Raw genomic sequence first — 113,200 nt, forward strand, 5'->3', positions numbered from 1 at the left:
GTGACTGCGTTCCTAGACAGCTCGCATCTCACTCGGAGGTCTTCGCCATGTCAGCTCGCCACGCCGTCACCAACGTCCATGGTCAGTACAGCTAGTCGCGGCGCGCTAGGTACCGATCACGGCATTCATGATGGTGCCCGCGCTTGTCGCGACGACACCACCGATCATGGCTCCCGCCACCATCTTCGGCGACTGCAGACCGCCGCCGGACCATTTCTCCCACGCGAAGCGGCCACCCGCGTAGGTGATGGCACCGATGCCCGACAGCAGCACGAACCAGGTCAGGTAGCGAACCATCTGCAAAATCTTGTCCGAAATCGGCGGCGCCTCCGGGGTCGGGTTCCCCATCTGAGCGAGGACTGTCCCGTACATGTCATGTGCCGCAGCGAGAATCATGCTCACAGTCGTACCCCTCTTCGAATGCCGGTGACGCCGTCGAACGCCTAGCCAGATGATAGCCGGTCATTCTGAGAAAGATTGCGCAGCAACCTGATTCGCACCATCCTCCGAAGACGCGCCGGGCGGGACGCGCACACACGGCCTGCCGTCGCGCACTCTTGCTTAAACATACGATCGGACGTATTCTTTGTTGATGACCCTCACGACCCTCCCCTCGGCCGAAGAAACCGATCCCTACTGCCTGCGCCCCCTCGATGCGGCGGCGCTGCTCTTCGACGCACCATGGCGGCGATTCGCGGTGCTCGGCGACAGCCTCTCGGCAGGCATGGGCGACCCCAGCCCGGGTTATGCAACCCTGGGCTGGGCCGACCGGGTAGCGGATACCCTGCGCCGAGTCCATCCAGATCTGGCGTATCTCAACACCGCGCAACCCGGCGCGACGACAGACCAAGCGCTGCAACACCAGTCCGAACAAATCCGCACCTTCGCCCCCGACCTACTCCATGTACCCTCGGGCGCCAACGACATCGTCAGGCGCACGCCCGATTTCGACAACATCGAGGAAACCCTGCGCGAGATGTACCGCCTCGCGAGTAGCACCGGGGCACAGCTGATCACCTTCACCCTCGGCAAGGCGTACGTCGTGCCGATCTTTCCCGACTGGGACCAGCGGGTGCGCACGGTCAACGACATCACCCGCAGGCTGGCCGCCGAATACCGCGCATACGTCGTCGACATGTGGGATCACCCGATCAACCACCGCGCGAACCTGTTGAGCGCCGACGGTATCCACTTCTCCGCTTCGGGCCAGGCCGTGCTGGCCGCCGAGGTCGTCAAACGACTCGCCCATCAGCTCGGGAAGCGGGTACCGGCATGACCTCCGACAAGCGTCTGTTGCGCGGGGCCAGGTCCCGCCAGATCGTGCTGCGGCAGGCCGTCGACACCGCATCGCTCGATGGGCTGGATGGGCTGAGCTTCGGCAAACTGGCCACCGACACGGGACTCAGCAAAGCGGGCGTGCAGACCCTGTTCAAAACGAAGGAGATCCTGCAGGTAGCTGCCGTCGACCACGCCCGCGAGATGTTCATCGACGCCGTAATCCGCCCGGCCCGCGCACAACCTCACGGGGCGGCACGCCTGCGCGCGCTGATCGACCATTGGATCGTCTACGCCACCACGCCACTGTTTGCGGGCGGTTGCCTGCGGATGGCGAACATCGCGGATTTCGACAGCCACCCCGGCCCGGTCCGCGATGCCCTCGTCCGCGACCAAAAGGACTGGATCAGCGCCATCGCCGCCGAACTGCGGCACGCCGTCACCGCGGAGGAAATCGCTGACCTGGACACCGATCTCGCCGCATTCCAGATCGACGCCGTGCTCGGCGCCGCGAACAGCGCACTGCGCCTCGGCGATACCGACGTGGTGCACAAAGTACGCCGCGTCGTCGAGAGTTTCCTGGTGGAGCCGTCGGCTCAATCGTGATTGGCAGGCGTTCGCTGCAGCACGATTTCGGTGCGGTCGCCGGTCAGCACCAGAGCGTCGTCGACGACCGCCCAGGCCGGGGTGAGCAGCAGGAATTCGCTCAACCAGCGATCCTGCCGCATCAGCTCCGCCGAGCAGGTGAGCAAGGTGGAAAACGGTGACCTCGCCTTGACGAATCCGTCGTCGATGTCCGCGTCGAACATGACCGTGTTGCACCCCGCGTGGGCAGAGAGCCTGCGGGTCTCGGCCACGAACCACAGCGTGATCCTGCTGCCGCTGACGAGATGGCGGCGCCGTCCGTCTTCGGTGACGGACAACGAAACGTAGCGGTGGCCCCAAAGATTGGAGTCTGTCATCGGCAGATCAGCCCTCACTCGCGATAGTTGAACAACCAACTATCGTGGGGGGTGTCCGGCAAACCCGGAACGGGTCGGTCCACTGAGTGAACCGATCAGCGAAGATTCTTCTCGATCTCGCGGGCCGCATGCGCGACCAGGCTCGGGAGATTCGGCGGAAACCGCGGCGCGAGGGACATGCAGGCGATCGCGGCCGGACCCTCGGACCCATTCGATTTGATTGCCGCGGCAGCACAACAGATTCCGGACACCAGGTCGTAACGGTCGACGGCGATCATGCCGTCGTCGGCGATGGCGGTTTCGATGCGTCGCCATTCTCCCGCCGAATAGGTCGGCGGTGGTGGCGCATTGTCGGCCCGCGCGGCGTGCAGCACCTGCACCATCGCGGTCCGGAAGGTGAGGTCGGCTTCGGCCTCGGCCGTGACGAATACCTCCGTACCCTTGAAGCCGGCGATCACATGCACTTCGTCGCCGTCGAGAACACCCACCGCGACCGTCGCTTTGGTCATGGCGGCCAGGGTCCGTCCCGGGCGTTGCGCGGCCTGGCGCAGCAACGGCGCGGCCTGCCACTGCCTGCCCAGCTCCGCCATTCGAGCACCCACGAAATACCGCTGCTCCACCCGCTGCACCGCCCCGAGGGCGACCAACTGTTCGGCGAGCCGGTACGCGGTGGCCTTCGCCAGCCCGGTGGCACGCGCGAGCTGGGAAAGACCGCACCCTTCCGGGACGACCGAAATCGCTTGCAGCACTTGAAACCCGGCTTCGAGCACGCCACGTCCCGGAGTCTCGGTTTGTGCCTCTGCCACCACCGCGCCAGCCCTTCTCGCTCAGCGCACCACAGGCTCGGGGGCGCGTTCCCCAGCGGCCCCGCGGCCTCCCAAAGAATACGCCCGTACCACCTCGATCCTGCGGCATTCGGCACATCGCCACGCACCTCGTTGTGCATGGCCAATTCGACTGTGTCCGTGCGTGACTCGAGCCGCTCACAGCGGCTGGTTCGAGGCGCCACCGCGGGTTCAGCTCACCAGCAGCACGACTTTCCCCGGACCACGCCCGGTTTCGCTTTCCTGCTGGGCGGCGGGGGCCTGGTCCAAGGCGAAAGTTCGGGCGGGGCCGGGTAGCCGGTATTCGCCCGCGGCGAGCCGTTCGGCAACCTGTTCGACAAGTTCGACCGGCCGCGCGGACCCACCCGCGCTGGTGAAGGTCACCCCGAGCTCTGCGGCGGCGGGGTCGGCGATGGTCACGATCCGGTCGGTGCCACCACGCAGATCAATGGCGGCGGGCAGGACACCATGGCCCGCAGCGTCGAATACGGCGTCGACGCGTGTGGGCGTCAGTGCGCGCACACGTTCGGCGAGACCCGTGCCGTAGGTGGTCGCAGTGGCGCCGAGAGCACGCACAACATCCTGATTGGCCTGCGAGGCAGTGCCGATGACGCTGACGCCGCCTGCCACCGCCAGCTGCACCGCCATCGAACCGACGGCCCCCGCGGCGCCGTTGATCAGTAGCGTCTCGCCGGGCTGCAGCTGCAACAGCTTCAGCACATGGTCCGCGGTAGACACGGCGACGGGAAGCGCCACGGCGTCCGCCCAACCGAGCCCGGCGGGCTTGTGGGCGACGGCGGCGCTGAGTGCGTACTCGGCGTAGCCACCGCGGCGCGCCCACCCGAACACCTCATCGCCGACGGCCACTGCGGTGACCGACGGACCGACCGCGTCGACAACGCCGGCGATCTCGCCACCGGGATACTGCGGAAACACCGGTTCGCCGAAGATCAGAGCGCCCGAGCGAATCTTCCAGTCCGCCGGATTGACCCCCGCCGCTCGCACGGCGACACGGACCTCTCCCTCGCTGGGCTCGGGTACCGGGATATCCACGATCTTCAGCACCTCAGGCCCGCCGAACTCGTCGAACGCGATCGCCCGCATCTCGTCTACCTCTCTCCTGGCTGGTCGTGAACAATCACCCTAAGCCGAGATTCATGCCCCACCTCGGATTGCGATCTCGAACCGTGGCGGCCGCTGCCCGGTACCACCTGTCACAGCGCGGCCGAGAACCCCTCGTCATGAGCGCGGGCGGTGCTGGCTGCTGATTTTGTAGTATCGATTACTGATCACCCTGGGGCAGATGGACTTTCGCATCGTCGTAAGTACCGGTTGGCGCGAAATCCGCGAGTGCGTAGACCTGGTGCACGACCCCCGATTCGAAGGTCGTCGAGGAGGTCAGGCGCAGTGGCAGCGCAGTGTCGGCCTCCTCGAACAACCGCGCGCCCTTGCGGACAGCGATCGGATGGACAAGCAGGTGCAGTTCGTCGAGCAGTCCCGCCTCGAGCAACTGCCGGACAACCGACACCGACCCACTGATGGCGATGTCGGTGGCACCGGGCTCGTTCTTCAGCGCCGTGACGGCGTCGATGAGCTCACCCTGCAACAGTTCGGAATTGCGCCAGGTGAACTGCAAGTCCTGGTTCGACACGACGATCTTGCGGGCATCGCCGAGCGCCTTGCCCATCGCGGCGTCCTCCTCGCCCGCCCGCTCTCGATCCGGCCACGCCCCCGCAAAGCTGTCGTAGGTCTTACGCCCGAGCAGCAGTGTGTCGGCGGACCCGAGCTGCGCGTCGACCGCCGCGCCCATCTCGTCGCTGAAGTACGGGAAATGCCAGTCCTGTGGGTCTTCGATCACGCCATCGAGCGAGATGAACAGGCCTGCGGTGATCTTCCTCATGGGACGTCTCCTGGTGCTGGTTGCTTCGTCATCAGATCAGACGAAGCACACCTCGAGAATTCATGGCTCGCGTGGCGACACTCCAGGATCGTTCGGGCGCAGGCATACCTCTCAGCTTCGGCACAGCACACCCTCGCGATACTCGTACGATGCATCCTCTCGGACTCTTGCACAGCGCCATCGTCGACGCTGTCACCGAACCCGCCGCCAAGGATGTCGCGCTCACCGAGCTGGCTGTGGCGGGAGCTCTGGTCGCCGCTGGGATGGTCCAGACCGGTCGCCGATATGTTTCGGCGGCGTCGCGCGTCGGCGGGTTGCTCATCGCGTTCGCGATATTCGCGATCCAGGTATCCGACAACGGCTGGCTGACCGGCGCCGACGCGCCGACGCGCAACTGGTTCATCGCGCATCGCACACCATGGATGGATACCACGGCACGGGTGATCACCACTCTGGGCAGTCCCGGTGCGGCCATGGCGCTCGCCGCACTCTTCGGGGCATGGTTGTCATGGCGCGCACGATCCGCACTGCCGATCATCGTGATAGTCGCGACGGGGGCAGCCGCCTCGGCAACAAGCACCACGTTGAAGCTCATGGTCGGACGGGTGCGCCCGCCGATCGAGACCCAGCAGGTCATCACCACGGACTACTCGTTCCCGTCCGGACATGCCACCAGTACCTCGGCGCTGGTCGGCATCACGGTCGCCATCCTGATGATCGGGCGCAGTCGACAGTTCCGAGCGCTATCGAGCGCAGCCGCGGCCCTGCTCATCACCCTGGTGGCGGCGAGCAGGCTTTACCTCGGCGTGCACTGGCTCACCGACGTCATCGCCGGAGCCCTCCTCGGCACCGCCTTCGCGGTCATCGGGGCCACTGTGCTGTACGCAATCGAGCAGCGGCGAACATTGACCGCCAGCTCCGAGGCCGCGGAGTCGGTCGGGAAGAGTCACTTGCCCAGCGCGCGGGCCAGCTGACTCTTCGTCATCTTCGAGCGGCCCTCGATATTGCGCTGCCTGGCCTCGTTGTAGAGCTGATCGCGAGTGGGCCCCTTCGGACCCCTGGTCCCGGATCGCAGGCCGCCACGGCGCTGCGGCGACATATCGTTCATCGAGGACCGACTCGCTGTCTTGGTCCTGCCGGATTGGGCGCGGTTCTTGTTGACAGTGCGGGCAGCGATCTCTTCGGCCCGATCCGTGCTCGCGCCCTGGTCCTGCGCGGAGTCCTTGATGTGCTTGTACTGCCGCTCGTCCTTCGCGCTGCATTCCTTCGGCATGTCGCACCTCCTGCATACCGAGTACCCGGGCAGCTTCGGGTAAACACGATGTCCGATCGGACACCGCGAGGCGGTCGGTCACACCGCGGATGGCGTGCTCGTTACCGCACAACTCGGACATGCCCTTCGGGGCGGCCGCGTCATATCCGAGGCGTGACCAGGGCAGCAGGCTCGACCGCATTCGGGCGGCGGTGGTGTCTACACCGCCCGGACGATAACGGTTTGATAACCTCGGCGAGTGGGTATCACAACAGCATGACAGTGACGAGAAACCGAACTCACCGGATTGTCGGTGTGGAGTGGGGAACCGCACTGCTGGCTCTGGCAACCTGCTTCACGTTCACCGCCGGCATCGCCGCGATCACCCGATCCTTCACTACCGCAGCAGTTTCCACAGTCTGCATCGCGGCGGGACTGATATTGACCCTGAGAATCCTGCCGCCGAACCGCTAGCTCCGCTTCGACATCCTGGTGGCCCCGATCGAGGCGGCGACCACACACGTAACACCCGCCCACTGAGCAAGATTCATGATCTGGCCGAGGACGACGAGGCCGGCCAAGGCGGCCGCGGCGGGCTCCAAGCTCATCAGCACGCCGAACACGCGAGCCGGCATGCGCCGCAGCGCTTCGAGTTCCGCCGAGTAGGGCAACACCGACGACAGCATCGCCACCCCGAAACCCGCTGCGAGCACGGAGGGTTCGAGCAGCGCGGCGCCGGCATCCGCGATGCCGACAGGCGCCATCAACACACCACCGAATGCCATCGCCAACGCAAGCCCGCCGCCACCGCTGGTCCGCTCACCGAGCGCGGCGCCGAGCAGAATGTAACCCGCCCAACACACCGCGGCGGCCAACGCGAACAGCACTCCCGACCACACCACCTGCCCCGCGGCCCGGGTCAACAGCACCACTCCGGCCGCGGCCAGCAAGGCCCACAGCGGGTCGATCCAGCGGCGCGAGCCTGCCAGCGCGACCGCCAGCGGCCCGAGGAATTCGATGGTCACGGCCATGCCGAGCGGAATTCGATCGATCGACTCGTAGAACGACAGATTCATCAATGCGAGTACGGTGCCGTAGCCGAGCACGACGGGCAGCGCGCGCCGATCGATGCGCAGTGCCGACCGCCAGAAGATCAGCAGCACGATCCCGGCGAAGAACAACCGCAGGCTGACCGCGCCCGCGGCACCGGTCGCGGCGAACAGCTGTTTGGCCAGCGCCGCGCCGATCTGCACGCTGACGATCCCGGCAAGCACGAGCGCGGTCGGTGGGACGCCCCCGAGCCCACGCTGCGTTATCGCCCACACCGCAGGCAGCGGCCACGCCGATTTCGGACTTCGTTCGAGATCGATCGCCACCACGTGCCATCCCTCCGTTTCCCTCACCAATTGCCCAGGCCCCCACCATGCCAACCCACGCCGACACGCGGCGACGAGCCGCTACCGCACACCGGTCGCGCGGCGATGCCCGTGAGCCGTTCGGCGACGAGCAGCGGATCACGTGCCCTGATGGATGGCGGGACTTCACGGACCCCGCAAACGATGAATCTTGTCCTCCGAGACCGCCTGCTCGGGTCAGGCCATCGGTTGCGAGCCGGTGAGCGCCGCTGCCGGTGCGGCATCGTCGGCAGCCGGACGCACCAGCGAGCGACCGGGCGCACGCCTGCTCGTGACGACGAAGACCACGACGAGCAAGACACTGAGCCAGACATAGGTGTTCCCGACCAGGTGCTGCCATGGTGTCCACGACAATTCACGTTGTTTGTCGCCGGGCATCCAGTTCTGTGGCCCGTAGATGAACGCCGCTGTTGTGACGGCGATCGCGACATACCACCCGATCGCCTGCCGCACCGGCAACCTGGTTGCGTACCCGACCATCGCGAGCAGCGCCGGTGCCACCCACACCCAGTGATGCGACCACGAGATCGGTGACACCAGCAACGTGAATACCGCGTTGATCGCCAACGCCAACGCGGGCGCCGAGGCCGCGCGCCGCATAGCGACCACGACCAGCGCCAGCAAAGCCGCGCTCAGCACCAGCCACAGCACGGTGAACAGCGGCTTCTCCACGCCGAACCTGGCGAGCACGGCCTGGATCGACTGGTTGGTGTGAAACGACGAGCCACTGAGCCCGGAAACGTTGCCAAGCCCACCGAACCAGTACTGGACCGATTCGTGCGGCAGCACCGCAAAGCTCAGCGCGGTCGCCGCGGCGCCGGTGATCGCGGCGGTCGCTGCCGCGCGATAGTCACGGCGGACCAGGAAGTACAGCACGAACGCCGCGGGAGTCAGCTTGACTGCCGCGGCGATGCCGATCAGCATGCCGCGACGCCACTTCGGCTTCTCCGTCAGGCAGTCGGCGGCGACGAGGACCATCAACAGCAGGTTGACCTGACCGAAGTCCAGCGTCGAGCGGACCGGCTCCAGCAGCATGGCCAGCGGCGCCGCGCAGGACGCGGCAAGCAATGCCTGCCCGCGCCCGGATTCCGCCGGCCAGTGCCGCCGTGCGACCAGATACAGCGTGACCGCCAGCGCGACGGTGGAGGTGAGGAAGAAGGTGAGGGCCGCGGCATCCCACGGGAGCAGTGCGAACGGGCTCAATACCACCGCGGCGAACGGCGGATAGATGAACGGCAGGCCGATACCGATGGTGGTCTGCGGCAGCTGTCCGTACATGTCCGCGCCATCACGCAGCGCCTCGATCCCGAGCCGATACACCTGCAGATCGATGAAACCACCGGTGATTCGCTGGAAGGGCCACAGCGGCAACATCAGACACAGTGCGGCGAATCCCGCCGATAGCGGCGGCACGAACCACACCAAGCGCCCGAATCGGGGGTTCGGTGTCCTCGGTTCGTCACGGGTGGTCACGCTGCTCATCCGCGGCCACTATACCGACAGGCGCCAGCCCCGCCGAATCGGCGGCCACCGCACCTGGGAGGTCCCAGCCCTGGTCTGCCGCCCAGATCACACCGGCCGCTGCGGTTCGCGTATGTCGGGCTCCCGCCCTGCGCACCGAACACGAAAGGCGCGGGCTCACAGTGCGCACTATGGTCGGCACCGCCCGCTCGGTATCGCCGAACATACCCTGATTCGACCGACGGAACCGACGTGAGCTACCGCGCGAGCCGGCCAGGGGCGGATTCGGCATCGCGCAAGGCACCGCCGGTCCCGGCCGCCACCGCCTGTCGACTCGCCTTCCGCTCGCGCGCCCGCTCGCCGAGATCACGCAGCAGCACGACGTACCGACTCCACTCGGCGGGAGTCCCAATCGCCCCGGTCAACGCACGTTCCGCACAGTCGAGGCTGTCTTCCAGCAAAGCGTCGTGCATCCAGCGATAGAACAGCGGCCACGACAACCGTGCGCGGCCACGCAGCTTGATCGCGAGCACATGACTGAGCAGGACGGCGCCGTCGCCGGCGCGCCGCACCGAATACTCGTGAAACCCGTGGAATCCGCGAGGCGCGGTGAAGCGGAACCGAATCCAACGACCCGGCTCGTACGCCTCGACAACGTAGCGAACGGGGCCGTGCCCGCCGACAGCCCCGAATCCCAAGGGGCGGTCGAACCGCACCGCGGGCCACTTGTCCCGCGGCCACAAACGGTCGCCATCGCTCGCGATGCTGTCGATCAGCGCCCCAACCTCGGACTCCGACACCGGCAGCCGCCGCGTGTGGATATTGAGTACCGCCATCTCGCCACCTTTATTTAGAACGTTCCTTCTAGAACAATGAGAGGGTATGTTCCACTACGAACCCGGGTCAAGCACAACTCACGAGGCGAACATCGCCCGATCGACGAAAAGTGTTGCCTTGACGTTCGGGGCAAGGTTTACCGTCGATCGCATGCGAATTGGTGAACTCGCCCGGCGAGCCGGAACGACAACGCGGGCGCTGCGCTTCTATGAGTCACAGGGGCTGCTCGATGCGCGACGCTCGGCCAATGGGTATCGCGAGTACGACGAAGCGGACTTTCGGCTGGTCGACGAGATCCGAACCTTACAGGCCGTCGGCTTGAGCCTCGATGACACCAAGCCGTTCGTCGAGTGCCTGCGCGCCGGTCACGAGACCGGGGATTCCTGCGCCGACTCGATCGAGGTCTACCAACGCAAAATCGCCGAGGTCGAGGAATGCATCGCTCGGCTCGACGCTGTGCGAGCGGGGTTGCAGGACAAGCTGACCCGCGCGCTTGCCCGGCCCGCGCATCCGTGCTGCGCAGCAGACACCCTCGAGGCGAACGTCATCGCGGAGGCATGATGTCGTCCACCCACACCACCGCCGACATCGCCGCCGTCACCGACGCAAGCTTCGTGCGGGATGTCCTCGCGCACGACAAACCCGTTCTGGTGGACTTCTGGGCGGCATGGTGCCCACCGTGCCGCATGATCGCCCCGGTACTCGCACAAATCGCCGACGAGCGTGCCGGATCGCTCACGATTCGCGCCGTCGACACCGACGCGAACCCGGCCGTGATGCGCGACTACCAGGTGATGTCGCTGCCGACGCTGATCCTGTTCCGTGCCGGCCGGCCGGTGCGGACGCTCGTCGGTGCGCGCTCGAAAGCCCGGCTGCTCGCGGAGATCGACGCTGCCCTCGGTGTCTGAGGACACCCCCTCGCTACCGCATCGATCGCGCCGCCGCGCGCGACGGGTGGTTACTCGGCGGAGGAAAGCCAGCGGGAGTTCAGCTCTTGCTCCGCGGCCGGGGTGAGGGTGCCGAGGACGCCGAGGCGGGCGAGGCCACCATCCGGGTAGATGTCGACGCGCACATGGGTGGCCGGCCTGCGCGGAGCACGCGGCAACCGGAAACGATGCGGGGTGTCGGGCTGGAGGGGCGTTTCGGGCAGCAGCTCGAACCAGGCCGGGTCGGCAGGCGGGGGCAACGGTTCGTCGCCGTGGTGATCGATACCGAGCAGGCGGACCGAGCCGGGGGCGTTGAACAGCAAGTTCGTGGTGTCCAGCTCGATCAACTCCGGAAAGCCCTGGGCGGCGAGCCGGATTGTCGCCCAGTCGTTTCCGCCGTCCCGACGCCGCGCGGTCTCCCAGCCCTCCGCTTGGTTACGCGCCAAACCGGGAGCCAGCATGTTGTCCGGAGCGGAATAGAACATATTGGAGCACGCCACCACACGCGCCCCGTTGGCCAACGCCGCGAGATCCACGGTGAGACCGGTGAGCAGGGCCGGATCCGGAACCACCTCGCCGTGCACGCGCAGGCGGGCTACGCCACCGTCCGGGTACATAGTCAGGCGGACATGGGTGAAGACGCGCTCATCCGATACCGGGAACTCGTGCTTCGCATCGCCACCGATCGCGCTGCGCGGCACGATATCCACCCATTCCGCGCCGCTGAGCTGCGCCACCGAAGGGTAGTCCGGCGCCCGGCACGCCTCGACCGAAATATGGGGTGGGTAGTTCCCTTTGAACCAGGCCGTATCCACGACGACGCCGCGGATCACACCGGGCATCCCGAGGCGGATAATGGCCCAGTCGTCACCGGGGCCGCGGTGCCTGCGGGTTTCCCAACCGTCGTACTCCTGCCCCTTGGGACCGAACGTGTGCGCCTGGTAGCGCGGCTCCCACGGGTTGATGAGATTCTCGCGTTCTTCGAACGATTCGTCACTGGCGGCGATCACGCTCGCGCGATTGCCGCGCAGCGCCAAATCGGGCAGGCTGGTGAAGTCTGACATGTGTGCTCTCTCAACGGTTGTCGGTAACCAAATGGCGACCCGCAGGCGGGTGACCATGCCACGCGACCCGGCCGCCGAGCCAGGTGGAATGGACAACGCCGTACAGCTCGTGGCCGCCGTAGGGCGTGATGGGGTTCTTGTGCGCCAGCGCGATCGGCTCCACGGTGAACGACGCCGCGGGATCGAAGGCGACGAGATCGGCATCGCAGCCGACCTCGATCCGCCCCTTGCGGCGTAGCCCCGCCAGCTCCGCGGGCGCGGCCGCCATCCAGCGCACGACATCGGTCAGTCCGAATCCCCGTGCCCGCGCGGCGGTCCAGACCGCGGGTAGTCCGATCTGCAGCGACGAGATGCCGCCCCATGCGCTGGCGAAATCACCCTCCTTCATGGCGGGCGGACACGGCGAATGATCGGAGACCACGCACGACAGCACACCGTCGGCCAGCCCCTGCCACAGCGCGTCCTGGTTGGCGGCGTCCCGAATGGGCGGACAGCATTTGAACGCCGTCGAATATGCCTGCGCGGCCGAGAGCGTGAGATAGTGCGGACAGGTCTCCGCGGTGATGCGCGCGCCGCGCGCCTGTGCGGCGGCCAGCGGCGCCAGGCAGTCCGCCGACGAGACGTGCAGGATGTGGGTGCGGGTGCCTGTCGCCTCGGCGAGCGCGATGATCTGTTGCACCGCAGAGCTTTCGGCCGCGCCCGGTCGAGAATCCAGAAACGCACGGTAGGAACCGTCCACCGGTTCGCCCAACCGCACGGGATCCTCGGCGTGCACAATGAGCAGGCCGTCGAAGGATGCCAGCTCCCGCATCACCTTGTCGATCTCGTCGAGGGTCAGCGGCGGGAACTCCTCGACCCCGGACGGCGACAGGAAGCACTTGAAGCCCACGACGCCCGCCTCGTGCAGCGGTCGCAGCGAGTCCAGGTTGCCGGGAATCGCACCACCCCAGAAGGCCACGTCCACATGGCACTGTCCGTCCGCCGCCGCCCGCTTGGTCGCCAGGTCGGCAACCGTGACCGTCGGCGGCAGCGAATTCAACGGCATGTCGACGATGGTGGTCACCCCGCCTGCCGCCGCAGCCTTGGTCGCCGTGGCGAATCCCTCCCACTCGGTGCGCCCCGGCTCATTGACATGGACGTGCGAGTCGACAAGTCCCGGCAACACGACCAGGTCGGCGAGATCGGTGATCGTGGTCGCGGGTAGCGCAGTGTCGTAGTCGGTCAGCGCGGCAATTCGTCCGTCCTGCACGGCTATTGCGGCGGGTCGGATACCGTCCGGCAGCGCGACGCGCCGGGATCGGATGACCAGATCATGCATGAGCGCCTGCCTCGTTGCTGATTGCTTTATCTCCCAGCCAGTTCTCGGCGATGTTCCGAGCGAGTACTTCCAGCAGCGGTCCGGCCTGCGCCATGCAGATCTCGGGATCCGGCTCGATGTCGGTCAGCGCGTACGCCTGCTCGATGCGGGCGCGCCGCAGCTGCTCGTCGGTGAGCGCCCGCTGCCCGGCGACCGCGATCACCGGGGCACCGGCGGCGGCCGCTGCCCGCGCCACCCCGACCGGCGCCTTGCCGTGCAGCGTCTGTCGGTCCAGTGAACCCTCGCCGGTGATCACCAGCCGAGCGCCTTCGACCTGTTCGGCGAAACCGAGCTGCTCGAGCATCAGCTCGATGCCCGGCCGAACCTGCGCGCCCAGAAAGGCGAGGGCGGCGTAGCCGACCCCGCCCGCAGCCCCCGCGCCCGGCCGGTCGACGACGTCGACGCGCAGATCACGACGCACGATCGACTCGAAATGGGCCAGGCCCCTTTCGAGTTCATCGATATCGGCGGTCTCGGCACCTTTCTGCCGCGCGTAGACATTCGCCGCACCGCGCACCCCGAGCAGCGGGTTGTCGACGTCGGAGGCGACGGTCACCGGCACCCTGATCATGGCGCCTGCGTCGATGCGCGCCAGCCTGCGCAGCGACCCGCCGCCCGGTGCCAGCGGGTGTCCGTGCTCGTCGAGTAAGCGAACGCCGAGCGCGGTCAGCATGCCCGCGCCCCCGTCGGTACTTGCACTGCCGCCGAGGCCGAGGACGACTCGGCTGGCACCGCGTTCGACGGCCGCCTTGATCAACTCACCGGTGCCCAGACTGCTCGCGGCCAGTGCCACGGTGGCATCGGGCTTGCCCCGCAGCCTGCGCAACCCCGATGCCTCGGCGAGCTCGACGACGGCGGTATGGTCGCGGATCGCGAACGACGCGACGACCCGATCCCCCAGGGGCCCGGTGACGGTCGTCAGCAACCGCGAGAAACCCGACTCCACCACGGCGTCCACCGTGCCGTCCCCACCGTCGGCCACCGGCATGGTCACCACCGGGATGTCCGGCCGCACCTGCCGAAGCCCCGCCGCCAGGTGCGCGGCGACCTCGGGAGCCGTCAACGACCCCTTGAACTTGTCGGGCGCGATGACACAATGCCCGCCCTGCCACAATTTCCTGGCCGCGCCCGCCCGATTCAATTGCCGCCTCCGACGGGTTCCGGTTCCTCGATCGGGGCGATCGCGGTCGGCGCGTCCGCGGCAGAGCTTGCCAGCTCCTCGAACTCGTTGATGTTGTCGATCTCCAGTCCCATCGACACATTCGTCACGCGCTCGGCAATGACCTCGACGACCACCGGCACCCGGAATTCGGCCATCAGCTTCTTCGCGTCTTCCAGCGCGGGTCCGATCCACACGGGGTCGTTGACGCGAATCGCCTTGCAGCCCAAGCCTTCCACGACCTTGACGTGGTCGACGCCATAGCCGTTCAGTTCGGGACTGTTGAGGTTCTCGAAGTCCAGCTGGACGTAGTAGTCCATCGAGAAGTTCCGCTGCGCCTGCCGGATCAGGCCCAGGTAGGAGTTGTTCACCAACACATGGATGTAGGGGATGTTGAACTGTGCGCCGACGGCCAATTCCTCGATGAGGAACTGGAAGTCGTAGTCCCCCGACAGCGCGACCACGGTGGCCTCGGGATCCGCGGTCGCGACACCGAGCGCCGCGGGCACCGTCCAGCCCAGCGGCCCGGCCTGGCCGGCATTGATCCAATGCCGCGGCCGGTACACGTGCAGCAGTTGCGCCGCCTGGATCTGCGACAGACCGATGGTGCTCACGTAGCGGATGTCGGGTCCGAACGCCCGGTTCATCTCCTCGTAGACCCGCTGCGGTTTGATCGGGACATTGTCGAAGTGCGTCTTTCGCTGCCCCAACTGTTTGCGTGCCCGCACCTGGCCCGCCCAATCGCCGCGGTCGGCCAGCTCCCCTGCCGCCGCGAGCTCGCGGGCGACCGCCACGAACACCGCGAGCGCGGCGCCTGCGTCGGAAGTGATGCCGAAGTCGGGCGCGAACACCCGACCGATTTGGGTCGGCTCGATATCGACGTGTACGAAAGTGCGACCTTGGGTGTAGGTCTCGACGCCGCCGGTGTGCCGGTTGGCCCACCGGTTCCCGATGCCAAGGACGAAGTCGGATTCCAGCAGGGTCGCATTGCCGTAGCGATGCGAGGTCTGCAGTCCCACCATCCCCGCGTGCAGGGCGTGATCGTCGGGGATCGTGCCCCAACCCATCAGGGTCGGCACCACCGGAACACCGGTCAGCTCGGCGAATTCGACGAGCAACTCGGCGGCGTCGGCATTGACGATGCCGCCACCCGCGACGATCAGCGGCCGTTGGGCCGCATTCAACATGCGGATGGCCTTCTCGGCCTGTGCCCGGGTCGCGGCCGGCCGATGCACCTCCAGTGGGGTGTAGGTCTCGATGTCGAACTCGATTTCGGCGAGCTGCACGTCGATCGGCAGGTCGATGAGAACCGGGCCCGGCCTGCCCTCGCGCATGAGGTGGAATGCCTTCTGGAACGTACCGGGCACCTGCGCTGGTTCGAGAACGGTGACCGCCCACTTGCTGACCGGTGCGGCGATCGAGGCGATGTCGACCGCCTGGAAGTCCTCCTTGTGCAGCTTCGCCACCGGAGCCTGCCCGGTGATGCACAGGATCGGGATGGAATCCGCACTCGCCGAATACAACCCGGTGATCATGTCGGTACCGGCCGGGCCCGAGGTGCCGATGCAGACGCCGATATTGCCCGGCACGGCACGCGTGTATCCCTCGGCCATATGCGATGCGGCCTCCACGTGGCGGGCCAGGACGTGCCGGATCCCGCCGTGCGCCTTCATCGCGCTGTAGAAGGGGTTGATCGCGGCGCCTGGCAGACCGAAAGCCTGTGTCGCTCTCTCCTTTTCCAGAATCAGCACGGCCGCGTCGACGGTGCGCATACGTGCCATGATCAGTTCGCCCCGTCTGTCTCGGTCCGCCCGGACAGCGCGTCCGCGACGAGCAACAGCGCCGAATGGTCCAGCGAGCCATAGCCCATGGCCCGTGCCGCGGCGATCAACTGCGCGGTCAGCGCCCCCATCGGAATCGACACCTCGGCCTGACGAGCGGCCTGCAGGATGATGCCCATGTCCTTGTGGTGCAGGTCGATTCGGAAGCCCGGCACGAAACTGCGCGCCAACATGGACGCACGCTTGAGCTCGAGGATCTTGCTGCCCGCAAGGCCGCCTGCCAGTACGTCGAGGCCCTTCGCCGCGTCCGCGCCCAGGTTCTCCATCAACAGGATCGCCTCGGCGACAAGGGCATAGGTGCCGCCGACGACCAGCTGGTTGGCTGCCTTGACGCACTGCCCAGCACCATTGCCGCCGACCAACGCGACGGTTTTGCCGACCGCGTCGAAAATCGGCCGGGCGGCCTCGAAGTCGGCCTCCGCGCCACCGACCATGATCGACAGGGCGGCACCGACCGCCCCGGTCTCCCCTCCACTCACCGGGGCGTCGAGGACCCGCAGGCCCTTCTTCCTGCCCTCCTGCGCGGTCCACCGGGCCGTCTGTGGGGTGATCGTAGAGAAGTCGATGTAGAGCGTCCCGGGGTTCGCGTGCTCGAGGACCTCGCCGAAGACCTGCTCGACGTGCTCGTCCTGGGGCAGCATCGTGATGACGATGTCCTTGTCGCGCACCGCTTCCGCGGCGCCGGCCGCGGCGGCGCCGCCCGCCGCCTTCAGCTTGTCGAGCCCGGTCGGGCCGACGTCGTAACCGGTGACGTCGTACCCGGCCGCGACGAGGTGCCCCGCCATCGGGCTGCCCATGATCCCGAGTCCGACAAATCCGATCTTGCTCATGACTCCGCCCATCCCAGCGGGCGCGGTGTCGATGATTCGCTCGCGGCGCTCGCTCATTTGATCCAGTTCCAATCCAACTCGGGGTCCTTGTATTCGAGGCCGATCCAGCCGTCGTAGCCACTCGCGGCCAGGGTGTCGAAGAGCCGGGGAAAGTCCAGCTCCCCGGTGCCGGGTCGGCCGCGGCCGGGATCGTCGGCGATCTGCACATGGCCCATGTGCGGTGCGTGGGTCTCGATCACCTCGATGAGGTTCTCGTCCATCCTGGCCAGGTGATAGAGGTCGCACAGGAACCGCACATTGGGCTCGCCGGTCTGCTCGATGACGCGCACCGCATGCTCGGCGCTCACGATCGGATAGTCCGGCGACTCGAAGGAATTGAGCGCCTCGACCAGCACGGTGGCGCCGATGCGCGCTGCCGCCTGAGCCGCGATGCGCAGGTTCTCCAATGCGAGTTCGTCTTGCTTCTGCGGAGACTCGCCCGCGATCCGATTGCCGTAGAGGGCATTCAGGGCGCGGCATCCCGTGCTGTCGGCGATCCCGACGGCCACATCGATGTTGTCCCGGAACTTCGTGACTTCGCTGGGGACCGAGACCAGGCCGCGGCCCGCGGGGATCAGATCGATGAAGTTCAGGCCGATCAGCTCGACACCGGAATCATTGATCGCGCGGATGAATTCATCGACCGCTCTATCGCCCGGTGCCGGATTCTCCCCGAAGGGCCACCAGAATTCGACCGCGTCGAATCCGGCCCGCTTCGCGGCGGCCGGTCGTTCCAGCAACGGGAGGTCGGTGAAGAGTATCGAGCAGTTGACATCGAATTTCGGGAGTTTCGAACTCCCTGCGTAATTATTCATTCAGCTCCTTCGACGGTATTTCTGCCAGCTGCCGATCGCCGTGATATCGATCAGCTCCGGATACGATGTCGGCGGCCTGCGCAATACCATGGACAGGACCGAACGGCCGTCTTCCAGTTCGATCGCGCCGAGCTCCAGTTCGGGGGGCTCGGCGGGCAGTAACCTGCTGCGTAGCACGTCGAGCGGCACATCGAAGAGCTCTCCCGCGATCGAGTCGCCGCCGTCCGCGGCCGGCTCGAGGCCGGGAAACCGGTCTCCGACAGAGAAGAATCGGTAACGCGGCGCGGTCTTCACCTCGCCCGCGAAGGGCGCACCGTCCAGCAGGTGGTTCAGCGGCCCGCCACGCATCGCGGAACCGTTCAGAAATATCAACGGCATTGTTCGGGTCCTTTGTTCGAAATTTCGTCAAGTATGTGGGTGACCGGATAGCTTGGAATAGACGCGATTAACACCGAGCGCACCGCCTGTTTCGGAGCTCATTTCGTACGATGCTCCAGAAAGGCGTACGTCATTGATCGGCCGAACGCGGGCAGCACCGCACACCCCGTGTGATGGGTGTACGGCTCAGACACGGGGTGTGCGGTGCCGAGCCCTCACCAGGCCGGGACCAGGTCCCGGTGGATCGGGCCGTCACTGGTGGTGAGCGACTGTGTCGAACCGCCACGGCGGACCGCGACGATCTCGGCAGCGACCGCCACTGCGGTCTCCTCGGCCGTGCGTCCGCCGAGGTCCAAGCCGATCGGCGAATGTAGTTGTGCGAGAGCTTCTTCGGATACACCAACCGCGCGCAGCCTCGCATGGCGATCCGCATGGGTGCGACGGGAACCCATCGCGCCCACATAGGCGACCGGCAGCCGCAGCGCCACCTCGAGCAGCGGGATGTCGAACTTCGCGTCGTGGGTGAGCACACACAAGACGGTGCGCGAATCCACCGGGGTGCGTGCGAGATAGCGGTCGGGCCATTCCACGACGATCTCGTCGGCCTCCGGGAATCGGGCGCGGGTGGCGAACACCGGTCTCGCATCGCAGACCGTGACGTGGTAGCCGAGGAACCGCCCGATGCGGGTGACGGCGGCGGCGAAATCTATTGCGCCGAAGACGATCATGCGCGGCGCCGGTAGGTAGGACTCCACAAAGATCGTGCGTTCGCCGGACCCGCAGCCGACGACCCGTAGGCCGGTCGAGCCGGTGTCGAGCATCGCCCGCGCCTCCGCGATGATCACCTCTTCGAAGGTCGCACCGAGGGTCCACCAGGTGCCGAGCGCCATCGCCGCCCCGGTAGTCATGTCGCGCACCAGCGCGACCGCCTCGGTGGACTGCAGGATCGCCTGAATCGTCCCGTGCTCGTCGGGCGTAATCGCCTGAATGAACACTTCGAGCTCTCCGCCACAGGTCAGGCCGACAGCAAAGGCGTCCTCGTCGCTGTATCCGAAGGTTTCGCGCATCGACTGTCCGGTGCGCAGCACCTCGCGACAGAGTTCGTACACCGCACCTTCGACACAACCACCGGAAATGCTGCCGATGACAGTGCCTTCGGCATCGACGGCAACGGTGGCACCAGGTGGCCGAGGCGCGCTGCCGGTGACACCGATGACGGTGGCGACGGCGTAGGACTTGCCCGCCGTATGCCAGTGCAGGAGTTCTGTCGCGAGGTCACGCATCGTGTTATCCGCCCAGCAGGAGTTCGATGGCCGAGATGCCGAAGTAGCCGGCGAAGACCAGCCCGACAACCGCAACCAGCCAATGGATTTCACGGAACTTGCCGCGCGCCGACTTGATCACCACATAGGAGATGAGGCCGGCCCCGACACCATTGGTGATCGAGTACGTGAACGGCATCAGCACGATGGTCAGGAAGGCGGGGACCGCCACCTCCAGATCGGCCCAGTCGATCTTGCGGGCCTGGGTCATCATCAGCGCACCAACCAACACCAGCGCCGGAGCGGCGGCCTGGATGGGCACCACCGCGGCCAGCGGGGTGAAAAGTACAGCGAGACAGAAGAGTCCGCCGGTCACGACACTTGTCAGCCCGGTACGGGCGCCCTCACCGACACCCGTCGCGGACTCGACATACACCGTGTTTCCCGCACCGCCGCCCGCGCCGCCGATGATCTGCGCGACGCCGTCGATGGTCAGCACCTTGCCCAGACCGGGCATGGTGCCCTTCTCATCGAGCAGGCCGGCCTCGTCACAGACCCCGAATACCGTGCCCATCGCGTCGAAGAAGCCGGTCAGCACCAGGGTGAACAGCACGACTCCCGCGACGAGCCCGCCCGCCTCGGCGAATCCGCCGAACAGATCGATGCCGAACATCAGGCCGAAATCCGGTGCGGAAAACAACCCTTTCGGTGCCTCCGGCACCACCGGACCCCACGTCGCCGGGTCGATCTTCGCCACTGCGTTGACCGCGATGGCGAGCACCGTCGCGATGACAATGCTGATCAGGATCGCACCGGGCACCTTGCGGATGAACAGCGCGAGCATGACGAGCAGTCCGACCGCGAAAACCACTACCGGCCAACCCGAAAGATGACCACCGGCCCCCAACGTGACCGGCGGACCGGTCTGCGTGCCGTGGCCGACCACGCCCGCCGACACCAGACCGATCATCGCGATGAACATGCCGATCCCGACGCCGATGGCGTTTTTGAGGCTGAGTGGGATGGCATTGATGATCATGGTTCGCAGCCCGGTCGCGGCGAGCACCACGATGATCGCCCCCATCAGGACGACCAAACCCATGGTCTGAGGCCAGGTCATGTGGGGTGCGGCCTGAAAAGCGACCACCGGAACCACACCGAGCCCCGCGGCGAGCGCCAGCGGCACATTGCCGACCACGCCCATCAGGATGGTGCTGAGCCCCGCGGAGAATGCGGTGGCAGTGGTGAGCTGGGCGATGCTCAACGTATCGCCGTTGACATCCGCGACGCCGCCCAGAATGAGCGGTACCAGCAGGATGACGTAGGCCATCGCGACGAAAGTGGTGATGCCACCACGGATTTCCCGGGAAACCGTGGTTTCGCGTTCACTCAGCCGGAAGAACCGGTCTAGCGCAGACCTTCCTGCTACCGGCTCTGGCGCGTTGGGCTTGGTCTGAATTTGGGTCATGGCGTGCCCTCCTCGGGGCGTAGCCGACCTACGGTCCGGTCCTTGTGGACTCGAGCGGACCGCTCGGTTCGGGTACTGCTGTTGTGGGGTCTGTCCTAGATAGGCAGGCTGCCCCTGTTGATCAACTGCTCCGGATGATGTCTTCCGGTCGCACCGGCACACGATTGATGTGCACGTTTCCACCCTGCGATCGGCACGCGTCACGAATGGCCGAGGCGATCGCAGGGGTCGAAGAGAGCGTCGGTGGCTCTCCGGCGCCGCGCAGCCCATAGGGGGCGTGCGGATCGGCGTTCTCGAGAATCTCCAGCTTCTGCGGAGGCATATCGAGGATCGTGGGGATCAGATAGTCCGTGAAGGACGGGTTGAGGACTTTTCCGTTCTTGACCTGAATTTCCTCCATAACTGCCAGGCCGAGGCCCTGTGCGGAGCCACCATGGATCTGGCCTTCCAGGGACAGGCGGTTCATGATCTTGCCTACGTCTTGAACTGCGTCGAGCGCGACGACCTTGACCAGGCCGAGCTCGGTATCGACATCCACGACCGCGCGGTGCACGCAGAGTGCGAGCTGGGTATGGCTGGACCCCTGGCCGGTGACCGGGTCCATCCCGGTGGTCGGGAGGTGGTGGTACTCGCGGGTCTCTTCGATGACCCCCTCATTCAGGACATCGACGATCGCGGCGCGCACCTCCCCCGTCTCCGAGACGACCTTGCCGCCGATCAGCTGTGCGGCGGGACCGTGACCCTGCGCGATCGCGAGCTCGAGCAGCCGCGCCCGCACCGCCTCACAGGCGGTCTTGACCGCACCGCCGGTCATGTAGGTCTGCCGGGAAGCGGACGACGACCCGGAATCACCTACCTGGTTGTCGGCGGGATGGATAGTGACCCTTTCGATCCCGAGTTCGGTGCGTGCGATCTGCGCCTCGACGGTGACCAATCCCTGGCCGACTTCGGCTGCCGCGGTGTGTACCAGCGCAACCGGTTCTCCGGCAATGACTTCCAGTCGCACTCGGGCCGTCGACAGGTCGTCGAACGCTTCGGAGAAGCAGATGTTCTTGATGCCGACGCCGTAGCCGATGCCGCGCACTACGCCCTCGCCGTGGGTGGTCTGTGAAGCCCCACCCGGCAGGTTCCTGATGTCGGAGGCATCCAACGCCTCGGGCAACGGGATCGCGCGTACCTGATCGAGCATCTCCGCCAGCGGTGCCGGCGCGTGCACCACCTGTCCGGTCGCCAGCTTCGAGCCCTGTGAGACGGCGTTGATCTGGCGCACATGCACCGGGTCGAGTTCCAATGCCTGCGCGACCTTGTCCATCATCGACTCGTGCGCGAAACACGCTTGGACAGCACCGAATCCGCGCATGGCACCGCACGGCGGGTTGTTGGTGTAGACCCCGTAGGCGTCGATCTCGATATGCGGAATCTCGTACGGTCCTACCGCGAGCGAAGACGCGTTACCGGTGACATTCAGTGTCGCCGAGGTGTACGCGCCACCGTCGAGAACGATGACAACCTTTGCGTAGGTGAGCTTTCCGACGGCATTGGCGCCGTACTCGTAGAGCATCTTCGCCGGGTGCCGGTGTACGTGCCCGAAGAACGACTCCTCGCGGTTGTACACCATCTTGATGGGCTTGCCGGTGCGCAAGGCCAACATGCCCGCGTGGATCTGCATGGACAGGTCCTCGCGGCCGCCGAAGGCTCCCCCGACACCGGCCATGGTCATCCGGATCTGGTCGTCGGCCAGGCCGAGACACGGGCCGATCTGCGAGAGATCGTTGTGCAGCCACTGGGTGGCGACGAAGAAGTCGAGGCCACCGTCCTCGGTCGGAATGACCATGCCGGATTCGGGACCGAGGAATGCCTGGTCCTGAATGCCGACCTCGAACTCCTCGGTCACCACCACGGTGGCCAGGGCGCGGCCCACCGTGATATCGCCGACGCGCACCGGCTGGTGACGGGCGATGCCGCCGCGCTCCTGCACCTTCAGTCGCTTCGGAGCCGAGACCACCGCCATCGGGTCGGTAATGGGTTCCAGTACTTCCCAATCGATGTCGATGGCGGCGAGAGCGCGGCGGGCGATCTCGGGATGGTCGGCGGCGACCAGGGCGATGGGTTCACCGTGGTGGCGCACCTCACCGATGGCGAGGACCGGCTGATCCCAGGTGTGGTCGAGGCCGTACATCTTTCGGCCGGGCACATCCTGCTCGGTGAGCACCGCGTGCACACCGGTAATGGCCAGCGCAGGAGCGATATTGATGCTCCGGATCAGGGCGCGCGGGTGCGGGCTACGCAGGGTCGCGCCCCACAGCATGCCGTCCATCCACAGGTCGGAGGAGTAGGCGAATTCGCCCTTCACCTTGAGGGTGCCGTCGGGACGCAGCGGACTCTCGCCGATGCCGCCCTTCCCCGGCGCCGCGACCTCGCCGGGGAATCGGGTGGTACGTGCCGCAGTCATCGAGACTCCTCTCCCATCAACCGTTTCCGTGCCGCTGCGCCTGCCCTGCCGACCGCATCGTGCGAGACGGTGCGCAGTTCGTCGTTTTCCACGACGGTCCTGCCGCCGACGAGCAGTCGCGCCAGTGGCGGTGTCGGGCCGAAGACCAGGGAGCAGACCGGGTCCTCGATCGCGGCGCGGAAGCCATCGACCCGCCACATGGCGATATCGGCGAGTTTGCCCGGTTCGAGGCTGCCGATCTCGTTGTGTCGGCCGAGATTGCGTGCGCCGCCCAGGGTTCCGATCTCCAGGGCCTGGCGGGCGGTGAACGCCGTCGGGCCGTGCACGGCACGCTGGAAGAGCATGGCCTGGCGCATCTCGCCGGCAAGAGAGGTCAGCTCGCTCGACGCCGCGCCATCGACACCGAGCCCGACCGGCGCGCCGGCGGCCAACAGATCGGTGACGCGCGCGATCCCCGCGCCGAGGCGAGCGTTGGAGCTGGGGCAATGCGCGGAGCCGCTGCCGGTTTCAGCGAACCGACGGATGTCGGCGTCGTGCAGGTGGACGGCGTGGGCGAACCAGACGTCCTCCCCGAGCCAGCCGAGCTTTTCCATGTATTCGACCGGGGTGCAGCCCATCTGCTCGATGCAGTGCTCTTGCTCGTCGAGCGTCTCGGCCAGATGGGTGTGCAGCCGAACGCCTTTGGCCCGCGCCAGTGTGGCGGCATCGAGCATCAGGCCCTCGCTGACCGAGAACGGCGAACAGGGCGCGACAGCGACCCGCAACATCGAATCGAACGACGGATCGTGGTAGGTGTCGATGACTTCGGTGGTGTGAGCCAAGATTTCGTCGCGGTCCTCGACCACCTCGTCCGGCGGTAGGCCGCCGTCGGCTTGTCCACGGTCCATCGAACCGCGGCACGGGTGGAAGCGCAGGCCGATCTCACGCGCGGCGCGCACCTCGGCCTCGAACAGATCACCGCGACCCTTGGGGAAGATGTAGTGATGGTCGCTGCTGGTGGTGCAACCGGTCAACGCCAGCCAACCCAGACCCGCAGCGGCGGCGCCGTAGACAACCTCGGCATCCATGCGCGCCCAGGTGCGGTACAGCCCGGTCAGCCATTCGAAGAGCGTGGAATCCTGGAACAGGCCTTGGCTCGCCCATTGATAGAGGTGGTGGTGAGTGTTGACCAAGCCGGGGGTGACCAAGCAGCCGGTGCCGTCGATGCGCTGGGCATCCGAGGTGACGGGCGCCGGTCCCGCACCGAGCGAGGAGATCCTGCCGTCCTGAACGACGATGTATCCGGACGCTATCTCCGGACCGACGACCGGCGCGATGTACGCGTTCTCGATAACGACCCTGGTCATTTGGCCGCCTTACGTCGTGCCGCGAGCCGTACCGCGTCGAGGATCTTCTCGTATCCGGTGCAGCGGCACAGGTTTCCGGCCAGCGCCTCCCGGATCTCCACATCGGAGGGGTCCGGGTTGTGCTCGACCAGATCATGCGCTTGGACGATGAGACCCGGTGTGCAGAAACCACATTGGACCGCACCGGCCTCGACGAACGCCTGCTGCATCGGGTCGAGCTTGTCGCCCTTGGCGAGGCCCTCGACGGTCCGCACCGAACGACCCTGCGCCTGGCCTGCCGCGACAAGACACGAGCAGACCGGTGTGCCATCCAAATAGACCGTGCACGAACCACATTCACCCTGCTCGCATGCGTTCTTCGAGCCGGGAAGGCCCATCCGCTCCCGGAGCATATAGAGGAGGCTCTCCCCCTCCCAGACGTCATCGACGGATTCCGTCGCACCGTTCACATCGAAGGTCACGCGCATCAGGCCGCCCTCCTCTCTGCTAGATGGTCGTTCCAGGCCCAGCTCAGGGTGCGGCGCGCCAGCACCGACAGGGCGTGTTTGCGATAGTCCGCGGTCCCCCGGACATCGTCGATCGGCTTCGCGGCGGCGGCGGCGAGCGCGCCGAACTCGCGCAGGACCGGTTCGGTGAGCGGGGCGGGGTCGTCCCAGAGCAACTGGGTGGCAAGGAATTCCTCGGCCGGTTTCGCACGCAACGGCGTCGGGCCCGCGGAGCCGATGCCCGTACGTGCCGAACGGGTGTCCGGGTACAGCGCGACGGCGAACGAGCACACCGCGATCACCATGGCATTGCGGGTGCCGACCTTGGCGAAGTACTGCGGCCCCTGCGCAGGCTGCAGCCACACCGCTCGGATCAACTCGTCGGGTTCGAGCGCGTTCTTCTTCACCCACACGTAGAAGTCGTCGATCGGGATCAGACGGCTGCCGCGCGCCGCCGACTCCACCTCGACCACCGCGTCGCCCGCGAGCAACGCAGGATGGGCATCGCCGGCGGGTGAAGCGCCACCGAGGTTGCCGCCGACCGTGCCGCGGTTGCGGATCTGCGGCGAGCCGACCGTGCGGGAGGCCTGAGCGAGGCCGGGTAGCCGGTCGCCGAGCCTGTTGATGATCCGCACATAGGGGACACCGGCGCCGATCCGGAGCTTGCCGTCGCTCTCCTCGTACTGGAAGAGGTCGCGGCAGCGATTGAGGTCGAGCAGTGCGGCAGGGCGGCCCTTGTCGAAGTTGAGCTCGACCATGATGTCGGTGCCACCCTGGATCGGGGTGGCGTCCGGCCGCTCGGCCTTCAGCTCGAGCGCTTCGGCCCAGGTGGCAGGTTGTAGAAAGTCCATTGTCATTCCCGATTCAGTCCCAGGCGGGCCCGGCGTCGGGCGCGTCCTCGCACAGGACCGAACCCTCGATCAGGCCGTAGGGTCGGTCGGCCGCCCAGAACACTTCGTTGTCGTTCTCCAGCCCGAATGGGGCAAGGTCCACCACGAAATGGTGCTTATTGGGCAGTGACAGCCGCACCTCGCAGATCTCCGGGCAGGTGTCGAGCACCCGGTTGCCCATGGCATACAGGGTCTGCTGCAACGACAGGCTGTAGGTCTCGGCGAACGCCTCGAGCAGGCAGCCCCGCGCGGTCAGGTAGGACTTGTCCCAGTCGTCCGGGATGGTGTTGTGCCGCCACTCCGCATTGACCTCGGTAGCGAGGATGCGGTCGTAGGCTTCCCGCAGGGTCGTGTACTTGTCCTCGAGGTAGCCGTGGAACTCCGAGCCGGTGGAGTTGAGGACCACCAGGTTCTTCAGTCCGGTCACCACCCAGGCGTCGTCGCCGTTGTGGTGGACGCGGGCCGTCCGGATCTCCTGGTTGGAGCGGACGAAGGAGTGCTGCTGGTCGCCCGGACCGACGACGATGCGCTCCCAGGCGTACTCCTCGAGGGAAACCCTGGCGTGCTCGATGGTCGGCTGGGAGTCGACGAAATGCCGGGCGAGCAGCAGGCCGAACTCTTCCGGCGAGGCGATACCGTGCTCCTTCGCGAAGGCGAAGACGGTGTTCTTCTGGGTGTCGGTCGGCAGCACCGCGGCGTTGCCGCCGGTGAGGTGGGTGTCGTCCATATCTCCGGACAACGCCACGCTGACGTTGAGATCTCGGATCTCATGGACGCCACCGGTTTTCGTCACCCTGACGACACGGTTCTCCGACTTGCCGTATCTATTGGGGCCTAGCTTGATCGACATTGTTCAGCTACCTCGATAGGTGGAGTAGGAATACGGGCTGAGCAGCAGCGGCACGTGGTGGTGCTCGGCTGGGTCCGCGATGGTGAAGTCGATGGAGACCGACGGATAGAACGGGCTGATACCACCGGTCTCGAAGGTCAGGCGGTACACACCGGCCGCGGAGGCCGGCAGGTCCTTGATCCGGCCGTCGGTGTCGGTGCGATGCTCGGCGAGCACGGTGCCCTCGTCGGTCACCAGTCGGACCAGCAGTCCGGCGGCGGGACGGCCGGTGGCCGCATCGAGTACGTGGGTCGACAGGCTCATCGCTGCTCCAGCAGCTTCCGCACCCGCAGCCTCGTGATCTCGGCGAGTTCCGCCGCGATGACCACACGCTCGTCCTCCACCGAGTTGCCCAGGCGTTTACGCAGCTCAGTGAGCATTTCCTCGGCGCTGCGGCCGGTCGCGCGGATCAGGAAGACATGCCCGAACCGTTCTTCGTAAGCAAAATTTCCTGCGGCGAGTTCACGCAGCACCGCGGGGTCGGCAGTCGCGGCCCCGGATTGCTCGCTGCGCGACCAATGTGCCTCGCGCCGTGCCTTTTCCGCATTTGCGGACGAAACTCCCACTGCTGCAGGCACTTTGGCTCGTTCTCCGATACGTGGGTGCGCCGACAGCGCCTCCTCGACATCCGGCCAACTCAGCTCGCACACTCCGGTCACCGCAGCCGCTATCAGGCTTTCGCTGTTCTCATATGGTCTGTGCGCCAGCACCTTTCGCGCCCAGTTCCTGGACGCGCAACAGGTCAGCAGCTCCGCCTCCGCGTGGTCGAGAGGCAGTGAGTTGAGCCATCCAATCTCACCTGACATCCGGTCTCCCATCGGGGTCTCAACGTGTCCGGTAAGTACACCCGCTGGGGATCACCGCAGCTAGAAACGAGAAATCCGAACTGTGTGCCAGTTCACACCGAATTCTTTGTAGGTATGTCCAAGCCCCTCGACTGTTAGCGTCCACACCGTGCGCCTACGTTCCCTACTCACCATGACGGACCTGGGGCTGGAGCTCGTGACCGGCGAGCACCAGCTCGACCGCTTCGTTCGCTGGGTGGTAACCACGGACATGCTCGATCCCAGCCGTTACCTCTCCGGCGGCGAGCTGGTGCTCACCGGCCTGCAATGGCGCACCGAGCCCGCCGACAGCGAGATTTTCGTCCGAGCACTGGCCCGAGCAGGCGTGGCAGGGCTGGCCGCCGGCGATGCCAAGTACGGCGGCGCACCGCCCGACATCGTCGAGGCGTGCCGCAAACACGGCATCCCGCTGTTCCGAGTTCCGGAGAACATTGCGTTCGCGACCGTCACCGAGCAAATAACCAGAAACCTCTCCACCGGCCGCGCCGCCGATCTGACCGCCGTCCTCGATCGGCATCGCCAGCTGGTCGCCGGCTCGGGCCTCGGCTCGGTACTGGAACTCATCGAACGCGACCTCGGCATGCGCTGCTGGGTCATGTCCTCGACCGGCCGGGTGGTCGCCGGCCCGCCACCGCCGCCTGCCGAGGTGACGGCGGCCTTCCTCAATGCCCGCCGCCTGCCCCATGTGCTGCCCCACGAGAGCGCGCGCTATTCACTGTTCGCCGTCGACGAGCACCGCACGTCACGGGCGGCCGATTGGTTTCTGGTCTTCGAGGGCGACTGCGGCGACTGGCCCGAGGAGCGCCGCGCCCTGACCGGCGAACTCGCGGCCGTCGTGTCCCTCGAACGCGCCCGCCAGGACGACCGCCAGAGCGCCGAAGGCCGCCTTGCCCAGGAACTCATCGAACTGATCGTCTCCGACGCCAAGCCCGCCGAGATCATCTCCCGGCTCGAACTGACCGGTCTCGGCCCTGCGGAGTCCTATATTGCGGTGGTGGCCGCGGCGCAGGCAGATACCCTGCGCCCCGGCGAATTACGCGTGCTGCTGCGCGAAATCCTCTACGGCAGAAGGCCCGCCGCAGGCGTCGTCGACAGTGAGGCGATCGCCTTGATACCCGCCGGCACCGACGGCTCGGTCATCGACGAAATCCACCGGGCCGTAGCAGCTCTGGAGCCCGGCCTACGCGGCAGTCAACTATCGGTCGGCGTCAGCGGCGTGGTCGACGGCGAAGGTCTACGCGGCGCGGTGGAGGAGGCCCGCTACGCCCGCCGCCTTGCCGCCGATCGCCACCAGCCCACCAGCGTCGTCGGACACGACGAGCTGGCAACCCACATGCTGCTGCTCGCCAGCGTCCCCGACGAGGTCCGCCGGATGTTCCGGCTGCGCCTGCTCGACCCACTGACCAACTACGACCAGGACAACCGCTCCGATCTGGTCCACACCCTGGAAACCTTTCTCCAGGCCTCGGGCTCCTGGACAAAGTCCGCCGATCTGCTGCACGTCCACGTCAACACCCTGCGCTACCGCATCCAACGCATCGAAGAACTGACCGGCCGAGACCTCTCCCGCCTGGAAGACCGCGTCGACTTCTTCCTCGCCCTCGCCCTCCGCTGATCGTCGGAGACTGCTACCCCACCGGCGGACGTACACACACGCCGCTCGACATGTGGCCGGCGCCGGTTCCCGGCTTCGAGCTCGACATCCGGGGAGAGTGCACGTCGCGCCACTGTCAGCCACCGCCGCTGTTCGCCGCAGGCACGGCGTCCGATGGAGAAGTCGCCAGGAGCAGGATTACATCGTCGCGACGTCGGGGTCTAGCGATCCGCCATGGTCTGCTGCCGCAACCAATTGCTCGACTGCGGCGCGGCCACGCTTCCGCAGGTTCTGCAACCAACCCTCGGCCGATCCGCGGCCTTCCGACTCCCCCACCTCGCCATCGCGCGTCTCTTCGGCCGCATCCCCGACACGGGCGCCCTCCCTGCCCTGCGCGCCGCCACCGACCCGCATGCGCAAGGCAGGCGATACTACTGCCCCTCAGGTCTTTTCGAGATACACGGTTTCCGTGCCCCGGTGCCGTCCAGCCACGATTCCCCCGGCCTCTCAATAGCCTTGTCCCACAGATCCATCCCCCTGGACAAGATCGGACATTCGCGACAGGTCGCGCGATCTCGCCCACACGAACGGCGACTGCCCCACATACTGTGCGGTATAGATCTGGCAATCATCTGGACAACTCGCTCGAGCTAGCCATCCACGCCCACCTCGACACGGAACGAGCACATCCATGATTCTGACCGCCGCCTATGACGCCGTCCTCGCCCAGATCGGCAACCCGTCCCCCGAGGCGCCGCCCAATTCGGACAAGATCCTGCAGATGGTCCGGTACCTGGACTGGTTCGTACTGCTGTCCGGTGTCTCCGGCATCACCTATGCAGGTGGGAGATTCGCCTGGGAGAAGTGGAGCGGCGGCCAGCTCGAATCACCGAAGATGATCGCGGGAGCCATGATCGGCGGCGTGGTGGCCACCAGCGCGGGCACCATCATGAATGCCGTCGTCGGCGCTTGACCGCCGAGGCGCCGCACAGGGAAGCAGCCCTGTAGCAACCCATTTCGATCGTCATCCACCGAACGCGTCGAAGACCTCCTCCGCGCGATCACGCGTTCGGTACATGCCCCATGCGGTGTCCGCGAGCCGATCGGGGTCGAGGGTGTGGCCGTCCGGGGAGCCGATTCGCTGCGGATCCGCGGTCACCATGGCGTGGATTTCGCCACGTTCCACGCTGGACAAACCGCCCGCGAAGAGCAGACCACCGTCGCCGTCGTCGAGCATGCCCGGCAACACTTCGCGCACCACGTCGACCGCGGGCCACACCCATTCGAACGCCGATTGCGCTGTCGCCATGTCCATTTCGGTGATCGGTATCGGCTGCTGGGTCGGACCGGGTCCGTAGTAGGCCAGCGCAATACTGCCATCCCACCCGATCTCGGCGAGTACCGACCGCAGCCGGTCGCGATCGGTGACGTCGGCGGTGTGCGCGGTGGCATCGATCCCGAGAGATGCGAGGTCGCGCAGATAAGTGCCGTGCCGCGCAGCACTGCGTGAGACGAGCGCGACGCGGAAACCTCCGCGGCCGAAGCGCCACGCCATGGACATGCCGAGACCCGAGCACAAAGTCGAGGCATCCCTCGATTTTGTAGAATGGGGGCATGTCCAGACCCCTACGCCGAGATGCGGCCCGCAATCGCGAGAAGCTGTTGCGCGCGGCCACCGGCGTGTTCAGCGAGCAGGGACTCGATGGGTCGCTGGAGGAGATCGCCCGGCGCGCGGGCGTCAGCATCGGGACGCTGTACAACCATTTCCCGCACCGCGATGCGCTGATCGACGCGCTGCTGCCACCACGGCTGGCCGCGTTGGACGACTTCGCCGCGCGCGCCGCGATCGAGCCGGACGCATGGACAGCGTTCACAGGGTTCACCGAGGCCCTGCTCGACCAGCTCACCACCGATCGCGGGTTGCTTGAGGCCTTCACCGGCGACCATCCCGCCGCCGAGCAACTCACGCAGGCATGTCATCGCGGGATGTCACACCTGTCGACACTGCTCGACCGAGCCCGCCGATCCGGTGCGATGCGCATGGACGCACCAGACGAAGACGTCGTAAATCTGCTGTGGGCATTGTCGCTGCTCGGCGAGACCACAAGTCCAACGGCCTGGCGCCGCTGCTTGGATCTGGTACTCGACGGCCTCCGACAGCCGCACGAGCAACCGACGGCCTGACACCGGAAGGAACCACCCACTGTGCCCCACGCCAAGTCCACCGATGGCGTTCGCATCGCCTACCAAACACAAGGCGACGGCGCCCCACTGATTCTGCTGGCCGGACAGGCCAACAACCATCATTGGTGGGACGGCATTCGCGACGACTTCCATACCCACCACCGGACGATCAGCTTCGACTATCGCGGCACCGGCGACAGCGACAAGCCCGATACTCCATACAGCACAACAGGATTCGCCGACGACGCCATTGCCGTACTCGACGATCTCGGCATCGACAGTGCCGATGTGTACGGCACCTCCATGGGCGGCCGCGTCGCGCAGTGGCTGGCCGCCCGCCATCCGGATCGGGTGCGCGCCCTCGTGCTCGGCTGCACCACTCCGGGAGGACGGCACGGCATCGAACGCGACAACGAGGTCCGCCGCTCGCTGGCCGATCCCGATCCGGCGGCCGCCGGACAAGCGCTGCTGGAATTGATGTACACCCCGGCCTACCTGGCGACCGCACCTGGACCGTTCAACACCCTCGGCGACCCGACGATGCCCGCCTACGCTCGACGACGGCATCTCCTCGCGAGCGCCAGGCACGACGCATGGGATGCACTGCCCGACATCGGCGCTCCCACGTTGGTCGTGCACGGCACCGACGACCGGTTCAATCCAGCAGCGAACGCGGCATTGCTCGCCGATCGCATCCCCAGCGCTCAGCTGCGGCTGATCCCGGGTGCCAGGCACGCGTACTTCGACGAGTTCCAGGCCACCGCAGGACCGCTGGTCGCGGATTTCCTGAATTCGATTCGGCCGTAGCCCCGGGTACGGTGCAAACCGGACGGCCCGAACAATCACCGCTCAACCGTCGGATGCATGCGAGACTGGGGCCGTGAGCGAGCGGAACGAAGGTAAATCGACGCCTGACCGCGGCGATGTCATCGGCACCGGTGTGCTGTGGCTCGCCAAGTGGGCGGTGTGCATCGTCGCGATCGCGGCGGGCAGCTGGGTGATCGGCTACGTCCTCGCCAAGCTGTGGGTGGCGGTGCTGCCGGTCCTACTCGCGATCGTCGTCACCACCGTATTGTGGCCGCCGACACGGTGGCTCACGCAGCACGGTCTGCGCCCGGCCGCGGCAGCCGCGGTCACCCTGGTCGGTTTCCTCGGACTGCTCGCCGGGGTGGTGGCACTGATCGTGCCGTCGGTCGTCGATCAGGCCCCCGAACTCGCCGACAAGTCGACCGCGGGCGTCAATAAGGTGCGCGATTGGCTACAGGGCCCGCCACTGAGAATCCGTCAGGAACAACTCGATTCCGGAGTCGACGCGATCGTGCAACGGCTGCAGTCCAGCACCGAGCGGATCGCGACCGGTGTTTTCAGCGGGGTGAGCGCCGCGACATCGGCGATCGTCACCCTCGTCCTGGTGCTCACGCTGTCGTTCTTCTTCATCAAAGACGGGCCGCGCTTCATGCCGTGGCTGCACAGCACGCTCGGCAGCCGCACCGGCCGCCACCTCGAGGAGGTGCTGAATCGGATCTGGGTCACCCTCGGCGGTTTCATCCGCACGCAAGCGCTTGTCAGCTTGATCGACGCGGTGTTCATCGGCGCCGGGTTGGTGATACTCGGGGTGCCGCTTGCTCTTGTCCTGGCCGTGATCACGTTCTTCGGTGGCTTCATCCCGATCGTCGGCGCCTTCGTCGCCGGTGCGCTCGCGGTGCTGGTTGCGTTGGTAGCCAATGGTCTGACCACGGCGCTGATCGTGCTCGGCATCATCGTCGCGGTGCAGCAGCTCGAGGGCAACGTACTGCAGCCAGTGCTCCAGAGCCGCAGTATGAAGCTGCACGCCGTCCTCGTGCTGTTGGCCATCACCGCAGGTGGATCGCTGTACGGCATCGTCGGAGCCTTCCTCGCGGTCCCCTTCGCAGCGGTCGTCGCCGTGACGATCCGCTACCTCGGCGAGCAGATCGATGCGGCCACCACCCCGCCACCCGAAGTCGACGAGGAGCTCGAACCCTCCGCCGAATAGCGGCTACCGAAAGGACAATTCGCGCCTATTCGGCGCTGCGACGAGCGCGATGCGCGCGGACCCGACCACGGCTCGCACATGCGGGCGACGGGCACCAGCGCCGCCGGCCGTCCGAATCGACGAATACGCCGCGGCAATCGGGTTCCGGACAGCTCTTCAGCAATGCCCGGTCCGCACCGGTCAACTGGTCTGCGGCCTGGCGGGCGATGCGAGCAAGGGCATCGGTCACCGTCGCGGGCGGCACACGGCGCAACCGATGGTCCGAGATCAACCGCACCGGGTGGTCGTGCTCGGCCAAGAAGGTCGACAGCCCCGCAACAGCCGCCGCCGGGGGCGGCTGCTGGTCGACGGTGGCCAATGCCAAGGTGCGCAGCGTCTCTCGCAGCTGACAGGCCAGGTCCAGATCATGCTGATCCGGAGTGCGGGCAGCCGCGAGGTCGCACAACTCGAGCCACTCGGCAAGCCGGTCCGGTGTCGCGATCCGCTCGACCGGATCCGCGCTGAACGTACGACCTCTCGTGGCAAGCAGGTTCAACCAGGTCGCGCCACAGTCGAAGCGAAAGGCGAACTTGTCCTCTTTGGTCACAGTCGCCATCGTAACGCTTTATCCGTTACATGTGTTAGCGTCGCGTAACGCTCATAGCGTTACATGATTCGACAGGAATGAGGGGATGCCATGACGACCGAACCGGAACCGACCGACCGAGCACTGTCCGAACGACTGACACCGGCACGGTTCGACCGCGCCGAGGGATACCGAATGCTGGCGGTGCTCCAAGACGAGGCCACCCAACAAGCCGCGCTGCCCGGTCTCGAACAGCTCGCGCCCGGCTTCGCCGACTGGCTGGTCACAGCCTTGTTCGGCGGCACCTACCAACGCGAGGGGTTATCACTACGCGACCGTCAGTTGATCAATCTGGCCGCGCTCACTGCGCTCGGCGGTGTCGACCCGCAGCTGTCGGGGCACGTCACGAGCTCACTGCGGGTCGGCATGACCCGCACGGAGATCATCGAGGTGTTCGTCCACCTCGCGCCGTACGTCGGCGTGCCGAGAGCACTGGCCGGATTGCGGGTGGCAGCAACCGCTCTCGCCGACACCGAGCAACGATGAGTGCGGCAATCCGGACAGTGCTCGGCGATATCCGACCGGAGTCCCTCGGCGTCTGCGACGCCCACGACCATCTGTTCCTCAGCTCACCCATGCTGCCCGGCCAGGAGCTCGACGATCGCGCAGCGGCGCTCGCCGAACTGACCGCGTTCGCCGCGCTCGGCGGACAGGCGGTCGTGCAGTGGACACCGTGGGGCATGGGACCGCAGACCGAGATGCTGCCTGGTCTGTCCCAGGAATCGGGCGTCCAGATCATTGGCGCGACGGGCTTGCATCAAGCCAGGCATTACAACCGCGATGAGCTGAACCGTGTCTACGACGGTCTGGCGGGATTGTTCGTTCACGAGCTGACCGGTCCCGGCGTGCGCGCCGGAATGATCAAGATCGCCGGCGCGTATCACCGCATCGATGACCATGCCCAGAAGGTCGCCGCCGCCGCGGCCGAGGCGCATCACACCACCGACGCCCCCATCGGTGTTCACCTCGAAGCCGGGTCCGCAGGCGTGGAAATGTTGGACCTCCTGTGCGGCACCCACGCAGTGCCGGTACAACGCGTGATCCTCGGACATCTACATCGGTTTCCCGACAATAGAATTCATCGACTAGTCGCCGAGGCAGGCGCGTTCCTGTCCTTCGACGGCCCGTCTCGCACACACCACAGCACCGACTGGCGGCTGCTCGACAGCATCGCAGCCCTGGTCGACGCGGGTTACGCGCACCAAATCCTGCTGGGTGGTGACACGGTGACCTCGACGGCCAGATCCAGCGCCGACGGACCCGGCATGCCGTTCCTGCTGAGCGGGCTACGTCCTCGCATCACAAGGGAACTGGGCCCCGACATTGCCACCGCCCTCTTCGTCGACAACCCCGCTCGCGCGTTCGCGGCGCTCTGGCGATAGTTCCATGAGCAGGACTACCGCGTCGGCATTCGGGATGCCCCGAGCGATTGCTCGATGCGAGAATCACTGCGGCCCAACAGAATTCTTGCCGCCGGCGCCGATGTCGGCGAATATGCACCGAACGGATACCCTTCCGGCACCCGGCAGGCGATAACTGTTCCTCCTCCTGAGTCACGCTCGACATTCACCACCGCCCCATTCCGGCGGCCCGGTCGCTCAGGGAAGGAGCCGGGACATGACAACACCGGCGCGACATATCCGCATCGAATCGGGTGCGCTGACACTGGACTACCGAGCATCGGCCGAGCAAGCCCAGAGCGTGGCCGATGAACTGGCCCAAGGTTTTCCGGAATTCAGGGTCACTGTCGACGACGAACTGCGTGACGATTTGCCGCCGCTGCCCTGTGCTCGCCTGTGGGCCTGAGGGGCTCGCTGGAAACTGAAAGCCTGATGGTGGGACTGATCGCTCCGCGAATCCGTGGTCGGTGATCGGCGGATCTCGGTCGCTCGCGGGAGGCCCGAGCACAACTGTCGATCGGCACTGCCGAGGGCGCGACGCAACACGCGGTAGCCCCCGTGTCGAAAGTTGGGGCCGCACTCCTAGAGTGGGCAACAACGAAGCAACTTCCCGAAGGACGGCTCGACAAAGCAACAGTGACGACCGATCGCGGTATCGGTGGATGGGTAGACGATGGTGATGCGCAGTAGTGGCATTGAGCAGCAGCCGATGAACCAGCCGACACGCACGCGACCGGTCCGCTCGCGGCGACCACGGGTAATCAACCTACCGCGACTACTGGCAGCGGCCGTCGAGGCCGATCCCGACGGCACTGCGGTGTCATGTCGGCGCTCGGAGCTCAGCTATCGCGAGTTGGATAGCGCGTCTTCTCGATTGGCGCGACTGTTGATCCAACGCAAGATCGGCCCCGGCGATCTCGTCGCGCTGGCGATCGGATCATCGATCGAGTCGGTGTCGGCCATGTGGGCGGTCGCGAAAACCGGCGCGGGATTCATCGTCGTCGACACGAACACCGCCGCCGAACATGTCACCCAACTGCTGGCCGACTGGAAACCGGCGATCGGCCTGACCGCGGGCGCGGGCAACCTGCGCGGCTCGGCCCACTGGCTGATGCTCAACGACCAGGATTTCCAGAACGAACTCGCCCTGGCACCGGCTGACGAGTTGTCCCACAAAGAACGACAACGCCCGATCCGTGCCGAGGACATCGCCTTTGTGACCTTCTCCGTCGATGCGCCAGGGGTAGTCGACGCCGTAGCGGTGACCCAGGCGGCGGTGGCCGGAATCTGTGCCCGCCGAAACGAACGCCTGTCGACCTCCGACTCGATGACGGTGTTCTTGTCCACCGCCTGCGCCTGCGGCACACCGTTCACCGTGCCGACGACGCCGCTGCCCTGGACACCACCCATCCGAGAGCGCCCCGCCACGATCGACGCCACGCCCGACCGCGCGTTGGACCTTCGGACCCACCGACTGGCCCGCAGACTGGTCACCATGTCCGCCAATCGATAGCTGATGCCGGATCGGCGCTCTCCTGCGCCTCAGACCGGCTGCACGCGCGGGATCGGACGCCGGTATCGGCCTGGCGGAGTGCCGTATTCGCGTTTGAAGGCTTTGGCGAACGCGAACTCGGAGGTGTAGCCGACCCGTCGGGCCACCGCGCTGAGCGAGGCGTCGGATTCGCGGAGCAGTCGGCCCGCGGTAGTCATCCGCCACCAGCTCAGGTAGGTCAGCGGTGGCTCGCCGACCAATGCGGTGAAGCGCTGGGCGAAGACCGAGCGGGACAGACCGCTGCGCGCCGCGAGTTCGTGGACGGTCCATGGGTGTGCGGGTTGGGCGTGAATACCTTGCAGAGCTCGTCCGATTGCCGGATCCGTCAGTGCCGGAGCCCATCCCGACGATGCCGGGTCGCCGGTCTCGGTCACGGATCCGTCGTCTATCCACGCCCGCAGGATGTACAACAGCATGGCGTCGATCAGCGCGGGCACGATTGCGTCACCCCCTGGTCGCCGGTCCTCCAACTCGGTGGCGAGCAGATCGATGAGGTGGCGCAGTTCGCTGTGCTTTGCCGACCGCGCGGGCAGGTGCACCAGGTCGGTGAGCTCGTTCATCAACAGGTGTGATCGGGTTCGATCGAGTTAGTAAGCGCCACAGAGCAGAACCGAACGCGCGCTTGCTATTCGAGGATGCCAGGAGGGAGTCCAGGGGGCAGCCGAGGTAGACGACGGCGCGAGCACAACCGTCGCCGCCAGGACCGCTGACACGAGCGCGACTACCATCCGGGGAAGTCACCGGGCGGTCTCAGCCGGCGGCCTGCATCCGAACACCCGGGTGATTGGCTCGAACGTTCACCGCAGCGAGTTCCACCGTTCGTTTGATCCGACGCCCCCTCGTATCCGCACGCTTCGCGGTGACTATCCATTCCAGGATCAGCCGCTTGGCGGAGGGCGGAAAACTCTCGAAGTTGGTGCGGGCGGCATCATTTCGGTCGAGCAGCACGCGCAGGTCATCGGGTACGGCCCAGCGATCGTCGTCCGCGACCACTTCCCAGGCCCCCTTGGCCACGGCCAGATCGATCAAGGCTCGACCGTGCTCGGTCATCAACCCCCGCTCGATCATGTTCGCCGCGCGCTCCCTGTTCACCCGGCTCCATGTGCTGCGCGGGGTGCGCGGGCTGAACCGCAGCTGCGAGCTGTTCGCGTCGCGTTTGCGGTGCAGTCCGTCGATCCAGCCGTAGCACAGCGCGTGCTCGATCGCCTCGCCATACCGCAGGCTCGGCACACCGCTGTTCTTGTGGTGGATGACCAGCCAGATTTCCTTTTCGGACCGACCGTGTTCTGCCAACCAGGTACGCCATTCGTCGATCGTGCTCACGAAGAGGAGGTTCATGACAACCATCCTCCAGCCTTAAGTGCTCATCAAATGAGCACTTTTTCAACGCTGTGCACCCTTTCCGGTGAGCGCGGTGCGCAGTTTGCCGGCGATACGGTCGAGTTCGTCGAGTTCCTCGGAGCTCAAGTGGGTGCCGAGGGTCTCCCGCAGCACTCGGGAGTAGACCGTCCGCGCACCCACGACAGCGCGCTCACCTTCGGCGGTGAGCACGGCATACACCTCGCGGCGATTGCTCGCGGGCCGATCACGTTCGACCCATGAACGCTCCTCCAACCGGTCGACGATTCGAGTCAGACCGCCGCGCGTGACACCGAGCATGTCCGCGAGGTCGAGCATCTGCAGTCGCCGCTGCGGCGTCGCCGCCAGCCAGGCGAGCAGGTCGTGCTCGAGCAACGAGCAGCCCGCCTCGGCGAGCAGCCGCTTGTCGAGCAACCCGCGCACCGCGGTATCGACCAGGTGTAGGTTCCGCCAGGCCAGGACCACTGTTCGCGTTGCCGACATGTCCCCGATACTAGCGATCCAGTTGCTTTAACAACAATTATCTCTACAATCGTTGTATAGGCAATAGATCGAACAGGGGTTGTCATGAAATTTCAGAAGACTCCGGGCGGCACCCATGGTGCGCGCACTCCGCCGATGCCCGCCGTGGTTTCCCGGCTGATGCGCCGCGCGATGATCGGCTACCACCGGCGCAAAGGTGACAAATTCATGGGGATGGACGTCCTGTACCTGACGACGGTCGGCGCAAAGACGGGAGAGCATCGGCAGACTCCCTTGTCCTATTTTCACGACGGGGACGACGCTTGGCTGATCGTGGCCTCGGCGGCGGGCGCGGCCCGACATCCCGCCTGGTACCACAACATGGCCGCGCATCCCGACGAGCTGACGGCCACGATCGCCGGCCGACCGCTCCGGGTCACCGCCGCACAACTCGACGGAGAACGTTATGAACATGCGTGGCGACAGATCATCGCGGCCCAGCCCCGCTACGCGGGCTACCAACAGCGAACCGACCGGATCCTGCCGATCATCCGCCTGACTCCGGCCGACACGCCACCAGAGTCCTCGACAGGGGAAGAGGCGGGCTCCGCTGCGCCTGATTGATGCCACCGCGCCGGCCGTCCGCTGCACTAGCACAGAGGCTCGGTTACCCCGGATCCTGAAATCCATCGCAGCTCCGAACCGGGGTGTTGCGATAACCACTAGAGCACGTGGACCGGGCCCTTCGAGTGGGACTGATGCATCAGCTTACGAACCGCGTGGTAACCGATCGAAAGCTGTGAATCACGATCTGCGCGGTGGGCGCCCGCACGACCGGACGCACCCGCCGTCGGTTGATCAGTCCTGTTTCCAGACGCCCGACGCAACCGCCTCGGAGATGAAGTCGGCGAAGTCGACCGATTCGCGACTCAGCAGTTGACGGACGCCGTCGGTCATCTTCGTATCAGGACCATCCAGGAGAGTGGCGAAGATGTCGATCATCACGGCCACCTCCTCATCCCGCATGTCGAAGTCCGAAGTCAGCACCGCACCGAACTGCTCACCGGTGACAGGAACATAGGCAACATCCCGGTTGGTCTCGTTCGCGATCGCCGCGGCCACGTCATCGCCGGCCAGCAACCGGCGACCGGTCAATTCATAGTTCCTGCCCGCGTGCCCGTCCTCGGTCAACGCGGCGGCCACGATATCCGCGAGGTCACCGGCGTCGATGAAAGGCTCCCACACCTGGCCACCAACGAGCGCGAGCCCACCGGCGAACACCGCGTCCGCGAACACACCCTCGTCGAATTCCTGGTTGAACCACGCCGCCTGCAGCACAGTCCATTCCGCGCCGCTGTCGCGCACCGCCTGCTCCGCAGCAGCCTGATCCGCACCGCGAGCCGACAACAACACCAACCGCCCGACGCCATGCGCCACAGCCAGGTCACTGAACGCCCGAATAGTGTCTCCGGGGTGGGAGTCCCGGTGTCCGGAGGTGTACATGAGGAACACCGCCCCCACGTCCTCGAGCACCGCCGCCCACGTGCTGCGGTCCTCCCAGTCGAAGGCGACCTCCGTCGAACGGGAACCGAAACTGACAGGGAAACCCTTGGCCGCCATGCAGTACCCCGCGATCAGCGCTCGACGCCAGCGCCGAGCCCCTTCGCGCCTGGGAGCTCGATCCGAAACGGGGCACGACTCGCGACGACGCCCCCGGGCCGCTAGCGGAAGGCGAATCCTTCCGCTAGCGGATCAACCAGGATTTCCCTGGCGTGCCGCACCATTCTCGGTTGGTGCAGGCCGACGTGATGGTCGACTTCGACGACCTGCCCCAGCGCGGACCCGCACCAAGGGTCCTCAACTGGCCCGAGTCCAAGCCACCCGCCCGGACCTCAACGACCAGGCAGAGCCGTCGTCACCACGAGGCGCTGCCGGACCCACTTCCGGTGCCGGGCAGGCGCCAGCCATATCCGGGCCAACCCGGGTAGCTCGGATAGCTCGGGTAACTGGGGTAACTGGGGTAACTCGGGAACAGTGGGAAGCTGGGGTAACTGGGGTAGCGCGGCTGGTTCCAGTTCCCGTGACCATAACGGCCGTGGACCAAGTCCACGTGCTCGGACTCGACCACAGCCGAATCTGCGACAGCCGAATCCGCGACAGCGGGGGCAACAGCGACCGTGATCGGCATCAGCGCGATCGCGGACACCACTGCGATGCGGGCAACCACTGGCCAGGCACGCCCAGTGCGGTTTTCTCGACCCATGGGAACTTCCTCATTTCGGTACGAATTGATAAGCAATCGACGATCCAGGCGGGCTCGAAGTCGATATCCTCCGCGGAACGGAGTCGGGCCCATGCCATTCAATGTACCGCTATACAACGGCACGTTCAATGGGTCATTTCTGTCGATGCCATCGACGCGGCCGATCAAACGCTCCTGACCAGTGCACTTCAACTTCAAACGCGATATTTGTCATGCCGCCTATCTGACGGGCCATCATATAATGGCACATTGTTGGATGGCATCCCGATCGTCAGACTGACCGCTGTGCGGTCGAGGCTCATGGCCCCAGAACCAGCACTCCGCCGACAACCGGCGTGACAGTCGTCTACCCATTGCGCGGATTCGCCTCCAGCGCAGGAATTTTGGGACGCCGATCAAAATGGGTCAGCGAGGACGGTGAGCGGTCGGGCCGACAGTGTTGCGCGACCGACGCACGATGACACCGATAGGTCCATTGTTTCCAGCGGGAACCCGACCGACGCAGGCACTGTCTGCCTACCGAGCGGTATTGACGTGGTCAACGCAGACTTTCGGTACGCGGCGCGTACGTTCCCAGGTCCGGGAACATCCGATAATCGACGTGTGTCGAGGTTGTCTGCCCAGGTGAGAGCGAGGCGCTGATGAGCCCCAGCGACACCAAGAAGCACGGCGATCTGCACGAACTTCCTGCCTGTGCACCGGCGGGGCTGATAGCCCTGTGCAAGGTGGCCGAGGGAGTTATTCAAAGGCAGATCGAGCTGCTCGGATCGGGCAAGCCATCCAAAGCTCCGGATCTACGGAAGCTGCTGGCCGAAGGGGGCATCGCCAAACCCGAGGACCAGTCGACGATGCTCACCGACTACGGCAACAACAAAGACAAGATGGACAAGGTCGCCTCGGGCTATCACGGTAAGGACGATGGCATCGTCGTGCGGACCGACGGTATCGGCGAGGTGGTGATCAAGGCCTACGGCGCCATCGACACCGCGGTGGATCAACTCAACACAAAGATCGATGCCTCCCACAAAGCGGTGCGGACCGAGACCGTGAAGGATGAGAACGGCAAGCCGGTGCACGACGAGAACGGCAACGTCGTCAAGACAGAAAAACTGCCGCCAGAAATCATCAACGGCTTGTTCAAGGGTGTCTGGGATACGTTGAACACGACATTCGAACAGGTCAGCGGGGTCTCGGATCAAGCAGCGGCCGAGGCGCTCAAAATCGTCGGCGACGAGCCGAGCTCCGACACCACATCCAGCAAGAACACCGGCGGCGCGCAGCCGGTGTCGTACCCCACCTCGAGGTCTTCGGGGTACAACGGAGACACCCCATGGACACCCACCCCGAGTTCGATTGGCACCGAGATCATTCCCACCGGAGCTAAGCCTACCGCGACGGCAATGATGGAATATCTCATCAGAAAACACCACTTCACCCCGGCACAAGCAGCGGGAATCGTCGCCAACGCTTACGTCGAGTCAGCAGGCTTCGACCTCGAGGCTGAGGGTGACAGCGGAACTGCCAAAGGCTTGTTTCAGTGGCGTTTCGATCGACAAGACGGGTTTTGGAGGTTCGCGAGCCAGCCGGACGAGCAGGGCAAACCCAGGAATAGCGGCGACTGGGAGACCCACATCGACTACATGGTTCAGGAGTTGCATTCCGGGGGATACGAGGATGCCAGAAGAGGTATTGAGGCGAACCCCAACGACGCGAGCCGAGTGGCGCAAGACTTCGACTGGTACTACGAGAAAAGCAGCAGAGAGACGACCGGCACCCGACAAAGCATGGCAATTGACCTCCTGACGGAATGGAACGCCAAGAGTGTCGCCGTCTGAAGCCGAGGTGCGTGAGTACACATCTCGGCTTTAGTTCGCCAGCGCGATCACGTACGGTGCGAGCTACGCCAAGCCACCCTTGATTCTGTCAACGACAAAGGCCCGGTCCACTTGGACCGGGCCTTTCTTGTGGAGCTGCCGGGAATCGAACCCGGGTCCTCCGCCGCGTCTTCAGGGCTTCTCCGTGTGCAGTTCGCTAGGTCTCTGCTCGGATCTCCGGGTCTCGCGAACAAGCTCGGATGACGATCCCAGTCACTGTTCGATGTCCCATCCGACTCCGTGACCGAGCCGAACGGTAATTCCCTCTAGCTGATGCCAGTACCCGGGTCGAGGGACGAACCCGGACTGACAGAGACGACCTGGCTACTTAGGCAGCGAGGGCGTACTCGCGCTGATTGGAATCGGCGCTTAATTGGTTGCAACGACGCTTACGGTGGTCTCTTGCCTGCACCGACACGCTTCCCCTAAATCTACGTACGCAGTCGAAACCGTTCAGCCCCGTACGTCCCGACACCTTGTCGGGCTAGTCATGTTAACACCCGGCGACGCCTGGTTCATTCCATTATCCGGGTTGGCCCTGCTGCGATCAGTTCGCAGCGATGAGACCGACCGCGATGAGCGCGAGCACCAGGCCGACCTGCTGCATGCGACCCACCCGTTCGCCGAGCAACACCATCGCCAACAACACGGTCGCGGCCGGATAGAGCGAGCCGATCACGCTGATGAGCGACAGCAGCGAGCCATGAAAGGCATACAGCAGTGCCGCGTTGGCGATGGTGTCGAGCACACCGATGTAGGCCGCCAATCGCAGTGGTTCGCCGTGTAACGTCCGGAACTCCCCTGCGGCCAGCGCGGTCAGCCACACTACGGTGGTGGCCGCGACGCGCTGCGCGACCAGTGGCCAGAGTCCCGCGCTCGCGTGCGTTTCGTGGAGGAAGAAGAAGGCGAAGCCGAAGGCCGCACCCGATCCGATGGTCAACAGCGCGACGCTGCGGGTGAATCGCAGCTCGCGGCCGCCGGTGATCTCCTCGGTGACATCATCCGGCGCTTCCCGGCTGACCAGCACGACAGCCAGCAGCGCGAGTGCGATGCCGCCGAAGGCGAGTGCGCCTGGACGTTCCCCGATCACCAGACCGGCCAGCACGGGAATACCCGCGACCAGTACCGCGGTCAGCGGCGACACCACTGCCATCGGACCGCTCGCCAACGCCGCGTAGAACCACCACACCGCCAAGCCGCTGGCCACTCCCGCCGCCAGACCCCAACCCATCGACGCGAGGTCCGGGCTGCCGCCGACCAACGGCGCGAGCACAAGCACCAGCAGCCCCGAAATCGGATAGGAGACAACGACTATCCGCAGCGCGGTGACCCGCCGTGCCGCCACTCCGCCGAAGAAGTCACTGACTCCGTAGCCGGCAGCAGCGACCAATGCCAGCAGGACAGCTGTCACCGCATGCCTTTGACCCGCCGCCCCAGCTCACGAGTGACCTCACGCTCGGCAGTGCGCCTGGCGAGATCCTGCCGCTTGTCGTAGTCCTGTTTGCCCTTGGCCAGCGCGAGCTCGACCTTCACCTTGCCGTCGGAGAAGTACATCGACAACGGCACCAGCGTCTGGTTGCCCTCACGCGACTTGCCGACCAGCCGCTCGATCTCACGCTTGTGCAGCAACAGCTTGCGCACCCGGCGTGGCGAGTGATTGGTCCAGGTGCCGTGGCTGAACTCCGGAATGTGCAGCGCGCGCAGCCACACCTCACCGTTGTCGACGGTCGCGAAGGCATCCACCAGCGAGGCCTTGCTCTCGCGCAGGCTCTTGACCTCGGTACCCACCAACGCGATCCCGGCCTCGAAGGTTTCCAGGATCGTGTAGTTGTGCCGCGCCCGGCGGTTGGTCGCGATGACCTTGCGCCCTTGTTCCTTCATAACGAGAAGCTTAAAGTGACGCCGCAACGGGATTATTCCCAGGTCGTGACCCGGTGGCTACCGCGGCGCGTGCTATCCACCCGGTCGCAGCACCAGATACACCAGCAGCACAGCGACGAAAGCGGCCAGCAGCACGACTGTGGAGGCACGCGGCAGCGCGGGATGGCGGCGCGGCGACGGCGGACGATGGCGCAGCCACACCGATTCGACCGCGGGGTCGTGGGTGCTGCGTTGATACGGCGGCGCATCCCCCGTGTCGCGGGCAGGATAGTCGCCAGAGCCGCCGGACGCGTCGTCCGCTGGGCCATCACCGGTTGCCATACGCAGCACCGTAGCCGCCGGACCAAGGCCGCGCCGGAATTACCGGACAGCGCGATACGGTGGGAACTCAGGCGAGACGGCGGGCGAAAGCCTCCTCGGCTACGCCAAGTGCGAGGTCGACGGTGACAACCCGCAGGTCGGCCGTGCTCGCGGTGAATTCCATGACCATGTAGCCGAGCTGGTGATAGTTCTCGAACAGCACAGGATTGGTGCCACCCGGAGCCAGCTTCGGCTCCGCGCCAACGGTTTTGGCGGCAGCGCCGGAAATGATCTGCCGGGTGCCCTTCGATTCCGAAGTCGGCTCGAGCACCTGCAGCGAGTGGTCGTGTCCGGACAGAATGAAGTGACACTTGCCGACGACATGGTCCTCGAAGAACCGCTTGGCGTGGATGCCGTTCAGCGGCTCGATCGCCAACCCCTCATAGCGGCCCGCGTCGCCGTGCGGACCGTTGTTGAGGTAGGGCTGATGGGTGCAGGCGATCTTCCACTTCGCCGGGGATTCGGCGATCGCGCGATCCAGCCAGGCGCGCTGCTCGTTCATGAACTGACCGTCGACCGTCCAATACGGGTCGAACAGCGGCGGGATGTAGGAGGCCAGCGGATTGATGTCGAGGACGAAGAACTCGACCACCGGGTTCTCTTCGGGTAGCCGCACCGAGTAGTACCGGCTGGGCATCCACCAGCGTGCGGAGTGCGCGTGATACTCGACCTCGTTGTTGCCACGCAGCAACCAGCCGCCGTCACCACCGAAGATCGAGCTGGTGTCGTGGTTGCCGAGCACCATCAGCCACGGGAAATCCAGTCCGGCATTGGGGTTCTCGAACTTGTCCGCGAACTGGACATCGACACCGCTATTGGGGCCGCTCTCGTAGATATTGTCGCCGAGGCCCAGCGCCAGCGAAAACGGTTGGCGGCGATGGTGTTCGCGCATGGCGTCGGCGACGGCCCACTGGCTGCGGGTGCCGGTGCCCGCGTCACCGGTGACGAGCACACGCACGGCGCGCTCGGCAGGAAACGCGAATTTGGACACGCCCGCCTCGACCGGCACGGCCTGGGCGGGCGAAAGACCCACCAGCGACATACCTGCCGCCGCGGTCGCCGCGCCCGCGAGAAAGCCCCGACGCCCGATTGTGCTGTCATCCGTCACGCGCTGTCCTCCACCATTATCGACACCAGATGTCCCGGCGCCCATCCTTACCCATCGCGGACAAGGCTGGGCACACGGTCCTGCTCACTCGGCGCGCGTCGAAGTCCCGGGGCGGGATCCCCCGATCGCGCAGCGCGTCACTTGCCGAGTGCCGGGTGCTTGTTCCGATCCAGACCGAGCGCATCGGAGATGGTGAAGAACATGTCGGTCTGGTCGGTGAGTCCGACAACGTTCGCGGCGCGTGGACCGTAGGCGGCAACCCGCACCTGGGTGCCGGTGTGCTCCTGGGAGCTGCCTTCTTCACCATTGCCGTAGGAGATGCCGATCTCGGCTCCGTCCTTGGTGACGACCTTGCTGGTCAGCGAGGCGGACTTGGTGTCGAGCGGCACGATCTGGCTGGCCTGCGCGTGGTCGGCGGTGACGATCACCAAGGTGTTGCCGTCGTTCTCGGCGAATTCGAGAGCCGCCTGCACGGCCTCGTCCAGATCGACGGTCTCGCCGACCTGCCCGCATGGGTTCGCAGCATGGTCCTGCTTGTCGATCGACGCGCCCTCCACCTGGAGGAAGAAGCCGTCCTTGCGATCCTTCAGTAGGTCGATCGCCTTTCGGGTCATGCCGGCCAGTTCAGGCACGGTTGCGGGGCGGTTCGCGTTCGGGTGGCAGGTCTGTGCGGGAAGATTCAGTCCATCGCGCACGGCCTTCGCACCGTCCCAGCGGACCGGCAGATTGCCCGGGGCGAACAGACCGAGCAACGGTGCGTCCTGGTCGGCCGTGGACACCGCGTCCAGACCGGCTCGGTCGGCAACAAGGTTGTAGCCACGCGCCTTGGCCTGATCGCGCAGCGTCTGCCCTTGCCATTGGCCGGCAGCGGCCTTCTGTTCGAAGCTTTTCGCGCCACCGCCGAGAGTGATATCGGCGCGGGTATTGAGCAATTGCTCGCTGATCGAGCCGAGACCGCCCTGCTCGAGTGCGTTGGTCGGGCACTTCAGCGCCGTTTCCTCGGGGCCGTAGCACTTGCGGTCGGTGACGTGCGCGCCGAGCACAGCGGGCGTCGCGTCCTGGACCTCGGCGGTGGTCACGTTGCCGGTGGCCTTGCCATTGGCTTTCGCGATCTCCAGCAGATTGGCCCGTGCGGCACCGTGGAGGTCGACACCGATCGCGCCGTTGTACGTCTTGGTCCCCGTCGCCCAGGCGCTGCCGCTCGCCGCGGAATCGGTGGCGTAGTCCGGCTTTCCGGTGGCCTTGTCGAGGGAATAGTGCGTGTAGGAACCGGTGAGCGGGAGCGCGTCGATGCCTTTGAAGTAGCCGCCCGCGCCCTCGGCCACGTTGCGCGCCACCGTGATCTCCGAATCGCCCATGCCGTCACCGATCAACAGAATGACGTTCTTGGCCTGATTGCCGTTGAGTGCGGCACGCAGCGCGTCGGTGCGGTCTCCGGTGGTCCGACGAGCACCACCGTGCTGACTCGGGTCACCGGCGGCAGCGGGGGTGATGAGCTCGCCGTTGCCTCGGCCCGTGGCGTCGGAGGACCCGCAGGCGGCCAGTACCCCGACGAGGACGACGGCACCGACGGCGGCGCCGGCACGGAGCCGACGAGGTGTGGAAGGCGACGAGACAGCGGGCATGAGCGAAACTCCATTGTGTTCGTAGATAACTCGGACGCGCCGAGTTTGTGATGTCACCGGAACGAAGAGACCCCTTCGGTAATCACACGACCACCGAGCGGGCAGCCACTCCGCGCCGCGGTTACCCGACCCGATTACGTTCGGTCTCCGAAATATCCAATAACACAGCCACTTTCCGGTGATCCAGGCAGCGGAGCACGCGCCACGCGTTGATGGTCATGGCGTGCAGAATGTCACTCCGCTGCCAAGACCTCCAGCACCTGTTCCCCATACTTGGCAAGCTTGTTCTCGCCGACGCCGGCAACCGTGCCCAACTCGGACAGGCTTTTCGGCTTCCGGCCTGCGATCTCACGCAATGTGGCGTCGTGGAAGACGACGTAGGCGGGCACGCCCTGCTCTTTCGAGGTCGCCGCACGCCATCCACGCAGCTTCTCGAACAGGCCGACATCCGCGGGTGCGAGATCGGCGGGCGGGGTCTTGGCCGCTTTCGCCGACCGGGCGGCGCGTGCCGGAGTGGCGCGCTCGGGCTCCCGACGCAGCAGCACCTGTCTGCTGTCGAACAGCACCCCATCGCTCGCTTCGGTCAGCGTCAGCACGCCGTAGTCGCCGTGCACGGCCAGCAAACCCTGGGCGAGCAATTGCCGTACCACCCCACGCCATTCGACATCGCGCAGTTCCGTGCCGACCCCGAAGACCTTCAGCTCGTGGTGATCGTGCTGCAAAACTTTGGGATTCTTCTTGCCGATCAGAATGTCGACGATGTGGCCGGCACCGAAGCTCTGGCCGCGTTCTCGTTTCAACCGCAGCACCGTGGACAGCACCTTCTGCGCGGCTACCGTGCCGTCCCAGGACTCCGGCGGAGTCAGGCAGGTATCGCAATTGCCGCACGCGTGACCGGGTTGTCCGAAGTAGGCGAGCAGTTGGGTGCGCCGGCATGCCACGGTTTCACACAGTGCGAGCATCGCGTCCAGATGTAGTTGGAGCTGCCTGCGGTGAGCGGCGTCCCCCTCCGAGGCGTCGATCAACTTGCGTTGCTGCACAACATCACTGAGCCCGTACACCATCCATGCCGTCGAGGGCAGCCCGTCACGACCAGCGCGGCCGGTCTCCTGGTAGTAGCCCTCGACCGATTTCGGCAGATCCAGGTGCGCGACGAACCGCACGTCGGGCTTGTCGATGCCCATGCCGAAGGCAATGGTGGCCACGACGATGAGTCCGTCCTCACGCAGAAACCTCGACTGGTTCGTCGCGCGAGTCCGCGCGTCCAGCCCGGCGTGATAGGCGACGGCGCTGATCCCGTTCTCGTTGAGGAAGGCGGCTGTCTTCTCCACCGAATTGCGCGACAGGCAGTAGACAATGCCGGCATCGCCGGCGTGCTCGGCCTTGATGAACTCCAGCAGCTGGCGCTCCGGCCGGTTCTTCGGCTCGATCCGGTACTGAATATTGGGCCGGTCGAAGCTGGCGACGAACCGCTTGGCGGCGCCGAGTTCGAGGCGCTGAATGATCTCGTCGCGAGTCTTGTCGGTGGCGGTCGCGGTCAGCGCGATGCGCGGCACCTCCGGCCACCGTTCGTGCAGCATCGACAGGCCGAGGTAGTCCGGTCGGAAGTCGTGACCCCACTGCGAGACACAGTGCGCCTCGTCGATGGCGAACAGCGCTATCTTGCCCCGGTCCAGCAGGTTCGCGGTCGATTCCAGCCGCAGACGTTCCGGCGCCAGATACAACATGTCCAACTCGCCCGCGACGAATTGGGCCTCCACCGTCCGCCGCTCGTCCGGGAACTGGGTGGAGTTGAGGAACCCGGCCCGCACGCCGAGCGCACTGAGCGCGTCGACTTGGTCCTGCATCAAGGCGATCAACGGCGACACCACCACGCCGACACCGGGACGTACCAGTGCGGGCACCTGGTAGCACAGCGACTTGCCGCCGCCGGTCGGCATCAGGACCAGCGCATCCCCACCGCCGACCACATGCTCCACGATGTCCCGCTGATCACCGCGGAAGCTGTCGTAACCGAACACCCGACGTAAAACCTGTTGCGCCGCATCGGATTCGGATCCACGGTCGCCATCGGTCGGCAGGCCGTGGCGACTGCTTTCAGGTCGCTCGAAAGGACCGGTCGCGAGAGTATCGGGGGATTCCACCCGGCCCATCCTACGAGCGCTGTTCGCGGACGAAAGCCGTACACCGGCCCCGAACCCGAGTGGCACTGCCGGTACTCCACCTGTGCACAACGAATCTCGTCATCCGCGCTGTCGGCCCCGCCACACCGCGCAACGCCGGGACCATAGGAGCGGACTGCGCACCACAGATCCCGGCGTTCACGGAGGTTACGACACTATTCGCGGACGTAGTAGCGCAACGTGGCGTAGGCGGTGAGAGCGGCGAAGACCACACCGATCGGGGCGATGGTCAGCGCGACCACCGCGATATCGTCCCCGGTGACATGCGGAAAGACATTGCTGTCGAACAGCTGCCCGAGCGCCCGATCGACCACCATGGGCCGCGCGATGAGCAAGCCGAGGAGCGCGAGCACCGAGCCGATGACCGCCGCGACAACCGCCTCCAGCAGGAACGGCAGCTGCGTGTACCACCGGGTCGCACCGACCAGCCGCATGATCCCCACTTCCTCGCGGCGGGTGAACGCGGCGATCTGCACCATATTCGCGATCAGCATCAGCGCCGCGAGCGCCATCACAAGAGCCAAACCGAATGCCGCGTTGCGCAGCCCGTCGAAGATGCTGACCAGCCGGTCGACGATCTCCTTGTCGTTGAGGACCTGCTGCACCCCGGGCCGCGCATGGAACGTCTGGAAGATCCGCTCGTACTGATCGGCATCGGTCATCTTCACCCGCAGCGACGCGGGCAGCCTGGTGTCCTGGATCATCTCGATCATCTCGGGCTGGCCCTTGAAGGTCACCTCGGTGGCTTCCTTCATCGCCTCCGTGCTGTTGACGAACTGGACCGACACCACGCCGCCGGTCTTCTTGAGCTCCGACATCAGCGACCCGCACGGCACCTGGGAGCACTCGAGGTCACTCGCCGAGACATCGTCGGTGAGATACAGCCGTATCTCGACCCGATCCATGAAGTAGTTCTCGGTTTTGTCGGCGATCCGCACCGCGAGCAGGCCACCACCCAGCATGGTGAGCGACACGGCGGTGGTGAGAATCATCGCGATGGTCATCGTGACGTTGCGGCGCAGGCCGGTGAGGACCTCGCCGAACAGGAATCCGAAGCGCATTAGCGGCCCACCCCGTAGACGCCGGTCGCGTCGTCGCGCACCAGACGCCCGCGGTCGAGCTCGACCACCCGCCTGCGCATCGCATCGACGATGTGGTTGTCGTGGGTGGCCATCACCACCGTCGTGCCGGTGCGGTTGATCCGCTCCAGCAGCAGCATGATGTCGCCGCTGGTATCGGGGTCGAGATTGCCGGTCGGCTCGTCGGCGAGCAGCACGAGCGGATGGTTCACGAACGCCCTGGCGATCGCGACCCGCTGCTGCTCACCGCCGGACAGCTCGCTGGGCAGTCGATCGGCCTTACCGCCGAGTCCGACCATGTCGAGCACCTCGGGGACCGTCCGGTCGATGAACTGCTGACGCTTGCCGATCACCTCCAGCGCGAACGCGACATTCTGCTGGACGGTCTTCTGCTGTAGCAGCCGGAAGTCCTGGAACACGCAGCCGATGCGCTGGCGCAACTTCGGCACCCGCCGCCCAGGCAACCGGTCGACCCGGAAGTCGGCGACCTGGATCTCACCGGAGGTGGGCGCCTCCTCTTTGAGGAGCAGGCGCATGAAGGTCGACTTGCCGGAACCGGACGGTCCGATGATGAAGACGAATTCGCCCTTGTCCACATCGACGGTGATGTTGTCCAGCGCGGGTCGCGTCGAGGTCTTGTATGACTTGGTGACGTTCCGCATGGTGATCACGGGGAGCCAGTGTAACCAGCAACCGAATGACCACCGCGTGGCCGAGGACCTTCCGGTGCGAGCGGTCGCTGCCCGTGCCCCTGCCTCATGGGGCGGGTATTGCCGGAAGCACTGCCGCCGGAACGGTGTTCAGGAAGGGAACCGACCCGCCTGGAATGGGGTTATCCGGCTTGACGAACACATACAGCACGAACGTGGCGACCCAGGTTGCCATCAGGATCGCCGTGGATCTACGAGGTCTCACTGATTCCCTCCCGGCGCAACGCCGCGGCTACTCGCACCCGCAGTTCGCGACCGACTTCGAATTGTTTACCTGGCAACGTGCGGGCAACCATTCGGATGTTCATCTGATCGACCGTCAGGTCTTCGACACCCATCACGCTGGGCTCGTCGAGTAGTAGTGGCCGCAGTCGACTGTCTTCGTACGCCTGTGTACCGACCGCGTGCAGGATCTCGTTGACCCTGGTGATATCGACGCTCGCGGCCACCGGCACGTCGATCGCGGCGCGGGCCCAATCCTTGGACAGATTCGTCACTTTCACAATCTGGCCGTTGGGCACGGTAATCACTTCACCGTCCGCGTTACGCAGCGTGGTAATCCGCAGCGTGACATCCTCGACCGTACCCTCGGCCTGCTCCGCGGATCCAGTCACCGCAATGCGAACCACGTCACCGAACCCGTACTGACGCTCGGTGATCAGGAAGAATCCGGCCAGAATGTCCTGCACGATGCGTTGCGCGCCGAAACCGAGTGCGGCACCGAGCACCGCGGCGGGCGCGACGAGTCCGGTCACCGCGAACCCCATCCGTCGCAGCACCTCGATACCGACCAGCACGTACACGATGGTCAGCACGACCCAGGTGACCACCTGCGCCAGCGCGTGCCGGTGTTTGGCCGCTTCGGTCCGCACCAGCGCATCACTGCTGCGGAATCCGGCGTCGATCTTGCGCGTGATCCGATCTCTGATGAAGGTCGCGAACCGGCTGAACAGGACTGCGCCGAGCAGGTAGAGCACGATCTCCAGGCCAGAGGAACGCAGCCAGGTCGTGAAATCGGTGGACGAGGCGAATGCCTGGATCCCCGCGAGATTCATTTAGCTTGCCTGCTCTCGCATTCGCCAGCGGATTCCGGATTCGATGAAACCATCGATGTCACCGTCGAGCACAGCGGACGGATTGTTCACTTCGTGGTTGGTCCGCAGATCCTTGACCATCTGGTACGGGTGCAGCACGTAGGAGCGCATCTGATTACCCCAGGACGCGCCCTCGTTCGTCTTCAGCGCGTCCATCTGGGCGCGCTCCTCCTGACGCTTGCGTTCCAGCAACTTGGCCTGCAGCACGCGCATCGCCGAAATCTTGTTCTGCAGTTGGGATTTCTCGTTCTGGCAGGTCACGACGATACCGGTGGGGATGTGCGTCAACCGGACCGCGGAGTCGGTGGTGTTGACGCTCTGGCCGCCGGGACCCGATGAGCGGTACACGTCCACCCGGATCTCGGTGTCGGGGATCTCGATGTGGTCGGTGGTTTCTACGACCGGTAGCACCTCGACCTCGGCGAAGGAGGTCTGGCGCCGGCCCTGGTTGTCGAACGGGCTGATGCGCACGAGCCGGTGGGTGCCCATCTCCACCGAGAGGGTGCCGTAGGCATAGGGCGACTTCACCGCGAAGGTGGCGCTCTTGATGCCCGCTTCTTCGGCGTAGGAGGTGTCGTACACCTCGACCGAGTACTTGTGCCGGTCTGCCCAGCGGATGTACATGCGCATCAGCATCTCGGCCCAGTCCGCGGCGTCGACGCCGCCCGCACCCGATCGAATGTTGACCAGTGCGTCACGCTTGTCGTACTCGCCCGACAGCAGCGTGCGGACCTCCATGGCCTCCACGTCACCGTGCAGCGCGGCACGTTCGGCGTCGGCGTCGGCCAGCGCGGAAACCTGCGCCTCGCCTTCCTCGCCCTCGGCCAACTCGTAGAGCACGGGCAGATCTTCCAGCCGCTGGCGCAGCTCCTCGACCCGGCGCAGTTCGCTCTGCGCGTGCGACAGCTCACTGGTGACCTGCTGCGCGTGGTCCTGGTCGTTCCACAGGTCCGGGTCGGCGGCCTGATGCTCCAGCTCGTCGATACGGCGGCGCAGCTCCTCGATGTCGAGGACCGACTCGACCGTCTTGAGGGTGGCGTCGAGTTCGGCGAGATCAGCGGAGACGTCAGGGTGCACGATGTCCTAGCCTACTGTGCTGTTCCGCCTGCCCCTAAACCCAGCGCACCACTGAGCGCGACAGGGCTTCGCGCGGCGGACCTGCCGGTCGGGGCACATCCGGGTTCGCGGTGTGACCACGCGGTCACGAGATCGGTCGTCACGTGCGGGACCCGCAGTCGCCGGGGAGCGCGATCAGCTCGATACCGCGCGCAGACCGCCGGGACGGCGGCCGGCGAGCGCATCGAGGGCGTGCGCGGTGGCGTCGTCGGCGGGCAGGTAGACGATCAATTGCTGGTCGTCGTCGGCAGACAGTTCGAGGGTCTCGTAGGACAACCGCAGGTTGCCCGCGTCAGGATGCGCCAGGCGTGTGACGCCCGTCGCGGCCGCAAGACTGGGGACGGACTCCACCTTTCGGGTGAACTCGACGCCTGCCGCGACGGTCAGTTCATCGGCCAGTGCGGCAATGTGCGGATCGGCGCGGAACGGGCCCTGCTCGAGCGCGGCAACCATCTCGTCGGCGATGTGGTCCCAATCCGGGTACACGGTGCGAGCGCGCGGATCGGTGAACACGAACAGCGCCAGATTTGTTCAGCCCTCGTTGTCGAGCAGGCCGGTCGGCGCCATGAGAAGTTCGTAGCCTTCAGTCCAGGCGAGCGGTTCGCGCAGTCGATTGACCACGACCGCGGGCGCGGGCTCCAACCGGTCGAGGACGGCACGAACCGTGGGGCGCACCACGCGCGGCGGCGGTGCGGCGCCCATGCAGCTGAATCCGGCATCGGCGGCCTTGGTCAGCCGGTGCAGGTGAACACGCTCACTCGGCGCGAGGTGCAATGCGTCGGCAAGCGCGCTGAGCACCGGCGGTGAGGGACGACGATCGCGACCCTGCTCGAGACGGGTGATGTATTCGACGCTCACCCCGGCGAGGGTCGCCAGTTCGGCGCGACGCAGTCCTGGGGTCCGGCGGCGAGCACCAGTCGGCAAACCGACCTGGGCCGGAGTGATTTCCCCCGCTACTACCTCCTCTTCGACACCGAAGGCCGCCTCCTCGCCCCCGAAGAACCTGAAGCAGCCGCCCAGGCGATGCTCGACCAACTCCACTGGTGGGCGACCGCCCTCACCACCGCACGCGCCGCCACCCTCGCCGCGTGACCCCGACCTCCGCAGGGAGTGGCACATCGTGGTGGGATCGGCTCGACGATTGCCGCATGTGCCATTCACCGAGCCGATCGTCGGGTGGCTAGGGTTCGGGGGTGGATTCTTCCGATCTCGAACTTGCCCTGCGGCTGGCCGATGAGGCCGACGCGATTACTCGGGCGCGCTTCGGTGCGCTGGATCTGAAGGTTGATTCGAAGCCCGATCTGACGCCGGTCTCCGACGCCGATCTTGCGGTGGAGAAGGCGATCCGGCAGGTGCTCGGGCAGGAGCGGCCCGGCGATTCGGTGCTCGGCGAGGAATTCGGCGGGGATGCGGAGTTCACCGGACGGCAATGGGTGATCGATCCCATCGACGGCACCAAGAATTTCGTGCGCCGGGTGCCGATCTGGGCCACGCTGATCGCGTTGCTCGAAGACGGGGTGCCCGTTCTCGGCGTGGTGAGCGCTCCTGCGCTGACCCGCAGGTGGTGGGCGGCGGCGGGCTCCGGCGCCTGGTCCACCTTCGATCGCGAAGCGCCGAAGTCGATTTCGGTGTCCGGGGTGGCCGAGCTGAGCTCGGCGAGCCTGGCGTTCTCCAGCCTGTCCGGTTGGCGCGAACGCGGGCTGCGCGAGCACTTCCTGGCCCTCACCGACGACGTCTGGCGCGTCCGCGGCTACGGCGACTTCCTCACCTACTGCCTGCTGGCCGAGGGCGCAGTGGACATCGCCACCGAGCCCGAAGTCTCGCTGTGGGATCTCGCCGCCCTCGACATCCTGGTGCGCGAGGCAGGCGGCCGCTTCACCTCGCTGCACGGCGAGCCCGGCCCGCACGGTGGCGACGCCATCGCTACCAACGGTCTGCTGCACGACGATGTGCTCGCTCGCCTCGGCGCCGACTGATTCTTCGGCTCAGTTCGGTGTGAGCCGCTTCTCCATGAGGACCACGCGAGCGGTGCCATGGAACTGCGGCGGCAGCGGTGTTTCCCGAACCTCGAGGAAACCCTGTGCGGCGTAATACTCGCGCAGCACCGGGTTGTCCGCGGCGGTATCGAGTCGTTGCACCGTAATGCCTTGGGCCAGCGTGTATTCGGCGCAAAATCGGATGATGCGGGAGCCGATACCGCGGCCGCGATACTCCGAAGCGACCATGAGCCCATGGATGTATCCGGCGTCGGCGTCGTCCGCACCCCAGAAGTCTGGATCCCGCCAGGCGATCCGGACCGCGGCGGTCAATTCGGTCGGGGTCTCGCGCCACACGAACCATTCACCCCGGCTCGCCTCGTCGGCCACGACCGCGGCGGGGTACTCGCCGGGCAACCATTGCGCGATACCGTTGCCGACCATCCATTCGGCGAGGCGGTCGCGCAGTCGCGCGATGTCGGACGCGTCAGTGGCAGTCGCCACGACCATGGGGGCAGCGTCCAGCATGCGCTCTCCTTCGGTGCTCGTCCAGCTCATCGACGGGCCGGTGTCAGCCGAGATGCTTCAGCTGCGGCCATAGTTCCGGCCAGGCCGCGCGCGGCCTGCGGCAGCGGAAGACCGGCCGACCCTGTTCGTCGTTGTCGATGTCGAAGCCATTGTCGATTCGGCCTCGGATACATCCCGCCCATGTAGTAGGCCTTGCCGCCGGTTGCCACGAACACCAGCATGTACGCGGCCGCGAAAGCTCGGTAGCGAATCGCACGCCACAGCCGCCACAGCCCGAAGGCCCACAGCGGCACCAACAATGGCCCCATCAGACCGAATTGCAGCAGCACGAACGCCGCAGGCGAATCCGAGGTGCCCGACGAGCCACCGGCGATCGCCCTGCCCATTTCCCATTGCGGCCAACCGTTCTCGGCCTGCCACCACAGGTAGGGCAGCCAGATCAGCGCGGCGATACCGGCGGCCATAGGAAAGAACCAGGTAGCGAAGATCTTTCGCGGTCCGACCAGAACCAGTGCCGCCACGAGCGCACCAACGGGGAAGATCAGCAGCAGCTTGTTCTGCAGCCCGACGCCGATCACGAGCCACCTTCTCAGGTCGGCACCGCCCTGTGGTCGGGCGTTGCCGGACCGGCTCGCCGCGCTGTCGGTGACCTCGTCGCCCACGGGGTCCCGCAGCAGTTTCAGTACCAGCAGGGATACCGCCGACCACCCGGCAATATCGAACGACGTGGTGGTGAGCAGGTGCCCGACACCCATCACCAGCGCCGCGGCGGCCACCGACGCCGACGCGAGGGCCTGCGCACCGCGCCCGCCGCCGAATTCACGTGCCATCAGACCCGCGCAGACCACGATGAACGTGGCGACCAGGATCGACGGAAGGCGCAGCAGCAGTAACGAATCGGGATCGATTGCCGACACCGTGCGGGCGAGCAGCGGCGTCAGCGGCGGCTGATCCGGGTATCCCCCATCGAGGCGCCTGCCCGCGGCAAGAAAGTACAGCTCATCGCGGTGGTACCCGTAGCGCGCGGCGAAAGCGAGGAGTAGGGCAGCGAACAGTCCCGCGACGATGGTCACTTGTCGCACCGCGACGATGGTCACTTGTCGCACCGCGACGATGGTCACTTGTCGCACCGCGACGTCGGGCACTTGTCGCACCGCGACGTCGGGCACTTGTCGCACCTGACACAGATCGGCGGCGTAAGCTGCACCTCGACGGGGTTCTTACTCTGGAGTAAGATAGCCTTACTGAGGAGTAAGATAGCTGGGACAAGACCTCACCCCACCCACCCGAGAAAACAGGTGATGATGAGTACTCGAGACAGCGCAACGACGCGACGTCCAGACACGTCCGCTGTTGGCCTGAACCATCCCAAGCGGGACTGGATGGGCGCGGCCATGCGGATCATGACGACCTTCACCGGTTCGGAACTCGCCGAGAAGTACAACCTGCGCAAGCCGATCGAGCGAGTCACCTACGAAGGCACCAAGACCGGCTTCCGCACTCTCGGTGCGGCCACCCGCGCCTTCGCCAAGGTCGCCGGCAGCGGCACACCGAAGCGGCTGGCGGACAACGAGTCGAAAAACAAGGATTTCTTCGACCTCACCCCCAGCGACGAGCAGCAGATGATCGTCGAGACGGTGAAGGAATTCGCCGCCGAGATCCTGCGGCCGGCCGCCTATGAAGCCGATGGCGCCGCCAAGGCCCCGCGCGACCTGCTCGAGCGGGCCGCCGAACTCGGCATCACCCTCATCAACGTGCCCGAGGAGCTCGAGGGCGCGGCCGCCGAGCGAGGCGCGGTCACCAACTCGCTGGTCGCCGAAGCCCTCGCGCATGGCGACATGGGCCTGGCCCTGCCGATCCTCGCGCCGAGCGGCGTCGCGGTTGCCCTCTCCCAGTGGGGCACCGACGCTCAACAGCAGACCTACCTGCCCGCCTTCACCGGCGAGAACGTCCCGCAGGCCGCCGTCGTGATCAGCGAGCCCCGGGCCCTGTTCGATCCGTTCGCGTTGCAGACCAAGGCAACTCGCTCACCCAGCGGCTACCGCATCAACGGCGTGAAGAGCCTGGTCCCCGCCGCGGCGGATGCCGAACTGTTCCTTGTCGCCGCCGAGCTGGACGGCCGGCCTGCCCTGTTCATCGTGCCGTCCGACACCCAGGGCCTGGTCGTCGAGGCCGACCCGAGCATGGGTCTGCGTGCCGCGGGCCTCGGCCGCGTAATCCTCGACAATGTCGCGGTCGGCGCCGACGCCATCCTCGGTGACAGCGACGCCGTGCAGCGCGCCGAGGAGTACGCGGACGCGGTACGCCTCGCCCGCCTCGGCTGGGCTTCGCTGGCCATCGGCACCGGCCAGGCCGTGCTGGACTATGTGATTCCGTATGTGAACGAGCGCGAGGCTTTCGGCGAGCCGATCAGCCACCGCCAGGCGGTCGCCTTCATGGTCGCCAATATCGCCATCGAACTCGACGGCCTCCGGCTCGTGACCCTGCGGGGTGCGTCACGCGCGGAGCAGGGCCTGTCGTTCGCACGCGAAGCGGCGCTGGCAAGAAAGCTCGCGACCGACAAGGGCATGCAGATCGGCCTCGATGGCGTGCAACTGCTCGGTGGCCACGGCTTCACGAAGGAACACCCGGTCGAGCGCTGGTACCGCGATCTGCGGGCCATCGGCGTCGCCGAAGGTGTCGTGCTCATCTAAACCGGCTGGTTCCTTACCTTCCGGCGGCGCGAGCGTCAGGCCCGGAGGAGGTAGCGCAGCGTAACCACGCAGGGCTAGCGAGCGCCGCCAATCAACACAGGAGACATTCCATGATCAATCTCGAACTCCCCAAGAAGCTTCGGGCCAGCGCCAACCAGGCCCACCAGGTCGCCTCGGAAATCTTCCGTCCGATCTCGCGCAAGTACGACCTCGGCGAACACGACTACCCGGTCGAGTTGGACACTATGGCCGCCATGGTCGAGGGCCTCGCCGATTCCGGCACCCAGAAGATCGGCGGCGCGGCCGGTGGCCGCTCGGAGAACAGCGAATCCGACAGCCATGCCACCGAGCTGCTCGGAAACACCAACGGCGGCAATATGTCCGCGCTGCTCAACGCCCTCGAGACCTCCTGGGGTGACGTCGGCCTGATGCTCTCGATCCCCTACCAGGGTCTGGGTAACGCGGCCATCGCGGCCGTCGCCACCGACGAGCAGCTGAAGCGTTTCGGCAAAGTGTGGGCCTCCATGGCCATTACCGAGCCATCTTTCGGCTCGGACTCGGCCGCCGTCACCACCACCGCCGTCCTCGACGGCGACGAGTGGGTTCTCAACGGCGAGAAGATTTTCGTGACCGCGGGCCAGCGCTCCACCCACATCGTGGTGTGGGCGTCGGTCGACCGTAGTCTCGGCCGCGCCGCGATCAAGTCGTTCGTCGTGCCGCGCGACGCCCCCGGCCTTTCGGTGGCCAGGCTCGAGCACAAGCTCGGCATCAAGGCGTCCGACACGGCCGTACTGCTGCTGCAGGACTGCCGGATTCCGAAGGACAACATCCTCGGCAGCCCGGAAGTCAACGTGGAGAAGGGCTTTGCCGGGGTCATGCAGACCTTCGACAACACCCGGCCGCTCGTTGCCGCCATGGCCGTCGGTGTCGCCCGCGCCGCCCTCGAGGAGCTGCGCGCAATCCTGACCGACGCCGGTGTCGAGATCTCCTACGACACCCCGGCCAACAACCAGCACGCCGCAGCCGCCGAATTCCTGCGCATGGAAGCCGATTACGAGTCCGCCTACCTGCTGTCGCTGCGCGCGGCGTGGATGGCCGACAACAAGAAGCCGAACTCTCTGGAAGCCTCCATGTCCAAGGCCAAGGCGGGCCGCACCGGCACCGACGTGACCTTGAAGGCCGTCGAACTCGCAGGCGCCATCGGCTACTCGCAGCGCACCCTGCTCGAAAAGTGGGGCCGCGACTCGAAGATCCTGGACATCTTCGAAGGCACCCAGCAGATCCAGCAGCTCATCGTGGCGCGGCGGGTGCTGGGCAAGACCAGCGCCGAGCTGAAGTGATGCTGAAGTAGTAAGTGCAGCAAGCGAAACCGGTGCGGGTCGATACCACGACTCGCACCGGTTTTCTGTTGCGCGCCGGACCCGGTGCCGAGCGCCAGGTCTTGCTAGTCGAAGATCACCAGATCCGGCACGGCGGCGCCGCCGAAACTTCCGGATGCGCCCGGGTATATCACCAGCTGGGAGCCCGCTCGGCCGGCTGCCCTGCCCAGCGTCGCGCTGGCGTTCGTTTGATTGAGCACGTGCATTGCCCCACCGATCAGCGTGCACCTTTCACCACTCGGCGGGTCACGCAGGGTGAAGTCGTCACCTGATGCATTGACGTAACTGAAATCGCCTGTAGCCATGGAACTCCCGTACTACCGCGCCACTGCACGCGCGGACGAAAGACCTCAGCGTAGGACGACCCGCACTCCCGCGACAGCCGAATTCTTCCGGATTTCCGAGAGACATGCCCACCCGGTGCGGTCTTTCGACAGCGCAATCCGTTACGTTGCTGCACACGCACGGGTTTGCCTAACGTAACGCCTGCGTTGAGTCCAGAATTCAGCGGACGAATTTCCACCGAGCTGTACCAAGACCCCTCAAGGAGACTGGTTATGCACAAGTTGGGTTTGATACGTCGCATCAGTGCCGCACTCGCGGCAACGACCGTAGTCGCTGTCGTATTCACAGGTCAGGCCGCCGCCGATCCGGTGCAGGTCGACTGGAACTCGGCGGTTGGGCAACTGCGGGCCGTGGCCGCGGGGAATCCGGTGGCCGAGCAGGCCGTGGATCGGCTGATGGCCTCCGGCGGCCAGGTGACCACCGCCGAGCAGGTGGCATTGCCCGCACAACCGTTCCAGATGCCGGCGCAATCCGATATCGGCCGCGGTGGCGGCCCCGGCGCCTACGGCACCGGCCTCGCGCTCGGCGTCGACGGATTCCGGATCGGATTCTTCGGCGGCCCAGGCACAATCGCACCGAACCAGAGCGGAGCCAGGCTCGAGGCGACGTGGGTCAACCTGTCCAACGGCCGCAGCGGCACCGAAGTGCTCACCGAGCACAACAATGCCCCTGTGGACACCACCATTCGCACCCGGGCCATCAGCACCGGCGGCGGCATGATCGTGGCCGCGGTGTATGGAACCCTGTGGCACCGCTGGCCGGTCCCGGTGAGCGAGGCGAACCCCGACGGATACCAGTACCAGCTCGGCACCATCTCCACGCCGTCTTTCGGCGCGGTCTACAACTAACCGTTCCCACCACCTCCGAGAGCCGATGCGAGTCTGTCCTGGACGCGCATCGGCTCTCGCCTGTTACACCATGCCGAACGGCACGACGGGGCGCGAAGTTGTCCACTTGTCCGGCATTACGTAGTTCCGTAATTTTGGGGCGTGGGTCTAGAGGAACGGGTCGCGGAGCTGGAACGACGGCTCAGCGTTTTGGAGGCAGGCGACAGTCGGCGCGCGGACGCATCGACGGAGAAGTGGGCGGTACAACGGTTGCAGGAGGATTTCTCCGACGCCGACGAGCCCAACGGTGGGGTGCTGTTCGCCGGGTCGGTGCGACTACCTACCGATGAGCATTACGGGTGGCAGGCACAGTTCACCACTGGTGAGATCATCGAGGACGACTGGTCCGAGGCAGCCGAATGTCTGGCGGCCCTCGGCAGTCCGGTACGACTGCGGCTGCTGCGTGAGGTGATGGGTGGCCGCAGGACCGCGGCCGAACTCGTCGGGCTCGAAGGGGTCGGAACCTCCGGTCAGGTGTATCACCATCTGCGGCAGTTGGCCGCCGTCGGCTGGTTGCACACCGCCGGCCGTGGGCGTTTCGAAGTGCCGGAGGGCCGGGTCGTGCCGCTGCTGGTCGCGCTGGCCAGCGCGCGGCGTTGACTCGGTCGGCGACCGAATCGCTTACGGGATAAGCGGAGTCGCGGTGGCAACACCACGCCTTCTCCTGCCGGCTAGCAGCCGAACAGCACGCCCGCGTTGTCGTTCGGGGTCGCCACCTGCTCCTTCAGACACCCGAACGGGATGACGCCCGCATCGCTCATCTGCACACCCGAGCCGGCCTGTGGATTCACACAGGTGAGGCCGCTGGAGTCCATGCGACAGGTGAAGTCGCGAATGGGCAACATACTGCCGTAGGGCAATTCGGGACCGCGCCCCTGCACGAACGGACCCGGATCGCCGCGGAATGCGCCGACAGTCAGCTTGCCGCCGGTGTAGCGGATCCAGCCGCCCTTCCAGTTGCCGATGCCACTGTGGGGTTTGGCGGGTGGATTCTTCAACTCGACGAGGCAGACCACGCCTTGATCACCATGCTCGTAGTCGGTGATACAGCTGATCTTTCCCGAGGGACTGGTAAAGGCGCGGTCACCGTTCAGCTCGGTCACCGCACCGCTGTCCAGACGGGCGGTGCGGTACCCCGCCGGATCGGCCGCACTACCCGCCCGGGTCCACGACTCCAGATCCGCCACCGACGCGCCGACGGTCGGAGCCGACCGCATCGACGATGCCGACGGCCCGACCGACGTTACCCCGGTCGAGCTCGGGACCGCAGGCGACCGATGATCCTTTTCCGCAGCACAACCGGCCGACAGCAGAACGATGGCCGCGACGGCCGCGATACGCATGCTCCGAACCTTAACGGCACGCTGCGGGAAGGCGCGTCGTGCGCAGTGGCACGCGCCACAGACCGACCGTCGACCGCCGGTTTATCGACATTGTGTGATCCGTCCCACTGCCGCTGATACGGTGAGCTGGCATACACGCCTGTTCGATATCGCTAGGTCGAGAACCGACGCGAGTTCTTGGTGGAGGTGGTTCGACGATGAAGTTGGCGCATGCCTTGGAAACAATCAAGGCACTGGGAGTGCTGCGGGCCCGCGGAGTCAGCGATCCGCGCAGGCCGGGCGAGGCACTGCGGACGATGAAAGAGTCCCAGATCTACGGCCCACAGGCGACATTGATACGGCACTCCGCACGCATCGCGCCGAATGCGCCCGGGCTGGTGGACGAGCGCGGCGAGCTGAGCTACCGCGAACTCGACGAGCAGTCGACCGCCATCGCGCGCGGGCTGCGGCCTGCCGGCCTGACCGAGGGCTCGGTGATCGGCGTCCTCGCGCGCGACCATCGCGGCCTGATCCTGGCCATGGCCGCCGCCGGCAAGCTCGGCGTTCGGGTCGCGCTGATGAATACCGGTTTCGCCAAGCCGCAGTTCGCCGAGGTCTGCGAGCGCGAGAAGGTCAAGGCGGTGCTGCACGACAGCGAGTTCCTCGGCCTGCTGGACGCGCTGCCCACCGACCTGCCGCGCTACCTCACCTGGGTCGACGAAGGCGCCACACTGCCGGACGGCGCGCAGACACTCGACGATCTCATCGCCGCCAACTCGACCGAACCGCTGCCCGCGCCGAGCAAGCCAGGCGGTTTCGTCATCCTCACCAGCGGTACCACCGGCCTACCGAAGGGCGCACCGCGCAGCAAGGTGACCCCGCTGGCCACTGCTCAGATGGTCGATCGAATCCCGTTCCCGGTCAGGGGAACCCAGGTCATCGTGTCGCCGATCTTTCACAGCACCGGTCTCGGGACCTATCTGGTCGCCTCGGCGATGACCAACAAGGTGGTGGTGCGCCGCCGGTTCGACGCCGAAGCGACGCTGAAGATGATCGCCGACCACCAGGCCGAAATGCTGGTGGCGGTGCCGACCATGCTGCACCGGATGACCGAGCTGCCCCCCGAGATCCGTGCCAAGTACGACACGTCCTCGCTGAAGTGCATCCTGTTGGCAGGCTCGGCACTCTCACCGGAGCTGTGCGTCAAGGCCACGCAGGTATTCGGGCCTGTTCTCTACAACCTGTACGGCTCGACCGAATGCGCGGTCGCCACCGTCGCCAACCCGGAGGATCTCGCGCTCGCGCCCGGCACGGTCGGTCGGGCGCCGATCACCTGCGAGGTGCGGCTCTACGACGACAACGACAAGCAGGTCACCGGGATCAACACGACCGCCCGCATCTTCATTCGCAGCGGTGCGCCTTTCGAGGGTTACACCGATGGTCGTCACAAACAGATCATCGATGGCTATATGTCCAGTGGCGACGTCGGCCATTTCGACGAGCACGGGCTACTGATGGTCGACGGCCGCGACGACGACATGATCGTCTCCGGCGGCGAGAACGTCTTCCCGCAGGAGGTCGAGAACCTGCTATTGGAGCGTCCCGACGTCTTCGACGCCGCGGTCGTCGGCGTCGACGATGTCGAGTTCGGTAAGCGGTTGCGCGCCTTCATCGTTCCGGAACCCGGTCCGACGCCGGACGCCGAGGAGATCAAGACCTATGTGAAGGACAATCTCGCCAGGTACAAAGTGCCGCGCGACGTGGTCTTCCTCGACGATCTGCCCCGCAACCCCACCGGAAAACTACTGCGTCGCGTGCTCGTCGAGTACGAGGTACAGACCTGAGCGGATGGCCGTGATCGCGCCGACGTGTCAGTGCTGGGAAGGCTGTTGCGCCGCATCCTGACCGGCACTGCCCCGGAAAAAGCGTTGTGAGCTGGCCGAATCGCCCGATTGAGATACATGACACACTACGTCACAGTTGCTTGCTATTGTTAGCGGCAGCACTGGATCTCGAAGTTGCGGTCCACACCCACCCCCGGTCCCGGTGGGGCGGACCGCGGAAGGCGTTGTCGAATGTCTCTATCCCTGCCCGCGTTGAATGGCTCTGTCCGAAAGGCGGGCGATTTCGCCCAGGGCGTGAACGTCATGGTCAAGCGGCACCTGTTCAACCCGCTCCGGCCCGATCACGCGGCGCGATCAGCGTTCAACGTGCTCAAGTTCGGCCCGTTCGCCGGTGTCGTGATGCATGCGGCCCAGACCCGACCGGGCGCGGCCGCCATCGTCGACGAACGTGGCGAGATGACCTTCGGTCAGCTCAACGAGCAGTCGAGCGCACTGGCACGCGGCCTGCAGTCGCAGGGCATCGAGCCCGGCGACGTGGTCGCATTGCTGGCGCGCGATCATCGCGGCATGGTGCTGAGCCTGCTCGCAACGGGCAAGCTCGGCGTCCGCACGGTCCTGATGAACACCGGCTTCGCGAAACCGCAGTTCGCCGATGTCTCTCAGCGCGAGAACGTCAAAGCTGTGCTGCACGACAGCGAATTCCTCGACCTGATGAGCGCGATCCCCGCCGAGATCCCCCGGGTGCTCACCTGGGTCGACGCGAAGGACAATGCCGATCCGTCGATCCCCACCATCGAAGCGCTGATCGCGGATCGTTCCACCGAACCGCTGCCCGCGCCCGCCAAGCCGGGCGGCATGGTCATCCTGACCAGTGGCACCACCGGTACCCCGAAGGGCGCGCCACGCGACCGGGTGAGCCCGTTCGCCTCGGCTCAGTTCGTCGACCGGGTGCCGCTGCCCAACAACGGCACCATGATCATGGCGGCGCCGATCTTCCACGGCACCGGGCTCTCGCAGTTCACCATCGGCCTGGCCCTGGGCAATCGGGTGATCTTCCAGCAGCGCCGGTTCGACCCGGAGCAGACGCTCGCGAATATCATGCAGTACCGGGCGGATTCGCTGGTCGTGGTTCCGACCATGCTGCAGCGCATTCTCGATCTCGGCGACGACGTGCTGGCGAAGTACGACCCCAGCACCATCAAGGTGATCTTCGCCGCGGGCTCGGCGATCGCTCCCGACGTCGTCACCCGCACGCTCGACTATTTCGGCGACAGCCTCTACAACCTCTATGGCTCCACCGAATGCGCCGTCATGACGGTCGCGACCCCAGCAGATCTGCGCAAAGCCCCGACCACCGCGGGCAAGGCGCCGGTCGGTATCCGCATCGTGCTGCTCGACGAGAACCGCGAGCCGATCACCGAGCCGAACGTCACCGGCACCATCTTCGTGGACAACGGTTTCGCCTTTACCGGCTACACCGATGGCCGCACCAAGGAAATCGTCGACGGCATGATGTCCAGCGGCGATGTCGGGCACTTCGACGCCGATGGCCTGCTCTACATCGATGGGCGTGACGACGACATGATCGTCTCCGGCGGCGAGAACGTCTACCCGCTCGAGGTCGAGAACCTCATCGCGGGCCGCGAGGATATCTTCGAGGCCGCCGTGGTCGGTGTCGAGGACCGGGAATTCGGAAAGCGACTGCGCGCGTTCGTGGTTCCGGGCCCGGAGTCCAAGCGCGACGCCCAGGAAATCAAGGACTTCGTCAAGGCGAACCTGGCCCGCTACAAGGTGCCTCGCGAGGTGATCTTCCTCGACGAGCTGCCCCGCAACGCCACCGGCAAGCTGCTGCGCAAGCCGCTCATCGAGATGGTGGTCGACGGTGGATAGATGACCACCGTCCAAACCGGTGGGGGCATGATTGTTTCCAGATGGAAGCTGCGGATAGCGTGCGATTTCGGGTGTCGACTATCTCGAGATTCGGTGCGTTACCTGTCAGTTATCATCAGCGGGTGAGTATCGAGTCCGGCCGCGATGTTGCGGGAAAACGCAGTGCTGTCGCGCGGTTGCGCGGCGCCGCGGCCGGATCGGTCTCGGGGGCGGTTTCGGTTGCGGCGCACGGGTGGGCGTCCGACGGGATGACACCGAATGGCACCACGTTGGTGCTGCTGGCTGCCGCCGCTGCGGCGATCGGCGCGCTGGTGGCCGGTCTCCCACTACTGCGGGACACCTCGACCGGGCTTGTCGCGGCACTCGTCGCAGGTCAGTTGCTCGGACACCTCGCCATGGGCTGGAGTTCAGGGCATATTCATCACGGCGACGCGCAGCTCACTCCTGCCATGTTCACCGCACATAGCATCGCCGCTGTGCTAGCCACCGCGGCGATCCGCGGCGCCGAGGCCGCCTACCTGATCGGCTGCGCCGTGCTGGCGCGCGTGCTGCCGATGCGCTATCACCCGCCTGCGATCGCCGGTCCCGCGCAGCTGCGTGAGACCCATCGCGACCGTGTCATTCTGCGAGTCTTCGCCGCCGAATCGCTGCGGACCCGCGGTCCGCCACGCGCGGTTCGTCTCTGACCAATTCCTTTACCCGGTGCCCGAGCCGCGTTGCTCGTGCGTCGCTGCCGCCGCCTGGGCAAACTTCCAGCTGCGGGCCGATACTGTCTCGCCTTCGCTTCGCATAGTCGTCGCGGACGCCGAAAACATCGGCCGCAGAAGGTCATTCACCGCTGGTGCGGTGCCTGCGCGAAGCCACCGGCCATCGCCTGCCGACTTCGGTCCAGCCGCAACAGTGCGGCCGACCCGCCGTCGGCTTCCTCGACGGTGCGGCGACAGGTATCCGGGTTCCCTGAACTCCAGAAACGAATCGAACATGAGCATCACCGACGCCAGTCCTCCCGATACCGAATCGGGGGCGCCACCATCGGAATCCAGCGCACCGGAAAAATCAACCCGCCGTCGCAACGGCCTCTACCCCCTTGCCATGCGGCTGCATTTCTATGCGGGCGTCTTCATCGCCCCCTTCATCCTGATCGCCGCGGTCACGGGTGCGCTCTACGCGATCGCACCGACGCTCGAAACAATCGTTTCCCGCGATCTGCTCCAGGTCGATCCGGGTGGCACGCCGAAGCCACTGTCGGAACAGATCAACGCGGCCGTCGCAACCCAGCCGAATCTAGCGCTGGTCGCAGTCGCCCCCGCACCGGGTGCGCAGGACACCACCCGGGTGATCTTCACCGACCCGTCACTCGGTGAGTCCGACCGCCGCGCGGTGTTCGTCAATCCCTACACCGCACAGCCCGTCGGCGACTCGGTCGTCTACGGCAGCTCGGGCGCACTGCCGATGCGCACCTGGATCGACCAGCTGCACCGGGATCTGCACCTCGGCGAGCCTGGCCGCCTCTACAGCGAGCTCGCGGCGTCCTGGCTGTGGATCATCGCGCTCGGCGGTCTGGTGCTGTGGTTGCGCCGGGTCCACAGTCGCCGCAACCGCAATTCGGCGGCCTGGCTGCTGGTTCCCGACCGTTCACAGGGCGGCCGGGGCAGACGATTGAACTGGCATGGCGCCGTAGGTGTCTGGACGCTGCCGGTAGTGCTGCTGTTGTCGGCGACCGGTATGACCTGGTCCACCTATGCCGGTGAGAACATCACCGACTTGCGCCAGCAGCTGAGCTGGACCACCCCCGCTGTGAGCACCGCGCTGCCGGGCGCGGACACCACCTCGCCCGCTCCCGCGGCAGGCGGCGATCACCACCACGGCGGCGGTCACGAGATGCCCGCGCCTGTCGATCCGAGTAATCGAATCGCTCAGGTCGATCGGGTCTACGACACGGCGCGTGCAGATGGTGTGACCGAAGCGGCCGAGATCAGTATCCCGGCCATGCCCGGTAAGGCGTTTGTGGTGAAGGAACGACGAATGCCCGGCGTGTATACCGTCGACGCAGTCGCCGTTGAAGGCGCCACCGGCACGGTCACCGACAAGCTCGCCTACGCCGACTGGCCGCTGATGGCCAAGCTCACCAACTGGGGCATCCAGTTCCATATGGGTCTGATGTTCGGCCTGCTCAACCAGCTGCTGCTGCTCGCGGTGATGATCGGCCTGATCACCGTCATCGTGCGCGGTTATCTGATGTGGTGGAACCGCAGGCCGACTCGCGATGGATCGCCGATCACCATGGGCCGCGCTCCACGCCGAGGCGTGCTGCGCACAACCTCACCGTGGCTAGCGGTGCCGCTGGTTGCCGCCGCACTGGTGGTCGGCTGGTTCGTCCCGCTGGTCGGGCTGAGCCTGCTCGCCTTCCTCGCGATCGATCTGGTGATCGGTCTCCTCGGACGCGTTCGCGCCACCGCATAACCCACTTCTGATCCACCGGGGCCCTGGCGATTACACGCCGGGGCAACGACTCCGGTGTTACCGAAACGACCTACCGAACCTCACAGGTATGGCCGTTGTTTCGCCATGCCTCGAATTCCCTCACAAGGACTACCACCATGAAGATCACCAAGTTCGCCCTGGCCGCCGCATTCATGACGACCGCGGTGGGCATCGCCGCAGGCACCGGCCACGCCGACTCGCTGACCACCGAGTCGATTGCCATCGGATTCACCGCTCGAGCCACCGACGAGTCATCGCTCATCGAAACCGACAGGGGCTCGCTGAGCGTCGAAGGCGGCGTTTTCAAGATCAAGGCCGCCGACGGCACCGTCGTCGCGGGCACCCCACTGACGTTCCGCGTCGACGAGTTCGAGTTCCCGATAGTTGCCGAAATCTCCGGGCGCACAGCGACTCTCACGCCACAAATGGACCTGACACACGCCGTTTACAAGCCGGTCACCCTCCCCTTCGAGGACAAAGCGCCGTGGAAGACCGAATACGATCGCGAGCAGGCCGCCTGGAGCCGCATGGCCAGCACCATCGGCATGGGCGCCTCGATCGGCACCCTGGTCGGCGGCCTCGGCGGCGCGGCCGTCGGCTGCGTCCTCGGCGGCATCCTCGGCGGTGTCGCCGTCGGCGGCACCATCATCGGCCTGTTCGGCCCGTTCCTCCCCGCGGCGGCCGTGGGTTGCGTCGCGGGCATCGCCCTTGTCGGAGCCATCGGCACCGTCACCGGCCAGATCTTTGTGACGGCTCCGGTCGCGATCGGTGCGGCAATCCAGTACTTCACCACCACCAACCAGCCGTTCGTTCCGCCTGCCAAGTAGTCCGGAACACCTCACCGCACAACATAATTCAGCACCCACAACCCCGTCCGGTCACGCCACCGGACGGGGTTTCTCATACGTCCGCCCAACTTGCTGGCGAGTTGCGCGACACCCACCCGGTGTGTCGGCAAACTCGCCGCTCCGCGCCGACCCATCTGATTCGATCGAACATATTTGCGATAAAACTCGCTAACCTGGCCGCCATGGTCCGCTCCCCGCATGAGGCGATGCACCGGCTCTTCCAACACGATCCAGGAGTCTTCACACGCGCATTCCACGAACTGGCCCTCCCCTTCGACGACCCGCTGGAGGTCGCGTTGTTATCGACCGATCTCACCGAAGCCAGGCCGATCGAACGGCGGGTCGACACCGTCATGCGAATCGTTACCGCCCGCGGGCCATTCCTGCTGCTGGTGGAAGCCCAGGGCGACAAAGATCCGGACAAACCAGCATCTTGGGCGTACTACCTGTCACACCTGCTCGCCAAGTTCGGCCTGCCACCGGGGCTACTTGTCGTATGCCAGGACCAATCGACCGCGACCTGGGCGGCAGGCCCATGGCAGCTGGGTCCACCACAATGGTCGAGCCTGGTAGTTCGGCCGCTGATGCTGGGCCCGCACAACGTGCCGGAGGTCACCGATGTCGAAACCGCGGCCGCAGACATTCCGCTCGCCGCTTTGTCGGCGATCACGCACGCCAAAGCTCCCGGCATCGGTGCCATACTGAAGGCACTGGTCACCGCGTTGCGAGACATCGGCAACACCGACGAGGCCCAGCTGTTCGCCGAACTCACCGAACTCGGCCTCGGCAATAGCCCGGCCATCGAGACTTGGAGGAAACTGATGTCCATGGATCTGTCGTTCTTCCGCTCGGAAACGTCCCAACGCCTGCGTGCGGAGGGCGTCGAGCAGGGGCGCGCGGAAGGCATCGTCCAGGGCCACGCCGAAGGCATCGCGGACGGCCTGCTGCGGGTGTTGGATCGTCGCGGCATCGTCATCGATGACGACACACGCGCCCGGATCAAGGCTTGCACAGACCAAGACCGGCTCAATACCTGGATCGACCGATCCCTCACCGCGATCACAATCGCCGATCTCTTCACCGACGAGACCTGACCTCGAAATCAGGGGTCGATAAGCACTGCAGCACAACGCATTCAGCCAAATCTGATCGGGGCACCGAACCGGGAGGCAACAACCGATGCCCATTGATCTGTCCTTCTTCCGCTCAGAAACGTCCCAACGAATCCGAGCGGAAGGTTATGCCATCGGCTTTGCGGAAGGCCGTGTCATTGGCCTTGCGGAGGGCCGTATCCAAGGCCGCGCACGGTCCATCCTGCACATCCTCGATCGACGTGCCATCGCAGTACCGGACGACGTCAGGTTCCGCATCACCACCTGCCTCGATGGCGACCGGATCGATCGATGGTTCGACCGTTGCATAACCGCCACCACGATCACCGACCTCTTCAGCGAAGGGACCTGACGAACCTCACGCGTCGGCTGACGAATCCTCCTCGGTGACCGGAGGTTCAGGGGTCGGTGGGACGACCGGCCGCAGTAGCACCCAGACCAGAAAGACCAAGGCTACTGCGGCCATTCCCATGCCGGACCAGAGGTTGATATTGATGCCGCCGGTTTTGGCTTCCTCGGCGGCGGTGTCGTGGACGAGGCCGGTGATGATGAGGATGACGCCGTAGCTGCCGAGCAGGGCGCCGACGATGGTGCGGATGTCGAAAAGCATCGGCTGGCCTCCTTATCCGACGATGATGTTGAGGGCGATGACCAGGGCGAAGGCTATGCCGGCGAGCAGGACCGGGCGCTGGTACCAGGGCAGGGCATCGGACTCGGGATCGGTGCGCATTTCCTTCGGGGTTTCCGAGTAGACCAGGCCGACGAGTTCGGCAGCGGGCTTCGGCCGGGTCACCATGGTGACCGCGATACTGACGGCGATGTCGACGAAGAAGGCGACACCGGCAGCGACGAAACTCGATCCCTGGCCGGATAATTCGAAGACGTCGGTCTTGTGCAGAATGAAAACCACAATGGCCGAACCGGTTCCGAAAACCAGACCCATCCAGCCCGCGGTCGGTGTCATCCGCTTCCAGAACATGCCGAGGATGAACGTCGCGAACAACGGCGCGTTGAAAAAGCTGAACAACGTTTGCAGGTAGTCCATCATGTTGCTGAAATTCCCCGCGATGAACGCGGTGAAGATCGCGGCGACGGTGGCTCCGACGGTAGCCAGGCGGCCGACGTCGAGGTAATAGTGGTCCGGCCGATCACGACGGACATACTGCTGCCAGAGGTCGTAGCTGAATACCGTATTGAAGGCAGAGATATTGGCCGCCATGCCCGCCATGAACGCCGCGAGCAGGCCGGCGAGCCCGACACCGAGCAGTCCGTTCGGCAATACGTCTTTCATCAGATACAGCAGCGCCTGGTTGTAGGTGACATCCCCGGTGTAGTCCGGATTCGCGGTCACCTGGTCCTTGTACTCGGCCATCTGGGGCACCAGAACGGCGCTGATCATGCCGGGGATCACCACGATCAGCGGGATGAACATCTTCGGGTACGCCCCGATGATCGGAGTGCGCCGCGCCGCCGAGATGGAGTGCGTCGCCAGCGCCCGCTGCACCTCGACGAAGTTGGTGGTCCAGTACCCGAACGAGAGCACGAACCCGAGCCCGAACACGATGCCGACCACGGAGAGGAGGTTGTTGGAAAAGCCACTGAGCGCATTGCCCGGCCACGACTCCAGCTGTGCCGCACCACCCGGCGACGCGGTCACCTTGTCGCGCAGCCCCGCCCAGCCGCCGACCTTGTGCAGACCGACCAGCGTGAGCGGCAGCAACGCGGCAACGATGACGAAGAACTGGAGCACTTCGTTGTAGATCGCCGCGGACAAACCGCCGAGGGTGATGTAGGACAACACGATCACCGCCGCAACGATCACCGAAACCCACAGCGGCCAACCGAGCAGCACATTCACAATGGTGCCGAGCAGATACAGGTTCACTCCGGCGATGAGCACCTGCGCGATCGCGAAGCTCAATGCGTTCACCAGGTGTGCACCGGTGCCGAACCGCCTGCGCATGAACTCGGGCACACTGCGCACCTTGGAGCCGTAGTAGAACGGCATCATCACCACGCCGAGGAACAGCATGGCCGGCACCGCGCCGATCCAGAAGTAGTGGAAGGTCGGGAAGCCGTACTCCGCGCCATTGGCCGACATGCCCATGATCTCGACCGCGCCGAGGTTGGCGGAGATGAAAGCGAGGCCGGTCACCCAGGCGGGCAGCGAACGTCCGGACAGGAAGAAGTCGATGCTGGAGGAGACACGCCGCCTGGCCAGCAGCCCGATGCCGATCACAAAGACGAAATACAGGGCAACCAGGGCATAGTCGACGGGATTCGCATCCAGTTGCAGGCTCGATGCCGCATCGAGATGCACGGTCGCGACGTCGAGCGCGGAGTTGAACACGGGTGAATCGGCAAGCGGCACAGCGGCGTCCCTCCAGGCGATGAAACCGAGCGTCGAGCGGGGTCATGCGTCGTGCGTGTGGCGGCGCGATCTGTCCCGTCGCCCGCCGATGGTGGCGGCTACTACCTACTGTCGGTGATTGTGCCGCATTACCGCAGCACAATCACGCACAAAACCTGGACGGTCGCTCAATCGACGCGGTGTGCGCCAGGGCCCGCCACCACGACGAAGGTGCGCGGATCAGCGAAACCCGCACGGGCGAAGCGATTTCCTACCGCCTCCACGACGTCCGCTGTGCGCTCACGATCCACCAGAGCGATAACGCTGCCGCCGAACCCGCCGCCGACCATGCGCGCGCCGTGCGATCCCGCATCGACCGCCGCAGCGGCAGCCGCGTCCACAGCGGGCGTGGAGACCTCGAAATCATCGCGCAACGAGGCGTGCCCGGCGCTGAGGATCGGGCCTATCGAGCGCGGGTCAGCACCATCGCGCAACATTTCGGCAATCATCAATACGCGCGCGTTCTCGGTGACCACATGCCGGGCCCGGCGCCGCAGTATCGGGTCGGTGAGGCGTTCGAGCGCGTCGATGGTGTCGATATCCCGGAGCGCAGGGACGCCGAGTTCCGTGGCCGCCGCGTCGCATTGCGCGCGCCGGGCGGCGTAGCCGCCGTCGACCAACTCGTGTGCCTGTCCGGTATCGATCACGAGTAGTTCCAACCCGAAACGGTCCAGATCGAAGGGGATCTGTTCGTAGGCGGTGCCAGCGGCCAGGTGCGTGAAACGACGTACATCCAGAAACAGTGCGTGACCTGCCGTACACAGGATCGATGCCGACTGATCGAGTAGTCCGGTCGGCGCACCGGCGTAGTCGTTCTCGGCGGCGCGGGCGATATCGATCAGCTCCCGATCAGTGACCCTCGGCGCGAACAGATCTCGCAGCGCGACTGCTACCGCACACGACAACGCCGCCGACGAGGACAGCCCGGCACCGATCGGCACCGCACCGTCGAGTTCGATGTCGACGCCGGCGATCCTATGCCCGCGTCGCACGAATTCGGACACAACGCCCAGCGGATACCGCGACCAGGCAGGCACTCGATCCCGTTCGGCGGCAAGCGCGCCCACCCCGGCGAGCACCCGGTCCCCTGGCCGCTGGCGCGAGACCACCCGCACATCCCCGGTGTCGAGCACTACGGCGAAACACTCGACAACCAGCGGTAAGGCGATGGGCAACACAAAGCCTTCGTTGTAGTCGGTGTGCTCACCGATGATGTTGACCCGCCCCGGCGCCACCCACTTCTGCACTGGTCCTCGCTTCGTCGATTCGGAGTGTGTCTGACGGCTCGAGGGCACACGTTACGAGACACGCCGCAGGAGCACCGCTTTCGGGCGGTGTGCGTGCGCGATCGACCGTCGTGACGCAGAGTCGATTTTGACGCAATATCGGCCTGCAAAATCGGCCGACAGTTTCGGGAGGGCATTATGATTCCTACGACCCCACGCAGCGGCCTACTCGGGCTGCAGTGGATCGATCGACTGCTACCGCCCCTCGGCAGGCCGGATCGCGACGACCGGCAATTGCCAGCGGCACCACTGACGATCGAGATCGGCGCCGCGACCGGGGTGGGCCCGACAACCATGTCGGCCTTCGATGCGGCACTGCGCGATCTGGGAGTGGGTGATGCCAACTTGATTCGCCTGTCATCGGTGATCCCACCGCACGCCATCCTGGAGCGCACCGCCCGCGTCCGTAAGCCGATCCCCTGGGGTGATCGGCTCTACTGCGTCTACGCGGCACAGCACGCGATCGGCAACGGCAGCCGGGCCGCCGCGGGCATCGGCTGGGTACTGCGCGATGACCATTCCGGTGCTGGACTTTTCGTCGAGCACGAGGCGGAGACGGTCGAGGAGGTCGAGTTGCTGATCCGGTCCAGCCTCGCCGATATGACCGCCAACCGGCCCGAACGCTTCGGACCGATCCAGCTGTGCACCAGCGAGACCCGCTCCGAGGGCGACCCGGCCTGCGCCATGGTGCTCGCCGCCTACCACACCACCCCATGGACCGGACGATGAGCGAACTGCACGTCACCGTCGAAACCACGATCCCCGACGACCGGATCGAGATGTTCCACCTGCTCTACGAGGAGGCCTTCGGCCCGCTGCGCACCAAGGCGATCGCCCGGCAGGTGCTGCACCATGCCGAGTTCCGCGCGGAGATGGTCGACCCCCGCGTGCTCAAGCATGTCGCGCGCACCGCCACGGGAGAACCCATCGGAGTGACGACGCTGACCCGGCATCTGGAGACGGTGCCGTGGATCAGCCCCGATTATTTCGCCGCACGCTATCCGGAGCATGCCGCACGCCAAGCGATCTACTACGCCGGTTTCACCCTTGTTGCATCAAGTGCCCGACAGGGGGCCGCGTTCCATGCCATGATCAAATCAGTTGTCCAGGTGCTTGTGGCCGAGCGCGCGGCGGTGGGCTGGGACATCTGCTCGTACAACAACACTCGGTTCTCGTTCGCCGACAGCATCCGAGCAGTGCTCGATGAGCAAGAGGCGAACGTCGAAGTCGCGGTGGAAGATTCGCAGACCTACTATGCAGCTCGGTTCACAGGGGATGGAGCGACAAAGGGGGGCTGATGACACTGACCGAAGAGCAGTCGACGAGCCGGCGCCACAATGTCGGATTACGATGGTACGCACTACTTTTCGGTGTCGGTTCGACTGTGATCGGGTTGAACATCACCGTCGATTCGCCGTTGCTCTCGCTGGTGACGATGCTGGCCGTGGTGGTGGGAGCCCTTGCCATGATCGGCCTCGGCCTCCGGCGTCATCGCCCGCCGCAGCCGCTGCCCTGGTATCTGATCGCGGCGTCGGCGCTGTTGTTCGCCACCGGTACGGTCCTGCGCGGCATCGACGAGCACTCCATGCATCCCATCGACGACTTGTTCACGCTGGCCGGTTATCTCGCCGTCGGCGTCGCGGCCACCCTGTGGCTGCGGCCACGCCAGGTCCGGCACAACTACGAACTGCTGCTGGACTCCGGGCTCATCGGACTCGGCGCACTGCTGGCTTCCTGGACCTTTCTCATCTCGCCGATCCTGCAGTCCCATGCCACGACCATGAACACCGTCGTGGCGGCGATCTATCCGATACTCGACGCACTACTGCTGACCATGGTCGCGCATTCGGTGGCGACGGCGACCCGCTCGGAGACCTCGCTGCGGCTACTGCACTGCGGCCTGATCGCGGTGCTGCTCGGCGATCTCGGCTACAGCCTGGAGACCGTCGGCACCGCGACGATCAGGCGGGATGTGTTGCTCGCGCCGCTGCTGGCCGCCTACATCACCGTGGGCGTCGCGGCGCTGCATCCGACTATGGCCTGCCTCGGCGCACCGCGTCGCATCCATCCCCATCATTCGCGGCAGCGCGCCAGTGTCATCGCGGTCGCGCTGATCATGGCGTCCCTGGTTCCGGTGGTGGGGTCCAGCCTCGACACTCTCGACCGGGTGGTCGTCTCTTCGCTGTTCGCGCTTTTGCTCATCGGCGTCCTGGCACGCAGTGAACGCGCCATCGTGCGCAGCGCCCGCAGCGAGCGCCGCGCGCAGTATCAGGCCGACCACGACATGCTGACCGGACTGCTGAATCGGTCCGCCCTGTTGCGCGCGCTCAATCGAAATCACGAGCACTGGCTCGAACAACCGCTGAGCCTGCTGTTCATCGACCTGGACGGCTTCAAGATGGTCAACGACAGCTACGGCCATGCCGTCGGCGACGAGCTGATCGCGAATGCGGCCTCGCGCATTCGGCGGGTGATCCGCCGCGAGGACGTGGTGGCGCGCTACGGCGGTGACGAATTCGTGGTGCTCGCGCCGCTGGGCAGACAAGAGGCAGCCATGCTCGCCGAACGACTGTTGGGCGCGTTCGTGCGCCCCTTCGAATTGAGCGCGGGCGAGATCCCGATCACCGCGAGTGTCGGGATCGCCTGCGGCAGCCCGCGCAGTTACGACGCCAGCATCTACGACCTCATCCGAGACGCGGATTCGGCGATGTACCACGCGAAGGAGTACTCGCTGGGCTACGCGTTCCACGACGAGGTGCGGCACGGGGCCCCCGATGCGGGGCGCCGGAATTGGCGCCCCGCCACTCGGTCGACGAGCACCGCCGTCTGATCAGTCGGTCAGTTCCTCGAGCAGGCGCTTGGCCTCCTCCAGCTCCGCCGCCAGTTGCGCGACCTTGACCTGCTGCACCTCGCGCGCCGCGTCGAGAATTCCGGCCACCACCTCGGCGACCTCTGGATGCAGCACCTTGGCGGCCTGCGCCACCGCCGAGCTCGCCACCGGTAGACCACGCACGGCCCGCTTCTTACCGCTGATCACATCGACCGACCACTCGCCGTCGGCAGTTCCGGTCAGCGTCACGGTGACCTCCGGCGTCTTCGCCTTGCGCGCGGCGGCGGGCGCCTTGGCGGCGGGCTTCGCGCCGGGCGCGCCCGCGGCGGGCTGCTTGGCGGCGGCGGACTTGGCGGCGTTGTCGCCTTCGCTCGTTCCGGAAGCGACAGGGCCTGGCTTGGGCATCGACGGTGTCGCCGTGCTGGTTGCGAGCGAGCCGGGACTCGGGGTGGACGGTGTCGCAACGCTCGTCAAGGTCGACGGCTGGGTCACGGGGGCTTCCTTCCTGGTTGTCGACTTCGGCTGGGCTGTGGATGCGGTCGCCGCGCGGGGCGGCTTGGTCAACGTCACTTCGGTAGGAGAAAAGGACAGTACATCCTTCGATCCGGTCGGACGGACTCGCAGGAAGTCTCCTACGGACGGATCATCGAGTTCGAGCACCTTCCCCGATCGCCCTTCCGGCACGCCCACCGCGGCAGCGGTGAACCACACCATCGGCGGTCGGCCGCCGGCAATGTCCGTGGCGATCTGCTGAATCTCAGTGTCCGACAAGGGCTGTGGTTTGGTTCTGGACGAGGGCATGGTGACTCCGAGCGAATTCGTGGATGGCTGCGTGCACAGATGATGCCGCACGCTACCGACAGATTCGCAAGCTGCCACCACATCGACCATCGGAAACACCAGGGCCGCAAGTCCAGCGAATCCTGAGCTACATTCGAGATCCCGCGCCGGGGCTACCGTTCCCGCGGTGCTTGCAGAGCCGGAAACCAGATGTCGGCGAGGACGTCCGCGGCCTGGTCGGCCGTCACGTCGATGGTGCCCTGCATGGCCCAGCGGGTGAAGAAGCGTTCGAGTTGCGCGACAAGCAGTTCCACCCGCAGACGGGCCTCGTCCTGACGATCGGCAGGCCAGCGCGCCAGGTAGGACGTCATCGCGTTGGGCAGCGCCGCGATGCCCTGGCGGGCGACGTCACGGAATTCCGGTTCGAGCGCGGTGGCCTCGTCCCACGCGGGCAGCAGGTCCTTGTATTCCTGGAACCAGCCGATGGCGCGGGTCATCCAGGCGACGAACTCAACGCGCGAACCGGTGTCGAGGACACGGTCCAGATCCTCATAGAAGTGCAGTGCGCTCGGCGCGGTGCTCTGCTCGGCGACCGCGCGCAGCACCTCGAGCTTGCCGGCGAAATGTAGGTAGAACGTTGCCCGGCTGCAGCCGACGGCGGCGGCGATGTCGTCGACCCGGACGGCCGCGTAGCCCTGGGTACTGAACAGGTTCTTCGCGCCTTCCAGCAGCTTGGCCCTGGTCTGCTGTTTCTGTTCGTCCCGCAGGCTGGTGCCGGTCTGTTTCGACTTCGTTGGCATGGTGAGCGGCTACCTCGCGTGGGTCGGGAAACTATTGCTGACGTGCGACTTCCGGTGAGTAAGTGTACGTCCGACCCAGGCGGGCCGATGTCTTCACTAGACATTCTGTCATTCACTAGACACAGAGTCCACCCAGTGTTACGTTGTTGCCTACGTCACTCCGGAGCACCACAGCTGCGGACACTCGCCCGCCGTGTCCGGCGCCACTGCGAGCCGTGACGGCGGCTTCGAATGAGGACTACTGAATTGACTCCACGCACGCTTCCCAAGGTCTGCGTCATCGGCGCAGGCCCCTCGGGTATCACCACCGCCAAACGCCTGCAGGACTTCGACATCCCGTTCGACCTCTTCGAGGCGTCCGACGAAGTGGGCGGCAACTGGTACTTCAAGAACCCCAACGGCATGTCGGCCTGCTACCAGAGCCTGCACATCGATACGTCCAAGTGGCGCTTGGCCTTCGAGGACTATCCGGTACCCGAGGATTGGCCGGACTTTCCGCACCATTCGCAGCTGTTCCAATACTTCAAGGACTATGTCGACCATTTCGGTTTCCGTGACAAGATCCTGTTCGACACCCTGGTGACCGCCGCCGAACGGCAGCCCGACGGCCGGTGGCTGGTGACCTCCAGCGATGGCCGCACCCGCGACTACGACGCCCTGATCGTGTGCAACGGCCACCACTGGGATCCCAATATCCCGGACTATCCCGGCGAATTCGACGGCGTGCTCATCCACAGCCACGCCTATAACGATCCATTCGACCCGGTCGACATGCGCGGTAAGAAGGTCGTGGTCGTCGGAATGGGCAACTCCGGGCTCGACATCGCCTCCGAGCTGTCCCAACGCTTCATCGCCGAGCGGCTGACCGTGTCGGCACGGCGCGGCGTCTGGGTGCTGCCGAAATACGTCCACGGCAAGGTCGGCGACAAACAATCGGTGCCACCGTGGATTCCGCGCAAGCTCAGCATGAAGCTCAAGCAGCGGTTCGTACGAAAATTCCGCGGCGATATGGAGTTCTACGGCCTGCCGGCACCCGATCACAAACCGTTCGAGGCACACCCTTCGGCCAGTGAGGAGTTCCTACACCGGGCGGGCTGCGGTGACATCGCCTTCAAGCCCGCCATCACTGGATTGGCCGGCAAGCGGGTGCAGTTCGCCGATGGCAGCACCGAAGAGGTGGACGTCATCGTCTGCGCGACCGGCTACCACATCAGCTTCCCGTTCTTCTCGGATCCGGAACTGGTGCCCGACAGCAGCAATCGCATCCCGCTGTTCAAGCAAATGATGAAGCCGGGTGTCGACAATTTGTTCTATATGGGCCTCGCACAGCCGCTGCCGACCCTGGTGAACTTCGCCGAACAGCAGAGCAAGCTCGTCGCCGCCTACCTGACCGGCACCTACCTCCCGCCGTCGGAGCCGCAGATGCATGAGGTGATCCGCGCCGCCGAGCAGCGCCGCAGCGGCCGCTACTACGACTCGCCGCGGCACACCATCCAAATCGAATTCGAAGCCTACGTGCGCGACATGAAGCGCGAGATGGCCAGTGGCGCAAAACGTGCCGCCGCAGCGGGCAACGCGCTGCCGGTGCCTGCCCGAGTACTCGAGCGCGTGTGAGGCCGCGATGACAACAACGAAGGGATTCTGCGCCGACAGTTTCGCGGCCGTGCGCCAGGAACTCGAGCATCGGATCGCTGCGGACGAGGAGCTCGGCGCGTCGATCTGTGTGACCGTCGAGGGCGAAACGGTCGTCGATATCTGGGGCGGGCACCGCGATATCGAGCGCACCACGCCATGGACCGAGGACACCCTGGTCAACGTCTTCTCCATCAGCAAGACCATGACGGCGCTGTCCGCGCTGCTGCTGGTGGATCGCGGCGAACTGGATGTGCGGCAGCAGGTCGCGCACTACTGGCCGGAGTTCGCCGCGAACGGCAAGGGCGACATCGAGATTCGTCAGCTGCTCGGGCACACCTCCGGTGTCTCCGGCTGGCAGCGGCCGATCGAGCTCGCTGATATCTACGACACCGAAGCGGCCAGCGCCCGCCTCGCGGCCCAACCGCCGTGGTGGGAGCCGGGTACCGCGTCGGGCTACCACGCCCTGAACTACGGACATTTGATCGGCGAGGTGATCCGACGTATCACCGGCCGTAGTCTCGGGCAGTTCTTCGCCGAGGAGCTCGCCGGACCGCTGGCGGCCGACTTCCACATCGGTACCCCTCCAGAGCATCACCACCGCATCGCACCGTTGGTGCCACCGCCGCTGCTGGAATTCGATATGGCCTCGCTCGATCAGGAAAGCATTCTGGTCAAGACGCTCACCAGCCCGCTGTTGGATATTCCGGAGGCCAATAGCGCCGCATGGCGGCAGGCGGAGATCGGCGCGGTCAACGGCCACGGCAACGCGCGTTCGGTGGCGAAGGTGCAGTCGCTCGTATCCTGCGGCGGCGAGCTGAACGGCCGAAGACTGTTGTCCGAGAAGACGATCGACCTGATCTTCGAACAGCAGTCCGACGGTGCGGATCTGGCGCTGCTGCTTCCGCTGCACTTCGGCATCGGCTACGGCCTGCCGCAGCCGCAAACCGCTCCGGAAGTCCCGGACGGGCGCGTCTGCTGGTGGGCCGGGTTCGGCGGCGCCATCGTCGTCAATGACCTGGAGCACCGAGTCACCTTCGCCTACACCATGAACAAGATGGCGCCGGGGCTGATCGGCTCCGACCGCGCCGACGCCTACCTGCGCTCGGTGTTTTCGGTAGTGCGAGGAGGTCGCTCATGATGCGGGCGCTGCAACTCACTGATCCCGGTGTGCTGGAACTGCGTACAGTTCCGGTCCCCGAGATCGGCCCCACCGACCTGTTGCTGCGCGTCGGTGCGGCGGGCATCTGCCACTCCGATCTGCATGTGCTGCACATCCCCTTCAAGATGCGCGACGAACCGCTGACCCTCGGACACGAGGTCGCGGGCACCATCGAAGCCGTCGGCAGTGCTGTCGAGGGCCGGTCGGCCGGTGAGCGCGGCATCGTCTACCTGTGCTGGTCGTGCGGAGTGTGCCGGGAATGTGTGAGCGGCAACGAGAACGTGTGCCTCGCCGCTGGGCGCACCGCGATGCCGCCGTGCCCAGGTCTGGGACCGGACGGCGGGATGGCCGAGTACATCAGGATCCCGGCCACCTCCTTCGTGCCGATCGGTGACTTGGATTTCCTCCAAGCCGCGCCGCTGGCCGACGCCGCGCTGTCGAGCTATCACGCGATCAACGGTGCGCGTGCGCAGCTGCGGCCGGGTTCGGTCGCGGTGGTCATCGGCATCGGCGGCCTCGGCCACGTCGCGGTACAGATCCTTGCCGCGACCAGCGCAGCCCACGTGATCGCGGTCGACGTGAGCGCGGACAAACTCGACCTCGCCGCCCGCTGCGGCGCGGCCGAAGGACTCATCGGTGGACCCGACACCGCCCGCGAGATCCTCGACCGCACCGAAGGGCGCGGCGCCGAGGCGGTCTTCGACTTCGTCGGCACCGATCACACCGCGACCCTGGCCGTGGAATCGGTAGCGCCCAACGGCGCCTATCGCATGATCGGGCTCGGGGGCGGCGCACCGGACATCACCGCGGGCCCGGCAGGCGGACCCGGCTGGCCGTGGGGCGCATCGATCCGAAAGTCCTACGGCGGCACCAAATCCGATCTGATCAGCTCCGTCGCGCTCGCGCAGGCAGGCAAGCTCAGAGTCGAAGTCGAACGCTATGACCTTGCCGAGGGCCGCGAGGCGCTCGACCGGCTGGAACGCGGGCTCGTCACCGGCCGTGCGGTCCTGGTGCCGTAGGCAGGTCCGATCACTATCGAGGAAGGTCATGTCATGACACAGCCTTTGGACCCGCAGGCCATGGCGGCCGCGGCAATCGCTCGGCTGACCGGGCCCGGCGGACAGTTCGACATGGTGGTCGAGGAGGTGCTCGGCGCCCCGATGCCGGTGATGCGGCATCGCGGCCGTTCACTCGGCGAGGTTCTCGCGGCATCCATCGCGTTGGCCGACCGCGACTACCTGGTCACCGAGGATCGCAGGATGTCCTACACCGAGCACGCGCAGGCGGTCGGCGCGCTGGCCCGCGCCCTGCGCGAGCGGTATGGCGTCGGAAAGGGCGACCGGATCGGCATCTTGGCGGCGAACACACCGGAATGGGTCGTCGCGTTCTGGGCGGCACAGGCCCTCGGCGCCATCGCCGTCGGGTACAACGCCTGGTGGGCGCCCCGCGAGATCGCCTACGGCATCGACCACACCCGGCCCGCGGTGTTGATCGTCGACGCGAAGCGGGCCGCACAGCTGGCGGACCTGGACATCCAGGTTCCGGTGCTGACCATGGAGCAGGACCTCCCCGCCCTGATCGCCGCATTCGACGACGGTGAGCTGCCACGCACGCCGGTCGCCGAGGACGATCCCGCGGTAATCCTCTACACCAGCGGCACGAGCGGACGCCCGAAGGGCGCGGTGCACACCCAGCGAAACCTGTTGGCAGTCATCGACTATCACCGTTTCAACGACGCACTGGCCGCCGCGTTCCAAGGCCGCACCGACGACGGCGGCCCGAAAGGCAGGCGGTTCTTGCTCACTTCACCGCTGTTCCACATCGCCAGCCTGCACAACCTGGTGATACCGCGGATGGTAACCGGCGATACCACCGTCATATACCAGGGCTCGTTCGACGCCGATCGAGTGCTGCACCTGGTCGAACGCGAACACATCACCAACTGGGGCGCGATGCCGACCATGGCGAGCCGGATGCTCGAAACCGATCTATCCCGCTACGACCTGTCCTCACTGACGTCGTTCTCGCTCAACTCGGCACCGTCCTCGGCCGCACTGCAACACCGGCTACGCGAACAACTTCCGGTGGCGAAGACCGCACTGGTGACCAGCTACGGCCTCACCGAATGCAGTACCGCCGCCACCCTGGCCGCCCCCACCGAGCTGGCCGCGTTCCCGGATACGGTCGGCCGCCCTGTCGTCGGTGTGACCATCGAAATCCGGGACGCCGCGGGCAATGCCGTCCCCGAAGGCACCGAGGGCGAGATCTGCGTGCGCAGCCCCTATGTGATGCTCGGCTACTGGGAGGACGAGGCCGCGACAGCCGCGGCTATCACCCCCGACCGTTGGCTGCGCACCGGCGATATCGGCGTGCAGGAGCAGGGCAGGCTTCGCCTGTCCGGCAGGCGTTCCGATCTCATCCTGCGCGGTGGTGAGAACGTCTATCCCACCGAGGTCGAGCAGTGTCTCGAGGAACACCCCGCGGTGCGCGAGTGCGCCGTCGTCGGTGTGCCCGATGCCGATCTCGGCCAGCAGGTCGCCGCGGTGGTCGTCGTCGACAACGACACGGCGACAACCGAACACGAGCTGCTCGAGTTCGCCAAGGAGCGACTCGCCTATTTCAAGGTGCCCGCGCGTTGGCGGATCACCACCACAACACTGCCACGCAATGCGACCGGCAAGGTTGTGCGCACCGGTATCGAGGTATGAGAAGACATGTACGACACCATCATCAAGGGCGGCCGCTGGTTCGACGGCGCCGCTTCGCCCTCCGCGGTCCGCCATCTCGGCATCCGTGACGGTCGAATCGCCGCGGTCTCGATCGAGCCGCTCGACGAGACCGGCTGCCCGCACATCATCGATGCCGCAGGGAAGTGGGTGATTCCCGGCATGATCGACATCCATACGCATTACGATGTCGAGGTACTGCAAACGCCGTCGCTGGCCGAGTCGGTCCGCCATGGCGTCACCACCGTGCTGCTCGGCTCGTGTTCACTGTCGACGGTGCATGTCGAGGCTGCCGACGCCGGCGACCTGTTCGGCCGGGTCGAAGCCATCCCACGCCGACATGTGATCGATGCTGTCACCGAAACCAAAACCTGGACTTCGGCGCACGAGTTCATCGACGCGTTGGAAGCGCTGCCGCTCGGTCCGAACCTGGCCGCGTTCATCGGGCATTCCGATATCCGTGCCGCGCGGATGGGCTTGGAACGGTCGACCAGCAAGGACATTCGGCCCACCGCTGCCGAACTCGACGCTATGGTGGCCACACTCGATGAGGCGCTGGACGCGGGCTTCGTCGGCATGTCCTCGCAGCAACTGCTGTTCGACAAGCTCGACGGCGAAGTCTGTCGATCGCGCACCCTGCCCTCGACCTATGCGTCCACTCGGGAACGACGCAGGCTCAACGCCGTACTGCGGCGTCGTGGCCGCGCATTGCAGGGCGGTCCCGATGTCGCGCGGCCGCAAAGCCTGGTCGCGATGGCGGCCGGCAGTGTCGGGATCTTCCGCAAGCCACTGAAGGTCAGCCTGCTCTCCGCGGCCGACATCAAAGCCATTCCCGCAGTGGCGCATATCTTCCCGTGGATCGCCAGGGTGCTCAACGCGTTGGGCGGCGACTTCCGGTGGCAGCATCTGCCGGTGCCGTTCGAGGTGTACTCCGACGGCATCGATCTACCGGTGTTCGAGGAGTTCGGTTCGGGCGCGGCCGCACTGCACCTGGCCGACCAGCTCGAGGCACGCAAGGAACTGCTGCGCGACGAAGGCTACCGCCGTCGCTTCCGAAAGGACTACGACAAGAAGTTCGGCCCGCGAGTTTGGCATCGCGACTTCTTCGATGCCGAGATCGTCGAATGTCCGGATCAGACCGTACTCGGTAAGACCTTCGGCGAAGTCGGGGTCGATCGGGGCGGGCTGCACCCGGTCGACGCCTTCCTCGACCTCGTCGTCGAACATGGCAGCAAGGTTCGGTGGCGGACAACCATTTCCAACCACCGACCCGAGGTACTGGACCGGTTCGCCGCCGATCCCGGTGTGCAGCTGGGCTTCTCGGATGCTGGGGCGCATCTGCGCAATATGGCGTTCTACAACTTCGGACTGCGGTTCCTCCGTCGAGTACGCGATGCCGAGCGCGCGGGCCGTCCGATCCTGTCGCTGGAACGCGCCGTGCACCGCATCACCGGCGAACTCGCCGACTGGTACGGCATCGACGCGGGCCACCTGCGCACCGGAGACCGGGCCGACCTGGTCGTGATCGATCCCGAACACCTCGACGAGACCACCGACGCCTACGCCGAGGCTCCGATCGCCCAGTTCGACAACCTCTCACGCATGGTCAACCGGAACGACGCCACCGTCACCGCGGTGCTGATCGGCGGCGACTACGTCTTCGGCAACGGCGAAGCCGCCCCGGTCCTCGGTACCAGGAGGACCGGCAGATTCCTGCGAGCGGGCGTGACGGGCAGCTGAGAGCCACCCCGAGTGCTTCGTACCAACGCCACCTCGGCCTGGTGGTCGGGCCGGCGCGACAGCCGACGGCTGAGCGGGTGCGAGGCACTCGGCTGGGGCACGCTCCCTGATGGTTTTCCGATTTATGCAGCGTAGGGCCCAATACGCACGCTCGGGAGCCGAGCTCGAGCTACCTTAGCTATAACCGACGTTCACACTATGATCGCCGGCCACTCGCAAGGAGGCGACGTGGAGATATTCGCGCATCGGGGCCGGGCGGTGGCCTTCGACCGGGTGGGTAGTGGTCCGCCGATCGTCCTACTGCACAACGCGGGCACCCAACGTCGTATCTGGGACGATCAGGTCGCGGCATTGAGCGGCGACCACGAAGTCTTCGCACTCGACCTGCCCGGCTATGGCGAATCCGAGCAACCCGCCGACGGTTACCGCCTCGACGACTATGTCGCGATGATCGGCGCTTTCCTCGATGCGCACCACCTCACGGACGTCGTTCTCATCGGCAATTGCCTCGGCTCGGCCACCTCACTGCGTTACACGATCGCGCGACCCGCCGTCGTCCGGGCGCTGGTCTTGATCAACCCGCTGACCTGGAACACCGTCCGCGCCGGACGCCAAGGCGGTCTGGCATGGGCAGATGCCCGACTTCCTCTCGGCCCGCTGGCCCGCAGGCTGGCGCTGCCCGAAGTGATCGTCTCCCGGATCGTCACCGAACAACTCGGGCACCGTGGCCGACGCCAGAAATTGCACCACTCGCCCCGACTGCGCGCGCACTGGTCCGACCGCGGCCGCCTGCAAGCCCTGCACGGCCTGGTCCAGGACTTCCCCACCTTCGCCGACCTCGATGCCTTCCGCCCGCCCGCGGGCTTTCCCCCGATCTGCACCATCTGGGGCAAGCAGAACCGCATCCTGTCCGCCCGCGCGGGCGCCCGCCTCGATCACACCCTGCGCCCGCACACCGCAATAGAACTCCCCGACTGCGGCCATCTGCCCATGGTCGAAGACCCCACCACGGTGACGACCGTCATCACCACGTTCCTCGCCACTCAGGTGCGTAACTCCACAACGACGTCCGACAGCTGACTACACTCGAAGCGCCGGCCGACCGTCGCGGCACCCGCGGGTGCGCCGTTTACGCGAAGAGGCAGGTCAGCAGGTGTTGTTTGACGACATATGTTGCGGGAACCCGGTCGATAGTCATCGAGAAAGGGTTTGATGCCATGTTGCTACGCCGACTCGCCCGACCATTGCTGGCGGCCTCATTCGTCGCCGACGGGGTCGACACCCTGATGCATCCGGAACCGCGCGCCAAGGCCGCCACCGCGCTCGTGCAGCGCGGTGAAGAGCGACTGCCGGACAATCTTGCCGCGAAGCTCCCGTCGGATACCGCCACGGTGGTGCGGGTCAATGCGATCGCTCAGGTGTCCGGCGGCGTGCTGTTGGCGCTGGGCAAGATGCCGAGGCTCGCCTCCCTGGTACTTGCCGCGACCGTGATCCCCGCGGCGGTCACCGAACAGGACTTCTGGGCCGAACAGGATCCGGACCGCAAGGCCGCCAAACGCAATGCGTTCCTGAAGGATATGGGGCTGCTCGGTGGTCTGATGATCGCGGCCGCCGATACGGCGGGCAAGCCGTCGCTGGGCTGGCGCGGCAGGCGGGCGGCCCAGAATGCCGCCGCTGCGGTCTCCGCGGCGCTGCCCCTCGGCGCGTCCGAAGGTACGGCAGGCGAGGCGCTGCGCCACGCGCAAGAGGCCGCCGAGCGCGCACGCACGCGCGCGCGGAGCGGAATCGCCGCGGTCAAGGGGTCCGAGGTCGCGGGCGTCGCACAGCAGCGCGGCGGCGAGTGGGCCGATGTGGCGAAAGAACGGGGCGCCGAACTGGCCGAGATCGCCAAGGAACATGGCGTGGAGTGGGCCGAGATCGCCAGGGAGCACGGAGCGGAATGGGCCGAGATCGCCAAACACCGGGCCGCGATCCTGGCTGATATCGCCAGGCGCCGTGGCGCCGATTGGGCCGAAGTCGCCAAGGAGCGGGCACCCGAACTCGCCGAGACCGCTCGGCGGCACGGTTCGGATTGGGCCGAGATCGCGAAGGAACGAGCACCCGAACTCGCGGCGACCGCCCGTGAGCGCGGGGCGCATTTCGCCGATGCGGCGCGCGATCGTGTCGAGGCACGGCGCGGCTGATCTACTCCACAGCGGTCGCCGTCAGCGCTATGCCGTCGCCTCGTATCCTTCGGCCAACGCGGCGTCGAGCGAGCCGACACAATGCAGGCTCGAGGCAAGGCCGGTGATCTCGATGATGCGTCCGACGCTACGCCCCGTCGTGATCAAAAATACTCGGCGCGCGGACTTTTCGGCCTCGGCAAGTACCTCGATGAGCGCGGTGATCCCGGCCGCGGCGAAGAAGGTCACCGATGACAGGTCGACCACCATGGTGGTCGCTTGAAAACCGAACGCACGCAGCAGATTCTCCCGCAGTGTCGGCGCGGTGCACAGGTCGATCTCACCGGCGACTTCGATCAGCGTCACGTCACCGCGCGGCCGGCTCACACAGAACCGGATCGCCTCTGCTGCGCCGGACGCACAAACAGTGGTGTACTCAACAACATTCACAGCACGGCTGGACATCGGCTGACTCCTGGAGGCCTGTCGCTGGCACACAGGGACAGACCTGTCTCTCTAGTGAAGCAGGATCGCACAGCTCTGTACAGGGATACAGTATGGCCATGACTGCCGGCAACGACGCAGTTGTCGGCGCTCGCGAGCGAATTCTGGCCACTGCCTACGCGTTGTTCACTCGACGCGGTATTCGAGATGTCGGCATCGACGAAGTGATCGCCAAGGCCGGGATCGCAAAAGCTACGTTATACCGGCACTTTCGGACAAAGGACGAGTTGGTCATCGCGGTGCTCGCGCGCCGCGAACAACTATGGACCTTCGGCTTCGTCGAGCACCGATCGCACTTGCGTGGCAACACACCGGAAGAGCGTTTGCTGGCAATTTTCGATGTGTTCGACGAATGGTTCGCCACCGCGGATTTCGAGGCATGCACCTTCATCAATGTGCTGGTGGAAATGGGCCCGAACCATCCGACCGGTCGGGCGAGCATCGTGCATCTCGATCGAATTCGTGACGTGGTGCGCGCCCGAGCGATCGAAGCAGACCTGCGGGATCCCGAGGAGTTCGCCCGGTCCTGGCACATTCTGATGAAGGGTTCGATCGTTGCCGCGACCGAGGGCGATCGCGGCGCCGCCCGTCGTGCTCAGCGCATGGCGGTCGCACTGATCGATCAGTATCGCAGCGACGCGGCTTGAACGAATTCGAACGCCGCCACCACAGGGGCGCGGTCGGACTCGGGTATTCGACAGCGGTAGCGAAAGCGCCGGATCGGTCGTGCCGCACCGACCGATCGGCACATCAGCGGCCGAGCGAGCACGCGCATCATCGCCGCCGAGAATCTCGGGCGCGAGCGGGAACCAAGTGGCACTCCCCTCCGACTCAGTAGTCGGGCAGCGGACAACGCTGCGGACTCCACGGGAGGACTCATGAAACGCGCCACCATGCCTGCATTGGCCGCGGCCATCCTCGCTCTCACGGGCTGTACGACCACAGTGCCCGAATCCTCCCCCGCAGGCGACAGCTCCGTCGCATCGACCGAAGGCGTCACGCGATACCCGATCACCCTCGATAATTGCGGCAAGACCTACACCTACGCCGAGGCTCCCGAGCGCGTGGTCGTCATGAACGGCGGTTCCGTCGGCGAGGTCTCGTCGCTGATCGCGCTGGGTGTCGGCAACCGGATCCTGGCCAATGCCCAGTCCTACGGCTCCTCCGACATCCCCGGCCGCGCCGCGGCCATCGCCGCCGTCCCCACCGGCGCCATCGCGTACAACAGCTTGCAGGACATCCCGCGCGAGGCCATGCTCGCGCAGCATGCGGACTTCGTGCTCTCCACCGGCGGTGGCGGTTTCGCCGCCGATCAGGGCTTCGCCACCCGCGAACAATTGGCCGCCGCGGGCGCGAATACCTATGTGCCACGGGCGAACTGCGGCGTGACCGGCGCGGTGACGGGAACACCCACCGTGGAGGACAGCTATGCGATGCTACGCGATCTCGGCGCGGTCTTCGACGTACCGGGCCGCGCCGAACAACTCATCGGCGAATCGCGGCGCAAGATCGCCGGCACGGTCGCCACCGTCACCGGGGCGCCCAAGAAGAACGTGCTGCTCGTCTTTCCCGGGATGGGAATGGGTGACGCGGGCGATTTCTCGGCCATCGCGGCGGGCGGAATCTGGAACGACATCATCGACAAGGCCGGTGCGGTGAACCCGTTCAATCGCACGGACGGCACCACCTTCGTCACGATCAGCAAGGAACAGCTCGCCGTGACGCCGATCGACGGTGTGATCGTGGTGAACTATCGCAATCCCGATATCGACGCGGCCGTCGGGCGGATCCTCGATCAGTTCCCGCAATGGAATGCCTCCAAGAACAAAACCTCTGTGGTGCTGTCGGATTCGATCTATCTCGGTCCCAGCAACGACGTCGCGGTGGACAAGATCGCCCGGCTCGTGCACCCCGAGCAGTTCTGACCGATGCCAGCCATCGCCACTGCGTCGTCTCCGCGCGCGCCGGGGTCCGCTCTGCAACGCCTGGGCTCCCGGCTCTCGCGTGGCAGCCGGTCGAACCGAACGCGCGCGCCCTTCGCCGGGACTCCGCTGCCCGTCGCGATCGCCGTTTCGGCGGGCGTGCTGTGCGCGGTGATGCTGGTGTCGGTCAGCGCCGGATCGGTCACCGTTTCCCTCGCCGATACCGGGCGCGTGATCTTCGCCCATGTCGGCGGTAAGACACCCGGTGTCGGGTTCACCGTCGACCAGATCGTGTGGAACTATCGGTTGCCGCGCGTCTTCCTCGCCGCGCTGTGCGGTTGCGGTCTGGCCGTCTCCGGGGTGATTCTGCAGGCGCTGGTGAATAATCCACTCGCCGACCCCTACGTGCTCGGCCTGTCCTCGGGTGCCTCGCTCGGCGCAGTGACGGTGATGGTCTCGGCGGGAGCCGCACTCGGCGACGTCGGCGTCTCCACCGCCGCGTTCCTCGGCGCGATCCTCACCGCGGCAGTGGTATTCGTGCTCGGGCAGCACCGCGGCACTGTGGTGCCGACCCGCCTGGTACTGGCCGGTGTCGCTGTGGGCTACCTCTTACTGGCGGCGACGAACTACCTCCAGTTACGCGCAACGCCCAACGAGCTACGCGCGGTGATGTTCTGGACCATGGGCAGCGTCGCCGGGGCGAGTTGGGAGCGCCTGGGTCCGGTCACGGCGGTGGTGTTGTTCGTCGTCGCCGTGGTGCTGGCCTTCGGCCGTCGGCTGAATGTGCTCGGCACCGGCGACGAGCAAGCCACCGCCCTCGGCGTCGATGTGCGCACGACCCGGATCCTCTTGCTGGTGCTGGCGTCCCTGTTGACCGGCACGCTGATCGCGGTCGCGGGCGGAATCGGGTTCGTCGGCTTGATGATTCCGCATCTGGTGCGCCTGAGCTGCGGTATGGACCACCGCCGCTTGCTGCCGCTGTCGGCATTGCTCGGCGGCACCTATCTCGTTGCGGTGGACTTGCTTTCACGGACAGTCGGTGCCCCCGACGAACTACCGCTCGGCATCTTCACCGCCGTGTTCGGCGCACCGTTCTTCCTCTGGTTGCTGCGCCGCGACGGAGGTCGAACATGACCGAGAACACCACTGAATCAGCCACTGCCGGAACAACTGTCGCTTGCGACAACAGCAGGGACACCGGCGGCGCGATCGAACCGACCGCCGAACTGTCCATGACCGGAGTGACCGTCATGTTCGGCGACTCTCCCGCACTCGATGCGGTGACGATGCACGTCTCGCCGGGCTCGGTTGTCGGCGTTGTCGGACCGAACGGGAGCGGAAAAACAACCCTGCTCCGCACGATCTACCGTTCACTGCGACCCGACAGTGGGGCGGTGCTGATCAACGGGACCGACGTCACCGCTATGCCCGTGCGCACCGCGGCGCGCACGACCGCGGCGGTGCTGCAGAGTGGCGCCGGAGCACCGGGGCTGACCGTCACGGAAATGGTCGAGCTGGGCCGCAACCCGCACCACGCGTTGTTCAGCCGCGATACCACCGGCGATCGCGCGGCCGTCAGGAAAGCGATGGCCGAAACCGGTGTGACGGCCTACGCCGACCGCTCCTTCGGCGCGCTCTCCGGCGGTGAGCGCCAACGCGTCCTGCTGGCCAGAGCCCTCGCGCAACGTCCACGCCTGCTGGTCCTCGACGAACTCACCAACCACCTCGACGTCCGCGCCCGGTTCGAACTGCTCGACCTGGTCCGCTCCACCGGCATCACGACGCTCGCCGTTCTGCACGAACTGGACCTGGCCGTCCGCTACTGCGACCAGCTCGTCGTCCTGAACCACGGTCGCGTCGTCGCCGCGGGCCCGGTCCTCGATGTCATGACCCCAGCCCTCCTACGCACCGTCTTCGGTGTCATCGCCACCACCACCCGCCACGCCGACCACACCATCCGAATCAGCTACGCCGCCAACCCCCTCGCTCCCCAGCCATGACATCGACCTCGACGCGCGGGACAGCGCTGCGCGGGCGGCTCCGCGACCATGTCCGGTTCGACGAGAGGGGCTCAGCCCTCGACGCCGTGATGGATGGTGAGGCGGGTTGCAGCGATACGGATTTCCCGAACGCCGGCCACTCGCGCCCGGACCGTGCGGCCGCATACCGCGGCGAGCTCGACGTGGGCGCGGGGAACTTCGGTCTCACCCTGGACGACAATCTCGACGTGGAGTGCAAAGTGTGCCGGACGGCATTGTCTGCTCGGATCGATGGTGAACGCGAAACCGTTCCCGCGGCGCGGGTGGACGAGCATCTGGAACAGTGCATCGAGTGCTGCTCCTGGTACATCGCGGCGGTGGAGACCACGCGGCTGCTGCGCCGTGGCCGCGGGTACGCACCCGATCTCACGGCCGCGATATTCGCCGCCGCCGACCTGGAGCGGCCGCAGCCGTCGCTCATCTCGTGGCCGACCGCCTTGTTCGCATCCTGGCGCACCGCGCTGACCTCCGCGCGCACCGCATGGCCCCGGCTGCTGCTGGGCATGCTCGGCGTCGTGCAGTGTGGCGTGGCGATCGGCCAGGTCGCGGGGGCAGACTTCGGCATGAGCCATCAGCACGGCGGCGACATGACGCGGCACCTGCTGAACGAGAGCACCGCGTGGAGCCTCGCGATCGGCATCGGCTTCCTCTACTGCGCATTACGGCCGTACGCGACCTCGGGCGTGCTGCCGGTGCTCGGTGTTCTGGTCGCGACGCTGACGGCGTTCGTGATCGGCGATCTGAACTCGGGGGTCGTGCCGCTGTCGCGTGCCCTCTCTCACGGTGTCCTCGTGGTCGCGCTCGTGTTGGTCGTTGTCGTGCACCGCACCCGACGGCCGCACACCTCACCGCCCTCGCGCACCACCAACAGCCCACCCGCCGAACTGGTCCTGCCGCCCGGTGCCCAGCTCGGCCGTCGCACCGGCCACCTCAGATCGACCCGAGATCCCGCCGCCTGACCGAACGGAAACATGAGTACCGACATCGCTTTTCCGGAATCCGGCACCCGCACCGAACCCACCACCCGCATCTCACTCGCCGTCTCGGGCATGAGCTGCGCGGCCTGCGCGACCCGGGTGGAACGCAAGCTCAACAAGGTGGCCGGCGTGACCGCCTCGGTGAACTACGCCACTGGCGTGGCGACGATCGATGCCACCGCCGATGTGACGCCCGAACGACTGTGCGCCGATGTCGAATCGGCGGGCTATGGCGCGGAACCTGTTGTCACACACACGGTCCGGATCGACTCTGCTCCCGAGGACGCCGCCGTCGCCGATCTGTTCCGCCGCCTGGTTGTCGCACTACTGCTGTTGTTCCCCCTTGCCGACCTGTCGGTGATGTTCGCGACCGTGCCCGCCACCCGGATCTCGGGCTGGCAGGTGATGCTGACAGTGCTGGCATTGCCGGTGGTGGTGTGGTCGGCGGCGCCGTTCCACCGGCGCGCCTTCCACGGCGCGAAAGGCCTTGCCGCGAGCATGGACACGCTGGTCTCGGTCGGGGTGATCACCGCGACACTGTGGTCATTGGACACCATGTTCCTGCATTCGGATCGTGCGCGGCCGGCACCGGACGGGGTGTGGGACGCGATCTGGTCCAGCGATTCCATCTACCTCGAGGTCGCCGCGGGCGTCACCGCCTTCGTCCTCGCCGGTCGATATTTCGAGGCGAAGGCCAAGCGGACGGCAGGCAGCGCGCTGCGGGCGCTGGCCGCGCTCGGCGCTCGCGAGGTGACCGTACTGACTCGTGGCGATCACGAAATGCGAGTGCCGATCGGCGAACTCGTCGAGGGCCAACGATTCGTCGTGCGCCCCGGCGAGACCATCGCGACCGACGGCCTCGTGGTGTCCGGCGGATCCAGCGTCGACGCGAGCGCGATGACCGGCGAATCCATCCCGGTGGACGTGACGCCCGGAATGGCCGTCATCGGCGGCACCACCGCATTGACGGGACGGCTGATCGTGGAAGCCGCTGCGGTGGGCGCGGATACGAAGTTGTCGGGGATGATCCGGCTGGTCGAGCAGGCCCAAACCGGCAAGGCACGCATGCAGCGGGTGGCCGACCGGGTGTCGTCGGTGTTCGTGCCCGTCGTTTTCGCGATTGCTGCCGGCACCTTCGTGGGTTGGCTGCTGACCGGTGCGGGCGCGGAGAAGGCAGCGGCAGCCGGACTCGCGGTGCTGGTCGTCGCGTGCCCGTGCGCGTTGGGGCTGGCGATTCCGACGGCATTGATGGTGGCGTCCGGACGCGGCGCCCAGCTCGGCATCTTCATCAAAGGTCACCAGGCATTGGAGGCCACGCGGGATGTCGACACCGTGGTGCTCGACAAGACCGGGACCGTCACCAACGGCGCGATGAGCGTTGTCGCAGTGACTGTGGTCGGCGCAGCGACCATGAACGGTTCGGCGTCGGTGGGCGGCGCGCTGTCCGTGGATTGCCCGACGACCCCGGACAGCCCGGGAACCGCGGACAACACGACGACCCGGGACAGCACGGCAACCACCGATGGCGCGGTGTCCGACAGCAACATGATCGTCGAATCCGACGTGCTGCGGCTGGCCGGTGCCGTCGAAGCGGCCTCGGAGCATGCCGTCGCCGCGGCCATCACCCGGTATGCACAGGAACTGCTCGGTGAACTGCCCACAGTCGAATCCTTCACGGCACTACCGGGATTGGGCGCCACTGGCCTCGTGGCAGGCGAGACCGTGACCGTCGGCCGACTGCGTCTGCTGAACGAACAGGGCGTCGAGGTTCCTCCCGCGTTGAATCGCGTCGTGCGGCAGCAGGAACGGGCAGGCCGCACAGTGGTGCTCGTCGTCGTCGACGGTGTCGCCCGCGCGGTCATCGCGGTGGCCGACACGGTGAAGGCGACGGCAGCCGACGCGGTCGCCCGGCTGCACCGACTCGGACTGCGCACCATGATGTTCACCGGCGACAACGCCTACGCGGCCCAATCGGTCGCCGACGAGATCGGCATTGATGAGGTTGTCGCCGAACTGCTTCCGGAAGGCAAGGTCGAGCTGATCGCCGGCCTACAGGAACAAGGCCACCGAGTCGTCATGGTCGGCGACGGCATCAACGACGGTGCCGCCCTTGCCACCGCCGACCTCGGTATGGCCATCGGCGCAGGCACCGACGTCGCCATCGCCGCCGCCGACGTCATCCTGGTCCGCGACGACCTCGGCGCCGTCGCCGACGCCATCGAACTGGCCCACGCCACCCTGCGCACCATCAAGGGCAACCTCGTCTGGGCCTTCGGCTACAACGTGATCGCCATTCCGATCGCCGCCCTCGGCTATCTCAACCCGCTGATCGCCGGCTCATCCATGGCATTCTCATCATTCTTCGTCGTCTCCAACAGCCTCCGTCTACGCCGAGCCAGCTTCCGGCGGTGAGCGCAGCTCGCGTCGGCCGGTCACCGAATGGACCTGAGCCTGCCGCCGCCGAAGCGTGGGAGGGCGGCGAGCACGATCTTCCTCAGCGGCGGGTGGCCGCCAGCTGCTCGAGCATGGCGTTGTACGCGGCGAGGTCGGTGTCGGCGTAGCTGTCGTCCTTGCGGTCGGTGCGCACGGCAGTGCGGCGGTCCTGGGCGACCCACTGGGACAGCAGCGCGCCGACTACAAGCAGGATCGGGACTTCGCCCGATACCCAGGCGATGGCGCCGCCTGCCCGTTGATCCGACAGGAGCTCGGTGTGCCACGGCAGGTCGAGTTGGTCGTAGAAGCGGGCGCCGATCACGGTGTTCATCGACATCACCGCGACGCCGAAGAAGGCGTGGAAGGGCATGATCGCGAACAGCATGCCGAGCCTGCCCAGGTGCGGCAGCCTGCGCGGGCCGGGGTCGATGCCGATGATGCCCCAGTAGAAGAGGTAGCCGATGATCAGGAAGTGCACGTTCATCAGCACGTGACCCCAGTGGTATCGGATCAGATTCTCGAACAGCGGCGTGAAATACAGACCGTAGAGCGAGACGACAAAGGCGGCGATCGCGGTGCTCGGGTGGGCGATGACAGCGGTCGGCCGGGAATGCAGAATCCGCAGCGCCCATTCGCGCACACCGGGTACCTCGTCTCGCCCAGCGGCAGGTACCGCGCGCAGCAGCAGTGTCACGGGGGCCCCGAGCACCAGCAGCACGGGCACGAACATGTTCAACGCCATGTGCGTGATCATGTGCACGCTGAACAGGGCGTAACCGTAGCTGCCGATACCCGACGACGTCGAAATCAGCAGGACCATACCGCCACTCACCCACGATGTCGCACGCCACCTCGACCAGCTGTCACCACGTCGGCGCAGCCGTAGTACCCCAGCCACATACAGGACGACACCGACGACGGCCGCAGTCCCGAGCACGATATCGAAGCGCCATACCGTCATCAGCCGCAGCGTATCGGGCCGATGCGCCAGGTCGAAGCCGATGAATACCTCCTGCGTGGAGAACATCCGATCGGCGAAGGCGGGGGCGGGCTGGACCGCCATCGTCACTATCGTCGTCAACGCGACCGCGGAAAGCGCTGCGACACAGTCGATCAGGAGCACCAGCCCGGCACGTGCGGTTTCCGAGGAAGCGCCGCGGCTCGACACCGCCGCGAGCCGCCGCACCGTCACCGCGACACCTATCGCCAGGACAACTGACACCATGGCAAGCCGCCCGTATCCGGATGCCGATACCGCTGACCAGGTCAACAGCACGGCAGCGAGTACCAACCCACTACCGACCGCCGCGACCAGACATAGCCGGGCGATCGTCACACAGCGCCGCACCGCGATCGCGACGTGAGATCCGTTGCGCCGCACCTGCGCCGCCACGCACCAGGCCAGGCCGGGCAGTATCGACACCGCGATCTGGAAGATAATCATCGCGCCGGTGGCATAGTCGTGGTCAGGTCCCTCCCCCGCGTTGCCGACCAGCACCGGTGGCAACACGGCGATGGCCGCCGACCCGGTCCACGCCGCCAACCCGATCCAGGACAATGTCACTCGGGTGGCGAGGGTCAAGACACCGGCGAATACCGCGACGACGATCCACGCCTTCGGTTTCTCGCTCGCATCGATCAGCGCACCGAGCGCGCCGAGTCGAAACACCGAAGCTGTCGACAAACCTGCCGCATTGCCCGCAGTGACCGGCACCAGCAACAACGCCGATACCAACCACACCGCGGCCGCCCGCTCGGCGACCCGGACGCCGGCGTACCCGTCGATATCGACCCGGCCGCGTGCCGTGACGGCGGTGCAGCAGACCGCGTAGACCAGGGATCCGAGCGTGACCGCGCCCGCGAGCGCGGCCACCACCCGAAGCACCACATACCCGAGCACATCCCCGATGCCTGGGTAGGCCGTGCCCGCTTCTCGATAGGGCATCTCGCCCGCGCCGAGAACCGATCCGACAACGAGTACCAGCGAAACGAGCGCCGCCGCGCACCAGAGGACATGGACTGTAGAGCGCTGCACCTGCATGTTGTCGTCCACCAATCCCTGTGAATGTCCTGCATGGGAAACCGGCCCTCGTCCAGCCGTCGGATGAACGCGTCCGGAAGTTCCCCGATCCCGCAGAAATCGGCGCGATAGGACGATCGTCACAGGTCGACGTCGGCGAATCGGGTCAAGTAGTCGCTCTCGGACTTCCCGCGCGTCGGACGATCGGGATGTGCTGATAGCCGCGCAGATTCACCAGCGAGCCGCGAATGTGGCCGTTGGCGCGAGTGACGTCGTCGTCGGTCCCCAGTTTCGTATCGCTACGAGCCCGCGCACATCACACGTGAGTTGGAGAAATCAAGGAAGGCTCGCACTCATTCCGCCGGAGATGGTCACGGCTTCGCCGTTGAAGTGGCGACCATGATCGGACACCAACAGCAGCACCGCCTCCGCGACTTCGGCGGGATCGATCAGGTCGCCGTTCGGCGGGCCGGAGTTGAACATCTTCATGGCGTCTTCGCGGGTCGGATTTTCGATGTCCGGCATCAGGTGTCGCCACATGGCGGGATTCTGGATCATGTCGGTGTTCACACCCGAGGGCAGTACCGCGTTGACGGTGATCCCGTACTCGACCACTTCCAGCGACAGCGATTTGACCAAACCGAGCACGGCCCATTTGGCCGCGGCGTAATGGCTCGCACCCTTGACACCCATCCGACCGGCAATGGACGAGGTCGCCACAATTCGGCCCCATCGGCGCTCGAGCATGTACGGCACCACGGCGCGGAAACTGTGGAAGACGCCGGTGAGGTTGACGTCGATCATGTCCTGCCAGGTCTGCTCGTCCATCTCCGCGACGGGCGATTCGGACGAGATGCCTGCGTTGGCGACGAGGATATCGATGCGCCCGAACTCGCCGATGGTCTGCTCGGCTACCGCGTTCATCTCGGGCCCGCTGCGCACGTCGGCCTTGATCGCCAGACAGCGGCGGCCTGCTTCGGTCACCAACGTGGCGGTCTCGGCGAGATCGGCATCCGAACTCAGCGGATAGGGCACGGTGGCGATGGGTCCGGCGATATCGCACACCACGATGTCGGCGCCTGCGGCGGCGAGCGCCACGGCATGGGCGCGACCTTGGCCGCGCGCTCCACCGGTGATCACAGCTACTTTTTCGTCGAGATTCCCCATAGTCCTACCCCCTCTCCGCGCATGACCCGGTAAGGCCCACCCATCGTCGCACGATCGAATCGGCCACCGGGCGCCAATAACGGAAAGCGCCCATTTCGGAGATCGAAAAGGCGCATAATCCGGACACAGGCTGGTCGGCGGTTGGGAAGGTGGCGACGGCCGTGAGTACTACTACTCGAATACAAGCTGTTCGACCGTATCCGCAGCGTGTGGGGCCGAAAGGGTCCTACCTCTGGAAAATGATCACCACCACCGATCCGAAGGTCCTCGGGGTCATGTATTTGACCACCGCGATGACCTTCTTCTTCATCGGCGGCTTGATCGCCCTGCTGATGCGCGGTGAGCTGGCGCGCCCGGGCCTACAGTTCCTCTCCCCGGAGCAGTTCAACCAGCTCTTCACCATGCACGGCACCATCATGCTGCTGTTCTATGCCACCCCGATCGTGTTCGGTTTCGCCAATGCCGTGCTGCCACTGCAGATCGGGGCGCCGGACGTCGCGTTTCCTCGGCTGAACGCGTTCAGCTACTGGCTGTATCTGTTCGGTGCGACCATGGCGACCTCGGGGTTCCTCACCCCGGGCGGCCCTGCCGATTTCGGGTGGACCGGCTACACCCCGCTGAGCACCTTCGAGCATGCGCCCGGCGTCGGTGCGGATCTGTGGATCATGGGTCTTGCCGTCTCGGGTCTGGGCACCATCCTCGGTGGCGTCAACATGATCACCACCGTCGTCTGCCTGCGCGCCCCCGGCATGACCATGTTCCGGATGCCGATCTTCACCTGGAACATTCTTGTCACCAGTGTGCTTGCGCTGCTAGCCTTTCCGATTCTGACCGCGGCGTTGATGGCGCTGGCGTTCGACCGGCACCTGGGCGGGCACATCTACGACACGGCCACCGGCGGAGTTCTCTTGTGGCAGCACCTGTTCTGGTTCTTCGGCCATCCCGAGGTGTACATTGTCGCGCTGCCGTTCTTCGGGATCGTCACCGAGATCTTCCCGGTGTTCAGCCGCAAACCACTGTTCGGATACAGCACGCTGGTGTACGCGACGCTGTCGATCGCCGCGCTGTCGATGGCGGTGTGGGCGCACCACATGTACGCGACCGGCGCCGTGCTGCTGCCCTTCTTCTCGATGATGACCTTCCTGATCGCGGTGCCGACCGGTGTGAAGTTCTTCAACTGGATCGGCACCATGTGGCGCGGTCAATTGACGTTCGAGTCACCGATGTTGTTCTCCGTCGGATTCCTCGTCACGTTCCTGTTCGGTGGGCTTTCCGGCGTCGTCCTGGCCTCTCCGCCGCTGGACTTCCATGTCACCGACTCGTACTTCGTGGTCGCGCACTTCCATTACGTGCTCTTCGGCACCATCGTGTTCGCGACCTTCGCGGGCATCTACTTCTGGTTCCCCAAGATGACCGGTCGGATGCTCGACGAGCGGCTGGCCAAGTGGCATTTCTGGACCACACTGATCGGTTTCCACGCCACGTTCCTGGTGCAGCACTGGCTGGGCGCCGAGGGCATGCCACGTCGTTATGCCGACTACCTGCCCAGCGACGGTTTCACCACGCTGAACACGATCTCCACGATCGGAGCGTTCATCCTCGGCGCGTCGATGCTGCCGTTCGTCTGGAACGTCTTCAAGAGCTTCCGCTACGGCGAAGTGGTCACGGTGGACGATCCTTGGGGCTACGGCAACTCCCTGGAGTGGGCGACGACCTGCCCGCCGCCGCGGCACAACTTCTACGAGCTGCCGCGTATCCGGTCGGAGCGTCCGGCGTTCGAGTTGCACTACCCGCACATGGTCGAGCGCATGCGCGCCGAGGCGTACAGCGGCTGGGGCTCCGGCAGGCAACATGCCACTGAGCTGCGCGAAGAGGCGCAAGCAACGGTCGCCACCGACAGTGACCCCGATTCGCAGCTCCCGCAAACCCGCGGGCCGGACACCTCCGCACCGTAGTCGACCACGCTCGCTAGGGTCGTGCCGTGACAGCACCCGACTCCTCCCGCATCTACGACGGGCGACCTGTCGCAGACCGTAGGGCCCAGCGACGGACGCAATTCTTGGCCGCGGGGCTCGAGCTGTTCGGTGCGAGCGGCTACCAGGACAGCTCGATCACCGCGCTGTGCCGGGCCGCGGGCCTGGCGCGCAGCCAGTTCTACGAGCACTTCCACAACCGAGAGGAGCTGCTGCTCGCTGTCTTCGACATGATCCAGGAGGAGGCGAGGCAGGCCGTCGCAGTGGCGGTGGACCTGACCGAACCCGGTGACGGCGTCGGCTGGGCGCAGGCCGCCGTGCGCGCCTATGCCGAATCGCTCGGGTGTGACCCCCGCCGGGCACGGATTTCACAAATCGAGATCGTCGGTGTCAGCGAACGGGTCGAACAGCACCGTCTCGACCAGCGCGAAGCGTGGATGACGTTCTTCGCCGATCAGTGCACACGGACTCTCGGACCGGACTTCGTCCCGCCGGGCGGGTACCGTGCGGCGGCGACCGGGTTCGTCGGCGCCCTGAACGCACTCGTGCACCAATGGAGCACCGGTGACTCGCGCCTCGACCTGGCGGCCGTCACCGAGGTGCTGACCCGATTCCTGACCAGCCTGACGAGCGTCAGCGAGTAGCCCGACCATTCGTCGTCGCCCGAATGTTCTCCCGGACCGCCGCCACATCCGGGTAACCGTTCACCGCCATCAGCAGATCCGCTTCCGCCAGGATCATCCGCAGCACGTGGACCAGACCGGGCACCCCGGCCACCGCAAGGCCATAGACGTACGGGCGCCCGACGCCGACCATGGTCGCGCCGAGCCCGAGCGCCTTGACCACGTCGGAGCCCGACCGCACCCCGGAGTCGAAAAGCACCGGCACCCGGTCGTCGCAGGCCGCCACCACGGCAGGCAGCGTCTCCAGCGCGCTGAGACCGCCATTCGCCTGCCGCCCACCATGATTCGAGCAGTAGATGCCGTCGACGCCGCCGTCGACGGCGCGGCGGGCGTCGTCGGGGTGTGAGATGCCCTTGAGTACGATCGGCAAATCGGTCAAGGACCGTAGCCACTCCAGATCCGACCAGGACAGCGGGTTACCGAAGGTTTGAATCCAATTCAGGATGATGGTTTGCGGGTCGTCGGACCCCACCATCCGCTGGAACACCGGGTCGGAGGTGTAGTTCTTCAGTACATGCCCGCGCAGCTGTGGGAAGTTACCCGTCGCGAGATCACGCGGTCGCCAGCCGGGAATCCAGGTGTCCAGGGTGACCGTGATGCCGCGGTATCCGGCCGCCTCGGCCCGGCTCACCAGGCTCGCGGCCAGGTCACGATTCTTGGGCGTGTAGAGCTGGAAGAAGCTGGGCGTCGCACCGGCGTGCGTGACGACCTCTTCCAGCGGGTCCTCCATCAAGGTGGAAAACACCGCGGGCACACCGGTTTTCGCGGCGGCCTCGGCAACCGCGATGTCGCCGTGCTTGTCACCGACCAGCCCGATCACGCCGACCGGGGCCATGAAGATCGGGCTCGGGAACGTTATTCCCCACGCGGTAACCGACAGATCGCGTTCGGTCGCACCGACCAACATCCGCGGTACCAGGCCCCAGTCCGCGAAGGCGTCCACATTGCGGCGCTGGGTCAGCTCGTCGCCCGCGCCACCCGCGATGTAGGAATGCAGCGACTCCGGCAGCGCCGCGGCGGCCTTGGCCTCGAGAGTGGCGTAGTCGGCGGGGAACTCGGGTGGATGCCCGCCCAGCGCGCCGAAATAGATCTCGTTCTGATAATCGGCGAACGCCATCGTTGCGCCTTTCCGTCGGTCGGCTGGACGATAGGAGGGCCGAGCCTCCCCCGCCGAATATTAGACGCTACTGTCCATCATCAAGGCGGAGTAGTCGCGATACATTCGACGACGGCGCAGCGAAGGAGACTGTGCGTTGCATCACAGTTTCCCAGGCCGACCGGCCACCCAAGGTGGTGTCCGGAACTGAAAACAGATTGTGAGTACTACACCGTGGATCCCGACTACCTCGACAGACACAGTGACCACGACTCCGTTCTGGTATGTCAGATCGCCAGCCTGCCGCTGCGTCGACTGATGCGCCATGCACTAGGTCTCTCCGAGGAGTCCATGGACCTACTCACCGCCGTCACCGACCGCCTACGCACCGCCGAAGGTGCGCTTGCGGACCCCGCGACCCTGGGCGAGTGGTAGTCCGACAGCATGATTTCGGCCCAGCCGCTCGGGCGGCGGCGCCGGGGACACCCACGGTCCGGATGATGACGAGGTGCACGACCGGCGTTCGGGCGGTGCTATCGCAGTACGTCAGAGGTCGATTCCCAAGCGGTGGGCCAGCTCTGGAGTGACCGGGTAGTCCTGCTCGTTGGGGAGCAGATCTTTGGCACGGTGCTCGTGGCCGTCCTGGAGGAGGCGGTGGATTTTACCGACCGTGGGGGTGAGGTCCTCGATCTGCACCGTCCAGTCGTCGACGTAGCGATCGACAATGTGGCGGCTGATCCCCACCTGGATGGCACGCGCATCCAATGTTGCGCCACGCAACGTCCTTTCCGGATCCCACTGCACGTGGACGAGCGCATGCCGAAGGCGCGCCCGCCACTCGTCGGAGCTGCGGTATACCCGCTTGTCCGCGTGGGTGAGCTCCGCCGCACCGAGCGCCTCTTCCCATCCGCTGCGCGTGATCCGCACAGCGAGCACCATTTCCTGACCGGGCTTACGGCCCCAGTTGCTCCTGGCCATCATCCACAAGAAAGACGGCTTGATCCATGTCATCCGCTCCCGCGAAAACGGTTCGACGAACCGGCCGTTCGCCACCGCGGGCTTGCCGATCCCCGGCTGGTATGCCTGGTACACGACGATGGTGTCGCGGTCGTAGTCGGCTCGAATCCCATAGCCCTTCATGCGATTCACAATGACGGCAGCTCGCGTCGACGGCAACCTATTTTTGGTCGACAACACCGAAACCGTGGGCACGTGTCGACCGGATCGTCGGACCGGCGGGGAGCATGCCGATAACGTGGCGGCATGACGGAAGAATCGGTACGCGGGTTCTACGATCAGCTTGCCGAGGGCTATCACCTGCTCTACCGGGACTGGTCCGAAGCGATAGACCGGCAGGGCGACGCGATCGACGGGCTGCTCCGGCGGGAACTCGACGACGGACCGGTGCGGATTCTCGATACCGCGTGTGGGATCGGGACCCAATCCCTGGGTTTGGCCGCGCTGGGCCATCGAGTCGTCGCCGTCGACCTCAGCCCGGTCGCCGCGGCCAGGGCGGCCCGCGAGGCATCGGATCGCCGCCTGGGGCTGCCTACCGCGGCAGCAGATATGCGGGCCTTGCCTTTTCGCACCGCAGACTTCGACGCTGTCGTCTGTGCGGACAATGCGCTACCTCATCTCCTGACCCCTGCCGACGTATGCGCCGCCTTCGGCGAGATGCGCCGCGTCCTGCGACCCGGCGGACTGTTGGTCGCCACGACCCGCGACTACGACACGCTCCGCGAAACCCACCCGCAGAGCACGCCACCACAGGCGATCACCACCGCCACCGGCCGAGCCATCAGCTTCCAACTCTGGCACTGGCACAGCGACGGAGAACACTACGACCTGGAGCTCTTCCAGCTGACCTCACGCCACGACGCATGGACGACCCACCTCGGCAACGCGACCTATTGGGCGCTCACCAGGCAGCAGCTCACCGAGTTCGCGGGCGCCGCGGGCTTCGAGCGTCCGCGCTGGCATTTCCCCGAGCACACCGGTTTCTTCCAACCCGCACTCACGGCACGAAATCCCTTGTAGCCCTGACGTTCACCCAGCGGAATACGACAGCGGTCACAACCCGCCGCCGTCCTCGTGAGGTGATGGTCGATGCGAAGGTTCCCCAACCCCGCTCAACCGTCCTGCTTCCGAGGGGCATTCGCTCGGCCCGACTCCGCTGGAGGTCGCGCGGCAGGTCGACCACGGTGAGTTCACCGACCTCGTCGATGCCGAAAGAGGGTCGGAAACCTGTACCGCGCCTATGCGGAACTCGACGGCGGTCCGGCGAGCGAACCGCTCGATGTGCTGTCGATTTTCGGCGAAATGGTTGCCTACAACGGTGGCAGGCTACCGACCCGATACGCGTGAGGGCCCAGGACATAGACTCCCGCACGTGGGGTACTTCCTGAGTCTGTACATAGTCGACCTGAATACGGTCGACGAAGTGGTCGGGTCGAAGGACGACGGCCACTTCGCGCGTATTTCAACCGAGTGCGCCGAGACCATGGCTCAGCTGGACGAGGACTACGCCGGGCAGATCGCCGATGGCGCGCCATCCGCGGCACAGGCAGTACGGACAGTGATCGACGGTGGCCCGTTCGAGCATCGGCATGCCAACGACTACCTCGACGTCTATGAGAGCATGTGTTCGGTTTTCGGTGCGGCACTCGACGACCTGTGGGGGCCGTTGCAGTTCGATTGGCCTGCCAAGGTCGATAAAGGCCTGGCGGCCTTGGGAATGCGGGTCAGCGTGCGGGCCTTCGCGGGAAACCGGTTGCCTGCCGCGCTACCGCATCCGACGCTGGCAGGCTGCGGCGAGTGGGCCGAGCAGGATTGCCTGGCCGCGCTCGACCGATGGGCCGCCACGCTCCCTGAGCAACGCGCCGCGCTGGAACCGGACGTGCTCGAGGGAATCGAAGACTGCGTGGCGTGGATGCGGGAGGTCAAGCGGTTCCCCGGCACCAGCATCGTGGGATTCTGGGGTTGAGGATCGGCCGATTCGCGCAGGGTGGGAATCATGAACGCAACCGATTTCGTCGGGACCTGGCAGCTGGTGTCCTACTTCGATATTGATGATGCGGCTGCGCGCAGCGAAGGACCGCTGGGGCAAGCGCCGCGCGGGCTGCTGATGTACGAGCCGCACGGGTGAATGTCGGTGAGCATGATGCGCACCGACGGTCTCGAACTGCACGGGTTCGTTGCCCTCTTCGAGGACCCCGGTGATCACTCCACTCACCTGCGCGGTCACCGGGATCATCAACTTCATCGCCTCGACGATCCCGATCTGCTCGCCTGCCGAAATCCCATCACCCACCGCGACGAACGGCTCGGCGCCGGGTTCCTGGCAGCGGTAGAACACTCCGACACTCGGCGCCCGAATCACCGGGTCGACCGGTGTGACCGCCTCGGCGCCAGCACTTTCCGATCCTTCGATCAGCATCGCCTCGAGGGTGCGCAGAAAATCGTGCTGCTCGTCCGCACGGTTCTGTTCCACTGTCGTCATCGCGGGAAGCCTTTCGACCAGATCAGTAGTTGCCGTTGAGGTTGGTGTTGATCACGTCGAACCACAGCTCGTCGGTCACCTCGGCGGTCACTCCGCCACCACTGCGACCCGCGTTGTCGACCAGGATGTCGATCCGACCGTAGCCGCCGACACTCACCTCGACGTACTCCCGCACCTGTGCGGGTCACCGACGTCGCGGACGGCGCCGTCGACCTCATTGCCCTCCTCTCGCAGGTCCTTGATCGCATCGGTCAGCCGATCCTGATCCCGAGCACAAATGAACACCGAGGTACCTTGTCCAGCAAAACTTTTGGCGATTTCCAGGCCAATACCACTCGTCGCTCCGGCGACCAGCGCGACGCGCCGACTTTCCGCCATGACTCCTCCATCGCTCGAATAGTCGAACTCGCCCGGTTTCTTCGACCTCCAGACTCGTCCGGGCTCCTATAGCTCTGGTCAACTCCGCCGCAGGGCACGCCCCTACTCGAGCAGGGCTGTCGCGGGATCGGTCACCGTGGCAGCAGAGATCCCGCCGCACCAGGAGCGAACATGACCACCGTCGCGGTCCCGACCGAGTTGTACGCCGAGGTTCAGTGGTTCTACGCCGATCAGATGCAGCGGCTCGATGACCGTGATATCCCCGGCTACGCCGAAACCTTCACCGAGGAAGCGGAATTCGAACACACGCCGGGCCGCCCTCCGGCCCGGACCAGGGCACGGATCGTGGCGGATCTCGTCGAGTTCCATCAGCGGTTCGAGACCGATCCGATGCAGCGCAGGCATTGGTGCAACTGACCATAGGACCGCCATCGTGCACAAAGGGCCCCGGGCAGTTACCTGGGGCCCTGGTCACGTCTACGCCCCATCGTCGATCTGCCACGCATTTCTCGCTATTTGATGCGCAAATCTGCTTGGAATGCTTTCATAGTGTGCACAAGAGATCACATCCAGGAATCGGGCACAGCCGTGGAGGACTCAGGAACGGCCGTCGCTCGCGAGCATCCCGGTCGCAAGAATTCCAGGCCGGGAACCGCTGGGCGAGTGCGTCTTCCGCACCTGCCCGGCTCCGTCGGTGCGGCGGTGCCGGTCGCCGCGCCGACGGACTCACGAAAGCGCACCGCGCCGTCACCATGTCCGCGGTCAGTACAGCTGGCGAATCTGCCCGATGAACCGGCCGGTCACGCGATCGGCCGGTCACGCGGCGGGCCTACCACGACGATCCACCTGATCACCGGCAGCGGCGAGTGCGCGCGGGCTGTTCGAGGATCGAGAAGAAGTTTCGTCGTTGTGCGCCGAAATCGACAGTGTGGTAAGCATTCTGGGCAAGCGAGCAGGCGCAGGCCCGCCACGCCGACGCGCGGAACCTGATCCGTCGACTTCAGAGGCGCCAGGGGCGTCGGCTACATTTCTTCGACACTGGTGAAAGTCGTGTCGTCCCAGCCGGTATGAACTTGCCAGGCCCGCACATAGTCCGCTGTGAAAATCGGGCCGGGCAGGGCGGGGATATCGAATGCCGCGACCATTGTCGACAGGTGTGCGGCCAGCACGGTGTGGTGGCGGTGCAGTTCGGCGGACACCTCGGCGACGCGATGGGATGACATCTGGTTGTGCTGGGTAAACCACATGCCATGCGCATATATGCGTTCCAGCGCGTAGGCGGCCGCCGCGGACACGACGAGCCGTTCGGCCACCGGATCGGCGACGGTCGCTGCCGCGGTGACCAGGGCCGTCGCCGCCAACCGTTCGGCGGTAGCGGTGGCCAGCTCGATGGCCGCAGAGTCGCGGCCCAGCGTGATGCCTGCCGATTCGTATGCGCCGCTGCGCAGGGCCGCCGCGATCGTTCGTTCTCGTTCGATGAGCATGTCCACATACCACGGCAGTTGCTGTGGCGTGGCAGGTAGTCGTAGCTCCGTGATATCCACGCCGGCTTTCCCTGCCGTAATCTGCATGATTTGGTTTTCGCCCTCGGCGGTGATGATTCCTTCCAGGAGGCCGATCCAGTCCTGGATGTGGTTGATGCGCAGCGTTGCCTGGGCCGCGGCGCGTTGGCGGCACATCATCAGCACCTGATGAGCGGTGTTGGATAGCAAGGGTTTTGCCAGCATCGACCACAGCCCTTGCCGTGTGTCGACTGAGGTGGCCGCCGCGTGCGCATCACGGATCTGCCGACCCAACGCACTGGTCGCGTACACCGAGGCGAGCCCCACCACCATGTCGCGTTGGACCGCATCCCGATCAGCCATCAGCACCCCCGCGCGGGGTCGACGCTGTCCGATGTAGTTGACCAACCCCGCCAGGGCTGCACGAGAGATGGCGACAGCGGCATTGGCCAGGTCAAGACGTCCGTTACCCAGCACGCTGATCGCGGCGTGGAAACGCCTGCGCTGCGGCAGCGCGCATTCGAACCGGCCATCGACGGTCATCCGGGCCCAGTCACCACCCAACAGCGCCTCGCGGGGCAGCCACACGCGATCGAACCGGATCATGCCATGGTCCATGGGCGCGAACCCTTTGTCCGGCAGGGGCACAACCTCCACACCGTCGGCCAGACCGGTCGAGGTGCGCAGCCTCAACAGAAACGGCAGCACCCCTTCATCGTGACCATCGACGACCAGGCGCGCGGTAACGACGACATTCTTCGGCACCGAGGGATCGGCGACATTGGGCATGAATTTCGCGGCCGCCACAGACGGTGTGGACAACCAGAACCCGTCGGCAGCGGCATCCCATGTTGCCGTTGTCAGCTGGTCTGCGCCGTTGGTGCCGCCGAGCTCGGTCAATAACAGCACCCCCATCGCGACACCGGTGTCCAGCTCGGCCGCGCATACCTGCTGGTAGTCCGACCCGTTTCCCAACGCGAGGATCGCGCCCACCGAGAGGTCGAAATGCCCGGTCAGCACTGGCAGCAACCGTGGCGCCGCAACCCCCGCCCACTCACACAACGCCCCCCGCAACTGCGCATCGCCGGCAATATCGCGCGCCGAGCCACCCAACTCGCTGATCACCGATCGCAATAGACCCGGCGCGATCCCGGCCTCCTGCGCGTATGTCAGCCCAGAGGGAGGGTCGTCGGAGAGCCCGACGACAACCTCCCGCACTCGAGCGTGCAGCGCACTGTGCGCGCCGAAGATCACTGGTCGCAACGCTTCGACAGTTCTACCGGTACCGACGTGTTCGAGCGGCGGTTCGACGGAAGAGCCGTCGATTGAAATATTTGTCGTTGCCATCTGGATTCCCTCAACTGCCGACATATCCATGTGCGGTCGATCGGTCTCAACGCTCACGCAAGCCGCTCAGCGGGTTGCTAATTGTGTTCCAGCACCTGGATACCGGCCACAAGTTACCCGCTGGCGCGCATCCGCGCACGACGATAAGGCCTGCTTATCGAGCTAGCGGAGGGGATGAAGCAAACTTGACAGGCAAGGTTGCCAAGGCGCGATGGAACGATCCCGGACGCATGCTTCGGCTCTCGTGGTCGAAGACATGTCCGCTTCTTCCGGAAGCTGGAAGAGAGAGTATCTTGAAGATCAAAGTATAAAATATTTGATAGGGAGTTACTTGAATGTCAAGTGACATCATGGCCAAGTTGGGAGCGGCCGTGCAGGGATATCAGGCGTCCGTCGATGACTACGACCGGGAGTTGGCCCGGCTGATGGGCGTGAACGAAACAGACCTTCGATGCCTGGAGATCCTGATCGGCGCCGAGGAGGCCGCGCCCAGCGGGCTGGCCACACAGCTGGGCCTGACCAGCGGCAGCGTGACCACAATGCTGGACCGACTGGAGAAGCTCGACTACCTGAGCCGTCACCCGCATCCCACCGACCGACGGAAGACCCTGGTCCGGATAACACCGAGGGCACTCGAGCGCGTCCACAGACTGATGGCGCCGTTCCTCGACGACTCTCGCCACATGGTGGAGCGCTACACCCGCGACCAGCTCGAGCTGATCACCGACTTCCTCGACGCCAGCCGCACCGTTCAGGATGACCACGTCCGACAGCTGCGAGCGATCACACAATAAACTTGACAATCAAGTGACTTGAGCATGAAGCTATCTTCACCGGCGAAACACGCCACCTAGAGACTTCAGGTATTCACGAAGGTTGCAATCATGCACGTAATCATCATCGGAGGCGGGACCGGCGGCATGTGCTTGGCACACGGCCTGCGCCAAGCCGACGTTTCCGTCGCAGTCTACGAACGCTACGGATCACGCAAGGACGGCCTTTACGGTTACCGCGTCGGTCTCGATGCCACCGGTGGCCGAGCACTCGAGCAGTGCCTGCCGCCCAAGCTGTACCAAACCTTTGTGGCCACCTGCGCCCGCGCGCCGCGCTTCTTCAACGTCCTGACCGAGAAGATGCGGTCGACCACCAGCATCCCGCTCGGCGAACTGGGCGATGGGGAGCGCTCGGTTTCACGCTCCACCCTGCGGCAGATCCTGTTCACCGGCATGGACGACGTCGTGTCCTATGCCAAGGTCTTCACCCACTACACCCAGCACGCAAGCGGCAAGATCACCGCCCACTTCGCCGACGGGACCAGCGCCGAAGGTGACGTTCTGGTCTCGGCCGAAGGCACCCGCTCGGCCATTCGGCAGCAGTACCTGCCGCACGCCGAGATCAAAGACACCGGCATCACCGCGCTCGCCACGAAAACGGCGCTGACCCCGGAAGTCCGGGCTCTGCTGTCCGAGGAGATCGAGCAGGGAATCAACCTCATCTTCGGCAAGGGCGGCATGATGGGCATGCTGCACGTGATGGAGTTCCCCTGGGACGAAAATGGTAAGCCCAAGAATGGTCGAGACGCGGACCTGCTCAACGTCTGGGATGGCTTGCAGCACGACAACACTCGCGACTATGTCAACCTGTCGGTGTGGAGCGCCGACAACCACTTCCCTGAGGGCATTACCGAATTGCGCGGCAGGCAACTCGTCGACAGCATCTTGGAATGCACGACCAACTGGGACCCCACATTGCGCCGGATATTCGAATTGTCCGACCCCGCCTCGGCATTCCCGCTGCGGATTTCCACCTCGGTCCCCATCGAGGCATGGGAACCGACCAACATCACCCTGCTCGGCGACGCCATCCACACCATGACCCCGGGCCAAGGCGTCGGTGCCAACACCGCACTGCGCGACGCCGCGCTGCTCAGTCGTCAGCTGATCGCAGCAGCACGAGGGGAGAAGGAATTGACAGCGGCAATCGGCGAATACGAAGCCGAAATGCGTCCGTATGGCTTCGCCCGCGTCGCTGACTCGCTCGACAACAACGGCACCAGCGGCGACGACCCACTCTACAGCCGCCGCAGTGGGCGATTCGCACTCTTCGCCGCCCGCACCTATTTCAGCCTGACCGGCAAGGTCCCCGCACTTCGTCGCAAGTTCCTGGCGGATCTGAGGGACTACCGCGACGAGTGATCGGCCGGACTACGCGGTGCGGCGGGCCACCCACCGGCCGCAGCCACGGGTAAACAGTCCCGTGTCCGGCGCCACCGGCTAGAGCTGTGGCGGCTGCGGTGTGGACGCTGCTGTCGCCGACATGGCTGTTTCCGGTGCGGTCCAACATCTGTGCGGGTGTGCGGCTATTCGCCG

Annotated in this window: 113 protein-coding genes, 1 other RNA gene and 4 pseudogenes; 54 read left to right on the forward strand and 64 right to left on the reverse strand. The window is 65.8% G+C overall.

What is annotated here, in order from left to right:
- Positions 1-105: 105 nt before the first annotated feature.
- Positions 106-396 carry a hypothetical protein gene (locus tag AB0M74_RS22990; RefSeq protein WP_366528459.1) on the reverse strand — a complete coding sequence of 97 codons (291 nt, stop codon included), beginning with the start codon at positions 394-396 and terminating at the stop codon, positions 106-108.
- Positions 397-592: 196 nt separating this feature from the next.
- Here AB0M74_RS22990 and AB0M74_RS22995 point away from each other — a divergent pair, with 196 nt between their 5' ends.
- Positions 593-1,276 carry an SGNH/GDSL hydrolase family protein gene (locus AB0M74_RS22995; protein WP_366528330.1) on the forward strand — a complete coding sequence of 228 codons (684 nt, stop codon included), beginning with the start codon at positions 593-595 and terminating at the stop codon, positions 1,274-1,276.
- On the forward strand, positions 1,273-1,881 hold the full coding sequence (locus tag AB0M74_RS23000; RefSeq protein ID WP_366528331.1) for a TetR/AcrR family transcriptional regulator: 609 nt from the start codon (positions 1,273-1,275) through the stop codon (positions 1,879-1,881). Before AB0M74_RS22995 ends, AB0M74_RS23000 begins: the two co-directional genes overlap by 4 nt.
- On the opposite strand, the gene AB0M74_RS23005 is transcribed toward AB0M74_RS23000, so the two are convergent.
- From AB0M74_RS23005 to AB0M74_RS23020, 4 genes are all read right to left on the reverse strand, one after another.
- Entirely contained in the window at positions 1,872-2,237 is a 366-nt protein-coding gene (locus AB0M74_RS23005; RefSeq protein ID WP_366528332.1) for an META domain-containing protein, read from the reverse strand. The two genes, AB0M74_RS23000 and AB0M74_RS23005, sit on opposite strands and share 10 nt — an antisense overlap.
- Before the next feature lie 95 nt (positions 2,238-2,332).
- Complete coding sequence (locus tag AB0M74_RS23010) at positions 2,333-3,043, reverse strand: helix-turn-helix domain-containing protein (protein WP_366528333.1); 711 nt, start codon at positions 3,041-3,043, stop codon at positions 2,333-2,335.
- A 210-nt stretch (positions 3,044-3,253) separates the two neighbouring features.
- Positions 3,254-4,165: an NADP-dependent oxidoreductase gene (locus tag AB0M74_RS23015; protein WP_366528334.1), complete on the reverse strand. Its 912-nt coding sequence runs from the start codon at positions 4,163-4,165 to the stop codon at positions 3,254-3,256.
- Positions 4,166-4,343: 178 nt separating this feature from the next.
- Entirely contained in the window at positions 4,344-4,961 is a 618-nt protein-coding gene (locus tag AB0M74_RS23020; protein ID WP_366528335.1) for a dihydrofolate reductase family protein, read from the reverse strand.
- A 149-nt stretch (positions 4,962-5,110) separates the two neighbouring features.
- Here AB0M74_RS23020 and AB0M74_RS23025 point away from each other — a divergent pair, with 149 nt between their 5' ends.
- The gene (locus AB0M74_RS23025) at positions 5,111-5,935 is read left to right on the forward strand and encodes a phosphatase PAP2 family protein (RefSeq protein ID WP_366528336.1); all 825 of its coding nucleotides are present in this window, start codon (positions 5,111-5,113) and stop codon (positions 5,933-5,935) included.
- Here the strand turns inward: AB0M74_RS23025 and AB0M74_RS23030 are convergent.
- Complete coding sequence (locus AB0M74_RS23030) at positions 5,908-6,234, reverse strand: plasmid stabilization protein (protein ID WP_366528337.1); 327 nt, start codon at positions 6,232-6,234, stop codon at positions 5,908-5,910. The genes AB0M74_RS23025 and AB0M74_RS23030 overlap by 28 nt on opposite strands.
- Before the next feature lie 255 nt (positions 6,235-6,489).
- On the opposite strand from AB0M74_RS23030, the gene AB0M74_RS23035 reads away from it, so the two are divergent.
- Entirely contained in the window at positions 6,490-6,687 is a 198-nt protein-coding gene (locus tag AB0M74_RS23035) for a hypothetical protein (RefSeq protein ID WP_366528338.1), read from the forward strand.
- On the opposite strand, the gene AB0M74_RS23040 is transcribed toward AB0M74_RS23035, so the two are convergent.
- From AB0M74_RS23040 to AB0M74_RS23055, 4 genes are all read right to left on the reverse strand, one after another.
- Complete coding sequence (locus tag AB0M74_RS23040) at positions 6,684-7,589, reverse strand: EamA family transporter (RefSeq protein WP_366528339.1); 906 nt, start codon at positions 7,587-7,589, stop codon at positions 6,684-6,686. The genes AB0M74_RS23035 and AB0M74_RS23040 overlap by 4 nt on opposite strands.
- Positions 7,590-7,805: 216 nt before the next feature.
- The gene (locus tag AB0M74_RS23045; protein ID WP_366528340.1) at positions 7,806-9,110 is read right to left on the reverse strand and encodes a glycosyltransferase 87 family protein; all 1,305 of its coding nucleotides are present in this window, start codon (positions 9,108-9,110) and stop codon (positions 7,806-7,808) included.
- The gene (locus AB0M74_RS23050) at positions 9,088-9,315 is read right to left on the reverse strand and encodes a hypothetical protein (RefSeq protein ID WP_366528341.1); all 228 of its coding nucleotides are present in this window, start codon (positions 9,313-9,315) and stop codon (positions 9,088-9,090) included. The genes AB0M74_RS23045 and AB0M74_RS23050 overlap by 23 nt, the downstream gene beginning before the upstream one ends.
- Before the next feature lie 31 nt (positions 9,316-9,346).
- Positions 9,347-9,925 (reverse strand): SRPBCC family protein, encoded by a 579-nt coding sequence (locus AB0M74_RS23055; RefSeq protein ID WP_366528342.1) that lies wholly within the window; start codon positions 9,923-9,925, stop codon positions 9,347-9,349.
- Between the two features lie 151 nt (positions 9,926-10,076).
- Here AB0M74_RS23055 and AB0M74_RS23060 point away from each other — a divergent pair, with 151 nt between their 5' ends.
- Both AB0M74_RS23060 and trxA read left to right on the forward strand, forming a co-directional pair.
- Positions 10,077-10,487, forward strand: coding sequence for a MerR family transcriptional regulator (locus AB0M74_RS23060; RefSeq protein WP_366528343.1), 411 nt, complete (start codon positions 10,077-10,079; stop codon positions 10,485-10,487).
- Entirely contained in the window at positions 10,484-10,834 is a 351-nt protein-coding gene (gene trxA / locus AB0M74_RS23065) for a thioredoxin (RefSeq protein WP_366528344.1), read from the forward strand. The genes AB0M74_RS23060 and trxA overlap by 4 nt, the downstream gene beginning before the upstream one ends.
- A gap of 50 nt (positions 10,835-10,884) precedes the next feature.
- On the opposite strand, the gene alc is transcribed toward trxA, so the two are convergent.
- The 16 genes from alc to uraD form a co-directional block, all read right to left on the reverse strand.
- Complete coding sequence (alc, locus tag AB0M74_RS23070; protein WP_366528345.1) at positions 10,885-11,916, reverse strand: allantoicase; 1,032 nt, start codon at positions 11,914-11,916, stop codon at positions 10,885-10,887.
- 10 nt (positions 11,917-11,926) lie between these two features.
- Positions 11,927-13,234, reverse strand: a complete 1,308-nt coding sequence (allB, locus tag AB0M74_RS23075; protein WP_366528346.1) for an allantoinase AllB — start codon at positions 13,232-13,234, stop codon at positions 11,927-11,929.
- Positions 13,227-14,414, reverse strand: a complete 1,188-nt coding sequence (locus AB0M74_RS23080) for a glycerate kinase (RefSeq protein ID WP_366528347.1) — start codon at positions 14,412-14,414, stop codon at positions 13,227-13,229. Before AB0M74_RS23080 ends, allB begins: the two co-directional genes overlap by 8 nt.
- Entirely contained in the window at positions 14,411-16,213 is a 1,803-nt protein-coding gene (gcl, locus tag AB0M74_RS23085; protein WP_366528348.1) for a glyoxylate carboligase, read from the reverse strand. Before gcl ends, AB0M74_RS23080 begins: the two co-directional genes overlap by 4 nt.
- A 2-nt stretch (positions 16,214-16,215) precedes the next feature.
- Complete coding sequence (locus tag AB0M74_RS23090) at positions 16,216-17,103, reverse strand: NAD(P)-binding domain-containing protein (protein WP_366528460.1); 888 nt, start codon at positions 17,101-17,103, stop codon at positions 16,216-16,218.
- Between the two features lie 53 nt (positions 17,104-17,156).
- Positions 17,157-17,957, reverse strand: a complete 801-nt coding sequence (locus AB0M74_RS23095) for a TIM barrel protein (RefSeq protein ID WP_366528349.1) — start codon at positions 17,955-17,957, stop codon at positions 17,157-17,159.
- Complete coding sequence (locus AB0M74_RS23100; RefSeq protein WP_328404938.1) at positions 17,958-18,335, reverse strand: gamma-glutamylcyclotransferase; 378 nt, start codon at positions 18,333-18,335, stop codon at positions 17,958-17,960.
- Between the two features lie 215 nt (positions 18,336-18,550).
- Positions 18,551-19,618, reverse strand: coding sequence for an XdhC/CoxI family protein (locus AB0M74_RS23105; RefSeq protein WP_366528350.1), 1,068 nt, complete (start codon positions 19,616-19,618; stop codon positions 18,551-18,553).
- Positions 19,619-19,622: 4 nt separating this feature from the next.
- On the reverse strand, positions 19,623-21,065 hold the full coding sequence (locus tag AB0M74_RS23110) for an NCS2 family permease (protein ID WP_366528351.1): 1,443 nt from the start codon (positions 21,063-21,065) through the stop codon (positions 19,623-19,625).
- 121 nt (positions 21,066-21,186) lie between these two features.
- Positions 21,187-23,517, reverse strand: coding sequence for a molybdopterin cofactor-binding domain-containing protein (locus AB0M74_RS23115; RefSeq protein WP_366528352.1), 2,331 nt, complete (start codon positions 23,515-23,517; stop codon positions 21,187-21,189).
- The gene (locus AB0M74_RS23120; RefSeq protein WP_366528353.1) at positions 23,514-24,863 is read right to left on the reverse strand and encodes an 8-oxoguanine deaminase; all 1,350 of its coding nucleotides are present in this window, start codon (positions 24,861-24,863) and stop codon (positions 23,514-23,516) included. The genes AB0M74_RS23115 and AB0M74_RS23120 overlap by 4 nt, the downstream gene beginning before the upstream one ends.
- Positions 24,860-25,330 carry a (2Fe-2S)-binding protein gene (locus AB0M74_RS23125; RefSeq protein WP_366528354.1) on the reverse strand — a complete coding sequence of 157 codons (471 nt, stop codon included), beginning with the start codon at positions 25,328-25,330 and terminating at the stop codon, positions 24,860-24,862. The genes AB0M74_RS23120 and AB0M74_RS23125 overlap by 4 nt, the downstream gene beginning before the upstream one ends.
- Positions 25,330-26,199, reverse strand: a complete 870-nt coding sequence (locus tag AB0M74_RS23130; protein ID WP_366528355.1) for an FAD binding domain-containing protein — start codon at positions 26,197-26,199, stop codon at positions 25,330-25,332. The genes AB0M74_RS23125 and AB0M74_RS23130 overlap by 1 nt, the downstream gene beginning before the upstream one ends.
- 13 nt (positions 26,200-26,212) lie before the next feature.
- Entirely contained in the window at positions 26,213-27,088 is an 876-nt protein-coding gene (gene pucL, locus AB0M74_RS23135; protein ID WP_366528356.1) for a factor-independent urate hydroxylase, read from the reverse strand.
- 3 nt (positions 27,089-27,091) lie between these two features.
- On the reverse strand, positions 27,092-27,391 hold the full coding sequence (gene uraH / locus AB0M74_RS23140; RefSeq protein WP_366528357.1) for a hydroxyisourate hydrolase: 300 nt from the start codon (positions 27,389-27,391) through the stop codon (positions 27,092-27,094).
- Positions 27,388-27,933 (reverse strand): 2-oxo-4-hydroxy-4-carboxy-5-ureidoimidazoline decarboxylase, encoded by a 546-nt coding sequence (uraD, locus tag AB0M74_RS23145; protein WP_366528358.1) that lies wholly within the window; start codon positions 27,931-27,933, stop codon positions 27,388-27,390. The genes uraH and uraD overlap by 4 nt, the downstream gene beginning before the upstream one ends.
- A 172-nt stretch (positions 27,934-28,105) precedes the next feature.
- On the opposite strand from uraD, the gene AB0M74_RS23150 reads away from it, so the two are divergent.
- A complete protein-coding gene (locus tag AB0M74_RS23150; RefSeq protein ID WP_366528359.1) occupies positions 28,106-29,587 on the forward strand; it encodes a PucR family transcriptional regulator ligand-binding domain-containing protein in 1,482 nt (493 codons plus the stop codon).
- A gap of 177 nt (positions 29,588-29,764) precedes the next feature.
- On the opposite strand, the gene AB0M74_RS23155 is transcribed toward AB0M74_RS23150, so the two are convergent.
- A complete protein-coding gene (locus AB0M74_RS23155; RefSeq protein ID WP_366528360.1) occupies positions 29,765-29,986 on the reverse strand; it encodes a hypothetical protein in 222 nt (73 codons plus the stop codon).
- 271 nt (positions 29,987-30,257) lie between these two features.
- Here AB0M74_RS23155 and AB0M74_RS23160 point away from each other — a divergent pair, with 271 nt between their 5' ends.
- Complete coding sequence (locus AB0M74_RS23160) at positions 30,258-30,539, forward strand: hypothetical protein (protein WP_366528361.1); 282 nt, start codon at positions 30,258-30,260, stop codon at positions 30,537-30,539.
- Positions 30,540-30,590: 51 nt separating this feature from the next.
- Here AB0M74_RS23160 and AB0M74_RS23165 read toward each other — a convergent pair whose 3' ends face one another.
- Positions 30,591-31,145 (reverse strand): SDR family NAD(P)-dependent oxidoreductase, encoded by a 555-nt coding sequence (locus AB0M74_RS23165; protein WP_366528362.1) that lies wholly within the window; start codon positions 31,143-31,145, stop codon positions 30,591-30,593.
- 35 nt (positions 31,146-31,180) lie between these two features.
- Between AB0M74_RS23165 and AB0M74_RS23170 the strand changes: the two genes are divergently transcribed.
- The 3 genes from AB0M74_RS23170 (at position 31,181) to AB0M74_RS23180 (ending at position 33,764) form a co-directional block, all read left to right on the forward strand.
- Positions 31,181-31,750, forward strand: coding sequence for a helix-turn-helix domain-containing protein (locus AB0M74_RS23170; protein ID WP_366528363.1), 570 nt, complete (start codon positions 31,181-31,183; stop codon positions 31,748-31,750).
- Between the two features lie 21 nt (positions 31,751-31,771).
- The gene (locus AB0M74_RS23175) at positions 31,772-32,557 is read left to right on the forward strand and encodes an alpha/beta fold hydrolase (protein WP_366528364.1); all 786 of its coding nucleotides are present in this window, start codon (positions 31,772-31,774) and stop codon (positions 32,555-32,557) included.
- A gap of 73 nt (positions 32,558-32,630) precedes the next feature.
- Positions 32,631-33,764: an AI-2E family transporter gene (locus AB0M74_RS23180; RefSeq protein WP_366528365.1), complete on the forward strand. Its 1,134-nt coding sequence runs from the start codon at positions 32,631-32,633 to the stop codon at positions 33,762-33,764.
- Between the two features lie 25 nt (positions 33,765-33,789).
- On the opposite strand, the gene AB0M74_RS23185 is transcribed toward AB0M74_RS23180, so the two are convergent.
- A complete protein-coding gene (locus AB0M74_RS23185) occupies positions 33,790-34,350 on the reverse strand; it encodes a CGNR zinc finger domain-containing protein (protein WP_366528366.1) in 561 nt (186 codons plus the stop codon).
- A gap of 90 nt (positions 34,351-34,440) precedes the next feature.
- Between AB0M74_RS23185 and AB0M74_RS23190 the strand changes: the two genes are divergently transcribed.
- The 4 genes from AB0M74_RS23190 to AB0M74_RS23205 all read left to right on the forward strand — a co-directional run bounded on the left by AB0M74_RS23190 (position 34,441) and on the right by AB0M74_RS23205 (position 37,302).
- On the forward strand, positions 34,441-34,875 hold the full coding sequence (locus tag AB0M74_RS23190; protein ID WP_366528367.1) for a carboxymuconolactone decarboxylase family protein: 435 nt from the start codon (positions 34,441-34,443) through the stop codon (positions 34,873-34,875).
- Positions 34,872-35,771, forward strand: coding sequence for a phosphotriesterase (locus AB0M74_RS23195; RefSeq protein WP_366528368.1), 900 nt, complete (start codon positions 34,872-34,874; stop codon positions 35,769-35,771). Before AB0M74_RS23190 ends, AB0M74_RS23195 begins: the two co-directional genes overlap by 4 nt.
- 235 nt (positions 35,772-36,006) lie before the next feature.
- On the forward strand, positions 36,007-36,195 hold the full coding sequence (locus tag AB0M74_RS23200) for a hypothetical protein (RefSeq protein ID WP_366528369.1): 189 nt from the start codon (positions 36,007-36,009) through the stop codon (positions 36,193-36,195).
- A gap of 303 nt (positions 36,196-36,498) precedes the next feature.
- On the forward strand, positions 36,499-37,302 hold the full coding sequence (locus AB0M74_RS23205) for an AMP-binding protein (RefSeq protein ID WP_366528370.1): 804 nt from the start codon (positions 36,499-36,501) through the stop codon (positions 37,300-37,302).
- Positions 37,303-37,331: 29 nt separating this feature from the next.
- On the opposite strand, the gene AB0M74_RS23210 is transcribed toward AB0M74_RS23205, so the two are convergent.
- The 4 genes and pseudogenes from AB0M74_RS23210 to AB0M74_RS23225 all read right to left on the reverse strand — a co-directional run bounded on the left by AB0M74_RS23210 (position 37,332) and on the right by AB0M74_RS23225 (position 39,183).
- Entirely contained in the window at positions 37,332-37,757 is a 426-nt protein-coding gene (locus AB0M74_RS23210) for an AraC family transcriptional regulator (protein ID WP_366528461.1), read from the reverse strand.
- A pseudogene (locus AB0M74_RS23215) lies at positions 37,737-37,916 on the reverse strand (cupin domain-containing protein); the annotation flags it as partial. The gene AB0M74_RS23210 and the pseudogene AB0M74_RS23215, both read right to left, overlap by 21 nt.
- Before the next feature lie 175 nt (positions 37,917-38,091).
- Complete coding sequence (locus AB0M74_RS23220) at positions 38,092-38,679, reverse strand: YdeI/OmpD-associated family protein (protein ID WP_366528371.1); 588 nt, start codon at positions 38,677-38,679, stop codon at positions 38,092-38,094.
- Positions 38,680-38,724: 45 nt separating this feature from the next.
- The gene (locus AB0M74_RS23225; protein WP_366528372.1) at positions 38,725-39,183 is read right to left on the reverse strand and encodes a MarR family transcriptional regulator; all 459 of its coding nucleotides are present in this window, start codon (positions 39,181-39,183) and stop codon (positions 38,725-38,727) included.
- Positions 39,184-39,267: 84 nt separating this feature from the next.
- Here AB0M74_RS23225 and AB0M74_RS23230 point away from each other — a divergent pair, with 84 nt between their 5' ends.
- Positions 39,268-39,786, forward strand: a complete 519-nt coding sequence (locus AB0M74_RS23230) for a nitroreductase/quinone reductase family protein (RefSeq protein WP_366528373.1) — start codon at positions 39,268-39,270, stop codon at positions 39,784-39,786.
- 234 nt (positions 39,787-40,020) lie between these two features.
- Here the strand turns inward: AB0M74_RS23230 and AB0M74_RS23235 are convergent, their stop codons facing one another.
- Together AB0M74_RS23235 and AB0M74_RS23240 are read right to left on the reverse strand one after the other, a co-directional pair.
- Positions 40,021-40,782 (reverse strand): NAD(P)H-binding protein, encoded by a 762-nt coding sequence (locus tag AB0M74_RS23235; protein ID WP_366528374.1) that lies wholly within the window; start codon positions 40,780-40,782, stop codon positions 40,021-40,023.
- A 295-nt stretch (positions 40,783-41,077) separates the two neighbouring features.
- On the reverse strand, positions 41,078-41,425 hold the full coding sequence (locus AB0M74_RS23240) for a hypothetical protein (protein WP_366528375.1): 348 nt from the start codon (positions 41,423-41,425) through the stop codon (positions 41,078-41,080).
- A gap of 641 nt (positions 41,426-42,066) precedes the next feature.
- Between AB0M74_RS23240 and AB0M74_RS23245 the strand changes: the two genes are divergently transcribed.
- Positions 42,067-43,260, forward strand: a complete 1,194-nt coding sequence (locus AB0M74_RS23245; protein ID WP_366528376.1) for a phage tail tip lysozyme — start codon at positions 42,067-42,069, stop codon at positions 43,258-43,260.
- A 127-nt stretch (positions 43,261-43,387) separates the two neighbouring features.
- On the opposite strand, the gene ssrA is transcribed toward AB0M74_RS23245, so the two are convergent.
- The 12 genes and pseudogenes from ssrA to AB0M74_RS23305 all read right to left on the reverse strand — a co-directional run bounded on the left by ssrA (position 43,388) and on the right by AB0M74_RS23305 (position 55,574).
- Positions 43,388-43,760: a transfer-messenger RNA gene (gene ssrA, locus AB0M74_RS23250) on the reverse strand.
- 86 nt (positions 43,761-43,846) lie between these two features.
- Complete coding sequence (locus AB0M74_RS23255; RefSeq protein WP_366528377.1) at positions 43,847-44,710, reverse strand: EamA family transporter; 864 nt, start codon at positions 44,708-44,710, stop codon at positions 43,847-43,849.
- Entirely contained in the window at positions 44,707-45,180 is a 474-nt protein-coding gene (smpB, locus tag AB0M74_RS23260; RefSeq protein ID WP_366528378.1) for an SsrA-binding protein SmpB, read from the reverse strand. Before smpB ends, AB0M74_RS23255 begins: the two co-directional genes overlap by 4 nt.
- A gap of 72 nt (positions 45,181-45,252) precedes the next feature.
- Entirely contained in the window at positions 45,253-45,501 is a 249-nt protein-coding gene (locus AB0M74_RS23265) for a hypothetical protein (RefSeq protein WP_366528379.1), read from the reverse strand.
- Between the two features lie 67 nt (positions 45,502-45,568).
- The gene (locus AB0M74_RS23270; RefSeq protein ID WP_366528380.1) at positions 45,569-46,648 is read right to left on the reverse strand and encodes a metallophosphoesterase; all 1,080 of its coding nucleotides are present in this window, start codon (positions 46,646-46,648) and stop codon (positions 45,569-45,571) included.
- Positions 46,649-46,785: 137 nt separating this feature from the next.
- Entirely contained in the window at positions 46,786-48,273 is a 1,488-nt protein-coding gene (gene phoA / locus AB0M74_RS23275; RefSeq protein WP_366528381.1) for an alkaline phosphatase, read from the reverse strand.
- Between the two features lie 233 nt (positions 48,274-48,506).
- The gene (gene recQ / locus AB0M74_RS23280; RefSeq protein ID WP_366528462.1) at positions 48,507-50,354 is read right to left on the reverse strand and encodes a DNA helicase RecQ; all 1,848 of its coding nucleotides are present in this window, start codon (positions 50,352-50,354) and stop codon (positions 48,507-48,509) included.
- Between the two features lie 257 nt (positions 50,355-50,611).
- Positions 50,612-51,517 (reverse strand): permease-like cell division protein FtsX, encoded by a 906-nt coding sequence (ftsX, locus tag AB0M74_RS23285; protein ID WP_366528382.1) that lies wholly within the window; start codon positions 51,515-51,517, stop codon positions 50,612-50,614.
- Entirely contained in the window at positions 51,517-52,206 is a 690-nt protein-coding gene (gene ftsE / locus AB0M74_RS23290) for a cell division ATP-binding protein FtsE (RefSeq protein ID WP_366528383.1), read from the reverse strand. Before ftsE ends, ftsX begins: the two co-directional genes overlap by 1 nt.
- A 230-nt stretch (positions 52,207-52,436) precedes the next feature.
- A complete protein-coding gene (locus tag AB0M74_RS23295; protein ID WP_366528384.1) occupies positions 52,437-53,300 on the reverse strand; it encodes a mechanosensitive ion channel family protein in 864 nt (287 codons plus the stop codon).
- Entirely contained in the window at positions 53,301-54,416 is a 1,116-nt protein-coding gene (prfB, locus tag AB0M74_RS23300; protein ID WP_366528385.1) for a peptide chain release factor 2, read from the reverse strand. It abuts the gene before it with no gap.
- A gap of 174 nt (positions 54,417-54,590) precedes the next feature.
- Positions 54,591-55,574: pseudogene (locus tag AB0M74_RS23305) on the reverse strand (helix-turn-helix transcriptional regulator).
- 74 nt (positions 55,575-55,648) lie between these two features.
- On the opposite strand from AB0M74_RS23305, the gene hisN reads away from it, so the two are divergent.
- Entirely contained in the window at positions 55,649-56,431 is a 783-nt protein-coding gene (hisN, locus tag AB0M74_RS23310) for a histidinol-phosphatase (RefSeq protein WP_366528386.1), read from the forward strand.
- Between the two features lie 9 nt (positions 56,432-56,440).
- On the opposite strand, the gene AB0M74_RS23315 is transcribed toward hisN, so the two are convergent.
- Both AB0M74_RS23315 and AB0M74_RS23320 read right to left on the reverse strand, forming a co-directional pair.
- A complete protein-coding gene (locus tag AB0M74_RS23315) occupies positions 56,441-56,959 on the reverse strand; it encodes a GNAT family N-acetyltransferase (RefSeq protein ID WP_366528387.1) in 519 nt (172 codons plus the stop codon).
- Between the two features lie 26 nt (positions 56,960-56,985).
- Positions 56,986-58,128: a glycosyltransferase family 39 protein gene (locus AB0M74_RS23320; protein ID WP_366528388.1), complete on the reverse strand. Its 1,143-nt coding sequence runs from the start codon at positions 58,126-58,128 to the stop codon at positions 56,986-56,988.
- Positions 58,129-58,260: 132 nt separating this feature from the next.
- On the opposite strand from AB0M74_RS23320, the gene AB0M74_RS23325 reads away from it, so the two are divergent.
- Together AB0M74_RS23325 and AB0M74_RS23330 are read left to right on the forward strand one after the other, a co-directional pair.
- On the forward strand, positions 58,261-59,652 hold the full coding sequence (locus AB0M74_RS23325) for an acyl-CoA dehydrogenase family protein (RefSeq protein WP_366528389.1): 1,392 nt from the start codon (positions 58,261-58,263) through the stop codon (positions 59,650-59,652).
- 110 nt (positions 59,653-59,762) lie between these two features.
- Positions 59,763-60,992, forward strand: coding sequence for an acyl-CoA dehydrogenase family protein (locus tag AB0M74_RS23330; protein WP_366528390.1), 1,230 nt, complete (start codon positions 59,763-59,765; stop codon positions 60,990-60,992).
- 104 nt (positions 60,993-61,096) lie between these two features.
- Here the strand turns inward: AB0M74_RS23330 and AB0M74_RS23335 are convergent, their stop codons facing one another.
- The gene (locus tag AB0M74_RS23335) at positions 61,097-61,336 is read right to left on the reverse strand and encodes a hypothetical protein (protein WP_366528391.1); all 240 of its coding nucleotides are present in this window, start codon (positions 61,334-61,336) and stop codon (positions 61,097-61,099) included.
- Between the two features lie 252 nt (positions 61,337-61,588).
- Between AB0M74_RS23335 and AB0M74_RS23340 the strand changes: the two genes are divergently transcribed.
- Positions 61,589-62,224, forward strand: coding sequence for a hypothetical protein (locus AB0M74_RS23340; RefSeq protein WP_366528392.1), 636 nt, complete (start codon positions 61,589-61,591; stop codon positions 62,222-62,224).
- Positions 62,225-62,365: 141 nt separating this feature from the next.
- Entirely contained in the window at positions 62,366-62,863 is a 498-nt protein-coding gene (locus tag AB0M74_RS23345) for a winged helix-turn-helix domain-containing protein (RefSeq protein ID WP_366528393.1), read from the forward strand.
- A gap of 71 nt (positions 62,864-62,934) precedes the next feature.
- On the opposite strand, the gene AB0M74_RS23350 is transcribed toward AB0M74_RS23345, so the two are convergent.
- The gene (locus tag AB0M74_RS23350) at positions 62,935-63,606 is read right to left on the reverse strand and encodes a hypothetical protein (protein WP_366528394.1); all 672 of its coding nucleotides are present in this window, start codon (positions 63,604-63,606) and stop codon (positions 62,935-62,937) included.
- A gap of 197 nt (positions 63,607-63,803) precedes the next feature.
- On the opposite strand from AB0M74_RS23350, the gene AB0M74_RS23355 reads away from it, so the two are divergent.
- The 7 genes from AB0M74_RS23355 to AB0M74_RS23385 all read left to right on the forward strand — a co-directional run bounded on the left by AB0M74_RS23355 (position 63,804) and on the right by AB0M74_RS23385 (position 72,115).
- A complete protein-coding gene (locus AB0M74_RS23355; RefSeq protein WP_366528395.1) occupies positions 63,804-65,429 on the forward strand; it encodes an acyl-CoA synthetase in 1,626 nt (541 codons plus the stop codon).
- Between the two features lie 231 nt (positions 65,430-65,660).
- A complete protein-coding gene (locus AB0M74_RS23360) occupies positions 65,661-67,319 on the forward strand; it encodes an acyl-CoA synthetase (RefSeq protein WP_366528396.1) in 1,659 nt (552 codons plus the stop codon).
- A 122-nt stretch (positions 67,320-67,441) separates the two neighbouring features.
- Positions 67,442-68,005: a hypothetical protein gene (locus tag AB0M74_RS23365; RefSeq protein ID WP_366528397.1), complete on the forward strand. Its 564-nt coding sequence runs from the start codon at positions 67,442-67,444 to the stop codon at positions 68,003-68,005.
- Between the two features lie 295 nt (positions 68,006-68,300).
- Entirely contained in the window at positions 68,301-69,782 is a 1,482-nt protein-coding gene (locus AB0M74_RS23370) for a PepSY-associated TM helix domain-containing protein (RefSeq protein ID WP_366528398.1), read from the forward strand.
- A 137-nt stretch (positions 69,783-69,919) separates the two neighbouring features.
- Complete coding sequence (locus AB0M74_RS23375; protein WP_366528399.1) at positions 69,920-70,630, forward strand: hypothetical protein; 711 nt, start codon at positions 69,920-69,922, stop codon at positions 70,628-70,630.
- 203 nt (positions 70,631-70,833) lie between these two features.
- Positions 70,834-71,745, forward strand: coding sequence for a hypothetical protein (locus AB0M74_RS23380; protein WP_366528400.1), 912 nt, complete (start codon positions 70,834-70,836; stop codon positions 71,743-71,745).
- Between the two features lie 85 nt (positions 71,746-71,830).
- Complete coding sequence (locus AB0M74_RS23385) at positions 71,831-72,115, forward strand: hypothetical protein (protein WP_366528401.1); 285 nt, start codon at positions 71,831-71,833, stop codon at positions 72,113-72,115.
- 6 nt (positions 72,116-72,121) lie between these two features.
- Here AB0M74_RS23385 and AB0M74_RS23390 read toward each other — a convergent pair whose 3' ends face one another.
- The 3 genes from AB0M74_RS23390 to galK all read right to left on the reverse strand — a co-directional run bounded on the left by AB0M74_RS23390 (position 72,122) and on the right by galK (position 75,420).
- The gene (locus AB0M74_RS23390) at positions 72,122-72,373 is read right to left on the reverse strand and encodes a hypothetical protein (protein WP_366528402.1); all 252 of its coding nucleotides are present in this window, start codon (positions 72,371-72,373) and stop codon (positions 72,122-72,124) included.
- Between the two features lie 12 nt (positions 72,374-72,385).
- On the reverse strand, positions 72,386-74,083 hold the full coding sequence (locus tag AB0M74_RS23395) for a sodium:solute symporter family protein (RefSeq protein WP_366528463.1): 1,698 nt from the start codon (positions 74,081-74,083) through the stop codon (positions 72,386-72,388).
- Positions 74,084-74,301: 218 nt separating this feature from the next.
- The gene (gene galK, locus AB0M74_RS23400) at positions 74,302-75,420 is read right to left on the reverse strand and encodes a galactokinase (RefSeq protein ID WP_366528403.1); all 1,119 of its coding nucleotides are present in this window, start codon (positions 75,418-75,420) and stop codon (positions 74,302-74,304) included.
- A gap of 177 nt (positions 75,421-75,597) precedes the next feature.
- On the opposite strand from galK, the gene AB0M74_RS23405 reads away from it, so the two are divergent.
- Genes AB0M74_RS23405 through AB0M74_RS23415 form a run of 3 tightly spaced genes read left to right on the forward strand, consistent with a single transcriptional unit; the run spans position 75,598 to position 78,289 of the window.
- Positions 75,598-76,188: a pyruvoyl-dependent arginine decarboxylase gene (locus AB0M74_RS23405; protein WP_366528404.1), complete on the forward strand. Its 591-nt coding sequence runs from the start codon at positions 75,598-75,600 to the stop codon at positions 76,186-76,188.
- Complete coding sequence (locus tag AB0M74_RS23410; RefSeq protein WP_366528405.1) at positions 76,185-76,757, forward strand: hypothetical protein; 573 nt, start codon at positions 76,185-76,187, stop codon at positions 76,755-76,757. Before AB0M74_RS23405 ends, AB0M74_RS23410 begins: the two co-directional genes overlap by 4 nt.
- Positions 76,757-78,289: a GGDEF domain-containing protein gene (locus AB0M74_RS23415; protein WP_366528406.1), complete on the forward strand. Its 1,533-nt coding sequence runs from the start codon at positions 76,757-76,759 to the stop codon at positions 78,287-78,289. Before AB0M74_RS23410 ends, AB0M74_RS23415 begins: the two co-directional genes overlap by 1 nt.
- Here AB0M74_RS23415 and AB0M74_RS23420 read toward each other — a convergent pair whose 3' ends face one another.
- On the reverse strand, positions 78,290-79,090 hold the full coding sequence (locus tag AB0M74_RS23420; RefSeq protein WP_366528407.1) for a DUF6319 family protein: 801 nt from the start codon (positions 79,088-79,090) through the stop codon (positions 78,290-78,292). It abuts the gene before it with no gap.
- 152 nt (positions 79,091-79,242) lie between these two features.
- Positions 79,243-79,869, reverse strand: coding sequence for a TetR/AcrR family transcriptional regulator (locus AB0M74_RS23425; protein ID WP_366528408.1), 627 nt, complete (start codon positions 79,867-79,869; stop codon positions 79,243-79,245).
- 231 nt (positions 79,870-80,100) lie between these two features.
- On the opposite strand from AB0M74_RS23425, the gene AB0M74_RS23430 reads away from it, so the two are divergent.
- The 7 genes from AB0M74_RS23430 to AB0M74_RS23460 all read left to right on the forward strand — a co-directional run bounded on the left by AB0M74_RS23430 (position 80,101) and on the right by AB0M74_RS23460 (position 89,312).
- Complete coding sequence (locus AB0M74_RS23430; RefSeq protein WP_366528409.1) at positions 80,101-81,483, forward strand: NAD(P)-binding domain-containing protein; 1,383 nt, start codon at positions 80,101-80,103, stop codon at positions 81,481-81,483.
- Between the two features lie 7 nt (positions 81,484-81,490).
- Positions 81,491-82,642, forward strand: a complete 1,152-nt coding sequence (locus AB0M74_RS23435) for a serine hydrolase domain-containing protein (protein ID WP_366528410.1) — start codon at positions 81,491-81,493, stop codon at positions 82,640-82,642.
- Positions 82,642-83,682 carry an NAD(P)-dependent alcohol dehydrogenase gene (locus tag AB0M74_RS23440; RefSeq protein WP_366528464.1) on the forward strand — a complete coding sequence of 347 codons (1,041 nt, stop codon included), beginning with the start codon at positions 82,642-82,644 and terminating at the stop codon, positions 83,680-83,682. Before AB0M74_RS23435 ends, AB0M74_RS23440 begins: the two co-directional genes overlap by 1 nt.
- Before the next feature lie 33 nt (positions 83,683-83,715).
- The gene (locus tag AB0M74_RS23445; RefSeq protein WP_366528411.1) at positions 83,716-85,371 is read left to right on the forward strand and encodes a class I adenylate-forming enzyme family protein; all 1,656 of its coding nucleotides are present in this window, start codon (positions 83,716-83,718) and stop codon (positions 85,369-85,371) included.
- Positions 85,372-85,377: 6 nt separating this feature from the next.
- On the forward strand, positions 85,378-87,129 hold the full coding sequence (locus AB0M74_RS23450; protein WP_366528412.1) for an amidohydrolase family protein: 1,752 nt from the start codon (positions 85,378-85,380) through the stop codon (positions 87,127-87,129).
- A gap of 228 nt (positions 87,130-87,357) precedes the next feature.
- On the forward strand, positions 87,358-88,209 hold the full coding sequence (locus AB0M74_RS23455; protein WP_366528413.1) for an alpha/beta fold hydrolase: 852 nt from the start codon (positions 87,358-87,360) through the stop codon (positions 88,207-88,209).
- Between the two features lie 137 nt (positions 88,210-88,346).
- Positions 88,347-89,312 (forward strand): DoxX family protein, encoded by a 966-nt coding sequence (locus AB0M74_RS23460; protein ID WP_366528414.1) that lies wholly within the window; start codon positions 88,347-88,349, stop codon positions 89,310-89,312.
- 27 nt (positions 89,313-89,339) lie between these two features.
- Here the strand turns inward: AB0M74_RS23460 and AB0M74_RS23465 are convergent, their stop codons facing one another.
- Positions 89,340-89,756: an STAS domain-containing protein gene (locus AB0M74_RS23465; protein WP_366528415.1), complete on the reverse strand. Its 417-nt coding sequence runs from the start codon at positions 89,754-89,756 to the stop codon at positions 89,340-89,342.
- A 98-nt stretch (positions 89,757-89,854) separates the two neighbouring features.
- Here AB0M74_RS23465 and AB0M74_RS23470 point away from each other — a divergent pair, with 98 nt between their 5' ends.
- The 6 genes from AB0M74_RS23470 (at position 89,855) to AB0M74_RS23495 (ending at position 97,145) form a co-directional block, all read left to right on the forward strand.
- Positions 89,855-90,442 carry a helix-turn-helix domain-containing protein gene (locus tag AB0M74_RS23470; RefSeq protein WP_366528416.1) on the forward strand — a complete coding sequence of 196 codons (588 nt, stop codon included), beginning with the start codon at positions 89,855-89,857 and terminating at the stop codon, positions 90,440-90,442.
- 231 nt (positions 90,443-90,673) lie between these two features.
- Complete coding sequence (locus tag AB0M74_RS23475) at positions 90,674-91,720, forward strand: ABC transporter substrate-binding protein (RefSeq protein ID WP_366528417.1); 1,047 nt, start codon at positions 90,674-90,676, stop codon at positions 91,718-91,720.
- A 3-nt stretch (positions 91,721-91,723) separates the two neighbouring features.
- Positions 91,724-92,851 (forward strand): iron ABC transporter permease, encoded by a 1,128-nt coding sequence (locus tag AB0M74_RS23480; protein ID WP_366528418.1) that lies wholly within the window; start codon positions 91,724-91,726, stop codon positions 92,849-92,851.
- The gene (locus tag AB0M74_RS23485) at positions 92,848-93,717 is read left to right on the forward strand and encodes an ABC transporter ATP-binding protein (protein WP_366528419.1); all 870 of its coding nucleotides are present in this window, start codon (positions 92,848-92,850) and stop codon (positions 93,715-93,717) included. The genes AB0M74_RS23480 and AB0M74_RS23485 overlap by 4 nt, the downstream gene beginning before the upstream one ends.
- Positions 93,714-94,715, forward strand: coding sequence for a zf-HC2 domain-containing protein (locus AB0M74_RS23490; RefSeq protein WP_366528420.1), 1,002 nt, complete (start codon positions 93,714-93,716; stop codon positions 94,713-94,715). The genes AB0M74_RS23485 and AB0M74_RS23490 overlap by 4 nt, the downstream gene beginning before the upstream one ends.
- Positions 94,716-94,727: 12 nt before the next feature.
- Complete coding sequence (locus AB0M74_RS23495) at positions 94,728-97,145, forward strand: heavy metal translocating P-type ATPase (RefSeq protein ID WP_366528421.1); 2,418 nt, start codon at positions 94,728-94,730, stop codon at positions 97,143-97,145.
- A gap of 82 nt (positions 97,146-97,227) precedes the next feature.
- Here AB0M74_RS23495 and AB0M74_RS23500 read toward each other — a convergent pair whose 3' ends face one another.
- Positions 97,228-99,219 (reverse strand): cytochrome c oxidase assembly protein, encoded by a 1,992-nt coding sequence (locus tag AB0M74_RS23500; RefSeq protein WP_366528422.1) that lies wholly within the window; start codon positions 99,217-99,219, stop codon positions 97,228-97,230.
- 303 nt (positions 99,220-99,522) lie between these two features.
- Positions 99,523-100,353 (reverse strand): mycofactocin-coupled SDR family oxidoreductase, encoded by an 831-nt coding sequence (locus tag AB0M74_RS23505; RefSeq protein ID WP_366528423.1) that lies wholly within the window; start codon positions 100,351-100,353, stop codon positions 99,523-99,525.
- A 239-nt stretch (positions 100,354-100,592) separates the two neighbouring features.
- On the opposite strand from AB0M74_RS23505, the gene ctaD reads away from it, so the two are divergent.
- Positions 100,593-102,308, forward strand: coding sequence for a cytochrome c oxidase subunit I (gene ctaD, locus AB0M74_RS23510; protein ID WP_366528424.1), 1,716 nt, complete (start codon positions 100,593-100,595; stop codon positions 102,306-102,308).
- A 26-nt stretch (positions 102,309-102,334) separates the two neighbouring features.
- Complete coding sequence (locus AB0M74_RS23515; RefSeq protein WP_366528425.1) at positions 102,335-102,970, forward strand: TetR/AcrR family transcriptional regulator; 636 nt, start codon at positions 102,335-102,337, stop codon at positions 102,968-102,970.
- On the opposite strand, the gene AB0M74_RS23520 is transcribed toward AB0M74_RS23515, so the two are convergent.
- Positions 102,960-104,126: an alpha-hydroxy-acid oxidizing protein gene (locus AB0M74_RS23520; RefSeq protein ID WP_366528426.1), complete on the reverse strand. Its 1,167-nt coding sequence runs from the start codon at positions 104,124-104,126 to the stop codon at positions 102,960-102,962. The genes AB0M74_RS23515 and AB0M74_RS23520 overlap by 11 nt on opposite strands.
- A gap of 213 nt (positions 104,127-104,339) precedes the next feature.
- On the opposite strand from AB0M74_RS23520, the gene AB0M74_RS23525 reads away from it, so the two are divergent.
- Positions 104,340-104,540 carry a hypothetical protein gene (locus tag AB0M74_RS23525; RefSeq protein ID WP_366528427.1) on the forward strand — a complete coding sequence of 67 codons (201 nt, stop codon included), beginning with the start codon at positions 104,340-104,342 and terminating at the stop codon, positions 104,538-104,540.
- 111 nt (positions 104,541-104,651) lie between these two features.
- Here AB0M74_RS23525 and AB0M74_RS23530 read toward each other — a convergent pair whose 3' ends face one another.
- A complete protein-coding gene (locus AB0M74_RS23530) occupies positions 104,652-105,245 on the reverse strand; it encodes a DUF4291 domain-containing protein (RefSeq protein ID WP_366528428.1) in 594 nt (197 codons plus the stop codon).
- Between the two features lie 123 nt (positions 105,246-105,368).
- Between AB0M74_RS23530 and AB0M74_RS23535 the strand changes: the two genes are divergently transcribed.
- From AB0M74_RS23535 to AB0M74_RS23545, 3 genes are all read left to right on the forward strand, one after another.
- Positions 105,369-106,142 (forward strand): class I SAM-dependent methyltransferase, encoded by a 774-nt coding sequence (locus tag AB0M74_RS23535; RefSeq protein WP_366528429.1) that lies wholly within the window; start codon positions 105,369-105,371, stop codon positions 106,140-106,142.
- A 352-nt stretch (positions 106,143-106,494) separates the two neighbouring features.
- Positions 106,495-107,088, forward strand: coding sequence for a hypothetical protein (locus AB0M74_RS23540; protein WP_366528430.1), 594 nt, complete (start codon positions 106,495-106,497; stop codon positions 107,086-107,088).
- 30 nt (positions 107,089-107,118) lie between these two features.
- Positions 107,119-107,250 (forward strand): lipocalin-like domain-containing protein, encoded by a 132-nt coding sequence (locus AB0M74_RS23545; protein ID WP_366528431.1) that lies wholly within the window; start codon positions 107,119-107,121, stop codon positions 107,248-107,250.
- Positions 107,251-107,340: 90 nt separating this feature from the next.
- Here the strand turns inward: AB0M74_RS23545 and AB0M74_RS23550 are convergent.
- Both AB0M74_RS23550 and AB0M74_RS23555 read right to left on the reverse strand, forming a co-directional pair.
- Positions 107,341-107,604 (reverse strand): annotated as a pseudogene (locus AB0M74_RS23550) (biotin/lipoyl-containing protein); the annotation flags it as partial.
- 22 nt (positions 107,605-107,626) lie between these two features.
- Positions 107,627-107,982: pseudogene (locus AB0M74_RS23555) on the reverse strand (SDR family NAD(P)-dependent oxidoreductase).
- Positions 107,983-108,153: 171 nt separating this feature from the next.
- Here AB0M74_RS23555 and AB0M74_RS23560 point away from each other — a divergent pair.
- Positions 108,154-108,399 carry a nuclear transport factor 2 family protein gene (locus AB0M74_RS23560; RefSeq protein ID WP_366528432.1) on the forward strand — a complete coding sequence of 82 codons (246 nt, stop codon included), beginning with the start codon at positions 108,154-108,156 and terminating at the stop codon, positions 108,397-108,399.
- 605 nt (positions 108,400-109,004) lie between these two features.
- Here AB0M74_RS23560 and AB0M74_RS23565 read toward each other — a convergent pair.
- The gene (locus tag AB0M74_RS23565) at positions 109,005-110,831 is read right to left on the reverse strand and encodes a hypothetical protein (protein WP_366528433.1); all 1,827 of its coding nucleotides are present in this window, start codon (positions 110,829-110,831) and stop codon (positions 109,005-109,007) included.
- Positions 110,832-111,166: 335 nt separating this feature from the next.
- On the opposite strand from AB0M74_RS23565, the gene AB0M74_RS23570 reads away from it, so the two are divergent.
- Together AB0M74_RS23570 and AB0M74_RS23575 are read left to right on the forward strand one after the other, a co-directional pair.
- The gene (locus AB0M74_RS23570; RefSeq protein WP_366528434.1) at positions 111,167-111,625 is read left to right on the forward strand and encodes a MarR family transcriptional regulator; all 459 of its coding nucleotides are present in this window, start codon (positions 111,167-111,169) and stop codon (positions 111,623-111,625) included.
- Between the two features lie 90 nt (positions 111,626-111,715).
- Positions 111,716-113,026 carry an FAD-dependent monooxygenase gene (locus AB0M74_RS23575; RefSeq protein WP_366528435.1) on the forward strand — a complete coding sequence of 437 codons (1,311 nt, stop codon included), beginning with the start codon at positions 111,716-111,718 and terminating at the stop codon, positions 113,024-113,026.
- The last annotated feature ends 174 nt before the right edge of the window (positions 113,027-113,200 follow it).

Origin of the sequence: Nocardia sp. NPDC051463, assembly GCF_040681975.1 — a bacterium.
Classification (GTDB): domain Bacteria; phylum Actinomycetota; class Actinomycetes; order Mycobacteriales; family Mycobacteriaceae; genus Nocardia.

Excerpts from the sequence above, each read along its gene's own strand:
- allB (WP_366528346.1), bottom strand. The coding sequence starts at position 13,234 with ATGCATGATCTGGTCATCCGATCCCGGCGCGTCGCGCTGCCGGACGGT.
- AB0M74_RS23230 (WP_366528373.1), top strand. The coding sequence starts at position 39,268 with ATGAAATTTCAGAAGACTCCGGGCGGCACCCATGGTGCGCGCACTCCG.
- AB0M74_RS23060 (WP_366528343.1), top strand. The coding sequence starts at position 10,077 with ATGCGAATTGGTGAACTCGCCCGGCGAGCCGGAACGACAACGCGGGCG.
- AB0M74_RS23385 (WP_366528401.1), top strand. The coding sequence starts at position 71,831 with ATGCCCATTGATCTGTCCTTCTTCCGCTCAGAAACGTCCCAACGAATC.
- AB0M74_RS23570 (WP_366528434.1), top strand. The coding sequence starts at position 111,167 with ATGTCAAGTGACATCATGGCCAAGTTGGGAGCGGCCGTGCAGGGATAT.
- ctaD (WP_366528424.1), top strand. The coding sequence starts at position 100,593 with ATGATCACCACCACCGATCCGAAGGTCCTCGGGGTCATGTATTTGACC.
- AB0M74_RS23505 (WP_366528423.1), bottom strand. The coding sequence starts at position 100,353 with ATGGGGAATCTCGACGAAAAAGTAGCTGTGATCACCGGTGGAGCGCGC.
- AB0M74_RS23410 (WP_366528405.1), top strand. The coding sequence starts at position 76,185 with ATGAGCGAACTGCACGTCACCGTCGAAACCACGATCCCCGACGACCGG.
- alc (WP_366528345.1), bottom strand. The coding sequence starts at position 11,916 with ATGTCAGACTTCACCAGCCTGCCCGATTTGGCGCTGCGCGGCAATCGC.
- AB0M74_RS23390 (WP_366528402.1), bottom strand. The coding sequence starts at position 72,373 with ATGCTTTTCGACATCCGCACCATCGTCGGCGCCCTGCTCGGCAGCTAC.
- smpB (WP_366528378.1), bottom strand. The coding sequence starts at position 45,180 with ATGAAGGAACAAGGGCGCAAGGTCATCGCGACCAACCGCCGGGCGCGG.
- AB0M74_RS23415 (WP_366528406.1), top strand. The coding sequence starts at position 76,757 with ATGACACTGACCGAAGAGCAGTCGACGAGCCGGCGCCACAATGTCGGA.
- AB0M74_RS22995 (WP_366528330.1), top strand. The coding sequence starts at position 593 with ATGACCCTCACGACCCTCCCCTCGGCCGAAGAAACCGATCCCTACTGC.
- AB0M74_RS23210 (WP_366528461.1), bottom strand. The coding sequence starts at position 37,757 with ATGCTGTTGTACATCCTGCGGGCGTGGATAGACGACGGATCCGTGACC.
- AB0M74_RS23330 (WP_366528390.1), top strand. The coding sequence starts at position 59,763 with ATGATCAATCTCGAACTCCCCAAGAAGCTTCGGGCCAGCGCCAACCAG.
- AB0M74_RS23160 (WP_366528361.1), top strand. The coding sequence starts at position 30,258 with ATGATTCTGACCGCCGCCTATGACGCCGTCCTCGCCCAGATCGGCAAC.
- AB0M74_RS23465 (WP_366528415.1), bottom strand. The coding sequence starts at position 89,756 with ATGTCCAGCCGTGCTGTGAATGTTGTTGAGTACACCACTGTTTGTGCG.
- AB0M74_RS23340 (WP_366528392.1), top strand. The coding sequence starts at position 61,589 with ATGCACAAGTTGGGTTTGATACGTCGCATCAGTGCCGCACTCGCGGCA.
- AB0M74_RS23170 (WP_366528363.1), top strand. The coding sequence starts at position 31,181 with ATGTCCAGACCCCTACGCCGAGATGCGGCCCGCAATCGCGAGAAGCTG.
- AB0M74_RS23335 (WP_366528391.1), bottom strand. The coding sequence starts at position 61,336 with ATGGCTACAGGCGATTTCAGTTACGTCAATGCATCAGGTGACGACTTC.
- AB0M74_RS23020 (WP_366528335.1), bottom strand. The coding sequence starts at position 4,961 with ATGAGGAAGATCACCGCAGGCCTGTTCATCTCGCTCGATGGCGTGATC.
- AB0M74_RS23450 (WP_366528412.1), top strand. The coding sequence starts at position 85,378 with ATGTACGACACCATCATCAAGGGCGGCCGCTGGTTCGACGGCGCCGCT.
- AB0M74_RS23315 (WP_366528387.1), bottom strand. The coding sequence starts at position 56,959 with ATGCTGGACGCTGCCCCCATGGTCGTGGCGACTGCCACTGACGCGTCC.
- AB0M74_RS23380 (WP_366528400.1), top strand. The coding sequence starts at position 70,834 with ATGGTCCGCTCCCCGCATGAGGCGATGCACCGGCTCTTCCAACACGAT.
- AB0M74_RS23055 (WP_366528342.1), bottom strand. The coding sequence starts at position 9,925 with ATGGCGGTACTCAATATCCACACGCGGCGGCTGCCGGTGTCGGAGTCC.
- AB0M74_RS23435 (WP_366528410.1), top strand. The coding sequence starts at position 81,491 with ATGACAACAACGAAGGGATTCTGCGCCGACAGTTTCGCGGCCGTGCGC.
- AB0M74_RS22990 (WP_366528459.1), bottom strand. The coding sequence starts at position 396 with ATGATTCTCGCTGCGGCACATGACATGTACGGGACAGTCCTCGCTCAG.
- AB0M74_RS23220 (WP_366528371.1), bottom strand. The coding sequence starts at position 38,679 with ATGAACCTCCTCTTCGTGAGCACGATCGACGAATGGCGTACCTGGTTG.
- AB0M74_RS23495 (WP_366528421.1), top strand. The coding sequence starts at position 94,728 with ATGAGTACCGACATCGCTTTTCCGGAATCCGGCACCCGCACCGAACCC.
- AB0M74_RS23425 (WP_366528408.1), bottom strand. The coding sequence starts at position 79,869 with ATGCCAACGAAGTCGAAACAGACCGGCACCAGCCTGCGGGACGAACAG.
- AB0M74_RS23050 (WP_366528341.1), bottom strand. The coding sequence starts at position 9,315 with ATGTTCGGCGATACCGAGCGGGCGGTGCCGACCATAGTGCGCACTGTG.
- AB0M74_RS23405 (WP_366528404.1), top strand. The coding sequence starts at position 75,598 with ATGATTCCTACGACCCCACGCAGCGGCCTACTCGGGCTGCAGTGGATC.
- AB0M74_RS23470 (WP_366528416.1), top strand. The coding sequence starts at position 89,855 with ATGACTGCCGGCAACGACGCAGTTGTCGGCGCTCGCGAGCGAATTCTG.
- AB0M74_RS23545 (WP_366528431.1), top strand. The coding sequence starts at position 107,119 with ATGAACGCAACCGATTTCGTCGGGACCTGGCAGCTGGTGTCCTACTTC.
- AB0M74_RS23565 (WP_366528433.1), bottom strand. The coding sequence starts at position 110,831 with ATGGCAACGACAAATATTTCAATCGACGGCTCTTCCGTCGAACCGCCG.
- uraD (WP_366528358.1), bottom strand. The coding sequence starts at position 27,933 with ATGTCAGGTGAGATTGGATGGCTCAACTCACTGCCTCTCGACCACGCG.
- AB0M74_RS23360 (WP_366528396.1), top strand. The coding sequence starts at position 65,661 with ATGTCTCTATCCCTGCCCGCGTTGAATGGCTCTGTCCGAAAGGCGGGC.
- AB0M74_RS23110 (WP_366528351.1), bottom strand. The coding sequence starts at position 21,065 with ATGACCCAAATTCAGACCAAGCCCAACGCGCCAGAGCCGGTAGCAGGA.
- AB0M74_RS23520 (WP_366528426.1), bottom strand. The coding sequence starts at position 104,126 with ATGGCGTTCGCCGATTATCAGAACGAGATCTATTTCGGCGCGCTGGGC.
- AB0M74_RS23105 (WP_366528350.1), bottom strand. The coding sequence starts at position 19,618 with ATGCGTGACCTCGCGACAGAACTCCTGCACTGGCATACGGCGGGCAAG.
- AB0M74_RS23035 (WP_366528338.1), top strand. The coding sequence starts at position 6,490 with ATGACAGTGACGAGAAACCGAACTCACCGGATTGTCGGTGTGGAGTGG.
- AB0M74_RS23350 (WP_366528394.1), bottom strand. The coding sequence starts at position 63,606 with ATGCGTATCGCGGCCGTCGCGGCCATCGTTCTGCTGTCGGCCGGTTGT.
- AB0M74_RS23130 (WP_366528355.1), bottom strand. The coding sequence starts at position 26,199 with ATGGACTTTCTACAACCTGCCACCTGGGCCGAAGCGCTCGAGCTGAAG.
- AB0M74_RS23355 (WP_366528395.1), top strand. The coding sequence starts at position 63,804 with ATGAAGTTGGCGCATGCCTTGGAAACAATCAAGGCACTGGGAGTGCTG.
- AB0M74_RS23115 (WP_366528352.1), bottom strand. The coding sequence starts at position 23,517 with ATGACTGCGGCACGTACCACCCGATTCCCCGGCGAGGTCGCGGCGCCG.
- AB0M74_RS23490 (WP_366528420.1), top strand. The coding sequence starts at position 93,714 with ATGACATCGACCTCGACGCGCGGGACAGCGCTGCGCGGGCGGCTCCGC.
- AB0M74_RS23095 (WP_366528349.1), bottom strand. The coding sequence starts at position 17,957 with ATGAATAATTACGCAGGGAGTTCGAAACTCCCGAAATTCGATGTCAAC.
- AB0M74_RS23090 (WP_366528460.1), bottom strand. The coding sequence starts at position 17,103 with ATGAGCAAGATCGGATTTGTCGGACTCGGGATCATGGGCAGCCCGATG.
- AB0M74_RS23045 (WP_366528340.1), bottom strand. The coding sequence starts at position 9,110 with ATGAGCAGCGTGACCACCCGTGACGAACCGAGGACACCGAACCCCCGA.
- AB0M74_RS23420 (WP_366528407.1), bottom strand. The coding sequence starts at position 79,090 with ATGCCCTCGTCCAGAACCAAACCACAGCCCTTGTCGGACACTGAGATT.
- AB0M74_RS23030 (WP_366528337.1), bottom strand. The coding sequence starts at position 6,234 with ATGCCGAAGGAATGCAGCGCGAAGGACGAGCGGCAGTACAAGCACATC.
- AB0M74_RS23005 (WP_366528332.1), bottom strand. The coding sequence starts at position 2,237 with ATGACAGACTCCAATCTTTGGGGCCACCGCTACGTTTCGTTGTCCGTC.
- pucL (WP_366528356.1), bottom strand. The coding sequence starts at position 27,088 with ATGTCGATCAAGCTAGGCCCCAATAGATACGGCAAGTCGGAGAACCGT.
- AB0M74_RS23190 (WP_366528367.1), top strand. The coding sequence starts at position 34,441 with ATGACGACCGAACCGGAACCGACCGACCGAGCACTGTCCGAACGACTG.
- AB0M74_RS23575 (WP_366528435.1), top strand. The coding sequence starts at position 111,716 with ATGCACGTAATCATCATCGGAGGCGGGACCGGCGGCATGTGCTTGGCA.
- AB0M74_RS23535 (WP_366528429.1), top strand. The coding sequence starts at position 105,369 with ATGACGGAAGAATCGGTACGCGGGTTCTACGATCAGCTTGCCGAGGGC.
- AB0M74_RS23200 (WP_366528369.1), top strand. The coding sequence starts at position 36,007 with ATGACAACACCGGCGCGACATATCCGCATCGAATCGGGTGCGCTGACA.
- AB0M74_RS23375 (WP_366528399.1), top strand. The coding sequence starts at position 69,920 with ATGAAGATCACCAAGTTCGCCCTGGCCGCCGCATTCATGACGACCGCG.
- AB0M74_RS23150 (WP_366528359.1), top strand. The coding sequence starts at position 28,106 with ATGACGGACCTGGGGCTGGAGCTCGTGACCGGCGAGCACCAGCTCGAC.
- AB0M74_RS23100 (WP_328404938.1), bottom strand. The coding sequence starts at position 18,335 with ATGCCGTTGATATTTCTGAACGGTTCCGCGATGCGTGGCGGGCCGCTG.
- AB0M74_RS23120 (WP_366528353.1), bottom strand. The coding sequence starts at position 24,863 with ATGACCAGGGTCGTTATCGAGAACGCGTACATCGCGCCGGTCGTCGGT.
- AB0M74_RS23125 (WP_366528354.1), bottom strand. The coding sequence starts at position 25,330 with ATGCGCGTGACCTTCGATGTGAACGGTGCGACGGAATCCGTCGATGAC.
- AB0M74_RS23025 (WP_366528336.1), top strand. The coding sequence starts at position 5,111 with ATGCATCCTCTCGGACTCTTGCACAGCGCCATCGTCGACGCTGTCACC.
- AB0M74_RS23440 (WP_366528464.1), top strand. The coding sequence starts at position 82,642 with ATGCGGGCGCTGCAACTCACTGATCCCGGTGTGCTGGAACTGCGTACA.
- AB0M74_RS23560 (WP_366528432.1), top strand. The coding sequence starts at position 108,154 with ATGACCACCGTCGCGGTCCCGACCGAGTTGTACGCCGAGGTTCAGTGG.
- AB0M74_RS23195 (WP_366528368.1), top strand. The coding sequence starts at position 34,872 with ATGAGTGCGGCAATCCGGACAGTGCTCGGCGATATCCGACCGGAGTCC.
- AB0M74_RS23015 (WP_366528334.1), bottom strand. The coding sequence starts at position 4,165 with ATGCGGGCGATCGCGTTCGACGAGTTCGGCGGGCCTGAGGTGCTGAAG.
- AB0M74_RS23445 (WP_366528411.1), top strand. The coding sequence starts at position 83,716 with ATGACACAGCCTTTGGACCCGCAGGCCATGGCGGCCGCGGCAATCGCT.
- AB0M74_RS23000 (WP_366528331.1), top strand. The coding sequence starts at position 1,273 with ATGACCTCCGACAAGCGTCTGTTGCGCGGGGCCAGGTCCCGCCAGATC.
- AB0M74_RS23245 (WP_366528376.1), top strand. The coding sequence starts at position 42,067 with ATGAGCCCCAGCGACACCAAGAAGCACGGCGATCTGCACGAACTTCCT.
- AB0M74_RS23475 (WP_366528417.1), top strand. The coding sequence starts at position 90,674 with ATGAAACGCGCCACCATGCCTGCATTGGCCGCGGCCATCCTCGCTCTC.
- uraH (WP_366528357.1), bottom strand. The coding sequence starts at position 27,391 with ATGAGCCTGTCGACCCACGTACTCGATGCGGCCACCGGCCGTCCCGCC.
- AB0M74_RS23265 (WP_366528379.1), bottom strand. The coding sequence starts at position 45,501 with ATGGCAACCGGTGATGGCCCAGCGGACGACGCGTCCGGCGGCTCTGGC.
- AB0M74_RS23480 (WP_366528418.1), top strand. The coding sequence starts at position 91,724 with ATGCCAGCCATCGCCACTGCGTCGTCTCCGCGCGCGCCGGGGTCCGCT.
- gcl (WP_366528348.1), bottom strand. The coding sequence starts at position 16,213 with ATGGCACGTATGCGCACCGTCGACGCGGCCGTGCTGATTCTGGAAAAG.
- ftsX (WP_366528382.1), bottom strand. The coding sequence starts at position 51,517 with ATGCGCTTCGGATTCCTGTTCGGCGAGGTCCTCACCGGCCTGCGCCGC.
- AB0M74_RS23370 (WP_366528398.1), top strand. The coding sequence starts at position 68,301 with ATGAGCATCACCGACGCCAGTCCTCCCGATACCGAATCGGGGGCGCCA.
- AB0M74_RS23295 (WP_366528384.1), bottom strand. The coding sequence starts at position 53,300 with ATGAATCTCGCGGGGATCCAGGCATTCGCCTCGTCCACCGATTTCACG.
- AB0M74_RS23430 (WP_366528409.1), top strand. The coding sequence starts at position 80,101 with ATGAGGACTACTGAATTGACTCCACGCACGCTTCCCAAGGTCTGCGTC.
- AB0M74_RS23240 (WP_366528375.1), bottom strand. The coding sequence starts at position 41,425 with ATGGGTCGAGAAAACCGCACTGGGCGTGCCTGGCCAGTGGTTGCCCGC.
- AB0M74_RS23235 (WP_366528374.1), bottom strand. The coding sequence starts at position 40,782 with ATGGCGGCCAAGGGTTTCCCTGTCAGTTTCGGTTCCCGTTCGACGGAG.
- phoA (WP_366528381.1), bottom strand. The coding sequence starts at position 48,273 with ATGCCCGCTGTCTCGTCGCCTTCCACACCTCGTCGGCTCCGTGCCGGC.
- trxA (WP_366528344.1), top strand. The coding sequence starts at position 10,484 with ATGATGTCGTCCACCCACACCACCGCCGACATCGCCGCCGTCACCGAC.
- AB0M74_RS23325 (WP_366528389.1), top strand. The coding sequence starts at position 58,261 with ATGATGAGTACTCGAGACAGCGCAACGACGCGACGTCCAGACACGTCC.
- AB0M74_RS23205 (WP_366528370.1), top strand. The coding sequence starts at position 36,499 with ATGAACCAGCCGACACGCACGCGACCGGTCCGCTCGCGGCGACCACGG.
- AB0M74_RS23225 (WP_366528372.1), bottom strand. The coding sequence starts at position 39,183 with ATGTCGGCAACGCGAACAGTGGTCCTGGCCTGGCGGAACCTACACCTG.
- AB0M74_RS23460 (WP_366528414.1), top strand. The coding sequence starts at position 88,347 with ATGTTGCTACGCCGACTCGCCCGACCATTGCTGGCGGCCTCATTCGTC.
- AB0M74_RS23530 (WP_366528428.1), bottom strand. The coding sequence starts at position 105,245 with ATGAAGGGCTATGGGATTCGAGCCGACTACGACCGCGACACCATCGTC.
- AB0M74_RS23485 (WP_366528419.1), top strand. The coding sequence starts at position 92,848 with ATGACCGAGAACACCACTGAATCAGCCACTGCCGGAACAACTGTCGCT.